An 84,564-nucleotide genomic window follows, 5' to 3' on the forward strand; every position below is an offset into this window, starting at 1 on the left:
CTGCTGCCCGGCGGCCGGCCCGTCACCGACGCCGCCGCCCGCGGCCGGCTCGAGCAGGCCTGGGGCCTGCAGGCGGGGTCGCTGCCCACCGCGCCCGGCCGCGACACCGCCGGGATGCTCGCCGCGGCCGCCGCGGGCGGGCTCGACGCGCTCGTCGTCGGCGGCCTCGAGCCCGCCGACCTGCCGGACCCCGACCTCGCCCGCCGGGCGCTGGGGGCCGCGTTCGTGGTCAGCCTCGAGCTGCGCCGCAGCGAGGTGACCGACGCCGCGGACGTGGTGCTGCCCGTCGCCCCCGTCACCGAGAAGGCCGGGTCCTACCTGGACTGGGAGGGCCGGGTGCGGACCTTCGGCACCACCGTCGACGGCACCACCGCGGTGCCCGACTGCCGGGTGCTCGACACCCTCGCCGTGGAGATGGACGTGGACCTGTTCACCCAGACCCCGGCCGCCGCCGCCGGCGAGCTGCTCCGGGTCGCCGGTGCGCCCCCCGCCCCGGGGGACGCCGTGGTCCGGGCCGCGACCCCCACCGCCACTGCCGCGACCCCCGGTGCGGGCCAGGTGGTCCTGGCCAGCTGGCGCCGCCTGCTCGACCACGGGGCGCTGCAGTCCGGCGAGGAGGCCCTGGCCGGCACGCGGCGACCGCTGGTCGCGCTGATGGGCGCGGCCACCGCGGCCCGGCTCGGCGCCGTCGAGGGGGCCGACGTGGCCCTGGCCGACGAGCACGGCTCTCTCCGGCTGCCGGTCGCGATCGGCGACGTGGTCGACGACGTGGTCTGGGTGCCCGCGGGGCTGCCCGGTGCGCCGGGGCACGGCGCCGTGGTCAGCGTGGCGCTCGAGGCAGCAGGAGGACGGGCATGACCACCGACACGGCCGTGCTGGCCGACGACCCGATCTGGCTGGTGCTGGGCAAGGTCGTCGGGGTGTTCGTCGTGCTCCTCGTGCTGACGCTGCTCATGATCTGGTTCGAGCGCCGCGTCATCGGCCGGATGCAGAACCGGCTGGGCCCCAACCGCGCCGGCCCGTTCGGCCTGCTGCAGTCCCTCGCCGACGGGCTCAAGCTCGCCTTCAAGGAGGACATCCGGCCGGTCATGGCCGACAAGTGGGTGTACTTCCTTGCTCCGGTCATCTCGACGATCCCCGCGTTCGTGGCCTTCTCGGTGATCCCGCTCGGCCCGCAGGTGTCGGTCTTCGGCGAGCAGACGCTGCTGCAGGTCACCGACCTGCCCGTCGGCGTCCTCGTCGTGCTCGCCGCCTCGTCGGTCGGCGTCTACGGGATCATCCTGGCCGGCTGGTCGTCCGGGTCGCCCTACCCGCTGCTCGGCGCGCTGCGCTCGGCCGCGCAGGTCATCTCCTACGAGCTCGCGATGGGCCTGTCCATCGTGGCCGTCGTGCTCTACACCGGCTCGCTGTCCACCGCGGCCATCGTCGACGCGCAGCAGTCGCGCTGGTTCGTCATCGTGCTGCTGGGCAGCTTCCTGGTCTACGTGGTGTCGATGGTCGGGGAGACCAACCGGGCGCCGTTCGACCTCGCGGAGGCCGAGAGCGAGCTGGTCGGCGGGTTCCACACCGAGTACTCGTCGCTGAAGTTCGCGCTGTTCTTCCTCTCCGAGTACATCAACATGGTCACCGTCTCGGCGCTGGCCACCACCATGTTCCTGGGCGGCTGGCGGGCCCCGTTCCCGATCTCGACCATCGGCGGCGGCTACTTCAACACCGGCTGGTGGCCGCTGCTGTGGTTCTTCGTCAAGACGGCGCTGTTCCTGTTCTTCTTCGTCTGGCTCCGCGGGGCGCTGCCGCGGTTCCGCTACGACCAGTTCATGAGCCTGGGCTGGAAGGTGCTCGTGCCCTTCAGCCTGGTGTGGATCGTGGCCGTCGCCGGGGTGCGGGCCGTGCAGCGCAGCAACGGGATCTCGGTGCCCGTGGTCCTCGGGACCCTCGCCGTCGTCCTCGTCGTGCTGCTGGCCGTGGCGTTCCTGGTGCCGGACCGGACCCCGCCGGGGGAGGACGAGGACGAGATCGTGCTCGCGGGCAGCTTCCCCGTGCCGCCGCTGGACCTCGTCGTCCCGCCGCGGCCCGTCCGGGCCCCGGCGCGGGAGCGCGTGGCCGCGGCCGGGCCGACCCCGGCGCTGGCCGGGCGCCGCACCGGCCGGCGGGCCGGCACCGGGACGGGCGACCCGACCGGCAGCGACCCGACAGAACCTGACACCACCACCCCGGGAGGGGACAGCTGATGGGCCTGCTCGACCCGGCCGGGGGCTTCGGCCTCACCTTCGCGACCATGTTCCGCAAGACGTCGACCGAGCAGTACCCGGAGGAGGTCAAGCAGACCTCGGCCCGGTTCCACGGCCGCCACCAGCTCAACCGCCACCCCGACGGGCTCGAGAAGTGCGTCGGCTGCGAGCTGTGCGCGTGGGCGTGCCCCGCCGACGCCATCTTCGTCGAGGGCGGGGACAACACCGAGGAGGCGCGGTACTCCCCGGGGGAGCGGTACGGCAAGGACTACCAGATCAACTACCTGCGCTGCATCGGCTGCGGGCTGTGCGTGGAGGCCTGCCCGACCCGCTCGCTGACCATGACCCAGGTCTACGAGGTGGCCGACGACGACCGGCAGTCGCTCATCTTCACCAAGGAGGACCTGCTCGCCCCGCTGCTCGAGGGCATGGAGCAGCCGCCGCACCCCATGCGCCTCGGCGAGCACGAGGAGGACTACTACGTGCGCGGCCCCGAGCTGGCGCGTGCCCCCCGCGACGGGGAGCCGACGGTGCGCGGCCCGGGGACGGGTGTGGCATGAGCGAGCGCAGCGACGTGGGGGTCGTGGCATGAGCACCCTCGCGCAGGCGGTGGTGGACACCGGCGGGCCGGTCGGGACCGCGGAGGCCGTGACGTTCTGGGTGCTGGGCCCGGTCGCGCTGGCCGCGGCCGTGGCGATGGTGCTGGCGCGCAACGCCGTCCACTCGGCGCTGTTCCTGGTGCTGACCATGCTCAGCCTCGGCGTGCTCTACATGGTCCAGCAGGCGCCCTTCCTGGGCTTCGTGCAGATCATCGTCTACACCGGCGCGATCATGATGCTGTTCCTGTTCGTGCTCATGCTCGTCGGCCGGGAGTCCTCGGACTCCGTGGTCGAGGTGCTGCGCGGGCAGCGGCTCGCGGCCGCCGTGGCCGGGCTCGGCTTCGCCGGGCTGGCCGCCGCCGCGCTGGGCCGGGCGCTGACCGACGTGCCCGCGGCCGGGCTGCAGGCCGTCAACACCACCGGCGGGGGCAACGTCGCCCAGATCGGCCGGCTGCTGTTCACCCAGTACCTGTTCGCCTTCGAGCTCACCTCGGCGCTGCTCATCGTGGCCGCGCTCGGGGCGATGGTGCTGGCGTTCGTCGGCCGCGCCGGCGTGGTGCAGCCGACCCAGCGCGAGCGGGTCGCCGCCCGGCTGCGCGGTGAGCGGATCTCCCCGCTGCCCGGTCCCGGCGTCTTCGCCACCGCCAACTCGGTGGCCACCCCTGCCCTGCTGCCCGACGGCTCCGTCGCCCCCGAGTCGCTGTCCGACCTCGTCGAGTCGGTGGCCCGCGAGCGCCTCGAGCACGACGTGGTCGCCATCCGCGGCTCCGGGGCCGTCTCGGCCCGCTCGCTCACCGGCGGGCACGGGGCCCGGGTGGAGACCGACGGGGTCGGGGAGGAGCAGCGGTGACCCCCACCTACTACCTGCTGCTCTCGGCGCTGCTGTTCAGCGTCGGCGCCGTCGGGGTGCTGGTGCGCCGCAACGCCATCGTGGTGTTCATGTGCGTCGAGCTCATGCTCAACGCGGTCAACCTCACGCTCGTCACCTTCGCCCGGGTCAACGGCGACCTGCAGGGCCAGGTCATGGCGTTCTTCGTCATGGTCGTCGCCGCGGCCGAGGTCGTCGTGGGCCTCGCCATCATCATGGCGATCTTCCGCACCCGCCGCTCGGCCTCGGTCGACGACGCCAACCTGCTGAAGTACTGACGGAGGACCACCCGTGACACCGCCCGCGCTGCTCGCTGCCGCGACCACCGAGCCCGCCGCCGCCACCGGCCTGCAGTCCGCGGCCTGGCTGCTGGTCGCGCTGCCCGCCCTGGGCGCGGCCGTCCTGCTGCTCGGGGGCCGGCGCACCGACCGGTGGGGCCCGTTCCTCGGGATCGCCACCGTGGCCGTGTCCCTCGTGCTCGGCCTGGTGCTCACCGCGGGCGCCGTGGGCGGCGGGTCCGAGCTCGTCGACGTCCCGCTGTGGTCGTGGATCTCGGTGGGCGACTTCACCGTCGACCTCGGCATCCGGCTCGACCCGCTGTCGCTGACCTTCGTGCTGCTCATCACCGGGGTCGGCCTGCTCATCCACGTGTACTCGCTGGGCTACATGAGCCACGCCGACGAGACCGGCCGGGCGCACCCCACGGCCGACCGCCGCAAGTTCTTCGCCTACCTCAACCTGTTCGTCGCCGCGATGCTCGTGCTGGTGCTGGGCGACTCGTTCGTCAGCCTCTACCTGGGCTGGGAGGGCGTGGGGCTGGCCTCGTACCTGCTCATCGGGTTCTGGCAGTCCCGGCCCGCGGCGGCGACGGCGGCCAAGAAGGCGTTCCTCATGAACCGGGTGGGCGACGTCGGCCTGCTGCTCGCCATCTTCCTGATGTGGCGCGAGCTCGGGACCGTCAGCTACGCCGGGGTGTTCGACGGCATCGGCGCCCTGGCCGACCGCAGCCCGGCCACCGTCACGGCCGTCGCCCTGCTGCTGCTGCTCGGCGCCGCGGGCAAGTCCGGGCAGTTCCCGCTGCAGGCCTGGCTGCCCGACGCCATGGAGGGCCCCACCCCGGTCTCCGCGCTGATCCACGCCGCGACCATGGTCACCGCCGGGGTGTACCTGATCGTCCGGGCGCACGCGATCTTCGACGCCACCACCACCGGCCGCCTCGTGGTCACCCTCGTCGGCGCGGTGACGCTGCTCATCGGCTGCGTGGTCGGCTGCGCCTACGACGACATCAAGAAGGTGCTGGCCTACTCCACGGTCAGCCAGATCGGCTACATGGTGCTGGCCGCCGGGCTCGGCCCCGCCGGGTACGCGCTCGCGATCGCCCACCTGCTCGCCCACGGCTTCTTCAAGGCCGGGCTGTTCCTCGGGGCCGGCTCGGTGATGCACGCCATGGACGACGACACCGACATGCGCCGCTTCGGCGGGCTGTGGCGGGTCATGCCCATCACCTTCGCCACCTTCGGCCTGGGCTACCTCGCCATCATCGGGTTCCCCTTCCTGTCCGGGTACTTCACCAAGGACGCGATCATCGAGGCCGCCTTCGCCGAGGGCGGCTGGGAGGGCTGGGTGCTCGGCGGGGCCGCGCTGCTCGGCGCCGGGCTGACCGCCTTCTACATGACCCGGCTGGTGCTCATGACCTTCTTCGGCCCGTCGCGGTGGGAGGAGCTGCGCTCGACCGCGGGCCACGCCTACCACCCGCACGAGTCGCCGGTGTCGATGACCGGGCCGATGGTGCTGCTCTCGCTCGGCTCGGTGCTGGCCGGCTTCCTGCTCACCCAGGGCGAGCGGCTCGCGGGGTGGCTGGAGCCCTCGGTCGGCGAGCTGGTGGAGAACCACGCCGCCTCGCCGCTGCCCGCCGGGGTCATCGTCGCGCTCACCCTGGGGCTCTCCGCGCTGGGCGTCGCGGTCGCGTGGCTCGTCGTGGGTCGCCGCCGGGTGCCCGTGGAGCGCCCGGCGCGGGTGTCGCGACTGGTGGCCGCGGCGCGGGCGGACCTCTACGCCAACCGGGTCAACGAGGCGCTCGTCGCCACCCCGGGCACCTGGCTCACCCGGGCCCTGGTGTTCGTCGACAACCGCGGGGTCGACGGGGTGGTCACCGGCAGCGCCGCGCTGCTCGGCGGCACGTCCTCGCGCACCCGCCGGGTGCAGAACGGGTTCGTGCGCAGCTACGCGCTGGGGATGCTGGGAGGAACCGTGGTCGTGGTGGCCGCTCTGCTCGCGGTGGGGGCGGTATGAGCTCGTCCGCGCTGCTCGTCGCGCTCGTCGTCTGGCCGCTGGTCGGCGCCCTGGCCGTCGGCCTGCTGGCCCGCACCGGGGACCGCGTGCTCGCCGGCGCCGGGGTGCCGGTCGGTGCCGGGGTGGGGTCCGGCGCGGGGGTGGGGGCCGGTGCGGGGGCCGACGGACCAGCGCGCGAGCCCGGCCCGGGGGGCCGCGACCGCACCGCCAAGCTCGTCGCGCTCGGCGTCTCCGTCGTCGAGCTGGTCCTCGCCGCGCTGACCTGGGCGGCGTACTCGACGGCCGACGCGGCCGCCGGCGCGCGGCTGCAGCTGGAGAGCTCGGCCAGCTGGATCCCGGCCCTGGGGGTGCACTTCTCGCTCGGCGTCGACGGCATCGCCCTGGTCATGGTCGCGCTCATCGCCGTGCTCGTCCCGATCGTGCTCGGCTCCTCCTGGCGCCCCGGCACCACCGAGGGCGAGCTGCCCGGCGCGGGCGGCGGGTTCGCCGCACTGGTGCTGGCCATGGAGGGCCTCATGGTGGCGGTCTTCCTGGCCACCGACGTGTTCCTGTTCTACGTCGCGTTCGAGGCCATGCTCATCCCGATGTACTTCCTCATCGGCCGCTTCGGCGGCGGGCGCAGGCAGTTCGCGGCGATGAAGTTCTTCCTCTACTCGCTGCTCGGCGGGTTCGTCATGCTCGCCTCCGTCATCGGCCTCTACGCCGCCTCGGTGCGCGCCACCGGCACCGGCACCTTCGACTGGCGCGAGCTGGTGGCCCTGGCCCCGCAGTTCTCCACCACCACCCAGACGTGGCTGTTCCTGGGGTTCTTCGTCGCCTTCGCGATCAAGGCCCCGCTGGTGCCGCTGCACACCTGGCTGCCCGACGCCGGTGCCGAGGCCCCGGTCGGGGCCGGGGTGCTGCTGGTCGGGGTGCTGGACAAGGTCGGCATCTACGGCTTCCTGCGCTACTGCCTGCCGCTGTTCCCCGAGGCGTCCCGCACCCTCGCCCCCGTGGTGCTGGTGCTGGCCGTGCTCGGCGTGCTCTACGGGGCGCTGGTGGCCACCGGGCAGTCGGACATGAAGCGCTTCGTGGCCTACACCTCGATCGCCCACTTCGGCTTCATCGCGGTCGGGGTCTTCGCCTTCACCACCCAGTCCGCCACCGGCGCGGTGCTCTACATGGTCAACCACGGCATCTCCACCGGCCTGCTGCTGCTGGTCGTCGGCATGGTGGTGCGCCGCGGCGGGTCCCGCCACATCCGCGACTACTCCGGACTGGCCCGGTCCGCGCCGCTGCTCGCCGGGGCGTTCCTGCTCGCCGGCCTGAGCTCGCTGGCCCTGCCCGGCACCAACTCCTTCGTCTCGGAGTTCCTGGTCCTGCTCGGGTCGTTCCCGACCCAGCCGGTGTTCTCGGTGCTCGCCACCGTCGGGATCGTGCTCGCCGCCCTCTACGTGCTGTGGGTGTACCAGCGGGTCATGCAGGGCCCGGAGGGCGGTGCCGGGGTGGAGACCGCCCGCACCCACGGCCGCCTCGTCGACCTCTCCGGGCTGGAGAAGGTCGTCCTCGCCCCGCTGCTCGCCCTCGTCGTGGTGCTCGGCTTCTACCCGGGCCCGGTGCTCGACGTCATCACCCCGTCGGTCGAGGCCACCCTCACCGAGCTCGGCGTGCCCGGCGAGGTCGTCGCGCCCGCCCCGGGCACGGCCGGGCCCGCCGCCGCCACCGTCGTCCCGGAGGGCCCCCGATGAGCGCCAGCACCGTCCTCGCGCAGACCGACCCCATCACCGCGCCGTCGGTCGCCTACGGGGCGCTGGCCCCGGTGCTGGTCGTGCTCGGGGCCGCCCTGCTCGGCGTCGCGGTCGAGGCCTTCCTGCCCCGCACCTCCCGCTGGGCCGCGCAGGTGGGCCTCACCTTCGCCGGCCTCGTCGTCGCCGGCGCCGCCCTGGCGCTGCACGCGACGTCGCCGGACCGGGTCGACGTGTCCACCGTCAGCGGGGCCGTCGCGGTCGACCGGCCCACCCTGTTCCTGTGGGCGACGCTGCTGGTGCTGGCCGCGGGGTCGGTGCTGCTCATCGCCGACCGCAGCGTCGAGCCCGGCGGCGCGTTCGTCTCCGAGGTCCCGCCCGGCACGGTCGTCGACCGCGCGCAGGCCGGGGCGAGCTCCACCCACACCGAGGTCTTCCCGCTGACCCTGTTCTCGCTCGCCGGGATGATGGTGTTCGTCGCCGCGGACGACCTGCTGGTCATGTTCGTCGCCCTCGAGGTGCTCTCGCTGCCGCTCTACCTGCTCTGCGGCCTGGCCCGGCGGCGGCGGCTGCTCTCCCAGGAGGCGGCGGTGAAGTACTTCCTGCTCGGGGCGTTCGCCTCCGCGTTCTTCCTCTACGGCCTCGCGCTGCTCTACGGCTACGCGGGCTCGGTACAGCTCTCCGCCATCGCACGGGCCACCGGCGGCACCGACCGCTCCGACACCCTGGTCTACGCCGGGCTGGGCCTGCTCGTGGTGGGGCTGCTGTTCAAGGCCTCCATCGGCCCCTTCCACGCCTGGACGCCCGACGTCTACCAGGGCGCGCCGACCCCGGTCACCGCGTTCATGGCCGCCTGCACCAAGGTCGCCGCGTTCGGCGCGATCCTGCGGGTGCTCTCGGTCGCCGTGCCCGGCCTCGTGCTCGAGTGGCGGCCGGTGCTCTTCGCGGTGGCCGTCGCCTCCATGGTCATCGGCACGGTGCTGGGCCTCACCCAGAACGACGTCAAGCGGATGATCGCCTACTCCTCCATCGCCCACGCCGGGTTCATCCTCGTCGGGACGATCGCGCTCACCCCCGACGGCGTCGCGGGCACGCTGTTCTACCTGCTCGCCTACGGGGCGACCGTCATCGCCGCCGTGGGCATCATCAGCCTGGTCCGCGACGGCCGCGGCGAGGCCACCCACCTCTCCCAGTGGAGCGGCCTGGCCAAGCGCTCGCCGCTGGTGGCCGGGGTGTTCGCCGTCCTCATGCTCTCCCTCGCCGGCATCCCGCTGACCAGCGGCTTCATCGGCAAGTTCAGCGCCTTCTCCGCCGCCTACCGCGACGGCCTCGCCCCGCTCGTCGTGGTGGCCCTGGTGGTCAGCGCGGTGGCCGCGTTCTTCTACCTGCGCGTCATCGTCGTCATGTTCTTCTCCGACCCGGCCGCCGACGGCCCCACCGTCACCGTGCCCGGGGTGTTCACCACGGTCGCGATCAGCCTCGGCACGCTGGTCACGGTCCTGCTGGGCGTGCTGCCGAACCCGGTGCTCGACCTCGCGACGGTCGGCGGGTTCGGCGGGTGAGCGCCCCCGCCGGGGTGGCGGGGTGGTGAGCGGGGCCGGGGGGCCGTCGGGGAGACTGCACGGCGTGAGCAACCCCGAGCCGGCAGCGTCGCCCGCCACGGCCCCGTCCCCGCACCTCGCCGCCGGCGTCGACATGGGCGACGCCGAGCTCGCCCGCTCGGTGAACGCCTCGCTCGAGGCGGTCGAAGACCTGCTGCACCGCGAGCTCGGCGCCGACGACGAGGTCATGGGGGAGACGGCGCTGCACCTCGTCGACGCGGGCGGCAAGCGGTTCCGGCCGCTGTTCACCCTGCTCGCCGCCCAGCTGGGCCCGAACCCCGGGGACGAGCGGGTGGTCACCGCCGCCGCCGTGGTCGAGCTCATCCACCTGGCCACGCTCTACCACGACGACGTGATGGACGAGGCGACCATGCGCCGCGGCGCCGTGAGCGCCAACGCCCGCTGGGACAACAGCATCGCCATCCTCACCGGGGACTACCTGTTCGCCCACGCCTCCCGGCTGGTCTCCGAGCTGGGTCCCGAGGCGGTGCGGATCATCGCCGAGACCTTCGCCGAGCTCGTCACCGGCCAGATGCGCGAGACCAAGGGCCCCCGCCCCGGCGAGGACCGGGTGGAGCACTACCTGCGGGTGGTGGCGGAGAAGACGGGCTCGCTCATCGCCACCTCCGGCCGCTACGGGGGCATGTTCTCCGACGCCGACGCCGAGCAGGTCGAGCGGCTGCAGCGCCTCGGCGACGCGGTGGGCACGGCGTTCCAGATCTCCGACGACATCATCGACATCTCCTCGGCGTCGACCGAGTCCGGCAAGACCCCGGGCACCGACCTGCGCGAGGGGGTCCACACGCTGCCGGTGCTGCTGGCGCTGCGCGGGTCGGCCGACGGGCAGGACAGCCCGGACACCGCGCGGCTGCGCGTGCTCCTCGACGGCCCCGTCACCGACGACGCCGCGGTGGCCGAGGCGCTGGAGCTGCTGCGCCGCTCGCCGGGGATGGCGCAGGCGCGGGAGATCCTCGCGGGCCACGCCGACGCCGCCCGCGCCGAGCTGGCCGCGCTGCCCGCCGTCCCCGCCCGCGACGCGGTGGCCCGGCTGGTCGACTTCACCGTCGCCCGCACGTCCTGACCGCCGCCGCGCCCCCGCCGGCCCCCACCCTGTGGGCGGTCGCCGACCTGCACGTCAGCCACGCGGAGAACCGGCCGCTGCTCGACCGGATGGTCTCCCGCACCGACGACGACTGGCTGGTGGTCGCCGGGGACGTCGCCGAGACGGTCGACGACATCGCGCTGGTGCTGCACACCCTGGCCGACCGGTTCGCCACCGTGGTGTGGGTGCCCGGCAACCACGAGCTGTGGACCACCCGTGCCGACCGGACCTCGCTGCGCGGGCAGGCCCGCTACGAGATGCTGGTGCGGCTGTGCCGCCGGCTCGGGGTGCTGACCCCGGAGGACCCGTTCCCGGTGTGGCGGGGCGCCGACGGCCCGGTGACGGTGGCGCCGCTGTTCACCCTCTACGACTACTCGTGGCTGGCCCCGGGCACCGCCGACGCCGCGGCGTCGCTGGCCTACGCCCACGGCACCGGGGTGGTGTGCACCGACGAGGCGCTGCTGCACCCCGACCCGCACCCCGACCGCGCGGCGTGGTGCCGGGAGCGGGTGGCCGTGTCGGAGGCCCGGCTGGCCGCGGTGTCCGGGCCGACGCTGCTGGTCTCGCACTGGCCGCTGGTGCGGGAGCCCACCCAGCGGCTGCGCCACCCCGAGTTCGCCCAGTGGTGCGGCACCGAGGCCACCCGCGGCTGGCCGAGGCGGTTCGGGGCGGTCGCCTGCGTGCACGGGCACCTCCACATCCCGCGCGACACCGTGGTCGACGGCATCACCCACCACGAGGTGTCCATCGGCTACCCGCGGGAGTGGCAGCGCTTCGGCCTGCGCCCCGACCTGCTCCGCCCCGTCCTGCACTAGGACTACGGCTGTCCCACCCGCATCGAGCCCGCGCGATGCCGGCCCTGGGGCCCCGGAGCAGCATCGAGCCCGCGCGATGCAGGCCTAGGTGACGGCGCCGGCCTCCGCGACGAGCGGGTCGGGGGCGCGGCGGCGCGCGTGGCGCACGGTCTCCGCGGTGAACACGACCAGGGCCGTCCAGATCAGCGCGAAGCCGAACCAGCGCGAGGCGGGCATGTCCTCGTGGCGCACGAGGATGCCGAACAGGAACTGCATCACCGGGGTGAGGTACTGCAGGATGCCGATCATCACCAGCGGCACCCGCTGCGCGGACCCGGCGAACAGCAGCAGGGGGACCGCGGTGACCAGGCCGGTGACGACGAGCAGCGCCACGTGGCCCGGGCCCTCGCTGACGAACGTCGCCGCGCCCGTCAGCTGCAGGTACACCAGGAACGCCACCGCGAACGGGGCCGCGACGAGCCCCTCGGCCGTGAGGCTGGTGCGCGGGTCGAGCGGGATCGTCTTCTTGATCAGCCCGTAGGTGCCGAACGAGCAGGCCAGCACCAGCGCGACCACCGGGGGGCGGCCGTAGTCGACGGTCAGCGCCACCACCGCGACGGCCGCGATCGCCACCGCCACCCACTGCCCGCGGCGCAGCCGCTCGCGCAGCACCACCACGCCGAGCAGCACGCTGACCAACGGGTTGATGAAGTAGCCGAGCGAGGCCTCGACGACGCGGCCGGTGTTCACGGCCAGGATGTAGGTGCCCCAGTTGACCGAGATCAGCGCCGAGGCGGCCGCGACCAGCAACCAGCTGCGCCGGGGCAGGCCGCGCAGCCGGCCGAGCCGACCGGTGACGGCGAGCAGGCCGAGCATGAGCACGAGGGTCCACACCACGCGGTGGGCGAGGATCTCCGTCGGGCCCGCGGGCTCGAGCAGCGGGAAGAACGCCGGGAACACGCCCCACAGCAGGTAGGCCCCGGCGCCCATGGACACGCCGACGGCGAGGGGCGACGACGGGCCCCGCGTGCTGCTCACCTCGCGCACGCTAGACCCGGGTCGCCGCCCCCGGTCGTTCGCCCCCCTCACGACAGAGGGGGTCGGTGGTCAGCCGACGGTCCAGGTGTCCTGGCCGGCGAGCAGGCCCTGCAGCGCGTCGTGCCCGCCGGGCTTGGCCTGCTTGGCCGCCGTGACCTGGGCCCGGGTCTCGTCGTCGTAGGTGGGCCGGGCGACCTTGCGGAAGACCCCGATCACCGTGTGGTTCAGGTCCTGGTCGCTGAGCCGGGAGAGGGCGTAGGCGTACTCCGGGTCGTCCGTCGTCGCGTCGTGCACGACCACGTCCGCCGGGTCGACGTCGGCGGTCTCGGCGACCCGCAGCCCGAAGCCCTCGCGGACCACGCAGTGCTCGCCCTCGGGCCCGAACACCACCGGCTCGCCGTGGGTCAGCGGGATGATCCGGTGCGGGGCCTCGTCGCCCTTGCGGAGCACGTCGAAGCTGCCGTCGTTGAAGATGGGGCAGTCCTGGAAGATCTCGACGAACGCGGTGCCCCGGTGCTCGGCGGCCTGGCGCAGCACCTCAGTCAGGCCCTTGCGGTCGGAGTCCAGCGCCCGGCCGACGAACGTGGCCTCGGCCCCGAGCGCCAGCGACAGCGGGTTGAACGGCGTGTCCACCGAGCCCATGGGGGTGGACTTGGTGACCTTGCCGACCTCCGAGGTGGGGGAGTACTGACCCTTGGTCAGTCCGTAGATCCGGTTGTTGAACAGCAGGATCTTGAGGTTGACGTTGCGCCGCAGCGAGTGGATCAGGTGGTTGCCGCCGATGGACAGCGCGTCCCCGTCGCCGGTGACGACCCACACCGACAGGTCGGGCCGGGAGACGCTGAGCCCGGTCGCGATGGCCGGGGCGCGGCCGTGGATGGAGTGCATCCCGTAGGTCTCGAGGTAGTACGGGAACCGGCTGGAGCAGCCGATACCGGAGACGAACACGATGTTCTCGCGCTTGAGGCCCAGCTCGGGCAGGAAGCCCCGGATGGCCGCGAGGATCGCGTAGTCACCGCACCCGGGGCACCAGCGCACCTCCGAGGACGACGTGAAGTCGCGGGCCTTCTGCGGGGTGTCGGTGGTGGGGATCCCCGCGAGCGCGGTCAGGCCCAGGTCCTGGCCGGCGAGCGAGGGGTCGGCAGTGGCGGTCACGCCGGTACCTCCGTGCTGGTGGTGGGGCTGGTGGTCGGGCGGGCGCCGGGCACGAGCGAGGCGGCCGCCCGGGCGTCGGTGGTCTTGCGGGCCTCGTCGTCGGCCAGGGTGCCCGCGGCGGCGGAGAGCAGCACGTCCTGCAGCTCCTCGGCCAGGAACGCCAGGCCCTCGACCTTGGTCACGGCCTGCACGTCCACCAGGTAGCGGGCGCGCAGCAGCATCGACAGCTGGCCGAGGTTCATCTCCGGGCACACGACCGTGTCGTAGCGGGCGAGCACCTCACCGAGGTTGGCCGGCATCGGGTTCAGGTGGGTCAGGTGGGCCTGGGCGACGGGGGTGCCCAGCGCGCGCACCCGGCGGCACGCCGCCCCGATGGGCCCGTAGGAGGAGCCCCAGCCGATGACGAGGACCGACGCGTCCCCCGTCGGGTCGTCGACCTCGACGTCGGGCACCGTGATGCCGTCGATCTTGGCCCGGCGCAGCCGCACCATCAGGCTGTGGTTGGCGGGGTCGTAGGAGATGCCGCCCGCCCCGTTGGACTTCTCCAGCCCGCCGATGCGGTGCTCGAGACCGGCCGTGCCGGGGACGGCCCACGGGCGGGCCAGCGTCTCGGGGTCGCGGTCGTAGGGGGCGAAGGCGCCGGCGTCGGTGTCGCCCTCGGTGGGGGCCGCGGCGAACGCGGGGTCGATCCGCGGCAGCTCGGCGACGTCGGGCACGCTCCAGGGCTCGGAGCCGTTGGCGATGGCGCCGTCGGAGAGCAGCAGCACCGGGGTGCGGTAGGTGACCGCGATCCGGGCCGCCTCCAGGGCGGCCTCGAAGCAGTGCGACGGGGACCGCGGCGCCACCACGGGGACGGGGGACTCGCCGTTGCGGCCGTGCAGCGCCTGCAGCAGGTCGGCCTGCTCGGTCTTCGTCGGCAGCCCCGTCGACGGTCCCCCGCGCTGCACGTCGATGACCAGCAGCGGCAGCTCGGTCATCACCGCGAGCCCGATGGTCTCCGACTTCAGCGCCAGGCCGGGCCCGGAGGTGGTGGTGACCCCGAGCGCGCCGCCGAAGGAGGCGCCGAGCGCGGCACCGACGCCGGCGATCTCGTCCTCGGCCTGGAACGTCGTCACACCGTGGTTCTTGTGCTTGCTCAGCTCGTGGAGGATGTCGCTGGCCGGGGTGATCGGGTAGCTGCCGAGGAACAGCGGCATGTCCGAGAGCACGCCCGCCGCCACCAGGCCGTAGCTCAGCGCGGTGTTCCCGGTGACCTGCCGGTAGGTGCCTGCGGGCAGCGACGCGGCCGCCACCTCGTAGGTGGTGGCGAAGGCCTCGGTGGTCTCGCCGTAGTTCCACCCCGCCTTGTAGGCCAGCACGTTCGCCTCGGCCACGGCGGCGTTGCGCGCGAACTTCTCCCGCAGGAAGCGCTCCGTGCCCTCGACGGGACGGTGGTACATCCACGACAGCAGGCCGAGCGCGAACATGTTCTTCGCCCGCTCGGCGTCCTTCTTGCTCAGCCCGGTCGACTCGACGGCGCCGCGGGTGAGCGTGGCCATGGCCACCGCGTGCACCACGAAGTCGGCCAGCTCGTCGGTCTCCAGGGGGTTCGCGTCGTAGCCGGCGGTGGTGAGGTTGCGCTTGCTGAACTCGTCGGTGTTGACGATGAGGGTGCCGCCGCGGGGCAGGTCGGCGAGGTTGGCCTTGAGTGCGGCCGGGTTCATCGCGACGAGGACGTCGGGGCGGTCGCCGGCGGTGAGGATGTCGTAGTCGGCGAAGTGGATCTGGAACGACGACACCCCGGCCAGCGTGCCGCGGGGCGCGCGGATCTCGGCGGGGAAGTTGGGCTGGGTGGCCAGGTCGTTGCCGAAGGCGGCGGCCTCGGAGGTGAAGCGGTCACCGGCCAGCTGCATGCCGTCGCCGGAGTCACCGGCGAAGCGGATCACCACCCGGTTGATCGACCGGGTCTCGCGCTCACGGCGGGCGGGCTCGGCGCCGGCCGAGGACTCCGCGGGCAGGCCGGTCTCGGACGTGGTCTCGCTGCTCATGCTCGGGTCGGGCCCCTTCCGGGCCTCCTGGCGGTCACGCCCCGGGGTGCGGGGCGGCGGGAGGCGCAACGTCCGAGTGTACGGCGGGGCGCCGGACCGGCCCGCCGGACCCGGGGGCGTGCCGCGTCACGTCGGGGACGCCGCACCGACGTCCGACGGCGGTCTGTCGAGCAGCGTCGAGAGCACCACCGCGGAGACCGTGCGGTCGACCAGGTCGAGCGAGCGCAGCCGCTCCAGGGCGGACTCCAGGGCGTGGATGTCGGCCGCGCGCAGGTGCACGATCGCGTCGGCGTCGCCGGAGACGGTGTAGGCCGCCGCGACCTGCGGCAGCGGGGCGAGGGCGTCACGGATGCGGCCCGGGGAGATCGTGCCCCGGCAGTGCACCTCGACGAAGGCCTGCGTGCCCCAGCCCAGCGCGCCGGGGTCGACCACCGCCGCGAACCCCCGGATCACCCCCGACGCGAGCAGCTTGTCCACGCGGCGCTTCACCGCGGGCGCGGAGAGCCGCACCTGCGCCCCGACCTCGCTGTAGCTGGCGCGGGCGTCCTGCACCAGGCACGACACGATGTGCTGGTCGATCTCGTCCATGCGCAACAGACTGCACCACGAACGGCGTCGCAGCAGCGATCAGCGCCGCTGCGGGCTCCCTAGGCTGGTGGTCGTGACCCTCGCCGCCCCCGCGTCGACCCCGCCCCGCGTCGCCACCACCCGGCACTACCTCATGTGCCGGCCGGACCACTTCGCCGTCGAGCACGCCCTGAACCCCTGGATGGACCCGTCCCGCCCCGTCGACCGCGACCGTGCGACCGCCCAGTGGGAGCAGCTGCGCGCCACCCACACCCGCCTGGGCCACCTCGTGGAGACGGTCGAGCCCGTGGCCGGCCTGCCGGACATGGTGTTCACCGCGAACGCGGCGACGGTGGTCGGCGGCGTTGTGCTGGGCGCGCGGTTCGCCACGCCGCAGCGGGCGCCCGAGGCCGCGCACGCGCGCCGCTGGTTCACCGCGCGCGGGCACGCCGTGGTCACGCCGACGGCCGTCAACGAGGCCGAGGGTGACCTGGCCTGGACCGGGCGCGTGCTGCTCGCCGGCACCGGGTTCCGCACCCACCCCGCCGCGCACGCCGAGGCCGCCCGGGTGCTCGGCGTGCCGGTCGTCCCGCTGCGCCTGGTCGACCCGCGCTACTACCACCTCGACACCGCGCTGGCCGTGCTCGACGAGACGACCGTCGCCTGGTACCCGCCGGCCTTCGACGCCGCGAGCCGCGCCGTGGTGGAGCAGCTGTTCCCGGGCTCGGTGGTGGCCGACGCGGCGGACGCGGCCTGCCTCGGGCTCAACGCGGTCAGCGACGGCCGCCACGTCGTGCTGCCGGTGCAGGCGCGCGGCCTCGCCGCGCAGCTGGCCGCCCGGGGGTACGAGCCGGTCGGCGTCGACACCTCCGAGCTGGCCCGCGCCGGGGGCGGACCCAAGTGCGCGACGATGGAGCTGCGCGGGCTCCGCCGCGACGGGGAGCTGCGCGGGCTCCGCCGCGACGGGGAGCTGCGAGCCGGGCCCGGTTAGCCTCGCCGGGTGAGCCCCGCCCCCGCCGCGCCCCGCCGGCTGCTGCTCGACGGTGTCGAGCTGGCCGTGCACGTGGCCGACCTGGGCCTGGCCTGCTGCGGGGTGGAGGTGGCGGCCGCGCTGCACGACGGGTCGCGGTCGGGGGCCGACGCCGCGCCCGCCGGCACCGCCCCGCAGGCCCACGTGCTGCTGGTCTCGGGCACGGTCACCGACGTCCTCGCCCCCGCGCTGGCCCGGGCCTGGGCCGAGGTCCCCGAGCCGCGCTGGGTCGTCTCGATCGGGGCGTGCTGCGCCACCGGCGGGCCCTACTGGGACTCCTACAGCGTGACCAAGGGCATCGATCAGGTCGTGCCCGTCCACGTCAGCGTGCCCGGCTGCCCGCCGCGGCCCGAGGCGGTGCTCGCCGGGCTGCGCGCCGTCGTCGAGCTGGCCGGGGCCCCGGCATGAGGGTCGGGGACCCGGCCGCGGCCGCGGACCTCGTCGCCGCGCTGGGGGCCGGGACCACGCGGGAGGACTACGGCCGCACCGAGGTCGTGCTCGACCCCGCCGACTGGGTGCGGGCCGCGACGACGGCGCGGGACGCGCTGGGGGCGGCGATGTTCGACCACCTCGGCGTCCACGACCCCGGCCGGCCCGACGCCCACGGCGACGGCTGGCAGGTGCACTGCCACGTCCTGGCCCCGGCGCGGGCGGCCACGCTCTGGCTCGTCACCGTGCTCGGCCCCGACGAGCCGCTGCCCAGCCTGACCGGGGTGTGGGCGGGCGCCGCCTGGCACGAGCGCGAGGCCGCGGAGATGGCCGGCCTCGCCGTCACCGGTCACCCCGACCTGCGGCCGCTGCTGCTCGCCGAGGGCGTCGGGACGCGCCCGCTGCGCAAGGACGCCCTGCTCGTCGGCCGCGCCGTGCGGCCGTGGCCGGGCCGGCTCGAGCCGGGGGAGGAGGGCGGCGCCCCCACCTCGGGCCGCCGCCGGGCCACCGCCCCGGGCCTGCCCCCGGCCGGCTGGGGGCAGCCGTGACCGTCCCCGACCGCGCGCGCAGCACCCTGGCCCTGCTCGAGGCCAGCTGCACCGCCTGCATGATCTGCGCCCGGGAGTGCCCCGACTGGTGCATCCACGTCGAGTCGACGCTCGCCCAGCCCGAGCGCGACGCCGCCGGGCGCGGCCGCACCCGGGCCCGGCCGGAGCTGACCCGCTTCGCCATCGACTTCGGCCAGTGCCTGTACTGCGGCATCTGCGTCGAGGTCTGCCCGTTCGACGCGCTGCACTGGGTCGCGCAGCCCGACGACCCGGCCATAAGCGCGTCCGGCGACGGGGCCGCGGCCGCCCTCGTGGCCGAGCGGGACGTGCTCGCCGAGCTCGTGGCCCGGGTCCCGGCCCCGCTGCCCCCCGAGCCGGGTCCGCCGCCGGGGGACTAGCCGGCGGCGCCGAACGAGCGGGCCACGTCCATCACGTAGGCGCCGTAGCCGGACTTGGCCAGGCGCTCGCCGGCGGCGAAGCAGGCCTGCGCGTCGATGAAGCCCATCCGCAGCGCCACCTCCTCCAGGCACGCCACCCGGATGCCCTGGCGGTGCTCGGTGACCTGGACGAACTGCCCCGCCTCGAGCAGGGAGTCGTGGGTGCCGGTGTCGAGCCAGGCGAAGCCGCGGCCCAGGTTCACCAGCGAGGCCCGGCCCTCACGCAGGTAGTGCAGGTTGACGTCGGTGATCTCCAGCTCGCCGCGTGGCGAGGGCCGCAGGCCGCGGGCGACCTCGACGACCTCGTTGTCGTAGAAGTACAGCCCGGTGATGGCCATGTCGGAGCGGGGCACCGCCGGCTTCTCCTCGATGGAGACGAGCCGGCCGTCGGCGTCGACCTCGCCGACGCCGTAGCGCTCCGGGTCCTTCACCGGGTAGCCGAACAGCAGCGCGCCGTCGAGGTCCCGGGCGCCGGCGGCGAGGCGGCCGGAGAACCCGGGCCCGTAGAAGATGTTGTCGCCCAGCACCAGGGCGACCGAGTCGTCCCCGACGTGGTCGGCCCCGATGAGGAACGCCTGCGCCAGCCCGTCGGGGGAGGGCTGCTCGGCGTAGCTGATCGTGCAGCCCCACTGCGACCCGTCCCCGAGCAGCCGGCGGAACATCGGCAGGTCGTGCGGGGTGGAGATGAGCAGGACGTCCCGGATCCCGGCGAGCATGAGCACCGAGAGCGGGTAGTAGATCATCGGCTTGTCGTAGACCGGCAGCAGCTGCTTGCTGACGGCCTGGGTGATCGGGTGCAGCCGGGTGCCGCTGCCCCCGGCCAGCACGATCCCCTTCACCGGTAGTTGGTGAACTGCAGCGCGACGTCGAGGTCGGCTTGCTTGAGCACCGCGATGACGGCCTGCAGGTCGTCGCGCTTCTTGCCGCGCACCCGCAGCTCGTCGCCCTGGATCTGCGGCTGGACCCCCTTGGGACCCTCGTCGCGGATGATCTTGGCGATCTTCTTGGCGTTCTCGCTGCTCAGCCCCTGCACCAGGGTGCCGGTGACGCGGTAGACCTTGCCGGAGAGCGCGGGCTCGCCGACGTCGAAGGCCTTCATGGAGATGTCGCGACGCACCAGCTTCTCCTGGAAGACGTCGATCGCGGCCTTGCACCGCTCCTCCGACGAGGACTCCAGCGTGATGGCCTCGTCGCCCGACCAGCGGATGGACGTCTCCGTGCCCCGGAAGTCGTACCGGGTGCTCAGCTCCTTGGCCGCCTGGTTCAGGGCGTTGTCGACCTCCTGGCGGTCGACCTTGCTGACGACGTCGAACGACGCATCGGCCACGGGTGCGCTCCTGGTGTGCTCGGGCGGGCCACCGGTGCGGCCCGCGGCTCCGCGGCGCCACCGAGGTGCCACCGGGGGTGTCACCGAGCGTGCCGCGCGGGCTGTAGTGTGCCCTGCGCGACGACGTCGGGGCCACCACGCCCGGTCGGAGCAGCACGGCAGATTGCCCGAGCGGCCAATGGGAGCGGACTGTAAATCCGTCGGCTTACGCCTACGAAGGTTCGAATCCTTCATCTGCCACACCAGCACCGCCCCCGGGCCCGTCCCGGGGGCGGTGCTGCGTCCCGGGACCACCCATCCCGGGGATCACGCAGAGTGGTGTTCCGTCACCCCATCGGTCAGGATGGGGGCGAGGGCTTGGTCAGGTGACCGGTCCGGTCGTCGCCGTGGCGGGGGCCGGGCCCGGGCGAGGTGTGGGAGGGCGGTCCCGTGAGCTCGACCCCGGTCGACCCCGGCCCCGCGCCCGGCGGTGGTCCCGCCGCCGCCCCACCCCCGGCCCGCACGCCCAGCGCCGTCCTGCTGCCCGCCGTGCGCCGCTACGTCGCCGCGGTGGTGGTCGCCGGTGCCGCGCTGGTCGCGCTCGCCGTGTGGGCCCCGTCGCCGGTGCGTGACGGGGCGCCGTGGTGGGTGGCGCTGCCCGTGCTGGTCGCGGGGTTCGTCCTGGCCGACGTCCTCCAGCTGACCGTGGAGGTGCGCCGCGGGACCGTCGCGCTGCCGCTGAGCGACTTCCCGCTCGTCGTCGCCCTGGTGCTCGTCCCGGTGCACTGGGCGGTCCTGGCCACCGCGCTCGCCGTGCTCGCCCGGGCGGCGCACCTGCGCCAGCACGCGACGATCGTCGCGTTCAACGTGGGCAGCGCGCTCGTCGAGGTGGCGGTGGCCTACCTGGTCGCCGACCGGCTCACCGGGCCGGGGTGGCGGCTGCCTGCGGGCATCGTGCTCGGCCTGCTGGCCGCCACCGTGGTGAGCTCGGCCGTCGCGGTCGGCCTCAGCCAGGCGATGGGGGGCAGGCGCGGGTGGCGGGGCCACGCGCGCGTCGCCGGCTCCTACGTGGTGCTCGGCCTGCTCAACCCGGTGCTCGCGCTGGCCGGGGTCGCGCTCGTCGAGACCGGACCGGTGGGCTGGGCGCTCCTGGTGGGCGTGGTGGTCACCTTCGTCATCGCCTACCGCTCCTACGCCGTGCTGGTCCGCGACCGCCACGACCTGGACCTGGTCCACGAGATCGTCGCCGCGGTCGGCACGGCCGGGGGCGACGAGGACTCCGCGTGGCGCGAGGTGGCCGAGCTGGTGCGCCAGCAGTTCAACGCGGGCCGGGTGGTGCTGCGGCTCCCGGACCGGGGCGGGGTGATCGTCGCCGGCTCGCCGCTGCCCGACGAGGTGGCCGACCCCGGGGCGGGAGGACCGCCCCCCACCGACGCGGTGGCCGCGTCGGTGGGCGCGGAGCCGGTGCTGCTGCGCCTGGCCGAGGTCCGGCCCGAGCTGCGGGCGGCGATGGGGGCCCGCGACGCCGCCGAGGTGCTGCTGGCGCGGCTGGGGGACGGCGAGGGCGGCGGCCTGGTCGAGCTGCACGACCGGCAGAACCAGTCCCAGGGCTTCAGCGCCGCCGACCTGCGGCTGCTGGCGACGCTGGTCCGCCAGCTCGGCACGGCCGTCGACAACCACCGCCTGGTCTCGCAGCTGCGCCACGACGCGTACCACGACCGCCTCACCGGCCTGCGCAACCGGCTCGGGTTCGTCCAGCAGGCCGACGGGGCGCTCGCCGAGGCCGGGGACGCCCCGGTCACCGTGCTGGTGGCCGACCTAGGTGCGGTGGACGACGTCAACGACGCGCTCGGCCACGGCGTGGGCGACGAGCTGGTCGTCCGGGCGGCGCGGCGTCTGGTGGCCGAGCTCGGGGCGCGGGTGGGCAGCGCCACGGTGGCCGGGCACCTGGGCGGCGAGCGCTTCGCGGTGCTGCTCGTCGGGCCGGGCCCCGAGGAGGCCGAGGCGCTCGCCGAGGACCTGGCCGCGGCGCTCGGCGAGCCCTACCCGCTGCAGGGCCTGGTCGTGGAGGCGGAGCCCGTGGTGGGGGTCGCCCCGGCCGGCGGCGACCCGGGCGACCCGGTCGACGTGGAGATGCTCGTGCAGCAGGCGGACGTGGCCGCGGGGGAGTCGCGGCTGGCGGGCCGCTCGGTGCGCGTGCACCACCCCGCCATGGGGCAGAAGTTCCTGCGCCGCTTCGCCCTGGTCACCCAGTTCCGCCGCTCGCTGGAGTCCGGCGAGGTCGAGGTGCACTACCAGCCGAAGATCGACCTGCGCACCCGCGACGTCGTCGGGGCCGAGGCGCTCATGCGCTGGACCCACCCCGAGCTGGGCCCGATCGACCCCGGCGAGCTGGTGCACGTCCTCGAGGCGACGGGGCTGATGAACGCGCTCACGGCGCACGTGCTCGAGGACGCGGTGGGCCGGTGCGCCGGCTGGGCCCGGGGCGGGCACCCCCTGGGGGTGGCGGTCAACGTCTCGGTCCGCAACCTGCTCTCCGAGGACTTCCCGGCCACCGTCGCAGCCGTGCTGGTGCGCCACGACCTGCCGCCCGCGCGGCTCACCCTGGAGATCACGGAGACCTCCGTCATGGGCGACGCCGAGCGGACGCTGCCGGTGCTGCGCGCACTGCACGCGCTGGGCGTCCAGCTCTCCGTCGACGACTTCGGGACCGGGTACTCCTCGCTGTCCTACCTTCGGCGGCTGCCGGTCGACGAGGTCAAGATCGACAAGGGCTTCGTGCTGGGCATGGACGCGGACCTCGCCGACCACGCGGTGGTGCGGGCGATCACCGAGCTCGGGCACTCCCTGGGACTGCGGGTGGTCGCCGAGGGCGTCGAGACCGAGACCATGCGCGAGCGCCTGGGTGCGCTCGGGGTCGACGCCGCGCAGGGGTTCCTCATCGCCCGGGCGATGAGCCCCGCACGCTTCGACGCCTGGCACGCGGCCCGGGTCGGCCTGGCCGCGGGCGGGCACGACCCGGTGCCCGGGGCCCGGTCCGCCCCCGGCGCCCCGAGGCCCCCGGGCCCGCGGTGACCAGCCGGTTTCACGTCCCGTCGCCGGGCTGTGTACCCTCTCCCACGGCTCGGGGACACGGTCGACCACCGCCCCGGGTGCCGCCCCTTTAGCTCAGTCGGCAGAGCGTCTCCATGGTAAGGAGAAGGTCTACGGTTCGATTCCGTAAAGGGGCTCGCTGGACCGGGCGCGTGCGCGCGGCCGCAGGGCGGTGTAGCTCAGCTGGCAGAGCAAGCGGCTCATAATCGCTGTGTCGCCGGTTCAAGTCCGGCCACCGCTACCCCGGGTCGCCCTCCCGGTCCGTCCCGCCGGTCCCCGGCCGGACGTACAGTCGAGGGTCCGTCCCACCACCACGCGCGCGACCCGCGCGCACCAGAGAGAGGTTCCCCGTGGCCGCGACCGACGTCCGCCCGAAGATCACGCTGGCCTGCGAGGAGTGCAAGCACCGCAACTACATCACTCGCAAGAACCGCCGCAACGACCCCGACCGGCTGAACATCAAGAAGTTCTGCCCGAACTGCGGCACCCACCGCGTCCACCGCGAGACGCGCTGACGCTGTCGCCTCCCGCGACGACGAGGGCCGCGACCCGGTGCTGCTGCACCGGGCGCGGCCCTCGTCGCGTGTCGGCCCGACGCCGCGGGCTAGCGTGACGCCGTGAGCCTGAACCAGTCCTTCGTGGGGCGGCGCTACCCCTTCGAGCACCAGTACGAGGTCGGCCGGGAGAAGATCCGCGAGTTCGCGACCGCGGTCGGGGCCACCGATGCCGCCCACCACGACGAGGCGGCCGCCCGGGCGCTCGGCCACGCCGACCTGGTGGCCCCGCCGACCTTCGCCATCGTCGCGACGCTGCCGGCCACCAACCGCGTGGTGGCCGACCCGGACCTCGGCCTGGACTACACCCGCGTCGTGCACTTCGACCAGCGCTTCGTCCACCACCGGCCGATCCTGGCGGGCGACCGGCTGAGCATGGAGCTGGTCATCGACTCCATCCGCTCCGCCGCCGGCAACGACGTCATCACCGCGCGCACCGAGCTGACCGACCCCGCCGGGGCCGGTGTGTGCACGGCCTACTCCACCCTCGTGGTGCGCGGCGCCACCGAGCCCGACGCCGGGGCCGCCACGACCGGGGGAGCGGCGTGAGCGGCCCCACGCTCTCGGCCCTGTCCCCGGGCGACGTGGTGCCCGCCATCACCGTGACCCTGACCCGGGCCGACCTGGTGCGCTACGCGGGTGCCTCCGGCGACCTCAACCCCATCCACTGGAGCGAGCGCACCGCCACCGGCGTGGGCCTGCCGGGCGTGATCGCGCACGGGATGCTGACCATGGCGCTGGGTGCGCGGTTGCTGACGGCCTGGTGCGGTGACCCGGGGCGCGTCGTCGACTACGCGGTCCGGTTCTCGCGGCCCGTCGTGGTCCCCGACGACGACCGGGGCACCGACCTGGAGGTCTCGGGCACGGTCAAGAAGGTCGACCCCGAGGCGGGCCGCGCCGAGGTCTGGCTGACCGTGACCTCCGGTGGCCAGAAGGTGCTGGGCAAGTCCGTCGCCCAGGTGGTCCTGCCCGCCTGAGCCCGCCCGGGCGCCGGCGGGTTGGAGGCCGGCACCGCGGGTGCGTACACTCGACCTCTGGGGCGGACAGCCACGTGGTGTAGTGCTGTCCCGACCTCGGTGGGGTGCACGCCCCACCGGAGGGGCGTAGCTCAACTGGCAGAGCAGCGGTCTCCAAAACCGCAGGTTGCAGGTTCAAGTCCTGTCGCCCCTGCATCACCGGACGTCCGGACGCCAGCACCGGACGACGCGAGGGAACCGCCCGCCGGCGCCGCCAGGGCGCGGGGCACGGCGGCACCGACAGGAGGTCAGGGTGAGCGACGAGCGCGAGGGCGCCCCGGCGGGGTCCGGGGACGACGACGCCCGCCCGACCGACCGCACACCCGACGAGGTGTCCGCGTCCGACGAGTCGGACGACACCGGGACGGCGGCCGCCGCGGCGCCCCGGCCCGCGGGCAAGCGGCGCCCGCGGCGGGCCGCGGACGGCACGGCCGCGACGGCGGACGAGCCGGCCGCGGTGCGACCCACCGGCCGGCGTCGGCCCGCCACCGCGACCAGCGAGGGCAAGGGTCGGGCCACCCGGGCGCGCGCGGTCGCCGAGGCACCCGCCCGCCGCTCGCCCGTCTCGCGGGTCACCCGGTTCCTCCGCGAGGTCGTCGCCGAGCTGCGCAAGGTGATCTGGCCGACCCGCCCGCAGCTGGTCACCTACACCACCGTCGTGCTGGTCTTCGTCGCCTTCATGGTCGCGCTGGTCGCGGGGCTCGACCTCGCGTTCGCCAAGGGCGTCCTGCTGATCTTCGGCTGACCCCCGCACCCCCAGCCACCCCCAGCACCACCCGAGCACCGGACAACAGGAAGCGAGTCGTACACGTGAGCACCCCCGAGGACGGCCGGGACATGGCCGGACTGACGGACGAGGCCGCGTTCGACGCCGCCCACGGCGAGGACGCGGTGCAGCCCTCCGGCGAGCAGGGCGCCGCCGCGGACGACGCCGTCCGCGAGGCCACGGCCCAGCCCGAGCCCGACGATTCGACGAACGACCAGGACGCCGATCGCCTGCTGGGCGCGGACGCCACCCCGGCCGCGGCGGGCGACCCCGCGGCGTCCACGGCCGTCGCCGACGACGCCCCGGACGAGGAGGTCGACCCCGTCGAGGAGATGCGGACCGCGCTGCGGCGCGCGCCGGGCGACTGGTACGTCGTGCACTCCTACGCCGGCTACGAGAACAAGGTGAAGACCAACCTCGAGACCCGGGTGCAGACCCTCGACGTGGAGGAGTTCATCTTCCAGGTCGAGGTGCCCACCGAGGAGGTCACCGAGATCAAGAACGGGCAGCGCAAGCAGGTCAACCGCAAGGTGCTGCCCGGCTACATCCTGGTCCGGATGGAGCTCAACGACGCCTCCTGGGGCGCGGTCCGCAACACCCCCGGGGTCACCGGGTTCGTCGGCGCCACCTCGCGCCCGTCGCCGCTGACCATCAACGAGGTCATCAAGTTCCTCATGCCCGCCCAGGAGCAGAAGAAGGCCGCCACCGCGGGCCGCTCCGCCGCGGGCGAGCCGGGTGCCGCGCCCGCCGTGGTCGTCGAGTACGAGGTCGGCGAGTCGGTCACCGTCATGGACGGCCCGTTCGCGACCCTGCCCGCCACCATCAGCGAGGTCAGCGGCGACGCCCAGAAGCTCAAGGTGCTGGTGTCGATCTTCGGGCGTGAGACCCCCGTCGAGCTCTCGTTCAGCCAGGTCAGCAAGATCTGAGCCGTCTCCCCGACCTGACCCGGGCTCGACCCGGGTGAGGGTGCGCGGTCACCCAGGACCGACCCCGCACCGCACGACACGCCCCACGCGGGCCCGGTGACCACCGGTGCCCAGGACAACCGCAGGAAGTACACGAGATGCCCCCCAAGAAGAAGAAGCTCGCCGGGATCATCAAGCTCCAGATCAAGGCCGGCGCCGCGACGCCCGCGCCGCCCGTGGGCCCCGCCCTCGGTCAGCACGGCGTCAACATCATGGAGTTCTGCAAGGCCTACAACGCCGCGACGGAGGCCCAGCGCGGCAACGTCGTGCCGGTCGAGATCTCGGTCTACGAGGACCGGTCGTTCGACTTCAAGCTCAAGACCCCGCCCGCCGCCCGGCTGATCCTCAAGGCCGCCGGCGTCGAGAAGGGCTCGGGCGAGCCGCACAAGACCAAGGTCGCCACGGTCACCACCGCGCAGCTGCGGGAGATCGCGGAGACCAAGATGGAGGACCTCAACGCCTCCGACCTGGACCAGGCCACGAAGATCATCGCCGGCACCGCCCGCTCGATGGGCATCACCGTCGAGGGCTGAGTCCTCCCCGCTCCACCCGCACCACCCCGGCACCACGTGGGAGGGCCCGCGCCGGCCCGTCACCACACCCCGTCACGAAGAGAACGGACAGCACGTGAAGCGCAGCAAGAACTACCTGGCCGCCGCGGCCAAGATCGACCGCGACACCCTCTACAGCCCGCTCAAGGCCACCACCCTGGCCAAGGACACCGCGAGCACGACCATGGACGCCACCGTCGAGGTCGCCATCCGGCTCGGGGTCGACCCCCGCAAGGCCGACCAGATGGTCCGCGGCACCGTCAACCTGCCCCACGGCACGGGCAAGACCGCCCGCGTCATCGTCTTCGCCGCCGGCGAGAAGGCCGCCGAGGCCGAGGCCGCCGGGGCGGACGCCGTGGGCGCCGAGGACCTCATCGAGCGCATCCAGGGCGGCTGGCTCGACTTCGACGCCGCCATCGCGACGCCGGACCAGATGGCCAAGGTCGGCCGCATCGCCCGGGTCCTGGGCCCGCGCGGGCTCATGCCGAACCCGAAGACCGGCACGGTCACCACCGACGTGACGAAGGCCGTGAACGACATCAAGGGCGGCAAGATCAACTTCCGGGTCGACAAGCAGGCCAACCTGCACCTCGTCATCGGCAAGGCGTCCTTCGACACCGACAAGCTGATCGACAACTACACCGCGGCGCTGGACGAGATCATGCGGGTCAAGCCCGCCGCGGCCAAGGGGCGCTACCTGAAGAAGGTCACGCTGTCGACGACGACCGGCCCGGGCATCCCGGTCGACCCGTCGCGCCTGCGCAACCTCATGGTCGACGCCGAGGACTGAGCACCGAGCCGGGACGCACGAGCCCGGCACCGCCGACGGGGCGGGTCACCCACGGGTGGCCCGCCCCGTCGGCGTCGGGGGCCATCCGGGTGACCCCGCCCCACCCCCCACGGGGCCGCCGCGGCCCCGTAGCGTGACCTCCCGACCCCGCAGAGTTGATCTTGCCGTCGTCCTGTCGTCCTCGCGTGCCGTTCCGCGCCCAGAGTCTCACCCTCCGTGAGGATTTCGCCGTGCAGACCGACCGACCGGTCTCCCACCGCTGGTCTGCAGACGGTGCCGGCCACGCTTCGTAGCGTCGTCCCTGACCGCGCGCACCGACGCGGACCGCGACCGGGGAGGACCCTCCAATGTCTGCTCAGACCACCGCCACCGCCACCGCCACCGCCCGCGTCGGCTGCCGCTGGGGCCGGGTCGGCTGCCGCTGGGGCCGCTGAGCCACCCGCACCCGCTCGACCGCGCAGCCCCCGCCCACCCGGGCGGGGGCTGCGGTGCGTCCGGACCCGGCTCCCGCCGCGGTCGGGGCGGGTCGCCGCGTCGGGTAGCATCGCAGTCGATCCACCCAAGACCGCTGGTCACCACGTCCCCACCGGGGGCGTGACCGAAGGTCCCGGCACCGCGCCGGGCGGCCCGCGCAGGAGGACCAGGGAGCAGGCTCGCCTGCTGTGCGCCCCGGCCGCTGCTGCGTCCGGGGCGTCGTCGCGTCTCCGGGTCCCCGACGTCGTCCAGCGACGACCCGTAGAGAGGAGGCGAGGCATGGCACGGTCCGACAAGGTCACGGCCGTCGCGGAGATCTCCGAGCAGTTCCGCGGCAGCTCCGCCGCCGTCATCACCGAGTACCGGGGCCTGACGGTCGCGCAGCTCTCCACGCTGCGCACCGCGCTGGGCGCCGGTTCCACGTACTCCGTCGCCAAGAACACGCTCGTCAAGCGTGCGGCGGCCGATGCCGGCGTGGAGGGGCTCGACGAGCTGTTCGTCGGTCCCACGGCGATCGCGTTCGTCACCGGCGAGCCGGTCGACGCCGCGAAGGCGCTCAAGACGTTCGCCAAGGACAACAAGTCGCTCGTCATCAAGGGCGGCTACATGGACGGCCGCGCGCTGTCCGTGGCCGAGGTCGAGCGCATCGCCGACCTCGAGTCGCGCGAGGTGCTGCTGGCCAAGCTGGCCGGCGCGATGAAGGGCAACCTCACCAAGGCTGCCGGCCTGTTCGCGGCCCCGGCCTCGCAGGTCGCCCGCCTGGCGGCGGCCCTGCAGGAGAAGCGCGAGGCCGCCGAGGGCGGGGCTGCCGCCCCGACCGAGGCCGCCGCGGCCGCCGACGACACGGCTTCCGAGCCGGTCGCCGCCGACAGCTGACCCGTCCCTGCTCCACCTGATCCACCCACCCCACACCCCACCCGTGCACCCCCGGCCCAGGCCGGGGAGCCGGGACCAGAAGGAAGGACCGCCACCATGGCGAAGCTCAGCACCGACGAGCTGCTCGACGCGTTCAAGGAACTGACCCTGCTCGAGCTCTCGGAGTTCGTGAAGGCGTTCGAGGAGACCTTCGAGGTCACCGCGGCCGCCCCCGTCGCCGTCGCCGCCGCGGGCCCCGCGGGCGCGCCGGCCGAGGCCGCCGAGGAGCAGGACGAGTTCGACGTCGTCCTCGAGGGCGCCGGCGACAAGAAGATCCAGGTCATCAAGGTCGTCCGCGAGGTCGTCTCGGGCCTGGGCCTGAAGGAGGCCAAGGACCTCGTCGAGAGCGCCCCCAAGGCCATCCTCGAGAAGGTCGACAAGGCGGCCGCCGACGCGGCCAAGGAGAAGCTCGAGGGCGCCGGGGCCTCCGTCTCCGTCAAGTGATCGACCCACCGGCGGGCCCCGTGCCCGTCCGGTGAGCACGTCCGCAGGGGCGGACCCGCACGCGCGGGTCCGCCCCTGCTGCGTGCGCGGGGAGCGCCGTCGGGGCGGCAGTGCCGACCCGGTGAGGACACACCCGTAACCCTGCTCGACCGCCGTCGTTGGGCTGTATGGTCCGCCACACATGACGCGGGACACAGCGCGGCCCACGGGCCGCACGCCCCGCTCCGACGGCGCCCACCCGAGTGGGCACGCCCCGGTGGCGGGGCCGGTCAGGGAGGTGTGATGGGCGTCGAGGTCGCGGTCGAGGGACTCACGAAGTCGTTCGGGAGCCAGAAGATCTGGCAGGACGTGACGCTGACGCTGCCGCAGGGCGAGGTCAGCGTCCTGCTGGGCCCGTCCGGCACCGGCAAGTCCGTCTTCCTCAAGGCGCTCATCGGCCTGCTCCGGCCGGAGGAGGGCACGATCGTCATCGACGGCACGGACATCACCTCGTGCTCGGACAAGAAGCTCTACGAGATCCGCAAGATGTTCGGGGTGCTCTTCCAGGACGGCGCGCTCTTCGGCTCCATGTCGCTCTACGACAACGTGGCCTTCGTGCTGCGGGAGCACACGAAGAAGAACGAGTCCGACATCCGCAAGACGGTGATGGAGAAGATCGAGCTGGTCGGGCTCGTCGGCGCGGAGGACAAGCTCCCCGGCGAGATCTCCGGCGGCATGCGCAAGCGCGCGGGGCTCGCCCGGGCGCTCGTGCTCGACCCCGAGATCATCCTGTGCGACGAGCCGGACTCCGGGCTCGACCCGGTGCGCACCGCCTACCTCTCGCAGCTGATCATCGACATCAACGCGCAGATCGACGCGACCGTCCTCATCGTCACCCACAACATCTCGGTCGCCCGCACGGTGCCGGACAACATCGGGATGCTGTTCCGCCGCAACCTGGTGATGTTCGGCCCGCGCGAGGTCCTGCTCACCTCCGACGAGCCCGTGGTCGACCAGTTCCTCAACGGCAAGCGCCTGGGGCCCATCGGCATGTCCGAGGAGAAGGACCAGGCGACGATGGAGAAGGAGCAGGAGCACGCGGCCCAGGGCCACTCCGACGGCTCCGACGACACCGACATGCGGGGCGTGGTGCCGCAGATCGAGCCCACCCCCGGCATGCCGGAGCGCCGCGGCGCGATCCGCCGCCGCCACCGGGTCGAGGAGATCATGCACACGCTGCCGGAGTCGGCGCAGCGGGCGATCCAGGAGTCCTTCGACGAGACCGACCGGGCCAACGCCGAGAAGGAGGGCGCGGCCGGGGACTCCCAGCGGCAGGACTGGGGCCGCGACGACCAGGACCAGGGCCGGTACGACGGGGACCAGCACCACCAGGACCAGGGCTCCGGGCAGCACTCCGCCTGGCAGGAGCCCGCCGCGGACGACGACACGCAGCGGATCGACCTCGGTGGCCGCGACGACTCCCGCGGGGACGAGGCCGGCCGCGGTGACGACGACGCCGACGTCACCCAGCGCGTCGGGGCGGGCCGCGCCTCCGGCGGCGGGACCGACGGGGCCGGCGACGACGAGCCCACCACCCGCTCCCGCTGGTTCCGGCGGGGGCAGGGGTGAGCAACGGCCTGTCCGTCACCGCCCCCGTCTCGGGCGCGCTCCGGGAGACCGGCAAGCTGGTCGACCTGTTCCTGCAGGTCGTGCGCGGCATCTTCCGCCGGCCGTTCCAGCTGCGGGAGTTCATCTCGCAGTCGTGGTTCATCGCCAGCGTCACGATCCTGCCCACGGCGCTCGTGGCCATCCCGTTCGGCGCGGTCATCGCGCTGCAGCTGGGCTCGCTGACCCGCCAGCTCGGTGCCCAGTCGTTCACCGGCGCCGCCAGCGTGCTGGCGATCATCCAGCAGGCCAGCCCGATCGTCACGGCGCTGCTGGTGGCGGGCGCGGGCGGCTCGGCCATCTGCGCCGACCTCGGCTCGCGCACCATCCGCGAGGAGATCGACGCCATGCGGGTGCTCGGCGTCGACCCCATCGCCCGGCTCGTGGTGCCCCGCGTGCTCGCCGCCATGCTCATCGCCGTCCTGCTCAACGGGATGGTCAGCGTGGTCGGCGTGATCGGTGGCTACTTCTTCAACGTGGTCCTGCAGGGCGGCACCCCGGGTGCCTACCTGGCCTCGTTCTCGGCCATCGCCCAGCTGCCCGACCTCTACATCTCCGAGATCAAGGCGCTGCTGTTCGGCCTGATCGCGGCGGTGGTCGCGGCCTACAAGGGGCTCAACCCGTCCCCGGGGCCCAAGGGCGTGGGGGACGCGGTCAACCAGTCCGTCGTCATCACGTTCCTGCTGCTGTTCTTCGTGAACTTCATCCTGACGACGATCTACCTGCAGGTCGTCCCCGCGAAGGGCTCCTGACGTGACTGCTGTCGCCGGCCTGGGCCGACGCGCCCGCTCGGTCGTGACCGGGCCCGCCAACCTGCTCGACGACCTCGGTCAGCAGTTCACCTTCTACCTCAAGGCCATCGCCTGGACGCCGCGCACGCTGACGCGCTACCGCAAGGAGGTCGTCCGGCTGCTGGCCGAGGTGAGCTTCGGCAGCGGTGCGCTCGCCGTCATCGGCGGCACGGTCGGCGTCATCGCCGCGCTCTCGGTCTTCACCGGCGTCGTGGTCGGCCTGCAGGGCTTCGCGGCCCTGAACCAGATCGGCACCGCCGTCTTCACCGGCTTCATCTCCGCCTACTTCAACACCCGTGAGATCGCGCCCCTGGTGGCGGCGCTGGCCCTGTCGGCCACGGTCGGCTGCGGCTTCACCGCCCAGCTCGGCGCCATGCGCATCTCCGAGGAGGTCGACGCCCTCGAGGTCATGGCCGTGCCCTCGATGCCGTTCCTCGTCACCACCCGCATCATCGCCGGCTTCGTCGCGGTCATCCCGCTGTACGTGATCGGGCTGCTGGCCTCCTACCTGGCCTCGCGGACCGTGACCACGTTGTTCTACGGGCAGTCCTCGGGCAGCTACGACCACTACTTCAACCTGTTCCTGCCACCGGTGGACGTGCTGTGGTCGTTCGGCAAGGTGCTGGTGTTCGCGGTGGTGATCATCCTGACCCACTGCTACTACGGCTACTACGCCTCGGGCGGACCCGCCGGCGTGGGTGTGGCCGTGGGTCGCGCGGTGCGGACGGCGATCGTGGCGGCCTCGGTGCTGGACTTCTTCCTGTCCCTGGCCATCTGGGGCACGACGACGACGGTCAGGATCGCGGGATGAGCGCGGGCGTCGCGCGGATCGACAGGGGGGTCGCCCGGTGAGCTCGGGGGTCAAGAACAAGCTGCTCGGCCTGCTCTTCGTGGTCGTGCTCGTCGCGGGGGTGGGGCTCACCATCGCGATCTACGACAAGAAGTTCGTCTCCACCGTGCCCGTCACGCTGCGCGCCGACTCGGTGGGCAACCAGCTGCTGCCGGACTCCGACGTGAAGATCCGGGGCGTCGTCGTCGGTCGGGTCACCGACATCAGCACGACGGGGGGCGAGGCGGACGTGACGCTGGCCCTCGAGCCGGACAAGGTGTCGATGATCCCGGCCGACGTGTCGGCGCGGTTCCTGCCCAAGACGCTGTTCGGCGAGAAGTACGTCGCGCTCGTCGTGCCCGACGGCACCGACCCGACGGACCCGGCGCGGACCATCGCCCAGGGCGACACCATCTCGCAGGACACCTCGGCGGAGACGGTGGAGATCAACCGCGTCCTCGACGACCTGCTCCCGCTGCTCAAGGCGGTGCCGCCGCAGGACCTCTCGGCCACCCTGGGGGCGCTCTCCCAGGCGCTGGACGGCCGCGGGCAGCAGCTGGGCCAGAACCTGAGCCAGCTCAACGAGTACGTCTCCAGCCTGAACACCCAGCTGCCCGCGCTGCAGGCCGACATCTCCGGTCTGGCCGACTTCGGCGACGTCTACACCAAGGCCGCGCCGGACCTGCTCAGCGCGCTGTCCACCCTCACCACGACCACCCGCACCGTGGTCGACCAGCAGGACCAGCTGCGGCTGTGGACCTCGACGCTGATCTCCGCGTCGTCGGACCTGTCCGGATTCCTCGAGGCCAACGGGAACAACATCATCTCGCTGTCGAACAACTCGCGGGCCACGCTGGACCTGCTGGCGAAGTACTCGCCGGAGATCCCCTGCACGGCCAAGAACTTCACCGACTTCATCCCGCGCATCGACGAGGCGCTGGGCAAGGGCACGCCCAACCCGGCGCTGCGGCTGACCATCGAGATCGTCCGTGACCGGGGCAAGTACATCCCCGGCCGCGACGACCCGGCGTTCACCGACACCCGCGGGCCGATCTGCTACCCGACGGTCGACCCGTCGGTGGGCAACTTCCCGCAGTACCCCTTCGGCACCCTCGGCGACGGGGCCTACGCACCGCCGTCGACCAACGCCAACTACCAGGCGTCGACCCTGCCCGGGGCGACGGGCGCGTCGGCCGACCTCGGGGTGGCGGGCTCGGCGTCCGAGCAGGGCCTGGTCTCGACCATCATCGGGCAGGCCAACGGGGTCGACCCGAGCGCGGTGCCCGGCTGGAGCGCGCTGGTCGCGGCGCCGGCCATGCGCGGGGGGCAGGTGACGGTCAAGTGAGGGGCCTGCTCGCACCGCTGCTCAAGCTGGTCACCTTCATCGTCGTGACGGTCGTCGCCACCTCGGTGCTGGCGGCCACGATCGCCAACTCCGGTGCCTCCGGCGGGACGTCGATCACGGCGCGCTTCTCCGACGTCACCGGCCTCAACGTGGGCGACGACATCCGCATCTCCGGGGTCCGCATCGGGCGGGTCGACAAGATCACCGTCGCGGACCGGCGGCTGGCCGACGTCACCTTCAGCCTCGAGGACGGCCGCAGCATCCCCGAGGGCTCCTCGGCCGAGCTGCGCTACCGCAACCTCGTCGGCCAGCGGTACATGGCCATCACCCGGGGCTCCGACACGGGCACGGGCTCGGGCTCGGGTCAGTCGATGCCCGACGGCGGGACCATCCCGCTGGAGCGGACCAAGCCGGCGCTGGACCTGACCGTGCTCTTCAACGGGTTCAAGCCGCTCTTCCAGGCGCTCGACCCGGAGACCGTGAACACGTTCTCCTACCAGATCATCCAGGTCCTGCAGGGCGAGGGCGGCACGGTCAGCCAGCTGATCTCCTCGACCTCCAGCCTGACGAACTCGGTGGCCGACAAGGACCAGGTGATCGGCAACCTGATCACGAACCTCAACTCCGTGCTCGACATCGTCAACCAGCGCCAGGACAAGGTGAACTCGTTGGTCATCTCGTTGCAGCAGCTCGTCTCCGGGCTGTCCGCGGACCGCGACGCCATCGGGTCCTCGATCAGCTCGCTCGCCCAGCTGACCGACGTCACCGCCGGGCTGCTGGCCCCGCTGCGCGACCCGCTGAAGAACGACATCGCGGCGATCGGCGACCTGTCGGACAACCTGAACCGCAACAACGACACGCTGAACACGTTCTTCCAGAACCTGCCGGTCAAGCTGGACTCGGTCGGCCGGGCCGCGAGCTACGGGTCCTGGTTCAACTTCTACCTGTGCGGGCTCAGCCTGAAGATCGGCCTGGGCGGATACACGCCGGACATCCCCGCGCCGAACGGCCTGCCGTCCCTGTCCCTCCCCGTCTACACGAACACCGCGCAGCGGTGCTCCCGCTAGGAGGGGGAGACCATGGCTGACACAGACAAGCGGAAGAAGCCCCGCAACCCCGTCGTGGTGGGGGCGGTCTTCCTCCTCGTGCTGGTGCTCGCGCTCGTCGCGGTGTCCTTCCGCCAGCAGCTGCCCGTCATCGGCGGCGGCCCGATGTACACCGCGGACTTCACCGAGGCGGCGGGCCTGAAGAGCGGCGACGAGGTCCGGGTGGCCGGGGTGCGCTCCGGTCAGGTCACCGGGGTCGCCCTCGAGGGCGACCGGGTGCGGGTCAAGTTCCAGGTCTCCGACACCTGGCTCGGCGACCAGACCGTCGCGGCGATCAAGATCAAGACGCTGCTGGGGCAGAAGTACCTGTCGCTGGACCCGCAGGGCCTGCGCGCCGCCGACCCCGACGTGACGATCCCGCGGGACCGCACCGTCGCCCCCTACGACGTGGTGCAGGCGTTCTCCGGCCTCGCGACGACGGTCGGTGACATCAACACCGACCAGCTCGCGAAGAGCTTCGAGACGCTCTCCCAGGCGTTCAGCGGGACCCCGGACTCCATCCGCGGCGCGCTCGACGGCGTCACCCGGCTCTCCCAGACCATCTCCAGCCGGGACCAGGAGCTGGGCTCGCTGCTGGCCGCGAGCAACCAGACCACCCAGCTGCTCGCCGACCGGAGCGGCCAGTTCGAGGCCCTCATCCAGGACGCGAACACGCTGCTGGCCGAGCTGAACAACCGGCGCGCGGCCATCTCGGCCCTGCTGACGAACACCCAGGACCTCTCCACCCAGCTGCGCGGCCTGGTGGCCGACAACCAGGCGCAGCTGGGACCGGTGCTGGCCAAGCTCCAGGGAGTGGTCAACCTGCTCGACGCCAACCTCGGCAACATCGACTCGGGCCTGGCCCTGATGGCGCCGTTCTACCGGGTGTTCGCCAACACCCTCGGCAACGGCCGGTGGTTCGACTCCACCATCGACAACCTGCTGCCCACGCTGCTGCCGGGCCTGCCGTCGATCGCGCCGAACCCGCCGTCGCTCAACACCGGGGGAGGGGGCAACTGATGCTCACCAGGTCCGCGCTCAAGTCCATCGCCCTCGCCGTGGCGGTGGTGCTCGTGGTCGCCGTCGCGCTGTGGTGGCTGTTCCTGCGCGACAGCGGCCAGAAGATGTCGGCGTACTTCACCTCCGCGGTCGGCATCTACGCCGGCTCGGACGTGCGCGTCCTCGGCGTCAAGGTCGGCACCATCGGCGCCGTCACGCCCGAGGGCGACAAGGTCAAGGTCGACTTCGCGGTGGACGACGGCGTCCAGGTGCCGGCGGACGCGGGGGCCGTGATCATCACCCCGACCGTCGTCGCCGACCGCTACGTGCAGCTGACGCCGGTCTACACCGGGGGCGGGACGCTGAGCGAGGGCGCGATCATCCCGCTGGAGAAGACCGCCACCCCGGTCGAGCTCGACCAGCTCGCCGGCAGCGTCAACCAGCTGGCCACCGCCCTGGGCCCGAACGGGGCCAACAAGGACGGCGCGCTCACCGACGTGCTGAACACGACCGCGGCCAACGTCGACGGCAACGGCCAGGCCCTCGGGGACACCATCACCGCGCTGAGCAAGGCGACCGACACCCTGGCGAACAACCGCGGCGACCTCTTCGCCACCGTGACCAACCTGCAGACATTCGTCTCGACGTTGTCCGCCAACGACGCGCAGGTGCAGGGCTTCATCACCCAGCTCACGACGTTCTCGAACTTCCTGGCCGGGGAGCGCACCGACCTCGGTGCTGCGCTGCAGCAGCTCTCCGTCGCCCTGGGCGACGTGGCGGGCTTCGTCCGGGACAACCGCGAGTCGCTGAGCAGCAACGTCGCCGGTCTTGCGCGGGTGACGCAGGTGGTGGCCAACCAGCGCCAGGCGCTGGCCGAGGTCGTCGACGTGGCCCCCCTCGCGGCCGACGGGGTCGCCAACGCCTACAACGCGGAGGCGGGCACCCTGAACACGCGGGTCAACTTCAACCAGATCTCCGACCCCGGGTTCCTGCTGTGCAACCTGCTCGGGCCGTCGGCGACCACGCCCGGCAACCCGGTGTACGACTCGCTCGGACCGGCCAAGGTCGCGGAGCTGCAGAGCTACTGCGCCACCGTGCGCTCGGGGGGCGGGGGCAAGGCGATCCTGCCGACACCCGGGTTCCTCAGCCAGGCGGGTGGTCAGCCCTCGCCGCTGGCCGCCGTGCCCCTGCCGCTCCCGGCGGGTGCCCGGTGACGCGGCGTCGGGCCCGGTCCCTGCTGGGCGTGGCCGCCGCGGGCACCAGCGTGGCGCTGCTGGCCTCCGGCTGCGGTGGCCTGTACGGGGTGACCCTGCCCGGTGGGGCCGACGTCGGGTCGGACCCGCTCAAGGTCACGGTCGAGTTCGCCGACGCGCTGGACCTCGTGCCGCAGTCGTCGGTGAAGGTCGACAACGTCGACGTGGGCCGGGTCGACTCGGTCGACCTGGGGCCGGACCAGTTCACCGCGCTGGTCACCGTCGAGGTCAACAACTCGGTGCAGCTGCCGGCCAACGCGACGGCGTCGATCGTGCAGACCAGCCTGCTGGGGGAGAAGTACGTCGCCCTCGCCCCGCCGACCGGGGAGGCACCGCAGGGCACGCTGTCCACCGGTGCCACCATCCCCAAGGACCGGACCAGCCGCGGCGCCGAGATCGAGGAGGTGCTCGGCGCGCTGTCGCTGCTGGTCAACGGCGGTGGGGTCGGGCAGCTGCAGACGGTGCTCAAGGAGATCAACACCGCGGTCAGCGGCCGCGAGGGTGACATCCGCTCGCTGCTGGACCAGGCCAACACCCTCATCTCCGGGCTGAACGACCAGCGCACCGAGATCAACCGCGCCCTCGACAGCCTCGACACCCTGAACACGACCATCCTGGCCCAGCGGGCCGACCTGACCACGGCGCTGGACGACCTGCCCGCGGGCATCGCGGTGCTGCGCGACCAGCGCCCGCAGCTCGTCGAGCTGCTGCGCCAGCTCGACCGGCTCGGCCAGGTGGGCACCACGGTGATCAACGGCAGCCGCGACGCGCTGGTGGCCGACCTGCAGTCGCTGCTGCCGACGCTGCGCTCCCTGGTCGACGCCGGTGACGCGCTGCCGCAGAGCCTGCAGATCCTGCTGACCTACCCGTTCGCGGACTCCGCGATCCCGGTGGTCAAGGGCGGCTACTTCAACCTCGTCCTCAACGCCGACCTGCAGCTGGGGTCGCTGATCAACGGGCTCGGGATCAACACCGGTGCCGTGTCGGCGCCGTCGAGCGCCAGCCCACCCGTCCCCCTCCCGAACGGAGCAGGCGCATGATCACCCGCACCGTCCGCATCCAGCTGGTCGCGTTCATCATCATCACGGTCGTCGGCATCACCTACACCGGTGTGCGCTACGTCGGCCTCGACCGGTTCTTCGGCGGTGGCGGGTACCGGGTGACCATGTCGCTGGCGCAGTCGGGCGGCATCTTCGAGAACGCCGAGATCACCTACCGCGGCTACGCCATCGGCCGGGTGGGCCCGCTGTCCCTGACCAAGGACGGCGTCGACGTCGAGCTCGTGATCGGCGACGCCGCCCCGCCGATCCCGGCGGACCTCGACGCCGTGGTCGCCAACCGCTCCGCCGTCGGCGAGCAGTACGTCGACCTGCGCCCCCGCACCGACTCCGGGCCCTACCTGACGGGTGGCTCGACCATCCCGGTCGACCGCACGTCGACCCCGCTGCCCACCCAGGACCTGCTCAACAGCGTCGACAACCTGGCCCGGTCCGTGCCGCTGGACTCGTTGCAGACCGTGGTGCGCGAGCTGGGCACCGCCTTCGCCGGCCGCGGCAAGGACCTGCAGGTCTTCCTCGACCAGGGCGCGGCCTTCACCACCGCGGCCGTCGACGCCCAGCCGCAGACCCTCAAGCTCGTCTCCGACCTGCAGACGGTGCTGGACACGCAGCGGGCGCAGGGGTCCAACATCGCGGACTTCTCGGCCAGCCTGAAGCTGGTGGCCGAGCAGCTGCAGTCCAGCGACCCCGACATCCGTCGCCTGCTCGACACCGGCCAGCAGTTCGGCGCGGAGACCGACGCCCTGCTGCAGGCCAGCGCCGGCGACCTCTCGACCACCATCGCCAACCTCGACACGGTCACCAACGTCGTGGCCCCCCGGCAGAACCAGATCCGCTCGCTGCTGCAGCTGCTGCCCGCGCTCTCCGCGGCCGGGTTCACCGTGGCCCCGGGTGACGGCACCGCGCACTTCGGGCTCGTGCTCAACATCAACGACCCGTTCCCCTGCCTGCAGGGCTACGAGGCGAGCAACGCCGAGCTCGCGGCGGCCCGCGCCGAGGCCGGGGCCAGCGCCGACCTGGTGGGCACCAACCCGGTGCCGGGCACGTTCAACACCAACGTCGGATGCACCGAGCCGCAGGGCAGCACCATCGACGTGCGCGGGGCGGCGCGTGCGCCGACCCCGAGCGGGGCCGCGGACTTCACCCCGACCCCGGTGCCCGGGCCCGGCTTCACCCTGGGCGGGCCGCAGCAGGACACGCAGCTGCTCATCGGCCAGCTGACCTCGTTGTTCAACCGGCTGATCTTCGGCGGCTGACCGACGCCCCCGGGGCCGGGCAGACCGGCCCCGGGGGACCGACACCGGGACGACGCCGTGGCGCGGTCACCGGTCGTGCGCCCGTGCGTGGGCGGCAGCGGCGGCGCGCCGCCCCCGGACCGCGCCCGAGTACCTTTGGAGGACGATGAGCACGCCAGGAGACCGCGCCGCCGGCGACCCCGCGACCACCGACGAGCCCGCCGCGACACCCGTCACGACCAGGACCGCGACGCCGGCCCCGAGCACGGGGCGGCCGGGCCGGCGCTCCGTCGTCACGGCGGCGGTCGCCCTGGTCGTCGCCCTCGTCCTGCTCGGCGGGGCCGTGACCGGTCTGGTGCTGGCGACCCACGCCTCCCGCACGCAGTCGGTGGGGGAGCAGCGCGACGACGCGCTCGACGCGGCCCGGACGATCGCGGGCACGCTGACCACCGTCAACGGCGCCGACGTCACCGGGACCCTCGACTCCTGGGACGCCGTCGTGGCCGGCCCGCTCGCCGACGAGTTCAAGAACAGCCGCGCGCAGATCGAGCAGCGTGCCACCCAGACGCAGGCCAGCGTCACCTCCACCGTGACCGGGGCCGCGCTGACGCAGCTCGACACCACGGCGGGCACGGCCGCGGCCCTGGTGTTCGTCGACACCTCGACCTCGAACGGGGCCGCCGCGCCGTCCGTCTCGGCCGCGCCGTCCGCAGCGCCCTCCTCGTCGGCCGTGCCCGGGTCGAGCGACCCCTCGGCCGCGCCCGGCTCCGCCGACCCGTCGGCCGCCCCGGACGCCCGCACCCAGCGCCTCGCCCTGACGATGAGCCTGACGAAGCAGGACGGCCGGTGGCGCGCCATCGACCTGCAGCCGGTGGCGCAGGGCGGCGGGCAGTGACCGCGCCCGCGGGACGAGCCCCGCTCCACCACCCCCAGGACCTCGGAGGACAGCCCTGATGGCACCGGCCAGCCGCCCACCGTCCCGGGGTCGTCGCCGCCCCGCCGTTGCGGGCACCCGCGGGCCGGGCGTCGACCGCTCCGCGGCCACCCCGGCGGACGACGAGCCGACCACCGGTACCGGCGAGGACTCTGCGACCACCGCGGTCGCCGACGACAGCGCGTCGACCGAGGACGCGGCGAGCACCGAGGACGCGGCGACGACCGAGGACGCGGCGACGACCGAGGACGCGGCGACCACGGCGCCGGACCTGCGCAAGCGCCCCCGGGAGAAGGACCGCACCACGGTCTCCCGCCCACGCACCACCCCCGCCGGGTCCACCCGTTCGACCGGCCCCGCTGCCACGACGCCGTCCGCCGCTGCGACGGACACGCCGACCGCGCCCGCCGTCGCCCGGGCCCGCCGCTCCCGGCCGGTCACGGCGGTGCTGGGCCTGGCCGCCGTGCTGGTGGTGGCGGCGCTGGTGGTCGGGGTCCTGGCCCTGGTGCGCGCCTCCCAGGCCGGCGGCGCCGACGCCCCGGCCAGCAACGTCGCCCTCATCGACGACGCGGCCACCGCCGAGGCGAGCGCGGCGACCGTGACGATCCTGCAGACGGCCTACTCGTACTCGTACACGACCATCGACGCCGACCTGAACGCCGCGGTCGCGCTGATGACCCCGGAGATGGCGGCCAAGCACCGGGCCAGCTTCGACTCGATCCGCCAGACCATCACCGACTCGAAGACCACCACCAAGGCCACCGTGGTGTCCGACGGGGTGCGGCTGCTCGACGGCGACCGGGCCGAGTCCATCGCGTTCGTCACCGTGGCGGGGGACAACGACGGCACGGCGCTGCAGACGGCCGGCTACCGGTTCACCGCCAACCTGCTCAAGGTCGACGGGCAGTGGCAGCTCTCGGGGCTCGCCGAGTCCTGACCGGCGGGTGCCCTTGACGCCGGGGGCGCCAGGGGCCAGGGTATTGCTCACTCGCGAGCCGCAGCTCCCGTGCTCACCGTGCTGCCCGCCGCTGGACATCCGTGCCACTTCTGGCTATTCTCAGTGTTTGCGCTGGTCTCCACCTGCCCTGGCCCCTGGACGGGGCCTGGTCAGGCTGCCCGCAACTGGGTCCGATCGTCGTCCCCTCCCGGCCCTCGTGGCCGGGTCGGTCCGCCGCTCGGCGTCGATGAAGCAGCGGCCGTCCTCGCGACGGTCCGCATGAGGTGCTGGAAGGACGCATCTTGGCAGTCTCCCGCCAGACCAAGACCACTCCCGACTCGACCGGTCCCGCCGGTCCTGTGACGGGTGGTCCCGCCGCCGGTATCCCCGGCGCACCCCTCCGGGTGTCGTTCGCGAAGATCAGCGAGCCCCTCGAGGTGCCCGACCTGCTGGACCTGCAGACCGACTCGTTCGAGTGGTTGATCGGGTCCCAGGTCTGGCGCGACCGGGCCGCGTCACGGGGTGACCAGGCCACCTCCGGCGGCCTCGAGGACATCCTGACCGAGCTGAGCCCGATCGAGGACTTCTCGGGCTCCATGTCGCTGTCCTTCTCCGACCCGCGCTTCGACGAGGTCAAGGCCTCCGTCGAGGAGTGCAAGGACAAGGACATGACCTACGCGGCGCCGCTGTTCGTCACCGCGGAGTTCATCAACAACAACACCGGCGAGATCAAGAGCCAGACGGTCTTCATGGGCGACTTCCCGATGATGACCGACAAGGGCACCTTCGTCATCAACGGCACCGAGCGCGTGGTCGTCTCGCAGCTGGTCCGCTCCCCGGGCGTCTACTTCGACCGCGCGGTCGACAAGACCACCGACAAGGACGTCCACAGCGTCAAGGTCATCCCCGGTCGCGGCGCGTGGCTGGAGTTCGACGTCGACAAGCGCGACACCGTCGGCGTCCGCATCGACCGCAAGCGCCGCCAGCCGGTCACCGTGCTGCTCAAGGCGCTGGGCTGGTCCACCGAGCAGATCACCGAGCGCTTCGGCTTCTCCGAGATCCTCATGGCCACCCTGGAGAAGGACAGCACGCCCGGCACCGACGAGGCGCTGCTCGACATCTACCGCAAGCTGCGCCCGGGCGAGCCGCCCACGAAGGAGAGCGCGCAGACCCTGCTGGAGAACCTCTTCTTCAAGGACAAGCGCTACGACCTGGCCAAGGTCGGCCGGTACAAGATCAACAAGAAGCTGGGCCTGAACCAGGGCCAGCCGGTCACCTCGTCCACCCTCACCGAGGAGGACGTGGTCGCCACGATCGAGTACCTGGTGCGGCTGCACGCCGGCGAGACCACGATGACGGCCCCGGACGGCGTCGAGGTGCCGGTCGAGGTCGACGACATCGACCACTTCGGCAACCGCCGCCTGCGCACCGTGGGCGAGCTCATCCAGAACCAGATCCGCGTGGGTCTGTCCCGGATGGAGCGCGTCGTCCGGGAGCGGATGACCACCCAGGACGTCGAGGCCATCACCCCGCAGACCCTGATCAACATTCGGCCCGTCGTGGCCGCGATCAAGGAGTTCTTCGGCACCTCGCAGCTCAGCCAGTTCATGGACCAGACCAACCCGCTCTCGGGCCTGACCCACAAGCGCCGCCTCTCGGCGCTGGGCCCCGGTGGTCTGTCCCGCGAGCGCGCCGGCCTCGAGGTCCGCGACGTGCACCCCAGCCACTACGGCCGGATGTGCCCGATCGAGACGCCCGAGGGCCCGAACATCGGCCTGATCGGCTCGCTGAGCTCCTACGCGCGGGTCAACCCGTTCGGCTTCATCGAGACGCCGTACCGCAAGGTCGTCGACGGCCGGGTCACCGACCAGCTCGACTACCTCTCGGCCGACGAGGAGGACCGCCACGTCGTGGCGCAGGCCAACTCGCCGTTGAACGAGGACGGCACCTTCGCCGCCGAGCGCGTGCTCGTCCGGCGCAAGCAGGGTGAGGTCGAGTTCATCGAGTCGGCCGACGTCGACTACATGGACGTCTCGCCGCGCCAGATGGTCTCCGTGGCCACCGCGATGATCCCGTTCCTCGAGCACGACGACGCGAACCGCGCCCTCATGGGCGCGAACATGCAGCGCCAGGCGGTGCCGCTGGTCCGCAGCGAGGCCCCGCTGGTCGGGACCGGCATGGAGCTGCGTGCCGCGGTCGACGCGGGCGACGTCATCGTCACCGAGAAGACCGGCGTCATCGAGGAGGTCTCCGCGGACTACGTCACGGTCATGGCCGACGACGGCACCCGCGCGACCTACGGGATGCGCAAGTTCGCCCGCTCCAACCAGGGCACCTGCATCAACCAGCGTCCGATCGTGGACGAGGGCCAGCGGGTGGAGTCCGGCCAGGTCCTGGCCGACGGTCCCTGCACCGAGGACGGCGAGATGGCGCTGGGCAAGAACCTGCTCGTCGCGATCATGCCGTGGGAGGGCCACAACTACGAGGACGCGATCATCCTGTCGCAGCGCCTCGTGGAGGAGGACGTGCTCACCTCGATCCACATCGAGGAGCACGAGATCGACGCGCGCGACACCAAGCTGGGCGCCGAGGAGATCACCCGGGACATCCCGAACGTCTCCGAGGAGGTCCTGGCCGACCTCGACGACCGCGGGATCATCCGCATCGGCGCCGAGGTCCGCGACGGCGACGTCCTCGTCGGCAAGGTGACGCCCAAGGGCGAGACCGAGCTGACCCCCGAGGAGCGCCTGCTCCGCGCGATCTTCGGCGAGAAGGCGCGCGAGGTGCGCGACACCTCGCTCAAGGTGCCCCACGGCGAGACCGGCAAGGTCATCGGCATCCGGGTGTTCTCCCGCGACGACGAGGACGACCTGCCCCCCGGCGTCAACGAGCTGGTCCGGGTCTACGTCGCCCAGAAGCGCAAGATCCAGGACGGCGACAAGCTCGCCGGCCGGCACGGCAACAAGGGCGTCATCGGCAAGATCCTCCCGCAGGAGGACATGCCGTTCCTGCCCGACGGCACCCCGGTCGACATCATCCTCAACACCCACGGCGTGCCGCGGCGGATGAACCTCGGCCAGATCCTGGAGACCCACCTCGGGTGGATCGCCAAGACCGGCTGGAACATCGACGTCGCGGGGGGCACCCCGGACTGGGCGAGCAAGCTGCCCTCGGAGCTGTACTCGGCCGAGCCGGGCACCCGCACCGCCACCCCGGTGTTCGACGGTGCCCGCGAGGACGAGATCACGGGTCTGCTCGGGTCGACGCTGCCCAACCGGGACGGCGAGATGATGGTCGGGGGGGACGGCAAGGCGCAGCTGTTCGACGGCCGCTCCGGGGAGCCGTACCCCTACCCGGTCTCGGTCGGCTACATGTACATCATCAAGCTGCACCACCTGGTGGACGACAAGATCCACGCCCGCTCCACCGGGCCGTACTCGATGATCACGCAGCAGCCGCTCGGTGGTAAGGCGCAGTTCGGCGGCCAGCGGTTCGGCGAGATGGAGTGCTGGGCCATGCAGGCCTACGGCGCGGCCTACACGCTGCAGGAGCTCCTGACGATCAAGTCCGACGACGTGCTCGGCCGCGTGAAGGTCTACGAGGCCATCGTCAAGGGCGAGAACATCCCGGAGCCGGGCATCCCCGAGTCGTTCAAGGTGCTGCTCAAGGAGCTGCAGTCGCTGTGCCTGAACGTCGAGGTGCTCTCCAGCGACGGCGCGGCCATCACCATGAACGACTCCGACGACGAGGACCTGGAGCGGGCCGCGGCCAACCTGGGCATCAACCTCTCGCGCAACGAGTCGGCCACGGTCGACGACATCGTCAACTGACGCGGTGGGCGGGTGGCCGGCCCCGGCCGGCCCCCGCCCCACCGCCGCTTTCCAGTCCTACCCCGGTCGACCCGCCGCACAGGCGGGGGACCACGAACCCCCACCAGGGGAAAGGGAGCGACGTGCTCGACGTCAACTTCTTCGATGAGCTCCGTATCGGCCTGGCCACCGCCGAGGACATCCGGCAGTGGTCCTTCGGCGAGGTCAAGAAGCCGGAGACCATCAACTACCGCACGCTCAAGCCCGAGAAGGACGGCTTGTTCTGCGAGAAGATCTTCGGTCCCACCCGGGACTGGGAGTGCTACTGCGGCAAGTACAAGCGCGTGCGCTTCAAGGGCATCATCTGCGAGCGCTGCGGCGTCGAGGTGACCCGGGCCAAGGTGCGCCGCGAGCGGATGGGCCACATCGAGCTCGCCGCCCCGGTCACCCACATCTGGTACTTCAAGGGCGTCCCGAGCCGGCTGGGCTACCTGCTCGACCTGGCCCCCAAGGACCTCGAGAAGATCATCTACTTCGCCGCCTACGTCATCACGACGGTCGACGACGAGCTGCGCCACAACGAGCTGTCCACTCTCGAGGCCGAGATGGGCGTCGAGAAGAAGCGCGTGGCCGACACCCGTGACTCCGACCTGGAGGCCCGCGCGCAGAAGCTCGAGGCCGACATCGCCGAGCTCGAGGCCGAGGGCGCCAAGTCCGACGTGCGCCGCAAGGTCAAGGAGGGTGGCGAGCGGGAGATGCGCCAGCTCCGCGACCGCGCCCAGCGCGAGCTGGACCGCCTCGACGAGATCTGGACGACCTTCGTCAAGCTCGCCCCGAAGCAGCTCATCGTCGACGAGCTGGTCTACCGCGAGCTGGTCGACCGCTACGGCGAGTACTTCACCGGGGCGATGGGCGCGGAGTCCATCCAGCGCCTGATGGAGACCTTCGACATCGACGCCGAGGCCGAGATCCTGCGGGAGACCATCCGCTCGGGCAAGGGGCAGAAGAAGCTCCGCGCCCTGAAGCGGCTCAAGGTCGTGGCCGCGTTCCAGGCCACCGGCAACAACCCGCAGGGCATGGTGCTCGACTGCGTCCCGGTCATCCCGCCGGACCTGCGCCCCATGGTGCAGCTCGACGGCGGCCGGTTCGCGACGTCGGACCTCAACGACCTGTACCGGCGCGTGATCAACCGCAACAACCGCCTCAAGCGGCTCATCGACCTCGGCGCGCCCGAGATCATCGTCAACAACGAGAAGCGGATGCTCCAGGAGTCCGTGGACGCGCTGTTCGACAACGGCCGCCGCGGCCGGCCGGTGACCGGCCCGGGCAACCGCCCGCTGAAGTCGCTGTCCGACCTGCTCAAGGGCAAGCAGGGCCGGTTCCGCCAGAACCTGCTCGGCAAGCGCGTCGACTACTCCGGCCGCTCGGTCATCGTCGTCGGCCCGCAGCTCAAGCTGCACCAGTGCGGCCTGCCCAAGCTGATGGCCCTCGAGCTGTTCAAGCCGTTCGTCATGAAGCGGCTCGTCGACCTCAACCACGCGCAGAACATCAAGTCCGCGAAGCGCATGGTCGAGCGGCAGCGCGCCCAGGTCTGGGACGTCCTCGAGGAGGTCATCGCCGAGCACCCGGTGCTGCTGAACCGCGCCCCGACGCTGCACCGCCTGGGCATCCAGGCCTTCGAGCCGCAGCTCGTCGAGGGCAAGGCCATCCAGCTGCACCCGCTGGTGTGCGAGGCGTTCAACGCCGACTTCGACGGTGACCAGATGGCGGTGCACTTGCCGCTGAGCGCGGAGGCGCAGGCCGAGGCCCGCATCCTCATGCTCTCGAGCAACAACATCCTGTCGCCGGCGTCGGGTCGTCCCCTGGCCATGCCGCGCCTCGACATGGTCACCGGGCTGTTCCACCTGACCCGGGAGATCGACGGCGGCCTGGGCGAGGGCGGCATCTACTCCTCGCCCGCCGAGGCGATCATGGCCATGGACCGCGGCGTGCTCTCGGTCCAGGCCAAGATCAAGATCCGGGTGGACGACGTGCGGCCCCCGCGCGACGCCGAGGGCGGGGCCGACTGGACCCCGGGCACGGCGTGGCTGGCAGAGACCTCCCTGGGCCGGGTGCTGTTCAACCAGCTCCTGCCGGTGGACTACCCGTTCATCAACGAGGAGATGCCGAAGAAGCGGCAGGCCGCGATCGTCAACGACCTCGCCGAGCGGTACCCGATGATCGTGGTCGCCCAGACCGTCGACAAGCTCAAGGACGCGGGCTTCTACTGGGCCACCCGCTCCGGGGTCACCATCTCCATCTCCGACGTCATCGTGCCGGGGAACAAGCAGGAGATCCTGGACGGCTACGAGAACCGCGCCGACGAGATCGAGAAGCAGTACCAGCGCGGCAAGCTCACGCACGTGGAGCGCAACAGCTCGCTGGTCAAGATCTGGACGGAGGCGACCGAGGAGGTCGCCCAGGCGATGGAGGCGAACTTCCCGCCGGGCAACCCCATCCCGATGATCGTCAAGTCGGGTGCGGCCGGGAACATGACCCAGGTGCGCCAGCTCGCCGGCATGCGGGGGCTGGTGAACAACACCAAGGGTGAGCTCATCCCGCGGCCGATCAAGGCGAACTTCCGCGAGGGCCTCACCGTGCTGGAGTACTTCATCTCCACCCACGGTGCCCGCAAGGGCCTGGCCGACACGGCGCTGCGCACGGCGGACTCGGGCTACCTGACGCGTCGGCTCGTCGACGTCTCGCAGGACGTCATCGTCCGGGAGACCGACTGCGGCACCGAGCGCGGCATCACGATGACGATCGCCGAGCGCAACCCCGACGGGTCGCTCACCCGCGACGCGCACGTCGAGACCAGCACCTACGCCCGCACGCTGGCCTCGGACGCGGTCAACGCCGGCGGGGACGTCGTCGTGCCCCGCGGGGCCGACCTCGGCGACCCGGCCATCGAGGCCCTGCTCGCCGCGGGGGTCACCGAGGCCCGGGTGCGCTCGGTGCTGACCTGCGAGTCGGGCACCGGCGTGTGCGCGACCTGCTACGGCCGCTCCATGGCCACCGGCAAGCTCGTCGACATCGGCGAGGCCGTCGGCATCGTCGCGGCGCAGTCCATCGGTGAGCCCGGCACGCAGCTGACGATGCGCACCTTCCACACCGGCGGTGTGGGCGGCGACGACATCACCGGCGGTCTGCCCCGGGTCCAGGAGCTCTTCGAGGCCCGGGTCCCCAAGGGCAAGGCGCCCATCGCGGACGTCTCCGGCCGCGTGCGGCTCGAGGACACCGACCGCTTCTACAAGATCACCCTGGTGCCGGACGACGGCGGCGAGGAGGTCGTGTACGAGAAGCTGTCCAAGCGGCAGCGGCTGCGCACGGTGACCGTCGACGACGGTGACGGGCGCACGGAGCGGCTGCTCGCCGACGGCGACCACGTCGAGGTGGGCCAGCAGCTGCTCGAGGGCGCTGCCGACCCGCACGAGGTGCTGCGCGTGATGGGCCCCCGGGAGGTGCAGATCCACCTGGTCAACGAGGTCCAGGAGGTCTACCGCAGCCAGGGCGTGTCGATCCACGACAAGCACATCGAGGTCATCGTCCGGCAGATGCTGCGCCGCGTCACGATCATCGACTCCGGGGCGACCGAGTTCCTCCCGGGCTCGCTGACCGAGCGCAGCGACTTCGAGGCGGCCAACCGGCGCGTCGTGTCCGAGGGTGCTGAGCCCGCGGCCGGCCGCCCGGTGCTGATGGGGATCACGAAGGCCTCGCTGGCCACCGAGTCGTGGCTGTCCGCGGCGTCGTTCCAGGAGACCACCCGCGTGCTCACCGACGCCGCCATCAACGGCAAGTCGGACAAGCTCGTGGGCCTCAAGGAGAACGTGATCATCGGCAAGCTGATCCCGGCGGGCACCGGCATCAACCGGTACCGCAACATCACGGTGCAGCCCACGGAGGAGGCCCGCGCGGCCGCCTACTCGGTGCCGAGCTACGACGACGGGTACTACTCGCCCGACGTCTTCGGCGCGTCCACCGGCGCGGCCGTGCCGCTGGACGACTACGGGTTCGGCGGCGACTACCGCTGACCGCCCACCGTCCCCGGCCCCCGGTCCCGCGCGGACCGGGGGCCGGGGCGCGGCGGGGGACCGGCCCCGGTCACCCGGTGCTGGTCGACGCCGTGCCACAGGCCGCCCGCTTTGACCGGCAGGCGCGCCGACAGGTATCGTCATGGGTCGTGCCCGGCCAGTCCGGGACGATCCGTGTGCCTGCCGCACGGCGAGCGGGTCCGTGAGGGTCTGCTCCCGGTGCCAGGTGCGCGTGTGCCGGCCCGCAGCGACGCTGCGGCAGGCGCACGACACACCCGACCTCGGGGGTGGTCGGGCAGGACACCAGGTGCCCTGCCCGGACCGCTCCGCCCCGGGACACGTACCACCCCGTTCCACCGCTGCCCCCGGCAGCGCAGCACGTACGCGGGTCCTGCCACGGATCCCGGTCGACACCGCTAGATCCGATCTCGAACCGAGGAAGAAAGCCGGTCTATGCCCACCATCCAGCAGCTGGTCCGCAAGGGTCGCCAGGACAAGGTCGCCAAGCTCAAGACGGCGGCCCTGAAGGGGTCTCCCCAGCGGCGTGGCGTGTGCACCCGCGTGTACACCACCACCCCGAAGAAGCCGAACTCGGCGCTGCGGAAGGTGGCCCGCGTGCGGCTCACCAGCCAGATCGAGGTCACCGCCTACATCCCGGGCGAGGGCCACAACCTGCAGGAGCACTCCATGGTGCTCGTGCGCGGCGGCCGCGTGAAGGACCTGCCCGGTGTCCGCTACAAGATCATCCGTGGCTCGCTCGACACGCAGGGCGTGAAGAACCGCAAGCAGGCCCGCAGCAAGTACGGCGCCAAGAAGGAGAAGAGCTAATGCCTCGCAAGGGCCCCGCGCCGAAGCGGCCGCTGGTCAACGACCCGGTCTACGGCTCGCAGCTGGTGACCCAGCTGGTCAACAAGATCCTCACCGACGGCAAGAAGTCCGTCGCCGAGCGGATCGTCTACAACGCGCTCGAGCAGGCGCGCGACAAGACCGGCACCGACCCGGTCGTCACGCTGAAGCGGGCCCTGGACAACGTCAAGCCGGCCCTCGAGGTCCGCAGCCGCCGTGTCGGTGGCGCGACCTACCAGGTGCCGATCGAGGTCCGTCCGGGCCGCTCGACCACCCTGGCCCTGCGCTGGCTGGTCTCCTACTCCCGCGCCCGTCGCGAGAAGACGATGACCGAGCGCCTGGCCAACGAGCTGCTGGACGCCAGCAACGGCCTCGGCGCCAGCGTCAAGCGGCGCGAGGACACGCACAAGATGGCGGAGTCGAACAAGGCGTTCGCGCACTACCGCTGGTGACGCGGTCGGCGGACGGGCGGGCACCACAGCGCCCGCCCGGACGTTGACCTGATGCACCACACCACCCACAGCTCGGTCCGGGACCCGGACCGAACGAGACGAAGCGAGCGGGGACCTAACTCGTGGCACAGGACGTGCTCACGGACCTGAACAAGGTCCGCAACATCGGCATCATGGCGCACATCGACGCCGGCAAGACCACCACCACCGAGCGGATCCTCTTCTACACGGGGATCAGCTACAAGATCGGCGAGGTGCACGACGGCGCCGCGACGATGGACTGGATGGAGCAGGAGCAGGAGCGGGGGATCACCATCACCTCCGCCGCCACCACCTGCTTCTGGGACGACAACCAGATCAACATCATCGACACCCCCGGCCACGTCGACTTCACGGTCGAGGTCGAGCGGTCGCTGCGCGTGCTCGACGGCGCCGTGGCGGTCTTCGACGGCAAGGAGGGCGTCGAGCCCCAGTCGGAGCAGGTCTGGCGCCAGGCCGAGAAGTACGACGTCCCGCGCATCTGCTTCGTCAACAAGATGGACAAGCTCGGCGCGGACTTCTACTTCACGGTGCGCACCATCAAGGAGCGCCTCGGCGCGACCCCGCTGGTGCTGCAGCTGCCCATCGGATCCGAGGGCGACTTCACCGGCGTGGTCGACCTCGTCGAGATGAACGCCAAGGTGTGGAGCGGCGAGACCAAGCTGGGCGAGAAGTACGACGTCCAGGAGATCCCCGAGGACCTGCGCGAGCGGGCCGAGGAGTACCGCACCGCGCTGCTCGAGACGGTGGCCGAGTCGAGCGAGGAGCTGCTGGAGAAGCACTTCTCCGGTGACGAGCTCACCATCGCCGAGGTCAAGGGCGCCATCCGCAAGATGACCGTCAACAGCGAGCTCTACCCGGTGCTGTGCGGCTCCGCGTTCAAGAACAAGGGCGTGCAGCCCATGCTCGACGCGGTCATCGACTACCTGCCCTCGCCGCTGGACGTGCCGCCGATGATCGGCCACGACGTCCGCGACGAGACCGTCGAGATCGAGCGCAAGCCCGACTCGAGCGAGCCGTTCTCCGCGCTGGCGTTCAAGGTCGCGACCCACCCGTTCTTCGGCAAGCTGACCTACGTCCGGGTGTACTCGGGCAAGGTCGCCTCCGGCTCGCAGGTCATCAACGCGACCAAGGGCAAGAAGGAGCGCCTGGGCAAGCTGTTCCAGATGCACTCCAACAAGGAGAACCCCGTGGACACGGCCTCGGCCGGCCACATCTACGCGGTCATCGGGCTCAAGGACACGACCACCGGCGACACGCTCTGCGACCCGCAGGCGCAGATCGTGCTGGAGTCGATGACCTTCCCGGACCCGGTCATCCAGGTGGCCATCGAGCCCAAGACCAAGTCCGACCAGGAGAAGCTCGGCACGGCGATCCAGAAGCTGGCCGAGGAGGACCCGACGTTCAAGGTCCACCTCGACGACGAGACCGGCCAGACCGTCATCGGCGGCATGGGCGAGCTCCACCTCGACATCCTCGTCGACCGCATGCGGCGCGAGTTCAAGGTCGAGGCGAACGTCGGCAAGCCGCAGGTCGCCTACCGCGAGACCATCCGCAAGAAGGTCGACAAGTACGACTTCACCCACAAGAAGCAGACGGGTGGGTCGGGCCAGTTCGCGAAGGTGATCATCGCCCTCGAGCCGTGGCACGGCGAGGACGGCGCGATGTACGAGTTCGAGAACAAGGTCACCGGTGGTCGCGTGCCGCGGGAGTACATCCCCTCGGTCGACGCCGGCGCCCAGGACGCCATGCAGTACGGGGTGCTGGCGGGCTACCCGCTGGTCAACCTCAAGCTGACGCTGCTCGACGGCGCCTACCACGAGGTGGACTCCTCGGAGATGGCGTTCAAGGTGGCCGGCTCGATGGCGCTCAAGGAGGCGGCCCGCCGCGCGGACCCCGTCATCCTCGAGCCGATGATGGCCGTCGAGGTCACCACGCCCGAGGACTACATGGGCGACGTGATCGGCGACCTGAACTCCCGCCGCGGCCAGATCCAGGCCATGGAGGAGCGCAGCGGTGCCCGGGTCGTCAAGGCCCTCGTCCCGCTGTCGGAGATGTTCGGCTACGTCGGCGACCTGCGGTCGCGGACCCAGGGCCGGGCGAACTACTCCATGGTCTTCGACTCCTACGCCGAGGTCCCGCAGAACGTCGCCAAGGAGATCATCGCCAAGGCGACCGGCGAGTAGGACCCCGCCGGCCCGGTGGCAGCACCGGGCCGGCACCCGGTGGGGAGACCCGCCTGCACGACCGGGATGATCCCGGGCAGTACCCGACACACCCCAGACATGTGCCCTCCCGGGCACGCATCGACGACACAGTCCAGGAGGACATCCAGTGGCGAAGGCGAAGTTCGAGCGGACGAAGCCGCACGTCAACATCGGCACGATCGGTCACGTCGACCACGGCAAGACGACGCTGACCGCGGCCATCACGAAGGTGTTGCACGACAAGTTCCCCGACCTGAACCAGGCCTCGGCGTTCGACCAGATCGACAAGGCCCCCGAGGAGCGTCAGCGGGGCATCACGATCAACATCTCGCACGTCGAGTACCAGACCGAGAAGCGCCACTACGCGCACGTCGACGCCCCCGGTCACGCCGACTACATCAAGAACATGATCACGGGTGCGGCGCAGATGGACGGCGCGATCCTGGTCGTGGCGGCCACCGACGGCCCGATGCCGCAGACCCGCGAGCACGTGCTGCTCGCCCGCCAGGTGGGCGTGCCCTACATCCTGGTCGCGCTGAACAAGTCCGACATGGTCGACGACGAGGAGATCCTCGAGCTCGTCGAGATGGAGGTCCGCGAGCTGCTCAGCGACCAGGAGTTCGACGGCGACAACGCCCCCGTCGTCCAGGTCTCCGCGCTCAAGGCCCTCGAGGGCGACGAGAAGTGGTCCGAGAAGATCGTCGAGCTCATGGACGCCGTGGACGAGTCCGTGCCGGACCCGGTCCGCGAGACCGAGAAGCCCTTCCTCATGCCCGTCGAGGACGTCTTCACGATCACCGGCCGCGGCACCGTCGTCACCGGTCGCGTCGAGCGCGGCTCGATCAACGTGAACGAGGAGGTCGAGATCGTCGGCATCAAGCCCACCTCGACCAAGACCACGGTCACCGGCATCGAGATGTTCCGCAAGCTGCTCGACTCCGGCCAGGCCGGCGACAACGTGGGCCTGCTGGTCCGCGGCATCAAGCGCGAGGACGTCGAGCGCGGGCAGGTCATCGTCAAGCCCGGCACGTCGACCCCGCACACCGAGTTCGAGGGCAACGTCTACATCCTGTCGAAGGACGAGGGTGGCCGTCACACCCCCTTCTTCAACAACTACCGCCCGCAGTTCTACTTCCGCACCACCGACGTCACCGGTGTCGTCACGCTGCCCGAGGGCACCGAGATGGTCATGCCCGGCGACAACACCGAGATGAGCGTCAAGCTCATCCAGCCGATCGCCATGGACGAGGGCCTGCGTTTCGCGATCCGCGAGGGTGGCCGCACCGTCGGCGCCGGTCGCGTCACCAAGATCAACAAGTAGCACCCGCAGCTCCTGCTCGACCCGGCGGCGCCGGTCCCCTCGCGGGGGCCGGCGCCGCTGTCGTGCGTCGTCGTCGTGCGCCGTCCGCGGTGCTGCGGTGAGCGGGCTCGCACGGGGGCGAGTTGAACGCGGACGGGCCGGTGGTGCATACTTGTCGGGTTGCCCGGAGACGGGCCGTGGTTCCACTGCGGCCGTGAACCGGGCGGCCGGAGAACGACCGACCGGAGTGCCGCCCAGCCAGCTGGGCAGCGACCGGTCCGGCACCCCGCCAGGGGTCACGAGCACGACGACCTGGGGCGGAGCGTGGGCGCGAGGGCGACACACCCGACCGCGTGGACCGGAGATCCTCGTCAGGTGAACAGTGGCAGCGGCAGGGCGGGAGCCCGGCGCGCGCGATCGTCCCGAGCAGGGGCGAGGGCTGTGACCCCGACGGGGCCGGGACTCGACCGGCGACCGGCTCAGCACACCGGCAAGGCTCCATACGACGTCAGTGAGGAACAGCGTGGCGGGACAGAAGATCCGCATCAGGCTCAAGGCCTACGACCACGAGGCGATCGACGCGTCCGCGCGCAAGATCGTCGAGACGGTCACCCGCACGGGTGCCCGGGTCGTCGGCCCGGTGCCGTTGCCGACCGAGAAGAACGTGTACTGCGTCATCCGCTCGCCGCACAAGTACAAGGACTCGCGCGAGCACTTCGAGATGCGCACGCACAAGCGGCTGATCGACATCCTCGACCCGACGCCGAAGACGGTCGACGCGCTCATGCGCATCGACCTGCCGGCCAGCGTCGACGTCAACATCCAGTAGAGGGTGGGCGAGACACATGACTGACATCCAGACGGGCAGCCCGACCGCGCTCCGGGGCATCCTCGGCAGCAAGCTCGGCATGACCCAGGTCTTCGACGACGACAACCGGATCGTCCCGGTGACCGTCGTCGCCGCCGGCCCCTGCGTCGTCACGCAGGTCCGCACGGTGGAGAAGGACGGCTACACGGCGATCGCCCTGGCCTTCGGCGCGGTCGACCCGCGACGGGTCACCAAGCCCGTGGCCGGGCAGTACGCGGCCTCCGGCGCGACGCCCCGCAAGCACGTGGTCGAGATCCGCATGGCGGACGTCTCCGGCTACGAGGTGGGCCAGGAGCTCACCGCCGACGTGTTCGCCGACGGCGCGGTGGTCGACGTGGTCGGCACCAGCCGCGGCAAGGGCACCGCCGGCGTCATGAAGCGCCACGGCTTCCACGGCCTGGGCGCGGGGCACGGCGTGCACCGCAAGCACCGCGCGCCCGGCTCGATCGGTGGCGCCTCGACGCCCGGTCGCGTCTTCAAGGGCATGCGCATGGCGGGCCGGATGGGCAACGTCCGGGTCACCACGCAGAACCTCACCGTGCACAAGGTCGACGCCGAGTCGGGCCTGCTGCTCATCAAGGGCGCGGTCCCCGGCAAGAAGGGTGGCCTCGTGCTCGTCAAGTCCGCAGTGAAGGGCGGTGCCGCCTGATGGCCACCACGACACCCGAGTCCGACACCGGGACGCGGCTGACGCTCGACGTCAACCTCGTCGACGGCGGGACCGACGGCACGGTCGACCTGCCTGCCGAGCTGTTCGACGTCACGCCGAACATCCCGCTCATGCACCAGGTCGTCGTGGCGCAGCTCGCCGCGGCCCGGCAGGGCACGCACTCGACCAAGACCCGCGGCGACGTCCGCGGCGGTGGGCGCAAGCCGTACCGCCAGAAGGGCACCGGCCGTGCCCGCCAGGGCTCGACCCGCGCGCCGCAGTTCGCCGGCGGTGGCACGGTCCACGGCCCGCAGCCCCGCGACTACTCGCAGCGCACCCCCAAGAAGATGATCGCGGCGGCCCTGCGCTCCGCGCTGTCGGACCGGGCCCGCTCCGAGCGCATCCACGTGGTCCGCGAGCTGGCGGTGGACGCCAAGCCCTCCACCCGCACCGCCCGCACCTTCCTGGCCCGCATCTCCTCGCGGCCCAAGGTGCTCGTCGTGCTCGACCGCTCCGACGAGCAGAGCTGGCTGAGCCTGCGCAACCTGCCCGGCGTGCACGCGCTCGCCGCCGACCAGCTCAACACCTACGACGTGCTGGGCGCGGACGACGTGGTCTTCACCTCGGCCGCCCTCGCCAGCTACGTCGCCGGCCGCCGGGACGCCACCGTGGTCACCGGCGGGACCGTGTCGACCGAGAAGGAGGCCGGCCAGTGATCGCCGACCCGCGCGACGTCATCCTCGCGCCCGTGATCTCCGAGAAGTCCTACGGGCTCATCGACTCGAGCTGCTACACGTTCCTCGTCGCCCCCGACGCGAACAAGACGCAGATCAAGATCGCCGTGGAGAAGATCTTCGGGGTGACCGTCACGAGCGTGAACACCCACAACCGCCAGGGCAAGCGCAAGCGCACCCGGGCCGGCTACGGCACGCGCAAGGCCACCAAGCGCGCGCTCGTGACCCTCTCGGCCGACAGCAAGCCCATCGAGATCTTCGGGGGCCCGGCCGCCTGACGGCGCCGGGACCACGAGGGACCAAGGGACTGAGAAGACCTATGGCAATCCGCAAGTACAAGCCGACGACCCCGGGCCGCCGCGGCTCGAGCGTCTCCGACTTCGCCGACATCACCCGGTCGACGCCCGAGAAGTCGCTGATCCGCCCGCTGCACGGCCACGGTGGCCGCAACGCGCACGGCCGGATCACCACCCGCCACAAGGGTGGTGGGCACAAGCGCGCCTACCGCGTCATCGACTTCCGCCGCAGCGACAAGGACGGCGTGCCGGCCAAGGTCGCGCACATCGAGTACGACCCCAACCGCACCTCGCGCATCGCGCTGCTGCACTACGTCGACGGCGAGAAGCGCTACATCCTCGCCCCGGCGCGGCTCAAGCAGGGCGACCGCGTCGAGTCCGGGACCGGGGCCGACATCAAGCCCGGCAACAACCTGCCGCTGCGCAACATCCCCACCGGCACCGTGGTGCACGGGATCGAGCTGCGGCCGGGCGGTGGCGCCAAGATCGCGCGCTCCGCCGGGACCTCGGTGCAGCTGGTGGCCAAGGACGGCCCGTACGCCCAGCTGCGCATGCCCTCGGGCGAGATCCGCAACGTCGACGTCCGCTGCCGCGCCTCCATCGGCGAGGTCGGCAACGCCGAGCAGTCCAACATCAACTGGGGCAAGGCCGGCCGCATGCGCTGGAAGGGCAAGCGCCCGACCGTGCGAGGCGTGGTCATGAACCCGGTCGACCACCCGCACGGTGGTGGTGAGGGCAAGACCTCCGGTGGTCGCCACCCGGTCAGCCCGTGGGGCAAGCCCGAGGGCCGCACCCGCCGCACCAAGCCCAGTGACGACCTGATCGTCCGCCGCCGCCGCACCGGCAAGAAGCGCTAGGAGGGACCACGACATGCCACGCAGCCTGAAGAAGGGCCCGTTCGTCGACGACCACCTCCTGGTGAAGGTGGACCGGCAGAACGAGAAGGGGACCAAGCAGGTCATCAAGACCTGGTCCCGCCGCTCGACGATCATCCCGGACTTCATCGGCCACACCTTCGCCGTCCACGACGGTCGCAAGCACGTGCCGGTGTTCGTCTCCGACTCGATGGTCGGCCACAAGCTGGGCGAGTTCGCGCCCACCCGGACGTTCAAGGGCCACATCAAGGACGACCGCAAGGCGCGCCGCCGCTAGGGCGGGCCACCGACATGCAGATGTTCGACACCAGTGCGGCTCACCACGAGCCGCAGCAAGGGGTAGCAGCACATGGCTGACAACGCAGCACCGGTCGCGGGGGAGAACCCGCGCGCCGTGGCGCGGGCCCGCTTCGTCCGCGTCACGCCGATGAAGGCGCGCCGCGTCATCGAGCTGATCAAGGGGCGGCCCGCCGCCGAGGCGCTGTCCGTCCTGCGGTTCGCGCCCCAGGCCGCGAGCGAGCCGGTGGCCAAGGTCCTCGCCAGCGCGATCGCGAACGCCGAGAACAACCTCCAGCTCGACCCCGCCACCCTCGTGGTGTCGGCGGCCTTCGCTGACGAGGGCCCCACGCTCAAGCGGTTCCAGCCGCGGGCGCAGGGCCGGGCGTTCCGCATCCGCAAGCGCACGAGCCACATCACCGTCGAGGTCGAGTCGGTGCCCCGCGCGGGCGCCTCGTCGACCCGCAACCGCAGGGCCGCACGCGTCGGCTCCTCCACCTCGAGCTCTTCGAAGGGAAGTGCCAGCTAGTGGGCCAGAAGATCAACCCCCACGGCTTCCGGCTCGGCATCACGACCGACTGGAAGTCCCGGTGGTACGCCGACAAGCAGTACGCGGACTACGTCAAGGAGGACGTGGCGATCCGCAAGCTCCTCGCCACGGGCATGGAGCGCGCCGGCATCGCCAAGGTCGAGATCGAGCGCACCCGGGACCGCGTCCGCGTCGACATCCACACCGCCCGGCCGGGCATCGTCATCGGCCGCCGCGGCGCCGAGGCCGACCGCATCCGCGCCGAGCTGGAGAAGCTCACCGGCAAGCAGGTGCAGCTCAACATCCTCGAGGTGAAGAACGCCGAGGCCGAGGCCCAGCTCGTCGCGCAGGGCGTGGCGGAGCAGCTGAGCAACCGCGTGGCCTTCCGCCGCGCGATGCGCAAGGCCATCCAGTCGGCCATGCGTCAGCCGCAGGTCAAGGGCATCCGGGTGCAGTGCTCCGGCCGCCTCGGCGGTGCGGAGATGAGCCGCTCGGAGTTCTACCGCGAGGGCCGGGTGCCGCTGCACACGCTGCGGGCGGACATCGACTACGGGCTCTACGAGGCCAAGACCACCTTCGGCCGCATCGGCGTGAAGGTCTGGATCTACAAGGGCGACATCGTCGGGGGCCGTCACGAGCAGGTCGCCGCCGCGGCCGACCCGCGCGGCGCCCGCCGCGAGCGTCCCGCCGGCGCGCGCCGCCGCTCCGGGGCCTCCGGCACCACCGCCACCAGCACCGAGGCGGGCCGCGCGGCCCAGCAGTCCTCGACCGCGCCGGCCAGCACCGCCCCGGCCCAGCCGGCCGAGGTCGCCCCGGCCACCACCACCACGACGGAGGGCTGAGACGTGCTCATCCCACGCAGGGTCAAGCACCGCAAGCAGCACCACCCCGGGCGCTCCGGGGCCGCCAAGGGCGGCACCGCGGTGACCTTCGGCGAGTACGGCATCCAGGCCATCGAGCCGGCGTACGTGACCAACCGGCAGATCGAGTCGGCCCGTATCGCCGTCACCCGCCACATCAAGCGCGGCGGCAAGGTCTGGATCAACATCTTCCCGGACCGCCCGCTGACCAAGAAGCCGGCCGAGACCCGCATGGGCTCCGGCAAGGGCTCGCCCGAGTGGTGGGTCGCGAACGTCAAGCCCGGCCGGGTCATGTTCGAGCTGAGCTACCCGAACGAGGAGATCGCCCGCGAGGCACTGCGGCGGGCGATGCACAAGCTCCCCATGAAGTGCCGCATCGTCACGAGGGAGGGGCAGTTCTGATGGCATCCGTCTCAGCGGCCTCCGAGCTGCGCGAGCTGACCGGCGAGGAGCTGGTGTCGCGGCTGCGCGAGGCCAAGGAGGAGCTGTTCAACCTGCGCTTCCAGATGGCGACCGGGCAGCTCGACAACAACCGTCGGCTGCGCACCGTGCGCCACGACATCGCCCGGATCTACACGGTCATGCGCGAGCGCGAGCTCGGCCTGACCGACGCCCCCCTCGGTGACGAGGGCGCGGCATGAGCGAGGAGAGCAGCGTGACCAGCACCGAGACCGGCTCCAGCACGACCGCCGAGCGCAACAACCGCAAGGTGCGCGTCGGCTACGTCGTGTCGGACAAGATGGAGAAGACGATCGTGGTCGAGCTCGAGGACCGCGTCCGCCACCCGCTGTACGGCAAGATCATCCGCCGCACCAGCAAGGTGAAGGCCCACGACGAGGAGGGCGTCGCCGGCGTCGGCGACCGCGTCCGCCTCATGGAGACCCGGCCGACCTCGGCGACCAAGCGCTGGCGCCTGGTCACCGTGCTCGAGAAGGCCAAGTAGGCCCCACCACCCCGCCGGGGCGCCCCGCGTCCCGGCCACCGACAACCAGACCGCGCCCGTCGGGTCGGAATCCGCCGGGCACCCAGCAGGTCAGAGGAGCAGAGCAGTGATCCAGCAGGAGTCGCGACTGCGTGTCGCCGACAACACCGGGGCCAAGGAGATCTTGTGCATCCGGGTGCTCGGGGGCTCGACCCGGCGCTACGCCGGCATCGGCGACGTCATCGTGGCGACCGTCAAGGACGCCATCCCCGGCGCGGGGGTCAAGCGCGGTGACGTGGTCAAGGCCGTCATCGTGCGCACCGCCAAGGAGCGCCGTCGCCCGGACGGGTCCTACATCCGGTTCGACGAGAACGCCGCGGTGCTCATCCGCCCCGACAACGAGCCGCGCGGCACGCGCATCTTCGGCCCCGTCGGCCGCGAGCTGCGCGACAAGCGCTTCATGAAGATCATCTCGCTGGCCCCGGAGGTGCTGTGATGAAGGTGCACAAGGGCGACACCGTCCTCGTCGTCTCGGGCAAGGACAAGGGCGCGAAGGGCAAGGTCATCAAGGCCTTCCCGGAGTCCGGCAAGGTCCTCGTCGAGGGCGTCAACCGGATCAAGAAGCACACCGCGGTCTCGAGCAACCAGCGCGGCGCCTCCTCGGGCGGCATCGTCACCCAGGAGGCCGCGATCGACGCCTCCAACGTGATGGTCGTCGACTCCGACGGCGCGCCGACCCGCGTCGGGTACCGCACCGACGACGACGGCAAGCGCGTGCGCGTCTCGCGCCGCAACGGGAAGGACATCTGATGACCAGCACGGAGACCAGGTCCCTCCCGCGCCTGAAGCAGCGCTACCGCGAGGAGATCAAGGCGGCCCTGCAGGAGCAGTTCGGCTACGACAACGCCATGCAGGTCCCCGGCGTGGTCAAGGTCGTCGTCAACATGGGCGTCGGCGAGGCCGCGCGCGACGCCAAGCTCATCGACGGCGCCGTGCGCGATCTCTCGCTGATCACCGGGCAGAAGCCCGAGGTCCGCAAGGCCCGCAAGTCCATCGCGCAGTTCAAGCTCCGCGAGGGCATGCCGATCGGCGCGCGGGTCACCCTGCGCGGCGACCGCATGTGGGAGTTCCTCGACCGGCTGGTCAGCATCGCGCTGCCCCGCATCAGGGACTTCCGCGGCCTGTCGGGCACCCAGTTCGACGGCAACGGCAACTACACGTTCGGCCTCAACGAGCAGTCGATGTTCCACGAGATCGACATCGACTCCATCGACCGCCCGCGGGGCATGGACATCACCGTCGTGACCTCCGCGACGAACAACGAGGAGGGTCGGGTGCTGCTCAAGCACCTGGGCTTCCCCTTCAGGGAGAACTGACCCATGGCGAAGAAGGCCCTCGTCAACAAGGCCAACAAGAAGCCCAAGTTCGCGGTGCGGGGCTACACCCGCTGCCAGCGCTGCGGTCGCCCGCACGCGGTGTTCCGCAAGTTCGGCCTCTGCCGCATCTGCCTCCGGGAGATGGCCCACGCCGGCGAGCTGCCCGGCGTGCGCAAGAGCTCCTGGTGAGCTAGTCCCACCGGCGCCGGGGGCAGCACGCCCCCGGCACCCAAGCCCGGCCGTCCGGCCGGCACCGAGACGCTTCGTCGCAGGCCCCGACCCCCACCCGGGCGCGTGGAACCACGGCGAGAGAGGTGAACAGGTCGACCCATGACCATGACCGACCCCATCGCAGACATGCTGACCCGTCTGCGCAACGCCAACTCGGCGTACCACGACGCCGTCGTGATGCCGCACTCCAAGCTCAAGGCGAACATCGCCGAGATCCTCCAGCGCGAGGGCTACATCTCCGGCTTCCGCACCGAGGAGGCGGCCGTCGGCCAGTCCCTCGTCGTCGACCTGAAGTACGGGCCGAGCCGCGAGCGCAGCATCGCCGGCGTCCGCCGCGTGTCCAAGCCGGGCCTGCGCGTGTACGCCAAGTCCACCAACCTGCCCAAGGTCCTCGGCGGCCTCGGCGTGGCGATCATCTCCACGTCGACCGGCCTGCTCACCGACCGCCAGGCAGCCAAGCAGGGAGTGGGCGGGGAAGTCCTCGCCTACGTCTGGTAGGGGAGGAGCAACCATGTCTCGCATCGGCAAGCTCCCCGTGCCCGTCCCCTCCGGGGTCGACGTGGCCATCGAGGGTCGCACCGTCACCGTCAAGGGCCCCAAGGGCACCCTGGCCACCACCATCGCCGAGCCCATCGTCGTCGAGCAGAGCGACGGCGAGCTCGTGGTCTCGCGCCCGGACGACGAGCGGGAGTCCCGCTCGCTGCACGGCCTGAGCCGCACCCTGGTCGCCAACATGGTCACCGGGGTCACCACCGGCTACACCACGAAGATGGAGATCCACGGCGTCGGCTACCGCGTGGTCGCGAAGGGCTCGGACCTCGAGTTCGCCCTGGGCTTCAGCCACCCGGTGCCGATCACCGCGCCCGACGGCATCACCTTCGCCGTCGAGACGCCCACGCGGTTCTCGATCTCGGGCATCGACAAGCAGAAGGTCGGCCAGATCGCGGCCAACATCCGCCGTCTCCGCCGCCCCGACCCCTACAAGGGCAAGGGCGTCCGGTACGAGGGCGAGCAGATCCGCCGCAAGGTCGGGAAGACGGGTAAGTGACCATGACTGACACCACCACCGCTGGGTCGCCCAGCACCTCGCGCGTGCCGGCGGGCACCGACGTCTCGACGGCTCGCCGTCGGTCGCGCACCCGCCGCCACCTGCGGCTGCGCAAGAAGATCTCCGGCACCCCTGCGCGTCCGCGCCTCGTGGTCAACCGGTCCTCGCGCCACATCCACGCCCAGCTCGTCGACGACCTCGCCGGTCGCACCCTGGCCGCGGCGTCGACCCTCGAGGCCGACGTGCGGGCGCTCGAGGGCGACAAGAAGGCGCGCTCGGCCCAGGTCGGCACGCTGCTGGCGGAGCGCGCCAAGGCCGCCGGCGTCACCGCGGTGGTCTTCGACCGCGGCGGCCACGACTACCACGGCCGCATCGCCGCGCTGGCGGACGCCGCCCGCGAGGCCGGACTGGAGTTCTGATGACTGACACGAACAGCACCACCACCGAGAACGGAAGGAACGCCTGATGCCGGGACGTACTCGTCGCGACGGCCCCGCCGGCGGCCCCCCCAGCGGTCCCGGCGGTCCGGGCGGCGGCGACCGTCGTGACCGCCAGGGCGGCGGCCGCGGCGGCCCCCAGGAGAAGAACAACCTCGAGCGCGTGGTCGCGATCAACCGCGTGTCCAAGGTCGTCAAGGGTGGTCGGCGCTTCAGCTTCACCGCGCTGGTCATCGTCGGTGACGGCAACGGCATGGTCGGCGTCGGCTACGGCAAGGCGAAGGAGGTGCCCGCCGCCATCCAGAAGGGTGTCGACGAGGCGCGCAAGAACTTCTTCCGCGTGCCGATGATCGGCGCCACCATCCCCCACCCCACCCAGGGTGAGGCGGCCGCCGGTGTCGTCCTGCTCCGCCCCGCCAGCCCCGGTACCGGCGTCATCGCCGGTGGCGCGGTCCGCGCGGTGCTGGAGTGCGCCGGCATCCACGACATCCTCAGCAAGTCCCTCGGCAGCGACAACGCCATCAACGTCGTGCACGCGACGGTCGTGGCGCTCAAGTCGCTGCAGCGCCCCGAGGAGGTCGCGGCCCGCCGCGGCCTGGACATCGCCGACGTGGCCCCCGCGGGCATGCTCCGCGCCCGGGCCGGCCAGGGGGCGTGACGTGGCCCAGCTGAGCATCACCCAGACCCGCAGCACCATCGGGACCAAGCAGAACCAGCGCGCGACGCTGCGGACGCTCGGGCTGCACAAGATCCGGCAGACCGTGGTCCGTGAGGACACCCCGCAGGTGCTCGGCATGATCAACACCGTCCGCCACCTGGTGACGGTCCAGGAGGTCTCCCAGTGACCATCAAGCTGCACCACCTGCGGCCCGCCGCAGGCGCGAACAAGGCCAAGGTCCGGGTCGGTCGTGGTGAGGGCGGCAAGCGCGGCAAGACCGCCGGCCGCGGCACCAAGGGCACCGGCGCGCGCAAGAACGTGCCCGCCCGCTTCGAGGGTGGCCAGATGCCGATCCACATGCGGCTGCCGAAGCTCAAGGGCTTCACCAACCGCAACCGGGTCGAGTACCAGGTCGTCAACGTGGGCGACCTCGCCCGGCTGTTCCCCTCCGGCGGCACCGTCGGTGTCGCCGAGCTCGTGGCGGCCGGCGCGGTGCGCCGCAACCAGCCCGTCAAGGTCCTCGGCGAGGGCGAGCTCGGCGGGGTCACCCTGCAGGTGACCGCGCACAAGTTCTCCACCTCGGCGTCGGAGAAGCTCACGGCCGCCGGTGGCACCGCCACCCCGGCCGGGGTCGGCCCCCGGGCCTGACCCCCACCACGGCGACGGCCGCAGCCCCACCCGGCGGTGGGGCTGCGGCCGTCGCTCGTCGTCCGCCCGGGTCGCGACGGGCCGGCTGTTAGAGTCGGCCCCGACCGGCGCGGGCTCCCGCGCCACCATCCGGCGCGTGCGCCCGCCCCCGTCCGCACCGGGGCGGCTCCACCCACGCAGCACCTGGAGGACCCGTGCTCTCCGCCTTCGCCTCCGCGCTCAGGACGCCCGACCTGAGGCGGAAGATCCTCTTCACGCTGGCCATCCTGGCGGTGTACCGGCTCGGGGCCACGCTGCCCTCGCCGGGGGTCTCCTACGCCAACATCCAGACCTGCCTCAAGCAGGTGCAGGGCGGCGACAGCGCCAGCATCTACTCGCTGATCAACCTGTTCAGCGGGGGCGCGCTGCTGCAGCTGTCGGTCTTCGCGCTGGGGATCATGCCGTACATCACGGCCAGCATCATCGTGCAGCTGCTCACCGTGGTCATCCCGCGGTTCGAGGAGCTGCGCAAGGAGGGCCAGTCCGGCCAGGCCAAGATGACGCAGTACACCCGGTACCTGACCATCGCCCTGGCGGTGCTGCAGTCCACCGGGATCGTCGCCCTCGCCGTGCGCGGCCAGCTCTTCCAGGGCTGCGACAACAGCCTGTACCCGGCCATCCCCGGCGGCTCGATCTTCTCGATGGTCGTCGTCGTCATCACGATGACGGCGGGCACCGCGGTCATCATGTGGCTCGGCGAGCTCATCACCGACCGCGGCGTCGGCAACGGCATGTCGCTGCTGATCTTCACCTCGATCGCCGCCCGCATCCCGTCCGAGGGCAAGGGCATCCTCGACAGCCGCGGCGGCCTCGTCTTCGCCGTGGTCTGCGTGGCCGCGCTGGTCATCCTGGCCAGCGTCGTGTTCGTGGAGCAGGGCCAGCGGCGCATCCCCGTGCAGTACGCCAAGCGGATGGTCGGGCGGCGCATGTACGGCGGCACGTCGACCTACCTGCCGCTGAAGGTCAACCAGGCCGGCGTCATCCCGGTGATCTTCGCGTCCTCGCTGCTCTACCTGCCCAACCTCGTCTCCCAGCTCACGTCCTCCCCGACCGGGGCGGGCAGCTGGTGGCAGCGGTTCATCAACAACAACCTGGTGAACCCCTCGAGTCCGGCCTACATCGCGCTGTACTTCGCCCTGATCATCTTCTTCACGTACTTCTACGTCGCGATCACCTTCAACCCGGAGGAGCGCGCCGAGGAGATGAAGAAGTTCGGCGGCTTCATCCCGGGCATCCGCCCCGGCCGTCCGACGTCCGAGTACCTCAGCTTCGTCCTCAGCCGGATCACGCTGCCCGGCTCGCTCTACCTGGGCATCATCGCCGTGCTGCCGAACCTCTTCCTGGAGATCGGCAACAGCGGCGGCGCCCAGAACCTGCCCTTCGGCGGGACGGCCGTTCTGATCATGGTCGGCGTCGGTCTCGACACCGTGAAGCAGATCGAGAGCCAGCTCATGCAGCGCAACTACGAAGGGTTCCTACGGTAGTGAGACTCGTCATTCTCGGCCCCCCCGGCGCGGGCAAGGGCACCCAGGCCGCGGTCCTGTCCGACGAGCTCGGGGTCCCCCACATCTCCACCGGTGACCTCTTCCGCAAGAACATGGGGGAGGAGACCGAGCTCGGCCTCGAGGCCAAGAGCTACGTCTCGGCCGGCAAGCTGGTGCCCGACTCGGTGACCAACGAGATGGTCCGCGACCGGCTCGCCCAGGACGACGCCCGCGAGGGCTTCCTGCTCGACGGGTTCCCGCGCACCCTCAACCAGGCCGAGGTGCTCACGGGCATCCTGGACGAGCTGGGGGAGAAGCTCGACGTCGTGCTGTCCTTCGAGGTCGACGAGGAGGTCGTGGTGGCGCGCATGCTCGCCCGCGGCCGTGACGACGACAACGAGGACGTCATCCGCCACCGGCTCGAGGTGTACCGGGACGAGACGGCCCCGCTGCTGCAGCACTACCGCGACCTCGTGGTCACCGTCGCCGCGGAGGGCGAGGTCGAGGAGATCTCGGCCCGCGCGCTGGCGGCGCTCGCCCCGACGCAGGCCTGACCGCGGTGGTGGCGCTGCGCGGACGTCGCACCGTGCCCGCGCGCTCGGCGGGCGAGCTCGAGGCGATGGCCGCGGCCGGGGCGGTGGTCGGCGCCGCGCTGAACGCCGTCGTGGCGGCGTTGCGTCCAGGGGTGAGCACCGCCGACCTCGACGCCGTGGCCGAGTCCGTCATCCGCGGGGCCGGCGCCGTGCCCAGCTTCCTGGGCTACCACGGCTTCCCGGCCAGCATCTGCGCCTCGGTCAACGACCGGGTCGTGCACGGCATCCCGTCGGCCGGCGAGGTCGTGGCCGACGGCGACCTCGTCAGCATCGACTGCGGCGCCATCCTCGACGGCTGGCACGGCGACTCGGCGCTCACCGTGGCCGTGGGCGACGCCCGCGAGGTGGACGTCGCGCTGTCCGCCGCGTGCCGGGCCTCGATGGAGGCCGGCATCGCGGCGATGCTGCCGGGCAACCGGCTCACCGACGTCTCCGCCGCGATCGAGGCGGGGACGCACGCCGCCGAGGCCCGTGACGGCCGGCGCTACGGCATCGTCGCCGGCTACGGCGGGCACGGCATCGGCCGCGTCATGCACGCCGAACCGTTCCTGGCCAACGAGGGCGAGCCGGGGCACGGACCCCGGCTGGTGGAGGGCTCGGTGCTGGCCATCGAGCCGATGCTGACCCTGGGCACCACCGAGACGGTGACGCTGGACGACGAGTGGACCGTGGTCACCGCCGACGGCACCCGGGCCGCGCACTGGGAGCACACCGTCGCCGTGACGGCCGACGGCCCGCGGGTCCTGACCACCCGCTGAGCCGCCCGCGGACGGCGCCGTTTGGTCGCGACACCCCGGGCGAGTACCCTTGACCAACGGCGCGCAGTGCGCGCCGGTCTTCGCGTGCCCGTCGTCCTGCTTCGGCCCACGTCCGGCCGGCTCGCGGTGCGCACCGCGCCCCGGGAGCACGGTGCCGGGCACGACCGAAGCACACCAGAGCCACGGATCGCGGAGGACATGGCAAAGAAGGACGGAGCCATCGAGGTCGAGGGCCGCGTCGTCGAACCACTGCCGAACGCGATGTTCCGCGTCGAGCTGGAGAACGGCCACCGGGTCCTCGCCCACATCAGCGGCAAGATGCGGCAGCACTACATCCGCATCCTGCCCGAGGACAGGGTCGTCGTGGAGCTCTCGCCCTACGACCTGTCCCGCGGCCGGATCGTCTACCGCTACAAGTAGGCGGCTCGACCGGCAGCACCCGCGCCCACCCACCGGTGGGCGTCGACGACACGACCCAGCCACGCCGGGGGCACCCGACCCGGGGCGGCTGACAGGAGAACGGACGACGTGAAGGTCCAGCCGAGCGTCAAGAAGATCTGCGACAAGTGCAAGGTGATCCGGCGCAACGGCCGGGTCATGGTGATCTGCGAGAACCTGCGCCACAAGCAGCGCCAGGGCTGAGCAGCACCACCCGCACGACCCGCAGCGCTTCGCAGGCGCAGCACAGCACCACAGACGAACTCCCCGAACCAGCCGCGGCAGACGAGCCGCGGTGCACCCCCGGCGCGGAGGCCGGGGCCCGGGTCGGACGACCACCAGGGTCGACCGCACCAGCACGGGACGGACGGGGAGCAGACCTCCGATCGAGAAGAGAAGGACGCCACGTGGCACGACTCGCCGGCGTCGACCTCCCCCGCGACAAGCGGATGGAGATCGCGCTCACCTACATCTACGGGATCGGTCGCACCCGGTCGCAGGAGATCCTCGACGCCACCGGCGTCAGCTACGACCTGCGCACCAAGGACCTCGGTGACACCGACCTGGCCAAGCTCCGCGACTACATCGAGGAGTCCCTCAAGGTCGAGGGCGACCTGCGCCGCGAGGTGCAGGCCGACATCCGCCGCAAGATCGAGATCGGCTGCTACCAGGGCCTGCGGCACCGCCGTGGTCTGCCGGTGCGCGGCCAGCGCACCAAGACCAACGCGCGCACCCGCAAGGGCCCGAAGCGCACCATCGCCGGCAAGAAGAAGGCCAGGTAACTCATGCCCCCCAAGGCCAGGACCGGGAGCGGTCCCAAGAAGAGCCAGAAGACGCGGCGCAGGGAGAAGAAGAACGTCTCCCACGGTGCCGCGCACATCAAGAGCACGTTCAACAACACGATCGTGTCCATCACGGACCCGACCGGCAACGTGATCTCGTGGGCGTCGTCGGGCCACGTGGGCTTCAAGGGCTCGCGCAAGTCCACGCCGTTCGCGGCGCAGATGGCCGCCGAGTCCGCCGCCCGCAAGGCGCAGGAGCACGGCATGAAGAAGGTCGACGTCTTCGTCAAGGGCCCGGGCTCGGGCCGCGAGACCGCGATCCGCTCGTTGCAGGCCGCCGGCCTGGAGGTCGGCACGATCTCCGACGTCACCCCCCAGCCGCACAACGGCTGCCGGCCGCCCAAGCGGCGCCGGGTCTAGCGGGAAGAGGAGGAACCAGTCATGGCCCGTTACACCGGACCCATCACCCGCAAGTCCCGCCGTCTGCGCGTCGACCTCGTCGGCGGCGACCAGGCGTTCGAGCGCCGTCCCTACCCGCCCGGCCAGCACGGCCGCGCGCGGATCAAGGAGAGCGAGTACCTGCTCCAGCTGCAGGAGAAGCAGAAGGCCCGCTTCACCTACGGCGTCATGGAGAAGCAGTTCCGCCGCTACTACGCCGAGGCCGTGCGTCGCCCCGGGAAGACCGGTGAGAACCTGCTGCAGATCCTCGAGGCCCGCCTCGACAACGTCGTCTACCGCGCGGGCCTGGCCCGCACGCGGCGGATGGCCCGCCAGCTCGTCACCCACGGCCACCTGACCGTGAACGGCGAGAAGGTGGACATCCCCAGCTACCGCGTCTCGCAGTACGACATCATCGACGTGCGCACCAGGTCGCTGGCCACGCTGCCGTTCCAGGTGGCCAAGGAGACCCAGGGCGACCGCCCCGTCCCCGGCTGGCTGCAGGTCGTCGGCCCGCAGCTGCGGATCCTGGTCCACCAGCTGCCCGACCGCGCCCAGATCGACGTGCCGCTGCAGGAGCAGCTCATCGTCGAGCTCTACTCGAAGTGACGCACCCGGCGCCGTCCCCGCTCGTGGGGACGGCGTCGGCGCGCGTACCCCGGGCCGCGGCACCCGCCGCGGCCGTCCACCCCACCGGCGTCAAATAGCGGACGCCACCGGAGGAGATCAGAAGCATGCTCATCTCACAGCGCCCCTCGCTCAGCGAGGAGCCGATCGTCGACAACCGCTCGCGGTTCGTCATCGAGCCGCTCGAGCCCGGCTTCGGCTACACCCTGGGCAACTCGCTGCGCCGCACCCTGCTCAGCTCGATCCCGGGCGCGGCCGTCACCAGCATCCGCATCGACGGCGTGCTCCACGAGTTCACCACCGTGCCGGGGGTCAAGGAGGACGTCACCGACGTCATCCTCAACCTCAAGGGCCTCGTCGTGTCCTCCGAGGAGGACGAGCCGGTCACCATGTACCTGCGCAAGCAGGGCCCCGGCGCGGTCACCGCGGGCGACATCGTCCCGCCCGCCGGCGTCACCGTGCACAACCCCGACCTGCACATCGCGACCCTGAACGACAAGGGCAAGCTCGAGGTCGAGCTCGTCGTCGAGCGCGGCCGCGGCTACGTCCCCGCCGTGCAGAACAAGGCCTCCGGCGCCGAGATCGGCCGCATCCCGGTCGACTCCATCTACTCGCCGGTGCTCAAGGTGACCTACAAGGTCGAGGCCACCCGCGTCGAGCAGCGCACCGACTTCGACCGCCTCGTGCTCGACGTCGAGACGAAGTCCTCGCTGACCCCGCGCGACGCGGTGGCCAGCGCGGGGCGGACCCTGACCGAGCTGTTCGGCCTGGCCCGCGAGCTCAACGTCGAGGCCGAGGGCATCGAGATCGGCCCGTCGCCCGCCGAGGCCGACCACATCGCGGCGTTCTCCATGCCGATCGAGGACCTGGACCTCACCGTGCGCTCCTACAACTGCCTCAAGCGCGAGGGCGTGCACACCGTGGGCGAGCTGGTCAGCCGCAGCGAGGCGGACCTGCTCGACATCCGCAACTTCGGCGCCAAGTCCATCGACGAGGTCAAGGTCAAGCTCATCGGGCTGGGCCTGACCCTGAAGGACTCGCCCCCCGGGTTCGACCCGTCCACCGTGGCCGGGTACGACGCGGAGACGGGCACCTGGACCGACGGCGACGCGGGCGAGCAGCCCGAGGACCCCGACACCCAGGACTACGCCGAGACCGAGCAGCTCTAGCGCTGACCCCCACCCCCTGACCCCCACCCCCGCCGCGCGGGGTCAGGGGGCGCGAACCCCCACACCAGTCCAGGAGCGACAACAATGCCCAAGCCCACCAAGGGTGCCCGTCTCGGCGGGTCCCCGTCCCACCAGCGGCTGATGCTGGCCAACCTGGCGACCTCGCTGTTCACCCACGGCCGCATCACCACGACCGAGGCCAAGGCCAAGCGGCTGCGCCCGTTCGCGGAGAAGCTCGTCACCAAGGCCAAGGTCGGTGACCTGCACAACCGCCGCGAGGTCATGAAGGTGATCCGCGACAAGGACGTCGTGCACCAGCTGTTCGCCGAGATCGGCCCGTTCTTCGCCGAGCGCGACGGCGGCTACACGCGCATCACCAAGACGATGCCGCGCAAGGGTGACAACGCGCCCATGGCCGTCATCGAGCTGCTGCAGCAGAAGACGGTGAGCTCGGAGGCCGACCGCGCCCGGCGCGTCCGGTCCTCGCAGGCGCCCGCCGCCGGCACCACGGCCACCGCCGCCACCACGGCACCGACCGAGGCGACGGAGGAGGCGACCACCGCCGCCGACGCCGCCGAGACCGGGGCCACCCCGGCCGAGGCCGCCGCCGCCGAGGACGGCAGCACCGGCACCAGCACCGCCGGCGCGCCCGCCACCACGCCGACCACGGACGCGACGACCACCGAGGACGTCCCGACCGACACCGAGGGCACCGAGCTCGACGACGTCGCCCCCGGCGCCCTGGACAAGGCCGAGGACGAGGCCGACAAGTCCTGAGCCCGACTGCGCACCACGACGAGCCCGCCACGCCCGCCCGGGGTGGCGGGCTCGTCCGCGTCCGCCTCGACGTCGCCTACGACGGCACCGACTTCTCCGGCTGGGCCCACCAGCCCGGCCGACGCACCGTGGCCGGCGTCCTCTCCGACGCCCTGGCCACCGTGCTGCGGGTGCCCGTCGAGCTGACCGTGGCCGGGCGCACCGACGCCGGCGTCCACGCCACCGGCCAGGTCGCCCACGCCGACCTCCCCGCGGCGCTCGTGCCCGCCGAGCCCGACCGGTTCCTGCGCAGGATGGCCCGGCTGCTGCCCGCCGACGTCCGGCTGCGCGGCCTGCGCCCCGCCCCGGCCGACTTCGACGCCCGGTTCGCCGCGCTGCGCCGGCACTACGCCTACCGGGTGTCCACCACCGCCCACGGGGCCGAGCCGCTGCGGGCCCGCGACACCGTCTCCTGGTCCCGCCCGCTCGACGTGGACGCCGTGCGGGCCGCGTCGGCGCCGCTGCTGGGCACCCACGACTTCGTCGCCTTCTGCCGGGCCCGGGAGGGCGCGACCACGATCCGCCAGCTGCAGCGCCTGGACTGGGAGCTCGGCGCCGACGGCCCGGACGCGGGCGTGCTCACCGCCCGGGTGAGCGCGGACGCGTTCTGCCACTCCATGGTGCGCAGCCTCGTGGGCGCGCTGCTGGCCGTGGGGGAGGGGCGCCGCGACCCCGGCTGGCCGGCGGGGCTGCTGGCGGCGGACCGGCGCTCGAGCTCGGTGCCCGTGGCCCCGGCGCACGGGCTGACCCTCCTCGGCGTCGACTACCCCGACGACGCGGACCTCGCCGCGCGCACCTCCCGCACCCGCGCCGTGCGCACCGCCGACCAGCTCGACGCACCGCCGACCGACCGGGGCTGAGCCGCGCTAGTCACCGCGGCGGACGGGACCCAGCAGCTCGGACTCCGTCGCGGTGGTCACCAGCCGCACCGGCACCCACAGGTCGGTGCCCAGGGCCACCACCCCGTCGTCGGTGAGGCTGGCGAGCTGGTGGGCCATCCCGGCGTCGAGCCGCCACGTCGCGGCGGCCAGCTGGGCCTGGCCGACCGGCAGCCGCTGCAGCAGCACCAGGTCGGCCGCCCCCGCCCCCGTCAGCTGCGGGTGCAGGTAGGGCAGCACGTAGAGGGTGCAGTGCCAGGCGCTGCGCGGCGGGTAGAGCTCCTGGGGCACGGCGCCGCCGTCGTGCACCACCAGCAGCGGGTGGTCCTCCGACGGCCGGGGCAGCGGGCCGCGGACCAGGCCGCGCACCTCCAGCGCCGGGGTGGGGTCGCCGACGGCGCGGGTGACGGGGGACCAGGCGTCGGGCCGGCCGGTCACCACCACCACCGACACCCCGGTGGCCAGGGCGCGCAGCACGAGCTGGCGGGCCAGGTACAGCCCGCCCACGAGCGCGACCCGGGTGGGCTCGGGGCGCACCAGGGTCAGCTGCACCGGGGTGCCGTGCTGGTTCGAGCCCAGCACCACCCCGCCGCGGTCGCTGGTCAGCGCCAGCCCCGCCAGGCCGTCCACCCCGCCGACGAAGTCGGGGCCCGGGCCCGCCGCCCGGAACCGCTCCTGGCGGCGCCCGCCGCCCGGGGTGGCCGCGGCCGCCCGCAGCGACCCCGCGCGACGTGCCCCCGCACGGCGCCGCCGCCGACCCGTGCCCGGCGCCGTCATGCCGCGCCCCCCACCGGGAGGCCGGCGCGGACCGCCGCGGCCTGCTGGCCGGACAGCCGCTCCAGCGCCACGTCGGCGGCCGCGGCCGCGGCCCGCAGCCGGGCGTCGACGTCCTCGAGCTCGCCGGCGTCGCGGGCGCACACCCGGACCAGCCCGCGCACCCGGACGGCGTCGGCGTCCGCGTCCGGGGCCAGCACCACCGACACGGTCGTCGACAGGGCCCGCACGCTGCCGAGGCCGGAGAGCGCGGCCCGCGCCCCCGTCCACCCGGCCACGGCGTAGCTGCGGTGGTGCACGGCGCCGGTGGTCACCGAGCTCCAGTGCTCCCGCAGCCGCAGCTCCTCCGGCGTCGGCGAGCCCGTGGGGCCCGCCAGCTCGGCGGTGACCAGACCGGCACGGAGCAGCTCGTCGAGGTCCAGCACGCGGTGCGGCAGCTCGACCACGTCCAGCGCGCCCCGCACCCGGGACAGCGCCCCCAGCAGGGCGCGCTGCGCACCGCGCACCCCGCCGCCCCGGTCGTGGACCGCGGCCGGGCAGCGGCGGGGGTCCAGCCGCACCACCACCCACGTGCTGCGGCGCGCCACGGCGGGCAGCGGCCCCAGCACCTCTTGGTACGCGGTGAGCACCCGGGAGCCCGCGGGCAGCACCGAGCTGCCCGGGTAGCAGTGCGAGACCACGGCCACCGAGTCCAGGACGACGCCCCGGTCGCGCAGGCACGCCGCCAGGGGCGCCAGCGGCACGTCCGCCCGCGCCCCGAGGGGGCCGACGATGGCAGGCACCGGGTCCACCAGCACGGCCGCGGTCCACGTCCCGCCGCTGCAGGCCAGGCCCGTGGCCTGCTGCTCGTGGTCGCTGCCCTCGGCCACCACCAGGTCCGGCACCAGCAGCCGCAGCGAGGCCACGCGGGCATCCTCGGCCCCGACGAGCTGGTGCTCGCGGGCCGGGGCCGGCTCGGCCGTGGTGATCTGCTGCACCGGGGCGGCCGCGGTCCGGGTGCGGCTGCGCAGCAGGAACCGCACCCCGACGACGACCCACTCGGTGAGCCACCGGCCCCGCCGCCGGCCCAGCGCCAGCCCCAGGCCGACCACCAGCACCGCTGCGGCCACCCAGCGCAGGCCGGGGGCCAGGGCCAGCAGCAGCAGGGCCACGGCCAGCGCCACCTCGGCCACGACCAGCCCGGCGACGGGCAACGGGCCCACCCGGTTGCCCGTGCTGCGCCGCCGCAGCACCCCAGGACCCGTCGCGGCTGCCGCCACCCGCCCCGCCCCCTCCGAAGTCGCCACCCGTCCCCGAGCCGGGCGCTAGCCTCGCCACCGTAACCGCCCGGTCGCACAGGGGGACCCGGAACCCGATGCCGTCCAGACCCACCACACCGTCGCAGGTGCAGGCGTACCGCTTCGTCCTGCGCCGGATGCAGCACGCCCTCGTCCGCAAGGACGCGGTGATGCTGCACGACCCGATGCGCACCCAGGGACGCGCGCTGGGGGTCGGCCTCGTGCTGGGCATCCTCGGCCTCGCCGGGGTCGCGCTGCTCTCGGTGTTCCGGCCGGCCGCCGACGTCGACGGCGCCACGATCCTGCTGGGCGGGGACACCGGCGCGCTGTACGTCGCCCGCGAGGGGGTCGTGCACCCGGTGCTCAACCTGGCCTCGGCCCGCCTCGTCGCGGGCAGCGACGCCGACCCGGTGACCGCCGACGAGTCCGACATCGGCACCCGGCCCCGCGGCGCCCTGCTCGGCATCCCGGGCGCACCCTCGGACCTGCCGGGGCCCGACCGCAGGCCCGGGCCCGGCTGGACGGTCTGCGACTCGGCGACCCTCGACCCGTCGCAGCCGGCCGCGCGGCAGACCCGGGGCGCCGCCGTCACCACCACCGTCGTCTCCGGCGACCTCGGCCCCGGCGCGGCGCCGCTGCCGGTGGACCGGGCCATGCTGGTCAGCGGCCCCGACGGGCGCACCTACCTGCTCTACGAGGGCAAGCGCGCCCAGGTCGACCTCGCCGACTCCGCCACGGTGCGGGCGCTGGGGCTGTCGTCCCCGCCCCGGCCGGTCTCCACGGGCCTGCTCGGCGCCGTGCCGGAGGTCGCCCCGCTGCGGCCGCCGGTGGTGCCCGGGGCCGGCTCCGCCCCCGCCTACGACCTGCCCGGGGTGGTCGTGGGCTCCGTCCTCGCCGTCGGCGGGGCCGACGGCGCCCGCTACTACCTGGCCCTGCCGGGCGGGGTGCAGCAGGTCAGCCGGGCCGCCGCGGAGGTCGTGGCCGCCGGGGACGCCTCGGGCCGCTCCGACGTCGCGCAGCTGCGCTCACCGTCGGTGCTGGCCCGGGTGCCGGTGGTCGACCCCGGCCAGGTCGTGGACCTGACCGGCTTCCCCAGCGAGGTCCCCCAGCTCGTCGAGGCCGGCGCCGCGCCGGTCGCCTGCCTGTCCTGGCAGCCGGGCCGCGACGACACCGCCGCCGCCGGCGCCGCGGGCGAGGCCGCCCGGACCACCACCGAGCCCACCCGCACCCTGCTCGCCGGCAGCGCCCTGCCGCTGCCCGCCGACGCGCGCCCCGTCGGCCTGGCGCAGGCCGACGGATCCGGGCCCGCCGTCGACGCGGTCTACCTGCCCGCCGGCCGGGCCGCGCTGGTCGGGGCGGTCGGGCCCACCCAGCCCGTCGAGGCCGGGGTGCTCACGCTGGTCACCGACACCGGGGTGCGGTTCGGCATCCCCGACCTGGCCACCGCCGGCGTGCTCGGCCTCGGCCAGTCCCGGGTGCCCGCGCCGGAGGAGATCGTGCGGCTGCTCCCGCAGGGCCCCGCCCTGGACCAGACGGCCGCGCTGGTGGCGCACGACGCGGTGTCCGGCGACCCCGCCGGACTCGCGGTGCCCGCCACCACGCCGGGCGGCTAGTCAGCCGCGGCGGGCGCGGCGCACCGCGTGGCCGACCGCGCCGGCCACCACGAGCAGGGCCAGCGCCGCGCCGGAGCCCACCAGCGCCACCGTGCGGGGGCGGGTGTCCGGCGGCGGCGGGGCGGGCAGCGCCTCGAGCTGGCGGGCCTGCGCCTGCTGCGCGCCGGTCAGGGTGTCCCCGGGGGCGGGGGTGGTGACGGCGGCGACCGGGTCGATCATCCCGTGCCCCACCTGCGGGTTCCAGCCGCCGCCCGGGTGGTGCGCGGTGGCCTCGATGCGGGCCACCACCTCGGGCGCGCGCAGCTCGGGGAAGCGCTGGCGCACCAGGGCCACGGTGCCGGCGACGTACGGGGTGGCGAAGCTGGTGCCCTGGATCGGCACCGGCTGGCCCCCGGCGCTCTCCCCGACCAGGTCCGTCGCCGGCCCGCCGCCGGGGGCCGGGTCGAGGGTGACGATCCCCGAGCCGGGGGCGGCCACGTCCACCCACGGGCCGGCCAGGCTGAACGACGACGGCGAGCCGTCCTGCTCCACCGAGCCGACGGTGAGCACGTCGTCGCCGTACCAGGCCGGGCTGGCCACCGTCGACACCGCGGTGACGCCCTGCGGGTCGGTGGTCAGCGCGTTCTGGGTGGCGCAGGCCGTGCTGGGGTCGACGTTGCCCGCGGCCGCGACGACGACGGCGTCGCGCACGCGGGTGGCGTAGCGCACCGCGGCCCCGAGCGGGGCGTCGCCCAGCGAGGTGCCTGCGGGCCCGCACGCGGCCTCGGAGATGTTGATGACCTGGGCCCCCGCGTCCGCGGCCCGGACGACCGCGGCGGCCAGGCTCAGCACGGTGCCCGCGGCCGAGCGGGTGCCGTCGGCCCCGGTGACGACGTACTTCACGCTGGACTGCCGGATGCTGAGCACGCTGACGTCGGGCGCCACCCCGGTGAACCCGGTGGCGGGGTCCGGCGTGGCGGCGACGATCCCGGCCACCAGGGTGCCGTGGGCGTCGCAGTCCTCGGTGCCCGTGGACGAGCCGACGGCGTCACCGCCCCCGACGAGGCGCGGCAGCCGCGGGTCCGGGGCGACCCCGGTGTCGATCACCGCCACGGTGATGCCGGCGCCGCGCACGGGGCGGCCCACCGGGTCGCTGAGCTGCCACAGGTCGGTGAACCCCAGCTGCTGCTGGCCCCACGGCACCGCCGTCGCCGCGGGGGCCGTCGCCGTCGTCGTCGTGCACGGGTCGGTGGAGCGGACCGCGGGCGGCTGGCCCGGCACCGGCAGGGTCCCGGCCGGCAGCCGCGCCGGGTCCACCGGAGGCGTGCCGGGGTAGGGCTGGTGGGCGCCGACACCGGGCCCGAGCGGGCCCGGCGACTGCCCCGGTGCCGGGCCGGCCGCGGCGGAGGCGGCCCCGGGCGCGGCGAGGAGCACCGCCAGCGCGCCGGCGAGCCCCGCCCGCCCCGCTCGTCGCACTACAGCGCCCGCAGCGTCTGGTAGAGACCCACCACCCCGAGCGCGAGCGGCAGCACGGCCGTGACCAGCAGCGCCTCGAGCAGCTCGACGGCCCGGCGCAGCACGGGCGAGAAGTGCTGGGTGGGGACCACGACCCCCAGCACGAGCGCGCCCGCGGCCACCACCAGCAGCGCGGCGGGCACGGCCAGCAGGCGCTGCTCCGGCGGCGCCGACACCGCCCAGCCGGCGAGGATGCCCGCCGCGGTCAGCGAGCCGGCCGCGAGCAGCGCGCCCGCCTGCACGCCGTTGGCGTAGGTGCGCGCGCGCAGCAGCAGCACCCCGGCCACGACGACCGCGAACGTCGCGCCGACCCAGCCGTCGGGGGCTGCCAGCAGGGCCCCGGCCGCGGCGGTGGCGCCCAGGCCGAGGACCAGGCCGGACAGGAACCGGTGCCCGAGCGCGGACTGCCGCTCGATCGCGACCACGTCGGGCAGCTCCTCGGAGTCGTCCCGGCTCAGCTCGTCGGGCGTGATCGGCACGGTGGGCAGCGGCAGCCGGGCCAGCAGGATCGTCGCCCGGGGCGCCAGCGAGAGCAGGGCCAGCGCGACGGCGGCCACCCCGGCCCCGATCCCCGGCGTGGGGTGGGCGACCAGCACCGCCACCAGCGAGGCCCCGGCCGCGAGGGTCGCGGCGGTGGTGGCCGCGGTGAACGTGGTGACGCCGCTGCCGGTCAGCGCGAGCGCCACCACGGCGAGCACCACGACGGCGACGGAGCCCAGCAGCAGGTGCGGCCGCCCCAGCGCCCCGGGCACGGCGGTCATCCCGCCGACCGCGGCCAGCGGCAGCACGCCCCCGGCGAGCACCACCGCGGAGCGCGGGTCCCGGTAGACGCGGGCCAGCACCCCGGCCACCCCGGTCGCCAGCACCGCGACGAGCAGCGCCACGCCCGGGCGCAGCGCGCCCTGCGGCCCGGCCAGCACCACCGCGGCGGCGCCGAGCAGCGCGGCCACGGCCAGCGTGGAGCCGATCGCGCGGGCGATGAGGGCCGACCACGGCCGGTAGCTGTCCGGGGCGCTGCCGGCGACGGCGTCGATGACGTCGTCGAACAGCGGCTGGGGGGCGGCGTCCGCGCGCGGGCGCAGGCTCAGCAGCTCGCCGTCGAGCACGCCGAGGGTGGCCAGCGTCGCGGTCGGGTCGAGCGGGCCCTGCCCGACGCGGCTCAACGTCCAGCCGCCGTGCCCGGAGCCGCCGTCGGGCGTGCGCTCGCGCGTCATGCCCAGCAGCACGGGCAGCAGGTCGGCCACCGCCACGTCGGAGGGCAGGGCCACGTCGACCCGGGTGCTGGGGGCGAGGACGGTGACCCGGCTGAACACCGGGGCCCCCGGTGCGGGGGCGGGCCGTCGCCCGGGTGTCGCGGCCGGGCTGCCCGCGGGCGGCGTCCCCGTCAGCGTCACGCGTCCCCCTCGTCCCTGCTCGTGCGGTGCCGGTCCCGGCCCGACCCCCGGTGCGGGCGCGGGCGAGGATACCGCCCCGGCGCCGGCCGGCCCGGTCCTAGTATGTGGCCGGTCCCGCCGTCGCGTGGCGGTTCGGGGGAGCGGGGACGGACCGGGGGAGGTCGCGCGTGGGGACCGTGCAGTTCACCAGGAGCCCGCGGCTGCCCGCGCCCCGCTCGCCCGGCGGCGAGGTGCACCTGGAGGCCCCGCCCGAGGTGCCCCGCGTGGTCCCCGGCGGCCTGCTGCTCAAGCTGATGCCCGTGGTCATGGTCGTCGCCATGCTCGGCATGGTCGGCCTGCTCATCACCTCGGGCGGCTTCTCCAACCCGACCGCGCTGCTGTTCCCGATGATGATGGTCATGTCGATGGGCGGCATGTTCCTCGGCGGCGGGGGCCGCTCCGGCGGGCAGCGCAAGGCCGAGATGAACGAGGACCGCAAGGACTACCTGCGCTACCTGGGGCAGGTGCGCGACCGGGCGCGCGAGGCCGGGGCCGCGCAGCGCCGCGGCCTGGAGTGGAACCACCCCGACCCGGAGTCGCTGTGGTCGCTGGCCCGCACCCGCCGGATGTGGGAGCGCCGGGCCGGTGACGCCGACTTCGGCCAGGTGCGGGTGGGCCGCGGCAACCAGAGCCTGGCCACCCGGCTGGTCCCGCCGCAGACCGGCCCGGTCGACGAGCTCGAGCCCGTGGCCACCGTGGCGCTGCGCCGCTTCGTGCGCACCCACTCCGTGCTCACCGAGCTGCCCATCGCGCTCTCGCTGCGCGGCTTCGCCGCGGTGAGCCTCACCGGGGACGACACGGCCCGCCGCGACCTGGTGCGCGCCGTGCTGTGCCAGCTCGTCACCTTCCACGCCCCCGACGACCTCGTCGTCGCCGTGGCGGCCGGGCCTGCCGAGCGCGCCGACTGGGAGTGGGTGAAGTGGCTGCCCCACGCGCAGAACCCCGCGGTGACCGACGCCCTGGGCCCGCAGCGGCTGCTGCTCGGCTCGCTGGCCGAGGTCGAGGACGCGCTCGACGAGGAGCTGGGCGACCGCCCCCGGTTCAGCCGCGGCGCGCCGCCGTCGCCCGACCGCGCCCACGTCGTGGTCGTCCTCGACGGCGGCACGGTCACCGGCGAGGAGCGGCTCGTGCTCGAGGAGGGCCTCGTCGGGGTGACGGTGCTCGACCTCTCCGCCGACGGCCTCGACCTGGGCACCCTGGCCGCGCGGCGCGGGCTGCGGCTGGTGGTGCGGCCCGAGGGCGTGGCTGCGCGGTCGGCCTCGGGGCTGGAGACCTTCGCCCGGCCCGACGCGGTCACGGTGGCGCAGTGCGAGGCGCTGGCCCGCACCCTGGCGCCGTTCCGCGTCGGCGAGGGCGGGTCCACCGACGACGGCGAGCAGCCGCTGCTGCGCGGGGTCGGCTTCACCGACATGCTCGGCCTCGGCGAGGCGGCCAGCTACGACGTCGCCGCGGCGTGGCGGCCGCGCCCGGTCCGCGACCGGCTGCGGGTGCCGGTCGGGATCGGGGAGAACGGCCAGCTCGTCGAGCTCGACATCAAGGAGGCCGCCCAGGAGGGGATGGGCCCGCACGGGCTCTGCATCGGGGCCACCGGCTCCGGCAAGTCGGAGTTCCTGCGCACCCTGGTCCTGGGCCTCATCGCCACCCACTCGTCGGCGAGCCTCAACCTGATCCTCGTCGACTTCAAGGGCGGCGCCACGTTCCTGGGCCTCGAGTCCGCGCCCCACGTCGCCGCCGTCATCACGAACCTGGCCGACGACCTGACCATGGTCGACCGGATGCGCGACGCGCTGGCGGGGGAGATGAACCGCCGCCAGGAGGTGCTGCGCGCGGCGGGCAACTTCGCCAACGTCAAGGAGTACGAGCGGGCCCGGGAGAACGGCGCCGACCTCGACCCGATGCCCGCGCTGTTCATCGTCGTCGACGAGTTCTCCGAGATGCTCAGCCAGAAGCCCGACTTCGCCGAGCTGTTCGTGGCCATCGGCCGGCTGGGCCGGTCCCTGCAGATGCACCTGCTGCTGGCCAGCCAGCGCCTCGAGGAGGGCAAGCTGCGCGGCCTGGACTCCCACCTGAGCTACCGCATCGGGCTCAAGACCTTCTCCGCCGCCGAGTCCCGGGCCGTGCTGGGCGTGCCCGACGCCTACGAGCTGCCCAGCATCCCCGGCTCGGGCTACCTCAAGTTCGACACCACCTCGATGGTGCGGTTCAAGGCCGCCTACGTCTCCGGCGCGTACCGCTCCGGCGGGCTGGCGCCGGTCGAGGGCGGCGCCGCGGTGTCCGGGGACCGCAGGCCCCGCTTCTTCGTCCCCGAGCACGTCGAGCCGGCCGACGACGACACCACCGCCGTCCCCGACGACGCCGCGGCCGGTGGCGCGGACGGTCGCGCGGACGGGGCGCCCGACCCCGACGCCCCGACCGGCCGAGGCCAGGAGCAGACCCTGCTCGACGTCGTCGTCTCCCGGGTGCGTGGGCAGGGCCCGCCCGCCCACGAGGTGTGGCTGCCGCCGCTGGACGCCCCGCCGACCACCGACCAGCTGCTGCCGCCGCTGAGCCCCACCCCCGACCGCGGGCTGAGCCCCGTCGGGTTCGTGGGCAACGGCCGGCTGCGGGTGCCGGTAGGCATCGTCGACAAGCCCTACGAGCAGCGCCGCGACCTGTTGTGGGTCGACCTCGCCGGGGGTGCCGGGCACGTCGCGGTGGCGGGCGGGCCCGCCTCCGGCAAGTCGACCCTGCTGCGCTCGCTGGTGATGTCGCTGGCGCTGACCCACACCCCCGAGGAGGTGCAGTTCTACTGCCTCGACCTGGGCGGCGGCACGTTCGGCCCCATGCAGGCGCTGCCGCACGTGGGCTCGGTCGCCGGCCGGCTCGACGCGGACCTGGTGCGCCGCACCGTGGCCGAGCTGACCGCCACGGTGCGCGAGCGCGAGCGCCGCTTCCGGGAGCTGGGCATCGAGTCCATGGCCGCCTACCGGGCGCGGGCGGCCCGCGACGGCGGCCGCCGCGAGTTCGCCGACGTGTTCCTCGTCCTCGACGGCTGGATGGCGTTCCGCACCGAGTTCGAGAGCCTCGAGCAGCAGGTGGTCTCGCTGGCCGGGCAGGGCCTGTCCTACGGCGTGCACCTGGTGCTGGGGGCGACCCGGTGGGCGGAGATCCGGCCCGCGCTCAAGGACCTGCTGGGCACGCGCATCGAGCTGCGCCTGGGTGACCCGTCGGAGTCGGAGATCGACCGCCGGGCCGCGGTCAACGTCCCGGCGGGCCGGCCCGGGCGGGGGCTGTCGCGGGAGAAGCTGCACCTGCTGGGCGCGCTGCCGCGCATCGACGCCGACGCCGACCCGGACGACCTCGCGGCCGGCATCGCCCACGCCGCGGCCGAGCTCAGCGCCGCGTGGCGCGGCCCCGTGGCCCCGCCGGTGCGGATGCTGCCCGAGCTGTACCCGGTGGACGACCTGCGGGCCGCCACCGAGGACGACGGGCCGGAGCTGCGGCTGCAGGTGCCCATCGGCATCGACGAGGACGAGCTCGCCCCGATCCGGCTCGACTTCGCCGCCGAGCCGCACCTGCTGGTCTTCGCCGACGGCGAGTGCGGCAAGACGACGCTGCTGCGCACGATCTGCGAGGAGGTCATGGCCCGCAACACCTCCGCGCAGGCCAAGATCGTCGTCGGCGACTACCGGCGCACCCTGCTCGGCGTCGTCGAGGGCGACCACCTCGCGGGCTACGCCGCGTCCGCGCAGACCCTGACCACGATGGTCAACGACCTGGCCGCCTTCCTCACCCGGCGCCTCCCGGGCCCGGACATCACCCAGGAGGAGCTGCGCACCCGCTCGTGGTGGAGCGGGCCGGAGGTGTTCGTGGTGGTCGACGACTACGACCTCGTCGCCACCTCCAGCGGCAACCCGCTGGCCCCGCTCGTCGACTTCCTCGCCCAGGCCAAGGACGTGGGGCTGCACCTCGTCGTGTGCCGCCGCTCGGGCGGTGCCGCCCGGGCCCTGTACGAGCCGGTCATCGCGCGGCTGCGCGACCTCGCCTCCACCGGCATCGTCATGAGCGGCAGCCGGGACGAGGGCAACCTGGTCGGGACCGTGCGCCCCTCGGCGATGCCCCCGGGCCGCGGCACGCTGGTCAGCCGCAAGAACGGGCAGCGGCTGGTCCAGCTGGCGTGGCAGCCGCCCCGGTGACCCGGGGCCCGGCCCGGTGACCCACCCCGCCGGGGCGCTCGTCGCCATCGACCTGGGGACCTCCTCGACCTGCGTGGCGGTGGGGGTGCCCGGCGAGCCGCCCCGCGTCGTCCTCGTCGACGGGGCCCCGCTGACCTCCAGCGCGGTCTACGCCGAGCCCGGCGGCCTCGTCGTCGGCGCCGAGGCGGACCGCCGCGCCGCGCTCGACCCGGCCCGCTACGAGCCGCACCCCAAGCGCCGCGTCGACGAGGGCTCGCTGCTGATGGGCACCGCGGTGGTGCCGGTCGGGGCGGCGCTGGCCGCGGTGCTGGGCCGCGCCGTCGCCGAGGCGCGGGCCACCCTCGCCGGCCGGCCCGTCTCCACCCTGGTGCTCACCCACCCCGCCGACTGGGGCGGGGTCCGCACCGGTGTGCTCCGCCGCGCCGCGGCCGGCCTCGCCGAGGAGGTGGTCCTGCTGCCCGAGCCCGTCGCGGCCGCGGTGCTGCACGGCCGCGACCTGGCCGCGGGGTCGCTGCTGGCCGTGCTCGACGTGGGTGGCGGCACCACCGACGTCAGCGTGCTGCGGCGCGGTGGTGCGGTGCAGGGCGGCCCGGGGCAGGACGGCCCGGGGTTCGTGGTCCTGGCCACCGGGGGCGACCCGGGCTTCGGGGGCGCCGACCTCGACGAGGCGCTGCTGGCCGCGATCGGGCGCCGCCAGTCCGGGCCGGACCGCGCGCGGTGGGACGCGGTGCTGGCCGGCCGCGGGCTGGACGACCGGCGCCGTGCCCGGGCCCTGCGCGCGGAGGTGCGCAGCGCCAAGGAGGCGCTCTCCCGGCACTCCTTCACCGACGTCGCCCTGCCCGCCGGCCTGCCCGACGCCCACGTCGCGCGCGACGAGCTCGAGGCGCTGGCCGCGCCGCGGGTCCGTGAGGTGGTGGCGCTGCTGGCCCGGGTGCTGGCCCGGGCGGGCGCGCTCGCGCCGGACGGGCGCAGCCGGGCCCCGGTGTTCCTCGTCGGCGGGTCGAGCCGGGTGCCGCTGGTCGGCCGCGAGGTGCACCGCGTGCTCGGGGTGGTGCCGGTGGCCACGGACCAGCCGGAGACCGTCGTCGCGCGGGGCGCGGTGCTGCACGCCGAGGCGGCCCGGGCGGCCCGGGCCCGGCCGGAGCCCGTCCGCCCGCCCCCGGTGCCCGCCCCGACGCCACCGCCCGGCCCGGTCCCCGGGCCGGTCCTCGCCCCGGTCC

The 84,564-nt window shown here is 73.1% G+C and carries 85 protein-coding genes, 4 tRNA genes and 1 pseudogene; 80 read left to right on the forward strand and 10 right to left on the reverse strand.

Going from position 1 to position 84,564, the window contains the following annotated elements:
* The 10 genes and pseudogenes from ACYVOF_RS10680 to ACYVOF_RS10725 form a co-directional block, all read left to right on the forward strand.
* Positions 1–858 (forward strand): annotated as a pseudogene (locus ACYVOF_RS10680) (NADH-quinone oxidoreductase subunit G); the annotation flags it as partial.
* The gene (gene nuoH / locus ACYVOF_RS10685) at positions 855–2,231 is read left to right on the forward strand and encodes an NADH-quinone oxidoreductase subunit NuoH (RefSeq protein ID WP_460866317.1); all 1,377 of its coding nucleotides are present in this window, start codon (positions 855–857) and stop codon (positions 2,229–2,231) included. The pseudogene ACYVOF_RS10680 and the gene nuoH, both read left to right, overlap by 4 nt.
* Positions 2,228–2,791 (forward strand): NADH-quinone oxidoreductase subunit NuoI, encoded by a 564-nt coding sequence (gene nuoI / locus ACYVOF_RS10690; RefSeq protein ID WP_460866454.1) that lies wholly within the window; start codon positions 2,228–2,230, stop codon positions 2,789–2,791. Before nuoH ends, nuoI begins: the two co-directional genes overlap by 4 nt.
* A gap of 28 nt (positions 2,792–2,819) precedes the next feature.
* Positions 2,820–3,680 (forward strand): NADH-quinone oxidoreductase subunit J, encoded by an 861-nt coding sequence (locus ACYVOF_RS10695; RefSeq protein WP_460866319.1) that lies wholly within the window; start codon positions 2,820–2,822, stop codon positions 3,678–3,680.
* Complete coding sequence (gene nuoK / locus ACYVOF_RS10700) at positions 3,677–3,976, forward strand: NADH-quinone oxidoreductase subunit NuoK (protein WP_460866321.1); 300 nt, start codon at positions 3,677–3,679, stop codon at positions 3,974–3,976. The genes ACYVOF_RS10695 and nuoK overlap by 4 nt, the downstream gene beginning before the upstream one ends.
* A gap of 70 nt (positions 3,977–4,046) precedes the next feature.
* On the forward strand, positions 4,047–5,990 hold the full coding sequence (gene nuoL, locus ACYVOF_RS10705) for an NADH-quinone oxidoreductase subunit L (protein WP_460866455.1): 1,944 nt from the start codon (positions 4,047–4,049) through the stop codon (positions 5,988–5,990).
* Positions 5,987–7,717 (forward strand): NADH-quinone oxidoreductase subunit M, encoded by a 1,731-nt coding sequence (locus ACYVOF_RS10710; protein ID WP_460866323.1) that lies wholly within the window; start codon positions 5,987–5,989, stop codon positions 7,715–7,717. Before nuoL ends, ACYVOF_RS10710 begins: the two co-directional genes overlap by 4 nt.
* Positions 7,714–9,276 (forward strand): NADH-quinone oxidoreductase subunit NuoN, encoded by a 1,563-nt coding sequence (gene nuoN, locus ACYVOF_RS10715; RefSeq protein ID WP_460866324.1) that lies wholly within the window; start codon positions 7,714–7,716, stop codon positions 9,274–9,276. Before ACYVOF_RS10710 ends, nuoN begins: the two co-directional genes overlap by 4 nt.
* Before the next feature lie 133 nt (positions 9,277–9,409).
* Complete coding sequence (locus ACYVOF_RS10720; RefSeq protein ID WP_460866457.1) at positions 9,410–10,396, forward strand: polyprenyl synthetase family protein; 987 nt, start codon at positions 9,410–9,412, stop codon at positions 10,394–10,396.
* Positions 10,397–10,425: 29 nt separating this feature from the next.
* A complete protein-coding gene (locus tag ACYVOF_RS10725; protein WP_460866459.1) occupies positions 10,426–11,232 on the forward strand; it encodes a metallophosphoesterase family protein in 807 nt (268 codons plus the stop codon).
* 84 nt (positions 11,233–11,316) lie between these two features.
* On the opposite strand, the gene rarD is transcribed toward ACYVOF_RS10725, so the two are convergent.
* The 4 genes from rarD to ACYVOF_RS10745 all read right to left on the reverse strand — a co-directional run bounded on the left by rarD (position 11,317) and on the right by ACYVOF_RS10745 (position 16,028).
* Positions 11,317–12,201, reverse strand: a complete 885-nt coding sequence (gene rarD, locus ACYVOF_RS10730; protein WP_460866462.1) for an EamA family transporter RarD — start codon at positions 12,199–12,201, stop codon at positions 11,317–11,319.
* Positions 12,202–12,318: 117 nt separating this feature from the next.
* Positions 12,319–13,404 (reverse strand): 2-oxoacid:ferredoxin oxidoreductase subunit beta, encoded by a 1,086-nt coding sequence (locus ACYVOF_RS10735; protein ID WP_460866326.1) that lies wholly within the window; start codon positions 13,402–13,404, stop codon positions 12,319–12,321.
* Positions 13,401–15,431 carry a 2-oxoacid:acceptor oxidoreductase subunit alpha gene (locus ACYVOF_RS10740; protein WP_460866328.1) on the reverse strand — a complete coding sequence of 677 codons (2,031 nt, stop codon included), beginning with the start codon at positions 15,429–15,431 and terminating at the stop codon, positions 13,401–13,403. Before ACYVOF_RS10740 ends, ACYVOF_RS10735 begins: the two co-directional genes overlap by 4 nt.
* Before the next feature lie 126 nt (positions 15,432–15,557).
* Positions 15,558–16,028, reverse strand: a complete 471-nt coding sequence (locus tag ACYVOF_RS10745; protein ID WP_460866464.1) for an Lrp/AsnC family transcriptional regulator — start codon at positions 16,026–16,028, stop codon at positions 15,558–15,560.
* A gap of 64 nt (positions 16,029–16,092) precedes the next feature.
* Between ACYVOF_RS10745 and ddaH the strand changes: the two genes are divergently transcribed.
* Genes ddaH through ACYVOF_RS10765 form a run of 4 tightly spaced genes read left to right on the forward strand, consistent with a single transcriptional unit; the run spans position 16,093 to position 18,403 of the window.
* Positions 16,093–16,989: a dimethylargininase gene (ddaH, locus tag ACYVOF_RS10750; protein WP_460866330.1), complete on the forward strand. Its 897-nt coding sequence runs from the start codon at positions 16,093–16,095 to the stop codon at positions 16,987–16,989.
* 9 nt (positions 16,990–16,998) lie between these two features.
* On the forward strand, positions 16,999–17,436 hold the full coding sequence (locus ACYVOF_RS10755) for an NADH-quinone oxidoreductase subunit B (RefSeq protein WP_460866332.1): 438 nt from the start codon (positions 16,999–17,001) through the stop codon (positions 17,434–17,436).
* The gene (locus ACYVOF_RS10760; protein ID WP_460866334.1) at positions 17,433–18,005 is read left to right on the forward strand and encodes an NADH-quinone oxidoreductase subunit C; all 573 of its coding nucleotides are present in this window, start codon (positions 17,433–17,435) and stop codon (positions 18,003–18,005) included. The genes ACYVOF_RS10755 and ACYVOF_RS10760 overlap by 4 nt, the downstream gene beginning before the upstream one ends.
* A complete protein-coding gene (locus ACYVOF_RS10765; protein ID WP_460866336.1) occupies positions 18,002–18,403 on the forward strand; it encodes a 4Fe-4S binding protein in 402 nt (133 codons plus the stop codon). Before ACYVOF_RS10760 ends, ACYVOF_RS10765 begins: the two co-directional genes overlap by 4 nt.
* Here the strand turns inward: ACYVOF_RS10765 and rfbA are convergent.
* Positions 18,400–19,281: a glucose-1-phosphate thymidylyltransferase RfbA gene (gene rfbA / locus ACYVOF_RS10770; protein WP_460866338.1), complete on the reverse strand. Its 882-nt coding sequence runs from the start codon at positions 19,279–19,281 to the stop codon at positions 18,400–18,402. The genes ACYVOF_RS10765 and rfbA overlap by 4 nt on opposite strands.
* On the reverse strand, positions 19,278–19,769 hold the full coding sequence (locus ACYVOF_RS10775) for a YajQ family cyclic di-GMP-binding protein (RefSeq protein ID WP_460866340.1): 492 nt from the start codon (positions 19,767–19,769) through the stop codon (positions 19,278–19,280). Before ACYVOF_RS10775 ends, rfbA begins: the two co-directional genes overlap by 4 nt.
* A gap of 157 nt (positions 19,770–19,926) precedes the next feature.
* Between ACYVOF_RS10775 and ACYVOF_RS10780 the strand changes: the two genes are divergently transcribed.
* The 63 genes from ACYVOF_RS10780 (at position 19,927) to truA (ending at position 72,560) form a co-directional block, all read left to right on the forward strand.
* Positions 19,927–20,009 (forward strand) — tRNA-Tyr (locus ACYVOF_RS10780).
* A gap of 189 nt (positions 20,010–20,198) precedes the next feature.
* The gene (locus ACYVOF_RS10785; protein ID WP_460866341.1) at positions 20,199–22,823 is read left to right on the forward strand and encodes a putative bifunctional diguanylate cyclase/phosphodiesterase; all 2,625 of its coding nucleotides are present in this window, start codon (positions 20,199–20,201) and stop codon (positions 22,821–22,823) included.
* Between the two features lie 82 nt (positions 22,824–22,905).
* Positions 22,906–22,978 (forward strand) — tRNA-Thr (locus ACYVOF_RS10790).
* Positions 22,979–23,009: 31 nt separating this feature from the next.
* Positions 23,010–23,082 (forward strand) — tRNA-Met (locus ACYVOF_RS10795).
* A gap of 109 nt (positions 23,083–23,191) precedes the next feature.
* Positions 23,192–23,356, forward strand: a complete 165-nt coding sequence (gene rpmG / locus ACYVOF_RS10800; RefSeq protein ID WP_460866342.1) for a 50S ribosomal protein L33 — start codon at positions 23,192–23,194, stop codon at positions 23,354–23,356.
* A gap of 102 nt (positions 23,357–23,458) precedes the next feature.
* Positions 23,459–23,944 (forward strand): FAS1-like dehydratase domain-containing protein, encoded by a 486-nt coding sequence (locus ACYVOF_RS10805; protein ID WP_460866344.1) that lies wholly within the window; start codon positions 23,459–23,461, stop codon positions 23,942–23,944.
* Positions 23,941–24,372 (forward strand): MaoC/PaaZ C-terminal domain-containing protein, encoded by a 432-nt coding sequence (locus ACYVOF_RS10810; protein WP_460866345.1) that lies wholly within the window; start codon positions 23,941–23,943, stop codon positions 24,370–24,372. Before ACYVOF_RS10805 ends, ACYVOF_RS10810 begins: the two co-directional genes overlap by 4 nt.
* Positions 24,373–24,492: 120 nt before the next feature.
* Positions 24,493–24,565 (forward strand) — tRNA-Trp (locus ACYVOF_RS10815).
* A 99-nt stretch (positions 24,566–24,664) separates the two neighbouring features.
* A complete protein-coding gene (secE, locus tag ACYVOF_RS10820) occupies positions 24,665–25,156 on the forward strand; it encodes a preprotein translocase subunit SecE (RefSeq protein WP_460866347.1) in 492 nt (163 codons plus the stop codon).
* 65 nt (positions 25,157–25,221) lie between these two features.
* Positions 25,222–26,103: a transcription termination/antitermination protein NusG gene (nusG, locus tag ACYVOF_RS10825; RefSeq protein ID WP_460866348.1), complete on the forward strand. Its 882-nt coding sequence runs from the start codon at positions 25,222–25,224 to the stop codon at positions 26,101–26,103.
* 137 nt (positions 26,104–26,240) lie between these two features.
* Complete coding sequence (gene rplK / locus ACYVOF_RS10830; RefSeq protein ID WP_460866350.1) at positions 26,241–26,675, forward strand: 50S ribosomal protein L11; 435 nt, start codon at positions 26,241–26,243, stop codon at positions 26,673–26,675.
* A 94-nt stretch (positions 26,676–26,769) separates the two neighbouring features.
* Positions 26,770–27,483, forward strand: coding sequence for a 50S ribosomal protein L1 (gene rplA, locus ACYVOF_RS10835; RefSeq protein ID WP_460866351.1), 714 nt, complete (start codon positions 26,770–26,772; stop codon positions 27,481–27,483).
* A gap of 753 nt (positions 27,484–28,236) precedes the next feature.
* On the forward strand, positions 28,237–28,833 hold the full coding sequence (gene rplJ, locus ACYVOF_RS10840) for a 50S ribosomal protein L10 (RefSeq protein ID WP_460866353.1): 597 nt from the start codon (positions 28,237–28,239) through the stop codon (positions 28,831–28,833).
* 96 nt (positions 28,834–28,929) lie between these two features.
* Positions 28,930–29,316: a 50S ribosomal protein L7/L12 gene (rplL, locus tag ACYVOF_RS10845; RefSeq protein WP_460866354.1), complete on the forward strand. Its 387-nt coding sequence runs from the start codon at positions 28,930–28,932 to the stop codon at positions 29,314–29,316.
* A gap of 282 nt (positions 29,317–29,598) precedes the next feature.
* The gene (locus tag ACYVOF_RS10850) at positions 29,599–30,924 is read left to right on the forward strand and encodes an ABC transporter ATP-binding protein (RefSeq protein WP_460866355.1); all 1,326 of its coding nucleotides are present in this window, start codon (positions 29,599–29,601) and stop codon (positions 30,922–30,924) included.
* A complete protein-coding gene (locus ACYVOF_RS10855; RefSeq protein ID WP_460866357.1) occupies positions 30,921–31,712 on the forward strand; it encodes an MlaE family ABC transporter permease in 792 nt (263 codons plus the stop codon). The genes ACYVOF_RS10850 and ACYVOF_RS10855 overlap by 4 nt, the downstream gene beginning before the upstream one ends.
* 1 nt (position 31,713) lies before the next feature.
* Positions 31,714–32,562 (forward strand): MlaE family ABC transporter permease, encoded by an 849-nt coding sequence (locus ACYVOF_RS10860; protein WP_460866359.1) that lies wholly within the window; start codon positions 31,714–31,716, stop codon positions 32,560–32,562.
* Positions 32,563–32,599: 37 nt separating this feature from the next.
* Complete coding sequence (locus ACYVOF_RS10865) at positions 32,600–33,925, forward strand: MCE family protein (RefSeq protein WP_460866361.1); 1,326 nt, start codon at positions 32,600–32,602, stop codon at positions 33,923–33,925.
* Positions 33,922–34,992: an MCE family protein gene (locus ACYVOF_RS10870; protein ID WP_460866363.1), complete on the forward strand. Its 1,071-nt coding sequence runs from the start codon at positions 33,922–33,924 to the stop codon at positions 34,990–34,992. The genes ACYVOF_RS10865 and ACYVOF_RS10870 overlap by 4 nt, the downstream gene beginning before the upstream one ends.
* Positions 34,993–35,004: 12 nt before the next feature.
* Positions 35,005–36,030, forward strand: a complete 1,026-nt coding sequence (locus ACYVOF_RS10875) for an MCE family protein (protein WP_460866365.1) — start codon at positions 35,005–35,007, stop codon at positions 36,028–36,030.
* A complete protein-coding gene (locus ACYVOF_RS10880; RefSeq protein ID WP_460866367.1) occupies positions 36,030–37,223 on the forward strand; it encodes an MCE family protein in 1,194 nt (397 codons plus the stop codon). The genes ACYVOF_RS10875 and ACYVOF_RS10880 overlap by 1 nt, the downstream gene beginning before the upstream one ends.
* Entirely contained in the window at positions 37,220–38,302 is a 1,083-nt protein-coding gene (locus ACYVOF_RS10885) for an MCE family protein (protein WP_460866369.1), read from the forward strand. The genes ACYVOF_RS10880 and ACYVOF_RS10885 overlap by 4 nt, the downstream gene beginning before the upstream one ends.
* Positions 38,299–39,576, forward strand: a complete 1,278-nt coding sequence (locus ACYVOF_RS10890) for an MlaD family protein (RefSeq protein ID WP_460866371.1) — start codon at positions 38,299–38,301, stop codon at positions 39,574–39,576. The genes ACYVOF_RS10885 and ACYVOF_RS10890 overlap by 4 nt, the downstream gene beginning before the upstream one ends.
* A gap of 145 nt (positions 39,577–39,721) precedes the next feature.
* The gene (locus tag ACYVOF_RS10895; RefSeq protein ID WP_460866373.1) at positions 39,722–40,450 is read left to right on the forward strand and encodes a hypothetical protein; all 729 of its coding nucleotides are present in this window, start codon (positions 39,722–39,724) and stop codon (positions 40,448–40,450) included.
* Positions 40,451–40,508: 58 nt separating this feature from the next.
* On the forward strand, positions 40,509–41,426 hold the full coding sequence (locus tag ACYVOF_RS10900; protein ID WP_460866375.1) for a hypothetical protein: 918 nt from the start codon (positions 40,509–40,511) through the stop codon (positions 41,424–41,426).
* A gap of 284 nt (positions 41,427–41,710) precedes the next feature.
* The gene (gene rpoB, locus ACYVOF_RS10905; RefSeq protein ID WP_460866376.1) at positions 41,711–45,256 is read left to right on the forward strand and encodes a DNA-directed RNA polymerase subunit beta; all 3,546 of its coding nucleotides are present in this window, start codon (positions 41,711–41,713) and stop codon (positions 45,254–45,256) included.
* A 122-nt stretch (positions 45,257–45,378) separates the two neighbouring features.
* Complete coding sequence (locus ACYVOF_RS10910; protein WP_460866378.1) at positions 45,379–49,305, forward strand: DNA-directed RNA polymerase subunit beta'; 3,927 nt, start codon at positions 45,379–45,381, stop codon at positions 49,303–49,305.
* Between the two features lie 453 nt (positions 49,306–49,758).
* Positions 49,759–50,133 carry a 30S ribosomal protein S12 gene (rpsL, locus tag ACYVOF_RS10915; protein WP_460866380.1) on the forward strand — a complete coding sequence of 125 codons (375 nt, stop codon included), beginning with the start codon at positions 49,759–49,761 and terminating at the stop codon, positions 50,131–50,133.
* Positions 50,133–50,603 (forward strand): 30S ribosomal protein S7, encoded by a 471-nt coding sequence (gene rpsG / locus ACYVOF_RS10920; RefSeq protein WP_460866382.1) that lies wholly within the window; start codon positions 50,133–50,135, stop codon positions 50,601–50,603. The genes rpsL and rpsG overlap by 1 nt, the downstream gene beginning before the upstream one ends.
* A 122-nt stretch (positions 50,604–50,725) precedes the next feature.
* The gene (fusA, locus tag ACYVOF_RS10925; RefSeq protein ID WP_460866383.1) at positions 50,726–52,828 is read left to right on the forward strand and encodes an elongation factor G; all 2,103 of its coding nucleotides are present in this window, start codon (positions 50,726–50,728) and stop codon (positions 52,826–52,828) included.
* A gap of 148 nt (positions 52,829–52,976) precedes the next feature.
* Positions 52,977–54,170 carry an elongation factor Tu gene (gene tuf, locus ACYVOF_RS10930; RefSeq protein WP_460866385.1) on the forward strand — a complete coding sequence of 398 codons (1,194 nt, stop codon included), beginning with the start codon at positions 52,977–52,979 and terminating at the stop codon, positions 54,168–54,170.
* Positions 54,171–54,672: 502 nt separating this feature from the next.
* Positions 54,673–54,978 (forward strand): 30S ribosomal protein S10, encoded by a 306-nt coding sequence (gene rpsJ / locus ACYVOF_RS10935; RefSeq protein WP_003938093.1) that lies wholly within the window; start codon positions 54,673–54,675, stop codon positions 54,976–54,978.
* A gap of 16 nt (positions 54,979–54,994) precedes the next feature.
* Entirely contained in the window at positions 54,995–55,666 is a 672-nt protein-coding gene (gene rplC / locus ACYVOF_RS10940; protein ID WP_460866388.1) for a 50S ribosomal protein L3, read from the forward strand.
* Entirely contained in the window at positions 55,666–56,382 is a 717-nt protein-coding gene (gene rplD / locus ACYVOF_RS10945) for a 50S ribosomal protein L4 (RefSeq protein WP_460866390.1), read from the forward strand. The genes rplC and rplD overlap by 1 nt, the downstream gene beginning before the upstream one ends.
* Positions 56,379–56,678, forward strand: coding sequence for a 50S ribosomal protein L23 (gene rplW, locus ACYVOF_RS10950; protein ID WP_460866391.1), 300 nt, complete (start codon positions 56,379–56,381; stop codon positions 56,676–56,678). Before rplD ends, rplW begins: the two co-directional genes overlap by 4 nt.
* 41 nt (positions 56,679–56,719) lie before the next feature.
* Complete coding sequence (rplB, locus tag ACYVOF_RS10955) at positions 56,720–57,553, forward strand: 50S ribosomal protein L2 (RefSeq protein WP_460866393.1); 834 nt, start codon at positions 56,720–56,722, stop codon at positions 57,551–57,553.
* A gap of 13 nt (positions 57,554–57,566) precedes the next feature.
* Positions 57,567–57,848, forward strand: coding sequence for a 30S ribosomal protein S19 (gene rpsS / locus ACYVOF_RS10960; RefSeq protein WP_460866394.1), 282 nt, complete (start codon positions 57,567–57,569; stop codon positions 57,846–57,848).
* A 72-nt stretch (positions 57,849–57,920) separates the two neighbouring features.
* The gene (gene rplV / locus ACYVOF_RS10965) at positions 57,921–58,376 is read left to right on the forward strand and encodes a 50S ribosomal protein L22 (protein ID WP_460866396.1); all 456 of its coding nucleotides are present in this window, start codon (positions 57,921–57,923) and stop codon (positions 58,374–58,376) included.
* Positions 58,376–59,218, forward strand: a complete 843-nt coding sequence (gene rpsC, locus ACYVOF_RS10970) for a 30S ribosomal protein S3 (RefSeq protein WP_460866398.1) — start codon at positions 58,376–58,378, stop codon at positions 59,216–59,218. Before rplV ends, rpsC begins: the two co-directional genes overlap by 1 nt.
* Positions 59,219–59,221: 3 nt before the next feature.
* Positions 59,222–59,638, forward strand: coding sequence for a 50S ribosomal protein L16 (gene rplP, locus ACYVOF_RS10975; RefSeq protein WP_460866400.1), 417 nt, complete (start codon positions 59,222–59,224; stop codon positions 59,636–59,638).
* Positions 59,638–59,877: a 50S ribosomal protein L29 gene (gene rpmC / locus ACYVOF_RS10980; RefSeq protein ID WP_460866402.1), complete on the forward strand. Its 240-nt coding sequence runs from the start codon at positions 59,638–59,640 to the stop codon at positions 59,875–59,877. The genes rplP and rpmC overlap by 1 nt, the downstream gene beginning before the upstream one ends.
* Positions 59,874–60,179 carry a 30S ribosomal protein S17 gene (gene rpsQ, locus ACYVOF_RS10985; RefSeq protein WP_460866404.1) on the forward strand — a complete coding sequence of 102 codons (306 nt, stop codon included), beginning with the start codon at positions 59,874–59,876 and terminating at the stop codon, positions 60,177–60,179. Before rpmC ends, rpsQ begins: the two co-directional genes overlap by 4 nt.
* Before the next feature lie 106 nt (positions 60,180–60,285).
* Positions 60,286–60,654 (forward strand): 50S ribosomal protein L14, encoded by a 369-nt coding sequence (gene rplN / locus ACYVOF_RS10990; RefSeq protein ID WP_460866406.1) that lies wholly within the window; start codon positions 60,286–60,288, stop codon positions 60,652–60,654.
* Positions 60,654–60,968 (forward strand): 50S ribosomal protein L24, encoded by a 315-nt coding sequence (gene rplX, locus ACYVOF_RS10995; RefSeq protein WP_460866407.1) that lies wholly within the window; start codon positions 60,654–60,656, stop codon positions 60,966–60,968. The genes rplN and rplX overlap by 1 nt, the downstream gene beginning before the upstream one ends.
* Complete coding sequence (gene rplE / locus ACYVOF_RS11000; RefSeq protein WP_460866410.1) at positions 60,968–61,534, forward strand: 50S ribosomal protein L5; 567 nt, start codon at positions 60,968–60,970, stop codon at positions 61,532–61,534. Before rplX ends, rplE begins: the two co-directional genes overlap by 1 nt.
* Before the next feature lie 3 nt (positions 61,535–61,537).
* On the forward strand, positions 61,538–61,723 hold the full coding sequence (locus ACYVOF_RS11005) for a type Z 30S ribosomal protein S14 (protein ID WP_460866411.1): 186 nt from the start codon (positions 61,538–61,540) through the stop codon (positions 61,721–61,723).
* Between the two features lie 141 nt (positions 61,724–61,864).
* The gene (gene rpsH / locus ACYVOF_RS11010; protein ID WP_460866413.1) at positions 61,865–62,263 is read left to right on the forward strand and encodes a 30S ribosomal protein S8; all 399 of its coding nucleotides are present in this window, start codon (positions 61,865–61,867) and stop codon (positions 62,261–62,263) included.
* A gap of 13 nt (positions 62,264–62,276) precedes the next feature.
* A complete protein-coding gene (gene rplF / locus ACYVOF_RS11015; RefSeq protein ID WP_460866415.1) occupies positions 62,277–62,813 on the forward strand; it encodes a 50S ribosomal protein L6 in 537 nt (178 codons plus the stop codon).
* Between the two features lie 2 nt (positions 62,814–62,815).
* A complete protein-coding gene (rplR, locus tag ACYVOF_RS11020; protein WP_460866417.1) occupies positions 62,816–63,232 on the forward strand; it encodes a 50S ribosomal protein L18 in 417 nt (138 codons plus the stop codon).
* Positions 63,233–63,278: 46 nt separating this feature from the next.
* Complete coding sequence (rpsE, locus tag ACYVOF_RS11025) at positions 63,279–63,908, forward strand: 30S ribosomal protein S5 (RefSeq protein ID WP_460866418.1); 630 nt, start codon at positions 63,279–63,281, stop codon at positions 63,906–63,908.
* A 1-nt stretch (position 63,909) separates the two neighbouring features.
* Positions 63,910–64,095, forward strand: coding sequence for a 50S ribosomal protein L30 (gene rpmD / locus ACYVOF_RS11030; RefSeq protein WP_460866420.1), 186 nt, complete (start codon positions 63,910–63,912; stop codon positions 64,093–64,095).
* A complete protein-coding gene (rplO, locus tag ACYVOF_RS11035) occupies positions 64,092–64,556 on the forward strand; it encodes a 50S ribosomal protein L15 (protein WP_460866422.1) in 465 nt (154 codons plus the stop codon). The genes rpmD and rplO overlap by 4 nt, the downstream gene beginning before the upstream one ends.
* 194 nt (positions 64,557–64,750) lie before the next feature.
* Positions 64,751–66,079, forward strand: coding sequence for a preprotein translocase subunit SecY (gene secY, locus ACYVOF_RS11040; RefSeq protein WP_460866424.1), 1,329 nt, complete (start codon positions 64,751–64,753; stop codon positions 66,077–66,079).
* Positions 66,079–66,633 carry an adenylate kinase gene (locus ACYVOF_RS11045; RefSeq protein ID WP_460866425.1) on the forward strand — a complete coding sequence of 185 codons (555 nt, stop codon included), beginning with the start codon at positions 66,079–66,081 and terminating at the stop codon, positions 66,631–66,633. Before secY ends, ACYVOF_RS11045 begins: the two co-directional genes overlap by 1 nt.
* 5 nt (positions 66,634–66,638) lie before the next feature.
* Entirely contained in the window at positions 66,639–67,430 is a 792-nt protein-coding gene (gene map / locus ACYVOF_RS11050) for a type I methionyl aminopeptidase (protein WP_460866427.1), read from the forward strand.
* A gap of 198 nt (positions 67,431–67,628) precedes the next feature.
* A complete protein-coding gene (gene infA / locus ACYVOF_RS11055; protein ID WP_010228514.1) occupies positions 67,629–67,850 on the forward strand; it encodes a translation initiation factor IF-1 in 222 nt (73 codons plus the stop codon).
* Between the two features lie 108 nt (positions 67,851–67,958).
* Positions 67,959–68,072 carry a 50S ribosomal protein L36 gene (gene rpmJ, locus ACYVOF_RS11060; protein ID WP_006592630.1) on the forward strand — a complete coding sequence of 38 codons (114 nt, stop codon included), beginning with the start codon at positions 67,959–67,961 and terminating at the stop codon, positions 68,070–68,072.
* A 203-nt stretch (positions 68,073–68,275) separates the two neighbouring features.
* Positions 68,276–68,650: a 30S ribosomal protein S13 gene (gene rpsM, locus ACYVOF_RS11065; protein ID WP_460866430.1), complete on the forward strand. Its 375-nt coding sequence runs from the start codon at positions 68,276–68,278 to the stop codon at positions 68,648–68,650.
* Positions 68,651–68,653: 3 nt separating this feature from the next.
* Positions 68,654–69,070: a 30S ribosomal protein S11 gene (rpsK, locus tag ACYVOF_RS11070; protein ID WP_460866432.1), complete on the forward strand. Its 417-nt coding sequence runs from the start codon at positions 68,654–68,656 to the stop codon at positions 69,068–69,070.
* 21 nt (positions 69,071–69,091) lie between these two features.
* On the forward strand, positions 69,092–69,697 hold the full coding sequence (gene rpsD, locus ACYVOF_RS11075) for a 30S ribosomal protein S4 (RefSeq protein WP_460866434.1): 606 nt from the start codon (positions 69,092–69,094) through the stop codon (positions 69,695–69,697).
* A 125-nt stretch (positions 69,698–69,822) separates the two neighbouring features.
* A complete protein-coding gene (locus ACYVOF_RS11080; protein ID WP_460866435.1) occupies positions 69,823–70,884 on the forward strand; it encodes a DNA-directed RNA polymerase subunit alpha in 1,062 nt (353 codons plus the stop codon).
* An 84-nt stretch (positions 70,885–70,968) separates the two neighbouring features.
* Entirely contained in the window at positions 70,969–71,661 is a 693-nt protein-coding gene (gene rplQ / locus ACYVOF_RS11085) for a 50S ribosomal protein L17 (protein WP_460866437.1), read from the forward strand.
* A complete protein-coding gene (truA, locus tag ACYVOF_RS11090) occupies positions 71,658–72,560 on the forward strand; it encodes a tRNA pseudouridine(38-40) synthase TruA (protein ID WP_460866465.1) in 903 nt (300 codons plus the stop codon). The genes rplQ and truA overlap by 4 nt, the downstream gene beginning before the upstream one ends.
* A gap of 6 nt (positions 72,561–72,566) precedes the next feature.
* Here the strand turns inward: truA and ACYVOF_RS11095 are convergent, their stop codons facing one another.
* Complete coding sequence (locus ACYVOF_RS11095; protein WP_460866438.1) at positions 72,567–73,355, reverse strand: hypothetical protein; 789 nt, start codon at positions 73,353–73,355, stop codon at positions 72,567–72,569.
* Complete coding sequence (gene eccE, locus ACYVOF_RS11100; RefSeq protein WP_460866440.1) at positions 73,352–74,611, reverse strand: type VII secretion protein EccE; 1,260 nt, start codon at positions 74,609–74,611, stop codon at positions 73,352–73,354. The genes ACYVOF_RS11095 and eccE overlap by 4 nt, the downstream gene beginning before the upstream one ends.
* 95 nt (positions 74,612–74,706) lie before the next feature.
* On the opposite strand from eccE, the gene eccB reads away from it, so the two are divergent.
* The gene (gene eccB / locus ACYVOF_RS11105; RefSeq protein WP_460866442.1) at positions 74,707–76,242 is read left to right on the forward strand and encodes a type VII secretion protein EccB; all 1,536 of its coding nucleotides are present in this window, start codon (positions 74,707–74,709) and stop codon (positions 76,240–76,242) included.
* Here eccB and mycP read toward each other — a convergent pair whose 3' ends face one another.
* On the reverse strand, positions 76,243–77,697 hold the full coding sequence (mycP, locus tag ACYVOF_RS11110) for a type VII secretion-associated serine protease mycosin (protein WP_460866444.1): 1,455 nt from the start codon (positions 77,695–77,697) through the stop codon (positions 76,243–76,245).
* On the reverse strand, positions 77,697–79,130 hold the full coding sequence (gene eccD / locus ACYVOF_RS11115) for a type VII secretion integral membrane protein EccD (RefSeq protein WP_460866447.1): 1,434 nt from the start codon (positions 79,128–79,130) through the stop codon (positions 77,697–77,699). The genes mycP and eccD overlap by 1 nt, the downstream gene beginning before the upstream one ends.
* A gap of 167 nt (positions 79,131–79,297) precedes the next feature.
* On the opposite strand from eccD, the gene eccCa reads away from it, so the two are divergent.
* A complete protein-coding gene (gene eccCa / locus ACYVOF_RS11120; RefSeq protein WP_460866449.1) occupies positions 79,298–83,344 on the forward strand; it encodes a type VII secretion protein EccCa in 4,047 nt (1,348 codons plus the stop codon).
* Positions 83,345–83,360: 16 nt separating this feature from the next.
* Positions 83,361–84,564 (forward strand): Hsp70 family protein (locus ACYVOF_RS11125; RefSeq protein WP_460866451.1); only part of this gene is annotated, 1,204 nt, incomplete at its 3' end.

The sequence above is a fragment of the Rhodococcus aerolatus genome (assembly GCF_054783215.1).

What these genes read in the sequence shown, in the direction of transcription:
- nuoH (WP_460866317.1), top strand. Translation starts at nt 855, where the DNA reads ATGACCACCGACACGGCCGTGCTGGCCGACGACCCGATCTGGCTGGTG.
- ACYVOF_RS10695 (WP_460866319.1), top strand. Translation starts at nt 2,820, where the DNA reads ATGAGCACCCTCGCGCAGGCGGTGGTGGACACCGGCGGGCCGGTCGGG.
- ACYVOF_RS10710 (WP_460866323.1), top strand. Translation starts at nt 5,987, where the DNA reads ATGAGCTCGTCCGCGCTGCTCGTCGCGCTCGTCGTCTGGCCGCTGGTC.
- nuoN (WP_460866324.1), top strand. Translation starts at nt 7,714, where the DNA reads ATGAGCGCCAGCACCGTCCTCGCGCAGACCGACCCCATCACCGCGCCG.
- ACYVOF_RS10720 (WP_460866457.1), top strand. Translation starts at nt 9,410, where the DNA reads ATGGGCGACGCCGAGCTCGCCCGCTCGGTGAACGCCTCGCTCGAGGCG.
- rarD (WP_460866462.1), bottom strand. Translation starts at nt 12,201, where the DNA reads ATGGGCGCCGGGGCCTACCTGCTGTGGGGCGTGTTCCCGGCGTTCTTC.
- ACYVOF_RS10740 (WP_460866328.1), bottom strand. Translation starts at nt 15,431, where the DNA reads ATGAGCAGCGAGACCACGTCCGAGACCGGCCTGCCCGCGGAGTCCTCG.
- ACYVOF_RS10760 (WP_460866334.1), top strand. Translation starts at nt 17,433, where the DNA reads ATGAGGGTCGGGGACCCGGCCGCGGCCGCGGACCTCGTCGCCGCGCTG.
- rplK (WP_460866350.1), top strand. Translation starts at nt 26,241, where the DNA reads ATGCCCCCCAAGAAGAAGAAGCTCGCCGGGATCATCAAGCTCCAGATC.
- rplJ (WP_460866353.1), top strand. Translation starts at nt 28,237, where the DNA reads ATGGCACGGTCCGACAAGGTCACGGCCGTCGCGGAGATCTCCGAGCAG.
- rplL (WP_460866354.1), top strand. Translation starts at nt 28,930, where the DNA reads ATGGCGAAGCTCAGCACCGACGAGCTGCTCGACGCGTTCAAGGAACTG.
- ACYVOF_RS10850 (WP_460866355.1), top strand. Translation starts at nt 29,599, where the DNA reads ATGGGCGTCGAGGTCGCGGTCGAGGGACTCACGAAGTCGTTCGGGAGC.
- ACYVOF_RS10875 (WP_460866365.1), top strand. Translation starts at nt 35,005, where the DNA reads ATGGCTGACACAGACAAGCGGAAGAAGCCCCGCAACCCCGTCGTGGTG.
- ACYVOF_RS10880 (WP_460866367.1), top strand. Translation starts at nt 36,030, where the DNA reads ATGCTCACCAGGTCCGCGCTCAAGTCCATCGCCCTCGCCGTGGCGGTG.
- ACYVOF_RS10890 (WP_460866371.1), top strand. Translation starts at nt 38,299, where the DNA reads ATGATCACCCGCACCGTCCGCATCCAGCTGGTCGCGTTCATCATCATC.
- ACYVOF_RS10895 (WP_460866373.1), top strand. Translation starts at nt 39,722, where the DNA reads ATGAGCACGCCAGGAGACCGCGCCGCCGGCGACCCCGCGACCACCGAC.
- ACYVOF_RS10900 (WP_460866375.1), top strand. Translation starts at nt 40,509, where the DNA reads ATGGCACCGGCCAGCCGCCCACCGTCCCGGGGTCGTCGCCGCCCCGCC.
- rpsL (WP_460866380.1), top strand. Translation starts at nt 49,759, where the DNA reads ATGCCCACCATCCAGCAGCTGGTCCGCAAGGGTCGCCAGGACAAGGTC.
- rpsG (WP_460866382.1), top strand. Translation starts at nt 50,133, where the DNA reads ATGCCTCGCAAGGGCCCCGCGCCGAAGCGGCCGCTGGTCAACGACCCG.
- rplC (WP_460866388.1), top strand. Translation starts at nt 54,995, where the DNA reads ATGACTGACATCCAGACGGGCAGCCCGACCGCGCTCCGGGGCATCCTC.
- rplD (WP_460866390.1), top strand. Translation starts at nt 55,666, where the DNA reads ATGGCCACCACGACACCCGAGTCCGACACCGGGACGCGGCTGACGCTC.
- rplB (WP_460866393.1), top strand. Translation starts at nt 56,720, where the DNA reads ATGGCAATCCGCAAGTACAAGCCGACGACCCCGGGCCGCCGCGGCTCG.
- rpsS (WP_460866394.1), top strand. Translation starts at nt 57,567, where the DNA reads ATGCCACGCAGCCTGAAGAAGGGCCCGTTCGTCGACGACCACCTCCTG.
- rplV (WP_460866396.1), top strand. Translation starts at nt 57,921, where the DNA reads ATGGCTGACAACGCAGCACCGGTCGCGGGGGAGAACCCGCGCGCCGTG.
- rpmC (WP_460866402.1), top strand. Translation starts at nt 59,638, where the DNA reads ATGGCATCCGTCTCAGCGGCCTCCGAGCTGCGCGAGCTGACCGGCGAG.
- rpsQ (WP_460866404.1), top strand. Translation starts at nt 59,874, where the DNA reads ATGAGCGAGGAGAGCAGCGTGACCAGCACCGAGACCGGCTCCAGCACG.
- rplX (WP_460866407.1), top strand. Translation starts at nt 60,654, where the DNA reads ATGAAGGTGCACAAGGGCGACACCGTCCTCGTCGTCTCGGGCAAGGAC.
- rplE (WP_460866410.1), top strand. Translation starts at nt 60,968, where the DNA reads ATGACCAGCACGGAGACCAGGTCCCTCCCGCGCCTGAAGCAGCGCTAC.
- ACYVOF_RS11005 (WP_460866411.1), top strand. Translation starts at nt 61,538, where the DNA reads ATGGCGAAGAAGGCCCTCGTCAACAAGGCCAACAAGAAGCCCAAGTTC.
- rpsH (WP_460866413.1), top strand. Translation starts at nt 61,865, where the DNA reads ATGACCATGACCGACCCCATCGCAGACATGCTGACCCGTCTGCGCAAC.
- rplF (WP_460866415.1), top strand. Translation starts at nt 62,277, where the DNA reads ATGTCTCGCATCGGCAAGCTCCCCGTGCCCGTCCCCTCCGGGGTCGAC.
- rplR (WP_460866417.1), top strand. Translation starts at nt 62,816, where the DNA reads ATGACTGACACCACCACCGCTGGGTCGCCCAGCACCTCGCGCGTGCCG.
- rpsE (WP_460866418.1), top strand. Translation starts at nt 63,279, where the DNA reads ATGCCGGGACGTACTCGTCGCGACGGCCCCGCCGGCGGCCCCCCCAGC.
- infA (WP_010228514.1), top strand. Translation starts at nt 67,629, where the DNA reads ATGGCAAAGAAGGACGGAGCCATCGAGGTCGAGGGCCGCGTCGTCGAA.
- rpsK (WP_460866432.1), top strand. Translation starts at nt 68,654, where the DNA reads ATGCCCCCCAAGGCCAGGACCGGGAGCGGTCCCAAGAAGAGCCAGAAG.
- rpsD (WP_460866434.1), top strand. Translation starts at nt 69,092, where the DNA reads ATGGCCCGTTACACCGGACCCATCACCCGCAAGTCCCGCCGTCTGCGC.
- ACYVOF_RS11080 (WP_460866435.1), top strand. Translation starts at nt 69,823, where the DNA reads ATGCTCATCTCACAGCGCCCCTCGCTCAGCGAGGAGCCGATCGTCGAC.
- rplQ (WP_460866437.1), top strand. Translation starts at nt 70,969, where the DNA reads ATGCCCAAGCCCACCAAGGGTGCCCGTCTCGGCGGGTCCCCGTCCCAC.
- ACYVOF_RS11095 (WP_460866438.1), bottom strand. Translation starts at nt 73,355, where the DNA reads ATGACGGCGCCGGGCACGGGTCGGCGGCGGCGCCGTGCGGGGGCACGT.
- eccB (WP_460866442.1), top strand. Translation starts at nt 74,707, where the DNA reads ATGCCGTCCAGACCCACCACACCGTCGCAGGTGCAGGCGTACCGCTTC.